Annotated in this window: 79 protein-coding genes, 1 pseudogene and 1 riboswitch; of the genes and pseudogenes, 38 read left to right on the top strand and 42 right to left on the bottom strand. The window is 68.2% G+C overall.

Annotation, left to right across the window (positions count from 1 at the left end; all coding sequences use genetic code 11):
• Nucleotides 1-259: integrase core domain-containing protein (locus NP4_RS34445; protein ID WP_156524963.1), on the top strand; the 259-nt coding region annotated here is incomplete at its 5' end.
• On the opposite strand, the gene NP4_RS34440 is transcribed toward NP4_RS34445, so the two are convergent.
• Nucleotides 256-1,065, bottom strand: a complete 810-nt coding sequence (locus tag NP4_RS34440) for an Rv1486c family protein (protein ID WP_068006847.1) — start codon at nt 1,063-1,065, stop codon at nt 256-258. The genes NP4_RS34445 and NP4_RS34440 overlap by 4 nt on opposite strands.
• A gap of 25 nt (nt 1,066-1,090) precedes the next feature.
• The gene (locus NP4_RS34435) at nt 1,091-1,903 is read right to left on the bottom strand and encodes a DUF3097 domain-containing protein (protein ID WP_373863885.1); all 813 of its coding nucleotides are present in this window, start codon (nt 1,901-1,903) and stop codon (nt 1,091-1,093) included.
• A 116-nt stretch (nt 1,904-2,019) separates the two neighbouring features.
• On the opposite strand from NP4_RS34435, the gene NP4_RS34430 reads away from it, so the two are divergent.
• The 6 genes from NP4_RS34430 (at nt 2,020) to NP4_RS34405 (ending at nt 10,895) form a co-directional block, all read left to right on the top strand.
• Nucleotides 2,020-2,451 (top strand): NfeD family protein, encoded by a 432-nt coding sequence (locus tag NP4_RS34430; protein WP_068006808.1) that lies wholly within the window; start codon nt 2,020-2,022, stop codon nt 2,449-2,451.
• Nucleotides 2,451-3,728, top strand: coding sequence for an SPFH domain-containing protein (locus NP4_RS34425; RefSeq protein ID WP_068006807.1), 1,278 nt, complete (start codon nt 2,451-2,453; stop codon nt 3,726-3,728). Before NP4_RS34430 ends, NP4_RS34425 begins: the two co-directional genes overlap by 1 nt.
• Nucleotides 3,729-4,230: 502 nt before the next feature.
• Nucleotides 4,231-5,607, top strand: a complete 1,377-nt coding sequence (locus NP4_RS34420; RefSeq protein ID WP_068006805.1) for a hypothetical protein — start codon at nt 4,231-4,233, stop codon at nt 5,605-5,607.
• Nucleotides 5,604-7,931, top strand: a complete 2,328-nt coding sequence (locus NP4_RS34415) for a hypothetical protein (RefSeq protein WP_068006804.1) — start codon at nt 5,604-5,606, stop codon at nt 7,929-7,931. The genes NP4_RS34420 and NP4_RS34415 overlap by 4 nt, the downstream gene beginning before the upstream one ends.
• Nucleotides 7,928-9,763 (top strand): hypothetical protein, encoded by a 1,836-nt coding sequence (locus tag NP4_RS34410; protein WP_068006803.1) that lies wholly within the window; start codon nt 7,928-7,930, stop codon nt 9,761-9,763. The genes NP4_RS34415 and NP4_RS34410 overlap by 4 nt, the downstream gene beginning before the upstream one ends.
• 82 nt (nt 9,764-9,845) lie before the next feature.
• Nucleotides 9,846-10,895 (top strand): YncE family protein, encoded by a 1,050-nt coding sequence (locus tag NP4_RS34405; protein WP_068006842.1) that lies wholly within the window; start codon nt 9,846-9,848, stop codon nt 10,893-10,895.
• A gap of 6 nt (nt 10,896-10,901) precedes the next feature.
• Here the strand turns inward: NP4_RS34405 and NP4_RS34400 are convergent, their stop codons facing one another.
• Genes NP4_RS34400 through NP4_RS34390 form a run of 3 tightly spaced genes read right to left on the bottom strand, consistent with a single transcriptional unit; the run spans nt 10,902 to nt 13,551 of the window.
• Nucleotides 10,902-11,696 carry an ABC transporter ATP-binding protein gene (locus NP4_RS34400; RefSeq protein WP_068006802.1) on the bottom strand — a complete coding sequence of 265 codons (795 nt, stop codon included), beginning with the start codon at nt 11,694-11,696 and terminating at the stop codon, nt 10,902-10,904.
• Nucleotides 11,693-12,742, bottom strand: a complete 1,050-nt coding sequence (locus tag NP4_RS34395; protein ID WP_068006801.1) for a taurine ABC transporter substrate-binding protein — start codon at nt 12,740-12,742, stop codon at nt 11,693-11,695. The genes NP4_RS34400 and NP4_RS34395 overlap by 4 nt, the downstream gene beginning before the upstream one ends.
• On the bottom strand, nt 12,739-13,551 hold the full coding sequence (locus tag NP4_RS34390) for an ABC transporter permease (RefSeq protein WP_245998412.1): 813 nt from the start codon (nt 13,549-13,551) through the stop codon (nt 12,739-12,741). Before NP4_RS34390 ends, NP4_RS34395 begins: the two co-directional genes overlap by 4 nt.
• 540 nt (nt 13,552-14,091) lie before the next feature.
• Here NP4_RS34390 and NP4_RS34385 point away from each other — a divergent pair.
• Nucleotides 14,092-14,418, top strand: a pseudogene (locus tag NP4_RS34385) (transglycosylase family protein); the annotation flags it as partial.
• An 80-nt stretch (nt 14,419-14,498) separates the two neighbouring features.
• On the opposite strand, the gene NP4_RS34380 reads toward NP4_RS34385, so the two are convergent.
• The 5 genes from NP4_RS34380 to NP4_RS34360 form a co-directional block, all read right to left on the bottom strand.
• Nucleotides 14,499-15,830: an LLM class flavin-dependent oxidoreductase gene (locus tag NP4_RS34380; protein ID WP_068006798.1), complete on the bottom strand. Its 1,332-nt coding sequence runs from the start codon at nt 15,828-15,830 to the stop codon at nt 14,499-14,501.
• A gap of 11 nt (nt 15,831-15,841) precedes the next feature.
• Nucleotides 15,842-16,684: an ABC transporter permease gene (locus NP4_RS34375; protein WP_068006795.1), complete on the bottom strand. Its 843-nt coding sequence runs from the start codon at nt 16,682-16,684 to the stop codon at nt 15,842-15,844.
• Nucleotides 16,677-17,507 carry an ABC transporter ATP-binding protein gene (locus NP4_RS34370; RefSeq protein ID WP_068006793.1) on the bottom strand — a complete coding sequence of 277 codons (831 nt, stop codon included), beginning with the start codon at nt 17,505-17,507 and terminating at the stop codon, nt 16,677-16,679. The genes NP4_RS34375 and NP4_RS34370 overlap by 8 nt, the downstream gene beginning before the upstream one ends.
• The gene (locus tag NP4_RS34365) at nt 17,504-18,580 is read right to left on the bottom strand and encodes an ABC transporter substrate-binding protein (protein ID WP_068006790.1); all 1,077 of its coding nucleotides are present in this window, start codon (nt 18,578-18,580) and stop codon (nt 17,504-17,506) included. The genes NP4_RS34370 and NP4_RS34365 overlap by 4 nt, the downstream gene beginning before the upstream one ends.
• Nucleotides 18,581-18,782: 202 nt before the next feature.
• The gene (locus NP4_RS34360; protein WP_068006787.1) at nt 18,783-19,529 is read right to left on the bottom strand and encodes an IclR family transcriptional regulator; all 747 of its coding nucleotides are present in this window, start codon (nt 19,527-19,529) and stop codon (nt 18,783-18,785) included.
• Between the two features lie 91 nt (nt 19,530-19,620).
• A riboswitch (cobalamin riboswitch) is annotated at nt 19,621-19,750 on the top strand.
• Nucleotides 19,751-19,788: 38 nt separating this feature from the next.
• On the opposite strand from NP4_RS34360, the gene NP4_RS34355 reads away from it, so the two are divergent.
• The 5 genes from NP4_RS34355 (at nt 19,789) to NP4_RS41370 (ending at nt 23,121) form a co-directional block, all read left to right on the top strand.
• On the top strand, nt 19,789-19,998 hold the full coding sequence (locus tag NP4_RS34355; protein WP_068006785.1) for a CbtB domain-containing protein: 210 nt from the start codon (nt 19,789-19,791) through the stop codon (nt 19,996-19,998).
• A gap of 23 nt (nt 19,999-20,021) precedes the next feature.
• Nucleotides 20,022-20,876: a CbtA family protein gene (locus NP4_RS34350; RefSeq protein ID WP_068006783.1), complete on the top strand. Its 855-nt coding sequence runs from the start codon at nt 20,022-20,024 to the stop codon at nt 20,874-20,876.
• Nucleotides 20,873-21,454 (top strand): histidine phosphatase family protein, encoded by a 582-nt coding sequence (locus NP4_RS34345; RefSeq protein ID WP_068006781.1) that lies wholly within the window; start codon nt 20,873-20,875, stop codon nt 21,452-21,454. Before NP4_RS34350 ends, NP4_RS34345 begins: the two co-directional genes overlap by 4 nt.
• Nucleotides 21,455-21,518: 64 nt before the next feature.
• The gene (locus tag NP4_RS34340; protein ID WP_068006771.1) at nt 21,519-22,934 is read left to right on the top strand and encodes an amidase; all 1,416 of its coding nucleotides are present in this window, start codon (nt 21,519-21,521) and stop codon (nt 22,932-22,934) included.
• Between the two features lie 19 nt (nt 22,935-22,953).
• A complete protein-coding gene (locus tag NP4_RS41370) occupies nt 22,954-23,121 on the top strand; it encodes a hypothetical protein (RefSeq protein WP_156524962.1) in 168 nt (55 codons plus the stop codon).
• Nucleotides 23,122-23,132: 11 nt separating this feature from the next.
• On the opposite strand, the gene NP4_RS34335 is transcribed toward NP4_RS41370, so the two are convergent.
• Nucleotides 23,133-24,650, bottom strand: coding sequence for an MFS transporter (locus NP4_RS34335; RefSeq protein ID WP_068006769.1), 1,518 nt, complete (start codon nt 24,648-24,650; stop codon nt 23,133-23,135).
• A 75-nt stretch (nt 24,651-24,725) separates the two neighbouring features.
• Between NP4_RS34335 and NP4_RS34330 the strand changes: the two genes are divergently transcribed.
• A complete protein-coding gene (locus tag NP4_RS34330) occupies nt 24,726-25,625 on the top strand; it encodes a LysR family transcriptional regulator (protein ID WP_068006767.1) in 900 nt (299 codons plus the stop codon).
• A gap of 6 nt (nt 25,626-25,631) precedes the next feature.
• On the opposite strand, the gene NP4_RS34325 is transcribed toward NP4_RS34330, so the two are convergent.
• Nucleotides 25,632-26,297 (bottom strand): TVP38/TMEM64 family protein, encoded by a 666-nt coding sequence (locus NP4_RS34325; protein ID WP_245998410.1) that lies wholly within the window; start codon nt 26,295-26,297, stop codon nt 25,632-25,634.
• Nucleotides 26,298-26,561: 264 nt separating this feature from the next.
• On the opposite strand from NP4_RS34325, the gene NP4_RS34320 reads away from it, so the two are divergent.
• The 6 genes from NP4_RS34320 to NP4_RS34295 all read left to right on the top strand — a co-directional run bounded on the left by NP4_RS34320 (nt 26,562) and on the right by NP4_RS34295 (nt 34,400).
• The gene (locus NP4_RS34320; protein ID WP_082876471.1) at nt 26,562-28,391 is read left to right on the top strand and encodes a methylmalonyl-CoA mutase family protein; all 1,830 of its coding nucleotides are present in this window, start codon (nt 26,562-26,564) and stop codon (nt 28,389-28,391) included.
• Nucleotides 28,392-30,665, top strand: coding sequence for a methylmalonyl-CoA mutase (gene scpA, locus NP4_RS34315; protein ID WP_068006765.1), 2,274 nt, complete (start codon nt 28,392-28,394; stop codon nt 30,663-30,665). It abuts the gene before it with no gap.
• 56 nt (nt 30,666-30,721) lie between these two features.
• Nucleotides 30,722-31,753 carry a methylmalonyl Co-A mutase-associated GTPase MeaB gene (gene meaB / locus NP4_RS34310; RefSeq protein WP_068006831.1) on the top strand — a complete coding sequence of 344 codons (1,032 nt, stop codon included), beginning with the start codon at nt 30,722-30,724 and terminating at the stop codon, nt 31,751-31,753.
• Between the two features lie 44 nt (nt 31,754-31,797).
• Nucleotides 31,798-32,334, top strand: a complete 537-nt coding sequence (locus NP4_RS34305; protein WP_082876470.1) for an RICIN domain-containing protein — start codon at nt 31,798-31,800, stop codon at nt 32,332-32,334.
• A 68-nt stretch (nt 32,335-32,402) separates the two neighbouring features.
• The gene (locus tag NP4_RS34300) at nt 32,403-32,822 is read left to right on the top strand and encodes a hypothetical protein (RefSeq protein WP_082876469.1); all 420 of its coding nucleotides are present in this window, start codon (nt 32,403-32,405) and stop codon (nt 32,820-32,822) included.
• A 21-nt stretch (nt 32,823-32,843) separates the two neighbouring features.
• The gene (locus NP4_RS34295; RefSeq protein ID WP_068006761.1) at nt 32,844-34,400 is read left to right on the top strand and encodes an adenylate/guanylate cyclase domain-containing protein; all 1,557 of its coding nucleotides are present in this window, start codon (nt 32,844-32,846) and stop codon (nt 34,398-34,400) included.
• Nucleotides 34,401-34,406: 6 nt separating this feature from the next.
• On the opposite strand, the gene NP4_RS34290 is transcribed toward NP4_RS34295, so the two are convergent.
• The 3 genes from NP4_RS34290 to NP4_RS34280 form a co-directional block, all read right to left on the bottom strand.
• Nucleotides 34,407-35,294: an amidohydrolase family protein gene (locus tag NP4_RS34290; protein ID WP_068006758.1), complete on the bottom strand. Its 888-nt coding sequence runs from the start codon at nt 35,292-35,294 to the stop codon at nt 34,407-34,409.
• Nucleotides 35,295-35,307: 13 nt separating this feature from the next.
• Nucleotides 35,308-36,345: a nucleoside hydrolase gene (locus NP4_RS34285; RefSeq protein WP_068006756.1), complete on the bottom strand. Its 1,038-nt coding sequence runs from the start codon at nt 36,343-36,345 to the stop codon at nt 35,308-35,310.
• A 120-nt stretch (nt 36,346-36,465) separates the two neighbouring features.
• Nucleotides 36,466-37,680 carry an FAD-dependent monooxygenase gene (locus NP4_RS34280; protein WP_068006755.1) on the bottom strand — a complete coding sequence of 405 codons (1,215 nt, stop codon included), beginning with the start codon at nt 37,678-37,680 and terminating at the stop codon, nt 36,466-36,468.
• A gap of 101 nt (nt 37,681-37,781) precedes the next feature.
• On the opposite strand from NP4_RS34280, the gene NP4_RS34275 reads away from it, so the two are divergent.
• Together NP4_RS34275 and NP4_RS34270 are read left to right on the top strand one after the other, a co-directional pair.
• Nucleotides 37,782-38,357 (top strand): TetR family transcriptional regulator, encoded by a 576-nt coding sequence (locus NP4_RS34275; protein WP_068006754.1) that lies wholly within the window; start codon nt 37,782-37,784, stop codon nt 38,355-38,357.
• Between the two features lie 40 nt (nt 38,358-38,397).
• Nucleotides 38,398-39,150, top strand: a complete 753-nt coding sequence (locus tag NP4_RS34270) for a thioesterase II family protein (protein ID WP_068006753.1) — start codon at nt 38,398-38,400, stop codon at nt 39,148-39,150.
• Here the strand turns inward: NP4_RS34270 and NP4_RS34265 are convergent.
• The 7 genes from NP4_RS34265 to NP4_RS34235 form a co-directional block, all read right to left on the bottom strand.
• The gene (locus NP4_RS34265; protein ID WP_068006752.1) at nt 39,131-39,520 is read right to left on the bottom strand and encodes a DUF2784 domain-containing protein; all 390 of its coding nucleotides are present in this window, start codon (nt 39,518-39,520) and stop codon (nt 39,131-39,133) included. The two genes, NP4_RS34270 and NP4_RS34265, sit on opposite strands and share 20 nt — an antisense overlap.
• A gap of 39 nt (nt 39,521-39,559) precedes the next feature.
• A complete protein-coding gene (locus NP4_RS34260) occupies nt 39,560-40,336 on the bottom strand; it encodes an O-methyltransferase (protein WP_068006751.1) in 777 nt (258 codons plus the stop codon).
• A gap of 470 nt (nt 40,337-40,806) precedes the next feature.
• Nucleotides 40,807-42,273, bottom strand: coding sequence for an SDR family NAD(P)-dependent oxidoreductase (locus tag NP4_RS34255; RefSeq protein WP_068006750.1), 1,467 nt, complete (start codon nt 42,271-42,273; stop codon nt 40,807-40,809).
• Between the two features lie 168 nt (nt 42,274-42,441).
• The gene (locus NP4_RS34250) at nt 42,442-42,807 is read right to left on the bottom strand and encodes a hypothetical protein (RefSeq protein WP_147288063.1); all 366 of its coding nucleotides are present in this window, start codon (nt 42,805-42,807) and stop codon (nt 42,442-42,444) included.
• Between the two features lie 101 nt (nt 42,808-42,908).
• On the bottom strand, nt 42,909-44,852 hold the full coding sequence (locus NP4_RS34245; RefSeq protein ID WP_068006746.1) for a hypothetical protein: 1,944 nt from the start codon (nt 44,850-44,852) through the stop codon (nt 42,909-42,911).
• A complete protein-coding gene (locus NP4_RS34240; protein WP_068006744.1) occupies nt 44,849-45,058 on the bottom strand; it encodes a hypothetical protein in 210 nt (69 codons plus the stop codon). Before NP4_RS34240 ends, NP4_RS34245 begins: the two co-directional genes overlap by 4 nt.
• Before the next feature lie 32 nt (nt 45,059-45,090).
• A complete protein-coding gene (locus NP4_RS34235; protein ID WP_068006824.1) occupies nt 45,091-45,951 on the bottom strand; it encodes an alpha/beta fold hydrolase in 861 nt (286 codons plus the stop codon).
• A 214-nt stretch (nt 45,952-46,165) separates the two neighbouring features.
• Here NP4_RS34235 and NP4_RS34230 point away from each other — a divergent pair, with 214 nt between their 5' ends.
• The 3 genes from NP4_RS34230 to NP4_RS34220 all read left to right on the top strand — a co-directional run bounded on the left by NP4_RS34230 (nt 46,166) and on the right by NP4_RS34220 (nt 48,693).
• Entirely contained in the window at nt 46,166-46,840 is a 675-nt protein-coding gene (locus NP4_RS34230; protein WP_245998403.1) for a TetR/AcrR family transcriptional regulator, read from the top strand.
• Between the two features lie 73 nt (nt 46,841-46,913).
• Entirely contained in the window at nt 46,914-48,059 is a 1,146-nt protein-coding gene (locus tag NP4_RS34225) for an acyl-CoA dehydrogenase family protein (RefSeq protein ID WP_068006821.1), read from the top strand.
• Entirely contained in the window at nt 48,043-48,693 is a 651-nt protein-coding gene (locus NP4_RS34220) for a TetR/AcrR family transcriptional regulator (protein ID WP_068006739.1), read from the top strand. The genes NP4_RS34225 and NP4_RS34220 overlap by 17 nt, the downstream gene beginning before the upstream one ends.
• On the opposite strand, the gene NP4_RS34215 is transcribed toward NP4_RS34220, so the two are convergent.
• The 6 genes from NP4_RS34215 to NP4_RS34190 form a co-directional block, all read right to left on the bottom strand.
• Complete coding sequence (locus NP4_RS34215; RefSeq protein ID WP_068006737.1) at nt 48,690-50,102, bottom strand: purine-cytosine permease family protein; 1,413 nt, start codon at nt 50,100-50,102, stop codon at nt 48,690-48,692. The two genes, NP4_RS34220 and NP4_RS34215, sit on opposite strands and share 4 nt — an antisense overlap.
• Before the next feature lie 64 nt (nt 50,103-50,166).
• Nucleotides 50,167-51,219, bottom strand: coding sequence for a DNA polymerase domain-containing protein (locus NP4_RS34210; RefSeq protein ID WP_068006735.1), 1,053 nt, complete (start codon nt 51,217-51,219; stop codon nt 50,167-50,169).
• Complete coding sequence (locus tag NP4_RS34205) at nt 51,216-52,307, bottom strand: ATP-dependent DNA ligase (RefSeq protein ID WP_211335940.1); 1,092 nt, start codon at nt 52,305-52,307, stop codon at nt 51,216-51,218. Before NP4_RS34205 ends, NP4_RS34210 begins: the two co-directional genes overlap by 4 nt.
• A gap of 93 nt (nt 52,308-52,400) precedes the next feature.
• Nucleotides 52,401-52,769, bottom strand: coding sequence for a cold-shock protein (locus NP4_RS34200; RefSeq protein ID WP_082876468.1), 369 nt, complete (start codon nt 52,767-52,769; stop codon nt 52,401-52,403).
• A 44-nt stretch (nt 52,770-52,813) separates the two neighbouring features.
• Nucleotides 52,814-53,935 (bottom strand): SPFH domain-containing protein, encoded by a 1,122-nt coding sequence (locus NP4_RS34195; RefSeq protein ID WP_068006729.1) that lies wholly within the window; start codon nt 53,933-53,935, stop codon nt 52,814-52,816.
• A 14-nt stretch (nt 53,936-53,949) separates the two neighbouring features.
• A complete protein-coding gene (locus NP4_RS34190; RefSeq protein ID WP_062506235.1) occupies nt 53,950-54,189 on the bottom strand; it encodes an NfeD C-terminal domain-containing protein in 240 nt (79 codons plus the stop codon).
• A gap of 111 nt (nt 54,190-54,300) precedes the next feature.
• Between NP4_RS34190 and NP4_RS34185 the strand changes: the two genes are divergently transcribed.
• The 3 genes from NP4_RS34185 (at nt 54,301) to NP4_RS34175 (ending at nt 57,367) form a co-directional block, all read left to right on the top strand.
• Complete coding sequence (locus NP4_RS34185; protein ID WP_082876475.1) at nt 54,301-55,836, top strand: DHA2 family efflux MFS transporter permease subunit; 1,536 nt, start codon at nt 54,301-54,303, stop codon at nt 55,834-55,836.
• 88 nt (nt 55,837-55,924) lie between these two features.
• Nucleotides 55,925-56,953 carry a DUF6745 domain-containing protein gene (locus NP4_RS34180; RefSeq protein ID WP_082876467.1) on the top strand — a complete coding sequence of 343 codons (1,029 nt, stop codon included), beginning with the start codon at nt 55,925-55,927 and terminating at the stop codon, nt 56,951-56,953.
• A gap of 9 nt (nt 56,954-56,962) precedes the next feature.
• Nucleotides 56,963-57,367 carry a DUF8820 family protein gene (locus NP4_RS34175; protein WP_068006727.1) on the top strand — a complete coding sequence of 135 codons (405 nt, stop codon included), beginning with the start codon at nt 56,963-56,965 and terminating at the stop codon, nt 57,365-57,367.
• On the opposite strand, the gene NP4_RS34170 is transcribed toward NP4_RS34175, so the two are convergent.
• Nucleotides 57,364-58,830, bottom strand: a complete 1,467-nt coding sequence (locus tag NP4_RS34170) for an MFS transporter (protein ID WP_068006724.1) — start codon at nt 58,828-58,830, stop codon at nt 57,364-57,366. The genes NP4_RS34175 and NP4_RS34170 overlap by 4 nt on opposite strands.
• 53 nt (nt 58,831-58,883) lie before the next feature.
• On the opposite strand from NP4_RS34170, the gene NP4_RS34165 reads away from it, so the two are divergent.
• Nucleotides 58,884-59,657 carry a TetR/AcrR family transcriptional regulator gene (locus tag NP4_RS34165; RefSeq protein ID WP_068006722.1) on the top strand — a complete coding sequence of 258 codons (774 nt, stop codon included), beginning with the start codon at nt 58,884-58,886 and terminating at the stop codon, nt 59,655-59,657.
• Here NP4_RS34165 and NP4_RS34160 read toward each other — a convergent pair.
• The 5 genes from NP4_RS34160 to NP4_RS34140 form a co-directional block, all read right to left on the bottom strand.
• Entirely contained in the window at nt 59,602-60,942 is a 1,341-nt protein-coding gene (locus NP4_RS34160; protein WP_068006721.1) for an ABC transporter ATP-binding protein, read from the bottom strand. The two genes, NP4_RS34165 and NP4_RS34160, sit on opposite strands and share 56 nt — an antisense overlap.
• A 13-nt stretch (nt 60,943-60,955) precedes the next feature.
• Nucleotides 60,956-62,689, bottom strand: a complete 1,734-nt coding sequence (locus NP4_RS34155; protein WP_068006720.1) for an ABC transporter permease — start codon at nt 62,687-62,689, stop codon at nt 60,956-60,958.
• Complete coding sequence (locus NP4_RS34150) at nt 62,686-63,402, bottom strand: MgtC/SapB family protein (RefSeq protein WP_068006719.1); 717 nt, start codon at nt 63,400-63,402, stop codon at nt 62,686-62,688. Before NP4_RS34150 ends, NP4_RS34155 begins: the two co-directional genes overlap by 4 nt.
• Before the next feature lie 213 nt (nt 63,403-63,615).
• Nucleotides 63,616-64,239, bottom strand: a complete 624-nt coding sequence (locus NP4_RS34145; RefSeq protein ID WP_068006718.1) for a TetR/AcrR family transcriptional regulator — start codon at nt 64,237-64,239, stop codon at nt 63,616-63,618.
• A gap of 10 nt (nt 64,240-64,249) precedes the next feature.
• Nucleotides 64,250-65,284 (bottom strand): alpha/beta hydrolase, encoded by a 1,035-nt coding sequence (locus tag NP4_RS34140; protein ID WP_068006716.1) that lies wholly within the window; start codon nt 65,282-65,284, stop codon nt 64,250-64,252.
• Between the two features lie 173 nt (nt 65,285-65,457).
• On the opposite strand from NP4_RS34140, the gene NP4_RS34135 reads away from it, so the two are divergent.
• Nucleotides 65,458-65,637: a hypothetical protein gene (locus tag NP4_RS34135; protein WP_068006715.1), complete on the top strand. Its 180-nt coding sequence runs from the start codon at nt 65,458-65,460 to the stop codon at nt 65,635-65,637.
• Here the strand turns inward: NP4_RS34135 and NP4_RS34130 are convergent.
• Nucleotides 65,613-67,478 carry a Na+/H+ antiporter gene (locus NP4_RS34130; RefSeq protein WP_068006811.1) on the bottom strand — a complete coding sequence of 622 codons (1,866 nt, stop codon included), beginning with the start codon at nt 67,476-67,478 and terminating at the stop codon, nt 65,613-65,615. The genes NP4_RS34135 and NP4_RS34130 overlap by 25 nt on opposite strands.
• Before the next feature lie 285 nt (nt 67,479-67,763).
• On the opposite strand from NP4_RS34130, the gene NP4_RS43485 reads away from it, so the two are divergent.
• Nucleotides 67,764-68,090 (top strand): hypothetical protein, encoded by a 327-nt coding sequence (locus NP4_RS43485; protein ID WP_082876465.1) that lies wholly within the window; start codon nt 67,764-67,766, stop codon nt 68,088-68,090.
• A 19-nt stretch (nt 68,091-68,109) separates the two neighbouring features.
• Entirely contained in the window at nt 68,110-69,585 is a 1,476-nt protein-coding gene (locus tag NP4_RS34120) for an FtsW/RodA/SpoVE family cell cycle protein (protein ID WP_373863886.1), read from the top strand.
• Between the two features lies 1 nt (nt 69,586).
• On the opposite strand, the gene NP4_RS34115 is transcribed toward NP4_RS34120, so the two are convergent.
• From NP4_RS34115 to NP4_RS34100, 4 genes are read right to left on the bottom strand one after another with little or no spacing between them, the layout of a single operon-like run.
• The gene (locus NP4_RS34115) at nt 69,587-70,912 is read right to left on the bottom strand and encodes a pyridoxal-phosphate dependent enzyme (protein ID WP_068006712.1); all 1,326 of its coding nucleotides are present in this window, start codon (nt 70,910-70,912) and stop codon (nt 69,587-69,589) included.
• On the bottom strand, nt 70,912-72,342 hold the full coding sequence (locus NP4_RS34110) for an alanine racemase (protein WP_068006710.1): 1,431 nt from the start codon (nt 72,340-72,342) through the stop codon (nt 70,912-70,914). The genes NP4_RS34115 and NP4_RS34110 overlap by 1 nt, the downstream gene beginning before the upstream one ends.
• On the bottom strand, nt 72,339-73,604 hold the full coding sequence (locus NP4_RS34105; protein ID WP_068006709.1) for a heavy-metal-associated domain-containing protein: 1,266 nt from the start codon (nt 73,602-73,604) through the stop codon (nt 72,339-72,341). The genes NP4_RS34110 and NP4_RS34105 overlap by 4 nt, the downstream gene beginning before the upstream one ends.
• Nucleotides 73,601-74,812 carry an aminotransferase class V-fold PLP-dependent enzyme gene (locus tag NP4_RS34100; RefSeq protein ID WP_245998400.1) on the bottom strand — a complete coding sequence of 404 codons (1,212 nt, stop codon included), beginning with the start codon at nt 74,810-74,812 and terminating at the stop codon, nt 73,601-73,603. The genes NP4_RS34105 and NP4_RS34100 overlap by 4 nt, the downstream gene beginning before the upstream one ends.
• A gap of 136 nt (nt 74,813-74,948) precedes the next feature.
• On the opposite strand from NP4_RS34100, the gene NP4_RS34095 reads away from it, so the two are divergent.
• The 3 genes from NP4_RS34095 (at nt 74,949) to NP4_RS34085 (ending at nt 77,424) form a co-directional block, all read left to right on the top strand.
• On the top strand, nt 74,949-75,371 hold the full coding sequence (locus NP4_RS34095) for a pyridoxamine 5'-phosphate oxidase family protein (protein ID WP_068006810.1): 423 nt from the start codon (nt 74,949-74,951) through the stop codon (nt 75,369-75,371).
• Between the two features lie 73 nt (nt 75,372-75,444).
• Nucleotides 75,445-76,524 (top strand): hypothetical protein, encoded by a 1,080-nt coding sequence (locus NP4_RS34090; RefSeq protein ID WP_147288062.1) that lies wholly within the window; start codon nt 75,445-75,447, stop codon nt 76,522-76,524.
• 144 nt (nt 76,525-76,668) lie between these two features.
• Nucleotides 76,669-77,424, top strand: a complete 756-nt coding sequence (locus tag NP4_RS34085) for a phosphotransferase (protein ID WP_068006701.1) — start codon at nt 76,669-76,671, stop codon at nt 77,422-77,424.
• Here NP4_RS34085 and NP4_RS34080 read toward each other — a convergent pair whose 3' ends face one another.
• Nucleotides 77,425-77,940: a DUF2599 domain-containing protein gene (locus NP4_RS34080; protein ID WP_245998398.1), complete on the bottom strand. Its 516-nt coding sequence runs from the start codon at nt 77,938-77,940 to the stop codon at nt 77,425-77,427.
• Nucleotides 77,941-78,082: 142 nt separating this feature from the next.
• On the opposite strand from NP4_RS34080, the gene NP4_RS34075 reads away from it, so the two are divergent.
• Together NP4_RS34075 and NP4_RS34070 are read left to right on the top strand one after the other, a co-directional pair.
• A complete protein-coding gene (locus NP4_RS34075; RefSeq protein ID WP_068006809.1) occupies nt 78,083-79,177 on the top strand; it encodes a TerD family protein in 1,095 nt (364 codons plus the stop codon).
• Between the two features lie 196 nt (nt 79,178-79,373).
• Nucleotides 79,374-79,853: an HAD-IIIC family phosphatase gene (locus NP4_RS34070; protein WP_068006699.1), complete on the top strand. Its 480-nt coding sequence runs from the start codon at nt 79,374-79,376 to the stop codon at nt 79,851-79,853.
• Between the two features lie 101 nt (nt 79,854-79,954).
• Here the strand turns inward: NP4_RS34070 and NP4_RS34065 are convergent, their stop codons facing one another.
• Nucleotides 79,955-81,670, bottom strand: coding sequence for a GMC oxidoreductase (locus NP4_RS34065; protein WP_068006698.1), 1,716 nt, complete (start codon nt 81,668-81,670; stop codon nt 79,955-79,957).
• A gap of 80 nt (nt 81,671-81,750) precedes the next feature.
• Nucleotides 81,751-83,775 (bottom strand): CocE/NonD family hydrolase, encoded by a 2,025-nt coding sequence (locus NP4_RS34060; RefSeq protein ID WP_068006696.1) that lies wholly within the window; start codon nt 83,773-83,775, stop codon nt 81,751-81,753.
• Nucleotides 83,776-83,934: 159 nt separating this feature from the next.
• Here NP4_RS34060 and NP4_RS34055 point away from each other — a divergent pair, with 159 nt between their 5' ends.
• Nucleotides 83,935-84,642 (top strand): TetR/AcrR family transcriptional regulator, encoded by a 708-nt coding sequence (locus NP4_RS34055; RefSeq protein WP_068006694.1) that lies wholly within the window; start codon nt 83,935-83,937, stop codon nt 84,640-84,642.
• Nucleotides 84,643-84,895: the final 253 nt, after the last annotated feature.

The following is an 84,895-nucleotide window of genomic DNA, read 5'->3' as shown; positions in this document are numbered from 1 at the left end:
CGCCTTCGCCGCCGCGCTGGGGCCGGTGGTACACAAGCGAACCCGACCCTATCGGCCACAAACCAACGGCAAGGTCGAGCGCTTCCACCGCACCCTCGCCGAGGAGTGGGCCTACGCCCGGCTATACCGCAGTGACGCCGAACGCTGCACTACCTTCACCAGCTGGCTACACACCTACAATCACCACCGCGGCCACACCGCACTCGGCGGACAGCCACCAGCCAGCCGGATCACCAACCTCTCAGGTCAGTACATCTAGTGGGCCGAGGCGGCGTGCACGGCGGCCAGCCGGGCGGTGCGGATCGCATCCCACAGCGGGCGCAGCAGGGTCTCCTGAGCCTGGAGCGCGCTCGCCGAGGCGGGTGAGGAGGCGGGCGCCTGTTGAGCGACGGTGAGGATGGCCGCGACGTGATCGGCCGAATCGAGGATGCGGCGGGCGCGCAGCGGGGCGGAATCGGGATAGATGTGCCGGGAGTAGTCGGCCAGTTCGGCCTCGATCAGTTCGCGCGGATCGTCGTCGCCGGTGCCGATTCCGGTGGTCTGCAGGCGCATGAGCGCGTCGGCGGCGTCACGGACCGCCTGGCGCATGGCATATTCCGCCTCGCCGAGCGCCACATCGGGTACCGGCGCGGGGATTGGGGTGTGGTAGACGGTCCACTGCAGGGTCTCCTCGTCGACCCACTGCGGCACCAGCCCGACGCCCTCGTCACCTGGGCTTCCGATCAGGATGCCCTCCTCGGCATCCATTGCGGCCGTGGCGAATTCGGTGCCCGGCGGTAGCCCTCGGGCATCGCCGGGCACGGGTAGGACCAGGCGCAACTGGGCCCGCGGTTCGGCCATGCCCTCGCGGATCACCTTGAGCAGCACCATGATTCCCGAGCCACCGTCCAGCGGTTCGGCCGCGGGCCAGGGCAGTCCGGTGTGTCCGCCGGTGACCGGGTCGCCGGCCGCGACGCTCTGGCGCGTCGCCCAGGCCCGCAGCGCGTCCAGCACGTCGTCGGGCGCGCTGCCGCCGGCCAGCCAGGAGCCGGCCCACACCGTCAGCGTCGCACTGGGGGAACACATGTTTTCGAGCATAACTGCGCCGTCGCTACCGCGGCTCGGTGACGAAGTCGATGAGTCGCTCCACCGCGCCGATCAACGGTGACTCCAGATCCCGGAAGGATTCCACGGCGTTGTAGACCCGCCGCCAGCCGTCCTGCGGCGTGCCCCAGCCCAGGCGATCGCACACCCCGGACTTCCAGTCCTCACCGCGCGGCACGGTCGGCCAGGCCGCGATGCCCACCGCGGCGGGGCGCACGGCCTGCCACACATCGATATAGGGATGGCCGGTGACCAGAACGTGCGGGCCCAGTCCGGTGGTGAGCGAGGTCTCCTTGGACCCCTCGACGAGATGATCGACAAGTACGCCCACCCGGCGCTCGGGTCCGGGCTCGAATTCGGTGAGCCGCGCGCCCAGATTGTCCAGTCCCTCCAAATGTTCCACGACCACGCCCTCCACCCGCAGATCGTGACCCCACACCCGTTCCACGAGCGCCGCGTCGTGCACACCCTCCACCCAGATCCGGCTCGCCCGCGCCACCCGCGCGCGCAGGCCCTCGACCCGGGTGGATCCGGAGGCCGATCGGACCGGTTGGGCCGGGGCGGCAACCTTCGGGCGGATCAGCGTCACGGGCTTGCCGTCGATCAGAAACGCCGCCTCGCGCAAGGCGAACAGCCGCACGGCGCCGTGCCGGTCCTCGAGTTTCACGAATTCGCCGTCGTAGCTGCGCTCGAATCCGACCACGGCGCCGCAGAACCCGGTCGCCGCGTCTTCGGCCACCAGATCGCGGGTGGCCTCGACCTGTGGCGCCGCACGCTTTTTCGTCCTGGAATGACCCGAAAAGATGTTCCCGTACTCCACCCGCACGAAAATACCTGGGCTCGTGTGCTTCCCGCCGGGCGCGACACGGACATCGCCACGCGCAACACGGCAGCGACACCCGCCCCGAAATCGGGCGAAGCGGGTACGGTGAATGCGTGGCCGCAATCGTGTGGCTGGTCGCGGGCCTGCTGCTCGCGGCCGCCGAGATGCTCACCGGGGACTTCACGCTGCTCATGCTGGGTGGAGCAGCGCTGCTCACGGCGGGCGTCGCCGGAGTGGCGGGTACCTCGATCCTGATCGACGCCATCGTATTCGGCGTGACCGCGATCGGCCTGTTGTTCCTGGTGCGACCGATGTTGTTGCGCCGCTTCGCCGTTCCACCGCCTACACCCACCAATGTGCACGCGCTGCCCGGTAAGACCGCGAAGGTGCTCGAAACGGTCGACGGGGATCGCGGCCAGGTGAAGATCGGCGGCGAGGTGTGGAGTGCCCGTCCGTTGGATCCGTCGGAGGTGTACCCGGCGGGTGAGACCGTCTACGTCATGAAGATCGACGGCGCGCACGCCGTCGTGTGGAAGGGGCCCTGATGGCTGTACTGATCGTCGCCATTGTCCTCGTGCTGTTGATAGTGGTGGTCATATTCCGTTCGATCGCGCTGGTGCCGCAGGCCGAGGCCGCGGTCATCGAGCGGCTGGGTCGTTACTCGCGCACGGTATCCGGTCAGCTGACGCTGCTGGTGCCGTTCGCCGATCGGGTGCGCGCCCGGGTCGATCTGCGCGAGCGCGTGGTCTCCTTCCCGCCGCAGCCGGTGATCACCCAGGACAATCTGACGGTTCAGATCGACTCGGTGGTGTACTTCCAGGTCACCAGCCCGCAGGCCGCGGTCTACGAGATCAGCAACTACATCGCCGCGGTCGAGCAGCTGACCATCACCACACTGCGCAATGTGGTCGGCGGTATGACGCTCGAGGAGACCCTGACCTCCCGCGACCAGATCAACTCGCAGCTGCGCGGCGTGCTGGACGAGGCCACCGGCCGATGGGGTCTGCGCGTATCGCGAGTGGAGCTCAAGGCCATCGATCCGCCGCCGTCGATTCAGGAGTCGATGGAAAAGCAGATGAAGGCCGACCGCGAGAAGCGCGCGATAATCCTCACCGCCGAGGGTAATCGGGAGGCGCAGATCAAGACCGCCGAGGGCGCCAAGCAGGCGCAGATCCTGGCGGCCGAGGGTTCCAAGCAGTCGGCCATCCTGTCCGCGGAAGGTGAACGGCAGAGCCGGATCCTGCGCGCCCAGGGTGAACGCGCCGCCTCCTATCTGCAGGCTCAAGGCCAGGCCAAGGCTATCGAAAAGGTCTTCGCCGCAATCAAATCCGGTAAGCCCACCCCCGAACTGCTTGCCTACCAGTACATGCAGACCCTGCCGCAGGTCGCCAAGGGTGACGCGAACAAGGTATGGGTGGTGCCCAGCGATTTCGGCAAGGCCCTCGAGGGTTTCGCCAAGCAGTTCGGCGAGCGCGGCGAGGACGGCGTCTTCCGCTACGAGGCCAGCACCGACGGCGAGACCGGCTCGCGCCCCGAGGATGATTCCGACGAGGTCGCCGACTGGTTCGACGTCAAAACCGATCCGGCCGCCGAACGAGCGGTCCGCGCCGCCGAGGCCGCAGCGGCGACCCCGGTCGAATCGCCCCTGGCAGCCCCACTACAGCGAAACCTGGGCCAACAGCCCGGAATCGGCCAGGCTCAACCACCCCAGTACCAACCGCCTCAGCCCTACCAACCACAGCAACAACCACAGCAGCAGCCGCAGCGCAGTAACGACGTCGAGGGCCGCCCGTGGCAGCCACCGGAGTACCCGGGACGGTAGTGAACGGCCGTCTCTTGCACGGCGAGTGGCGTCTCTTGTGTAGTGAACTGCCGTTTCCGGCATCGGGAGGTGTCGTTTTCGGGAGCGATATCCAGGTCCGCCCGCGGCAGTCGTCGGCCTGCCGGGTCGGTAGCGGGCGACCGTTTTCGGCCTGGGGAGTGGTGTTTCGCTAGCGATATCGAGGGGTGCTCCTGGCAGTCGTCGGAGTATCCCGGGCCGTAGCGGGTTGGGGTTTCCGGCCTGGAACTGGCGTTTTCGGTAACGATGTCGAGGGCTGCCCGTGGCAGCCGCCGGTGTATCCAGGACGGTAGTGACCGGCCGTTTCGGCTTCGGGGTTATGTTTCGGTAGCGATGTGGAGGGTCGATCCGGGGAGGCGTCGGGGTATCCGGGGCGGTGGCGGAGCGTCGTTTTCGGCATGGGGGAGGGGCGTTTTCGGCGTGGCGGTCTCGGCGGTGCGGCATGCTCGAGAGGCGGAACTGATGACTGCGGCGACGGGGGACGATGGCGACGCGACGGGTGGTGTTGCGGGCGGGGCTGGTCCTGCCGGTGGCCGCCGCTTGTGCCAGCGATCCGGGGCGCGGTGGTTCGGACGCGCTGCGTGTCGCTGTGCCGTGGAGTGGTTCGGAACTCGCGGCCTTTCAGGCGGTGCTGGCCGGAATTCGTACGACCGCCGACGGCGTACCGGGCTATCCGCATCCGGTCGAGGTGGTGCCGCTGGGCGATGATATCGATATCGCGCTCAACGCCGGTGGCCGTGAGGCGCCCGATATCGTGATGCTGCCCGATGCGGGCCGGGTACAGGAATTGGCGGGTACCAAACTGCGCGCGGTGGGTGATTCGCTGTGGCAGAACCAAGGCCGCCCGCGCTATCCGGCACCGTGGTGGGATCTGCTGCGGCACCGCGGCTTCGACGCGGTCAGCCAGTTCGGGGTGCCGTTCAAATCCGCCAACAAGTCACTGGTCTGGTACGACCGCACGGCCTTCCTGCGCGATGCCGACCTCACCCGCGTCGATCCCGCGACCGACCCGCCGCGCGGCTGGACCCTGGCCGAATGGCCCACGAAGATGCGCGAATTCGCGACCTCCGAACGCGGCCTGCTCGCATTGGGCGGTGCGGACGGCTGGATGCTGGCCGATATGTTCGCCAATGTGCTGCGCTCGACCAGCCCGGGCGATTACGAGGATCTGGCGCGGCCACCCGAAAACGATTCCGGCACAGCGCCGCCGCGCCCGCGCCGCGACTGGCGTCGCCCCGGCGTCCGCGCGTCGCTGCTTGTGCTGGGCGGCCTGTGGGGCGAGCCCGCCGCATTCCACGGCGGCGTGGCCGCGCCGCTGCGTCGCCAATTTCCCGATGCCGTGCGCGATGTGTTCCAGCACCGCAACGCGATGATGGTCGTCGCGCCCGATTTCGCCGAACCGATCGTGCGCCGCTGCCTGCGCGCGGACGGCCGGTCGGATGTGTCGGTGGGCGTCATGCCCTTTCCGGCCGTCGATCGCGGCTATCGCGTACCCAATATCGGCGGCGGCGATGTGATGGTGGTGACCGCCGCGGCGAGCGATCGAGCCGAACAACTCGTCGCCGCCCTCGCCGCGCCGACCGCCCCGCTGCCGTGGCTGACCCGCTACGGCGGATTCGTCGCGCCCAGTGACGAGACACCGCGCCCCGCCTCCTACGAGGGCATCTTCCGGGCCGTCGACACCCGGCTGAACAGCTGGGACATCTTCGATTTCGCCGATCTGATCGGACCCATCGGACGCCGCAACGGCCTGTGGCGCGTACTCACCGATTTCCTCGTCGATGTGGGCTACCGCCGCCGCGGACGGCTCGACGAGGCGGTGGATCTGGCGCTGGCGGCACTGGATCGGAGCGCGCCATGAGCTCCTGGCACACCGAGGCCGACGGCCTGATCCTCGAACTGGCCCCGCGTCGCCCGGCCGGGCCGCTGGTGCGCGGCTGGTATCTGGGCCGATTGATCGCCGCGGCGTTGCAGGTGCCCGCGGCCGTGCTGCTCACGCTGATGCTCGTGGCGCCCGCCACCGCCACGATCGTCACCGCGGCCGAAACCCGAACGGGCGCGGTCATTCTGCTGTCGTGTGTGATCGTGGTGGTCGCGGGCGGGGTGATCGACCGATTGCGGCGCGCGGCGTGGACGATGACGCGCCGGACGCGCGGGTTGTCGGTGACACTGTTGCTGCTCGCGGCGACGGCGGCGCTGCTGGTCCGCCCGCCCGCGCCCGGCAGCTGGTCCCCGGCGGTGGCCTGGACGGCCGCGGGTGTGCTGGTGGTCGCGGCGGGGGTGAGCGCGCGGTGGGCCTGGGTGATGGGCGGGCGCTGGCTGCTGCCCGTGTCGGCGGTGCTGCTGGTGGCGCCGGTGGAGTTGCTGTTCGCGGCGCGCCAACGGCCCAAGGCGATGGTGTCGGGCGCGGTATTGCTGTGCGGCGCGGTCGTTCTCGCGTGGGCGTGGCGGCAGATCTCGCCGAGTCGGTCGGAGCTGCCGCTGGCCGCGGTGCCCGCGATGGGGGCGGCGGTGGCGGGGATCGGGGTGGTCGCCGTGGCGCTCGACGATGCCGGGCGGCAGGCCTATGCCGTCACCGTCGGCTGGGTGGTGATAGCACTGGGAGTGGTACTGCCCGTGGCGATCTGGGCCGCGCGGGGGGTGGGGCGGCGACGCTGGTGGCCGTGGTGGCCGCTGGTGCTGCCGTTCGGGATCTCGGCCTTCGTGGCGGGACTGGCCTTCCGGCTGATCTTCGAACCGCCGGTGGACGCGGCCGGGGGAGTGCGCGGTCAGCTCGTGCTGTACGCGCTGATGCTGGGCGCGGCCTTCGTGTGGACCTGGTTCGGCGCGCTGTTCGTGCTGCTGCGGGCCGCGGTCGACGGCATCGAGGCCGATCCGGTGCGCAGCGCGTATCTGCACGAATGCACCGGGGCCCGGATGTGGCTGCGGCTGACGCGGCTGCTGAATCCGATCGTGCTGACCCTCGGGCTGGTGGTGGCGGTGGCCGCGGCCCGGGTGTTCGACGTCATCCTGATCGCGGTGCCCGGACCACAGCAGTACGTACTCGACAGCGCGACCGTGCACTGGTGGCAGCTGACCACCGACCGCGGCGTGGGGCAGGTTGCGGCCGAGGCGTATTCGTTGCCGCTGGCGGTCGTGGTCGGGTTGGGGGCGTGGCTGCTGCAGTCCGGGACGCCGTGGCATCGCAGCGGTTGGCCGCGGCCGGATCCACAGCCGATTCCGGTGCGCTGGCAGTTGCATCGGTCGGGATGGGCCAGTCGGCGGGTGGGCCTGGATCGTGCCGAACGGGTCGGGGCCGCGACGCAGCGGTGGCTCGGACGAGTTGTGAGCGCCGCGGTCGCGCGGCGGGTCGGCGGATTCGCGCGCTGGATCGTGGCGCGGGCGCTGGCCCCGGTCGCGCTCGCCGGGCGCGCGGGCGGATTGTGGTTACGGGTGGGCACGGTGTCGCTGCTCATGCTCGCGCCGCTGATCGTCCTGGCCGCGGTGAGTTGGCTCGGGCCCGACGGCGCGGCGTTCACCGGGCCGCAATCGGTATGGCAGGACGCCGAGCTGTGGCACGCGCTGGTCCAAACCGGTTGGGTGGCGGGATTTTCGACGCTGATGACGGTCACGGCCGCGCTGCCGCCCGCCTATTACGCCGCCACGCTGGACCCGCAGGGGTGGCGCTCGCGCGTGATCGTCATGGTGCTGGTGGTGCTCGCGGTCATGCCCGCGCAGATGTATGTGGGCCGGATTCGAGCGTTCGTCGACGAGAACAGCCTCGCGGGAACGTCTTTCCCGCTGATTCTCACCCATGCCGCGCTGGGGTTGCCGATCGCGATCCTGATTCTGCGCGGGGCGCTGCTGGCCCCGCCCGATACGCCCTCGGCCGGGCCTGGGCGCGGAGTGCTCGACACCTCGCTGGTACTGCGGCGGGTATGGGCGTCGGCGGGTCCGGCGCTGGTGGCGGTGGCGGTGCTGCAGCTGGTGCAGGTATGGAACGACTTCTTCGTCGGGCAGCTGGTTTCCGGCGCGGATGCCAGTCCGTGGTCGCTGCTGTTGTGGAGTGAGGCGCGGCAGTTCCACGAGAATGTCGCGCATCTGGCGGCGGGGGCGCTGCTGTCGGCGGTGCCGCCGACCGTGCTGCTGCTGGCCACTTGGCGACGGTTCCTGGTGCCCGGCCTGACCGGAGGCGTGCTGCGATGACCCACGTCCAACCCGCGAACGGCGGGGCGGATCCCGGCTCGTCACTGAATGTCGTCGCGAAATCGTCGGTGTGGCAAGGCTTTCTGAGCAGCGCCTCGGTAATCGCGACCTCGCTACTGCTCGAGGTCATCAGCAAGCTGCTGGAGAGCTGGGTAGGCGAGAGCCGGGTACTGAATTCGGTGTCGTACTGGTTGAGCCGAATCGCGGTACTGGTGGTGGTGCTGGCCGCGGGATACGTACTGTGGCGCAGACTCGCCACCGTACGCGAGCGAATGCGGCGCGAACGAGAACTGCGCCTGACCGCGGATCTGGTGCCGCCGGGCCCTGCGGTACGCCCCAGCCCGGACTTGGCCGGGGGTTGTGCCTCCGAGAGCGGCACGGCGAGAAGGGATCCCGCGCTGAACGGTAATATCGTCGCCGCGGTGTTGCGGGAGTTGCCGTTCGATCGGTACGAGGCCGCGGCGCTTTACGATATGGTCTCGGCGATGCTGGTGGTGTGGCGGCGGGTGCCCGCGGCTCGGGCGGTTGAGGACGATCGCTCGGCCACCGCGGTGATCGCGGATTTGGTCGCGCACCGCGCGCTGGTTCACGGCGAGCATGATCGGCTGGTGCGAACGGCCGTGCCGGACAGTCCGTCTCGTGCAGAGGTGCTGGCCGGTCTGGAGTGGGAGACTGCCCTGCCCAGTCTGCTGCGTCACCACGCCGACCGTGCCACGCGCTGGGCCGCCGCTCTCGACTACGCCCGTTTGGCCCCTGGCGCTCGCCGCTGGTTCGAGCAGGAACAGGACCACTTGCGCGAACTGGTCCGCCGAACCGCCGCCCACGCCAACGCCTTCGGGCCGCAATCCCCACCCGGACCCGCGCCCCGCCCGGTACTCGACGCCGCGATCCCGGAATTGACCCGCATAGTCGACGCCCTGGACCTATGGTCGGTCCGCGATGGCTCCGAATCCGCGAACCACGAAGTCCTCCAGGCCATTTCCACCCTCACCCCACGCTCCCGCTACCCTCTCGAATACGAGCTGGCCCGAATCCGCACCGGCAACCCCACCCGAACCTCCCGAATCTCCTGGCTACACCCGTACAAGGCGGCCCTATCGGCCCGAGCCGACAGCCATCGCGCCCTGGCACTGCTGGAGTCGGCCGCGGCCGAGACAGCGAGCGTGGACACATCGACCGCACAGGAGACCGGAGCCACGAGTCCTGCTGTCGCGGTGGAGCCACAGACCCCCGCGCGGGCGCAGGCCGTGGTGGAGGCGGTTCAGTTGTTGGAGCGGGCCTGGGAGCGGTTGCCGCGCAAGGATATTGCGGGGGAGGTGGGGGCGCTGATCGATTTGGGCGTGGTGTTGTTGCGGGAGGGGCGGTTGGACGCGGCGCGGGATCGGCTGGATGCGGCCCGGGTGGCGGCGGAGGCGGGGCGGGATCCGGCGGGGGTGGCGCATGCGGTGGAGACGCTGGGGGTGCTGTGGTGGGCTCGGGGGCAGCGGCGGCGGGCGCTGCGGAGTTGGCAGCGGGGGTTGGGGCGGTATCGGGAGTTGGATCATCGGCTGGGAGTGGCGCGATGTTTGCAGCATCTCGGGTCGGCGATGGTGATCGCGCCCGAGTACGGGGGTCTGGTGCTGCCGGGTAGTCCCACGACCGAGGAGGTTGTGCGGCAGGCGAGTGGATGGCTGGCCGAATGCGAACGATTGCGACGGCACGTGTTGGATCATCGCGATATCGAGTGTCTCGCAACGCGTTATCGCGATCGGGCGGCCGAGTTCCTGAGTGAGGAATTGCCGACGGTGATCGATCACTGGCCGCTTCCGGAACCGGCCGAGGCGCACACCTGACGCACCGCATTGCGTTGAACGCAAAATATGATGGCCGATGTTGACATTGCCGATCATCCATCGGGCCGTGAGTATGAATGTCATGAGCCAATCGACAACCGGAAACCAACTCGCGGTCGTCAGCCAAAGCGGGTGTACCGTCAGCTTTTTCGACCTCGACACGGGACTGCGCGGCGATATCCTCGACGTCCTGCCCGAGGGCCACGAACTGTGCTTCGATCCGGCCCGCCGCGTGGTCTACCTTGCCCACACCTATCGCGACGGCTTCTATCTCGCGCACAGTGCCAAGGCCCACGAGATCACCGTCATCGATGTGGACACCCACAAGATCGTCGAAATCATCGACATCGCCCCCGAACACGGCCCGCACGGAATGGCTATCGGCGCAGACGGGCTCCTGTATGTGAGCGTGGAGGAGGGTCCCGCCGGGCCGGGCGCGCTGATCGCGGTGGATCCGGCCACCGGACACACACTCGCGCGGCATTCCGCCGAGGCCGCGGCCCCGCATTCGATGATCCTCACCCCCGACCACCACACCGCCTTCACCACCAACAAGCAGACGCCATTCGTCTCGAAGATCGACCTCACCGGCGTCGCGCCCCTGGCCCGGATCCCCGTGACCGGCAGCGAGGGTCTGGCCCTGTCCTCCGATGGCGCACGGCTTTTCGTCGCCACCCCGGCCATCTCCATACCGCCCGACCCCGAGGTGCCCGATACCGTCGAGGTCTTCGACACTGCCTCGGCCGAGCCGCTGCACACCATCGCCGTTGCCCACACCCCGGTCGCCGTACACGTGACCGCGGATGAGAAACTCCTGGTAGGCCAGTGGATCCGCGGCACCGACCCCACCGACTTCGCCTCCGCCGGTGTGCTGACGATCTTCGACGCCCGCGGTTACACGCGGATCGCCGAAACCGAGGTCGGCCGCTGCCCGATCAACATCATCTCCGCGCCCGACGCCGCCACGGCCTACGTGTCGAATCTACAGTCGGGCACGGTCTGCGTAGTTGATCTGCGCGACCCACGGGTGACCCGCACCCTGGAGATCGACCTCGGCGAGAAGCTTCCGCCCGAGCGTACGCTGCCCAATCAGGGCGCACACGGAGTGGCCTTCATCCCGCCCACGGACTGAACCGCCTCACCCGTGCGCGTCGTAAATGGCCTGTGCGAGTTCGGATTTGAGAGCCTGGAATTCGGGAGTCGCGGTGACCGTGAGATCGCGCACCCCGTCCGCGCAATCGCCGGGCAGTTCGATGCGCCGATCGACGATGACGCGGCCGGGACGGGCGCTCATCACCAGCACCCGGGTGGACAGGAAAACCGCCTCGGCGACCGAATGGGTCACGAAGACAATGGTTTTCCCGCCCCGACGCCACAGACGCAGCAGCTCCACCTGCAGTCGCTCCCGGGTGAGCTGGTCCAGCGCGCAGTAGGGCTCGTCCATGAGGATGATGCCCGGGTCGTTGGCCAGTACCCGGGCGATCTGGGCGCGCTGCTGCATACCGCCGGACAGTTCGTAGGGGCGCTTGTCGGCGACATCGGCCAGGCCGACCAATTCCAGCAGCCGCAGCGCCTCGGCGTGGCGCGTTTTGCGCCGCACCCCACGGCATTTGGGCCCGAATTCGACATTGCCACGCACCGACAGCCAGGGATACAGCGTCGGCGACTGGAACACCACGCCGCGCTCGGGCGCGGGGCCGCTGATCGGGTCCGGTCCGAGCAGCAGGCTGCCGTCGGTCGGCGCGAGGAATCCGGCGAGCAGATTGAGCAGCGTGGACTTACCGCAGCCGGACGGCCCGACGACACCGACGAATTCGCCGGGCTCGATGTTCAGATCGGTCGGGGCCAGCGCGACCGTGCGGCCGGTCGCGGTGTCGTAGGTCTTCGATACCCCGTTCAACACCACGCGGTCACCGGCGAGGGTCGCGGTCATTTGCCGCCCACCCGCGCCGCGGCCTCGGCATAACTCGCCCCGGTGTAGGCCTCGGGCGCGGCCAGGCCGCCCACTTCGCCCTGACCGAGCAGGAATTCGGCCGCGCCACGCAGATCCTCACCCAGCTGCCCGCCCAGATACGCCGGGCCCGATTGGGTGGTGGCATCGAGATAGGAGTACTCGGTGAGCTGTTTGCGCGCCTCGTCGACCGGAATGCCGAGTTGGGCCGCGATATGGGTGGCCGCCTCGGCCGGATCGCCGTTGAGCTGACCCACCGCCCAGTTCTGCGCGGCGGTCCACACCTGGAGGAATTTCGCATTGGCGGAGACGAATTCGGTGCGCGCGGCGGCCAGATCGTAGGTGGGTTTGCCCGCGCGGGCGGTCTCGGCGGCCGAGGTGATCGTATGACCGTCGCTCAGCAGTTTCGCCAGCGTGGGCTCCCAGACGAAGGCCGCATCGATCTGATTGCCCTTCCACGCACCGAGAATCGCGTCGGGCGCGAGATTGACCAGCCGCACATCGCGGTCGATTCCGGCCGCCGAGAGCGCCGCGAGCAGGCTGTAGTGCGAGGTGCTCGCGAACGGCACCGCGATGCGCTTGCCCCGCAGCCCGGCCACCGAGGTGATCGCGGGATCCTTGGCGACCAGCGATTCGGCCGTGCCGATCACATCGTGAATCCAGATGGCGCGCAGGTTCTCTCGCAGCGGCGCGGACAGCGCCCGCGACAGCGCGGCGCTGCCGAGCAGTCCGATGTCGAGGGAATTCGCGCCGAAGCCCTGGATGACATCGGCCCCGGAGGCGAATTTCGACCAGGTGAACGTGCCGTTGGGCAGGCAGGTGCGCAGTAGATCGGTGTCCTTGACGATGAGATCGCCATTGGGAATGTCCTGATATCCGATGCGCACGCTGCCGGTGAAGCCGTCGTCGACCGGCACCGGGCACGCGACCGCGGCCCCTCCCGTCTCGGTGCGTCCGGATTCCACACATCCGGTCAGCGCCAAAATGAGCGCACCGACGAGCGCGGCGGCGACGAGCGTGGTTCTCATGCCCTACCTTTCCACGGGACGGCGATCGCGCCGATCCCCTTGATGGCCGCGTCCAATGCGAGCGCGGTGAGACCGATGACGATGATGCAGGCCAGCGTGAGCGCGGTATCCAGGCGCTGGCCCGACAGATAGGCGAGCCCGCCGATACCGGGAATGCCGTTGTTGAGTTCGGCCGCGACCACGGTCGTCCACGCGAACCCGATCGCGACCCGGATGCCGCCGATCACCTCCGGCAGCGTCGCGGGCAGCAGTACGCGGGTGACGACCTGCACGCGGCTCGCGCCGAGCGATCGGGCGGCATTGATCCGATCGAGCGACACCCCGTGCACCCCGGCCATGGTCGCGACGACCACGGGCGGGAACGCGGCCAGGAACAGCAGCCAGATCTTGGCGGTGTCGCCGATGCCGAACCACACGATGAGCAGTCCTATATATCCCAGCGGCGGCAGCGCGCGCAGGAAGTTCAGATACGGCTCGACCACGGCCGCCACGATCCGAGACGTGCCCAGCACGAAACCCACGATCGGACCGACCACGATCGCCGCACCAGCCCCCGCGCCGATCCGCTGCAGGCTCGCGACCAGGTGCTCCCACAGGAAGTAGTTCTGCTCGCCGCGCACCTCGCGCGGTACGCCCGGCGCGGGCGGATGCCAGCTGTTCGCGCGGACGAACGCGTGCCAGACCGCACTCGGGCCGGGCAGGAACTGCGGATCGATCAACCGCGCCGCGGTGACGGCCCACCACAGGCCCAGCAGCGCCAGCACCGACAGCGTCCGCACCCCGATCCGGCGCAGCCGCGGGGCGAATATCGCGCGCGGGACCGACACTCCCGCGGCCCATCTCCCCGACACCCGCAGGCCGATCTCCGACACCCGTCGCCACCTCATCTCGCACCCGATCCGACCGGTCGATCGGGTACGAGCCCGCGACCATCCGGGGAGATCCTGGCCGGTCGGCGGCCGGTTCGGCCAGAGCCACGCTCAGCGTGATTCCAACGCTCGACCGGCCGTACCCGGTTCGGTGCGAGCGGAATCACTATAACCGGGTGATATAGGGCACATAACGAACGGGTAACTACAGATATGTAGTCCGCGTTTCTTACCGTCCCATCAGCCCAAACAGTGCAAGTCTCATTCATCGGTCGAGATCGTGCTTGCGTTATCGCTACGTGATCTATAGCGATTTTCTGGTTACCGTCGTCTCCGGCCCGCATACGCAGGCCCCGACTCGGATCGCAGAACACCGGCAACCCTGTCTCACGATCCGAGTAGGACCCCGACATTCCTGGGGACAGGGACCCGGCAACGCATTGCCGCCGGGCCGTGTGGGCGCAGGGAGAAAAACCACCTATGTCTCGGAACCGGAAGTTCACCCGCGCATTCGGATTCGCCGCCGTCGCAGGCGCTCTCGTGCTCGCCCCGCTGGGCCTGTCGGCCACCGCCTCGGCCGCCGGCCACAACTGGGACGCCGTGGCCGAATGCGAGTCCAGCGGCAACTGGGCCGCCGACACCGGCAACGGTTTCTACGGCGGTCTGCAGTTCACCCAGAGCACCTGGAGCTCGAACGGCGGCTCGGGCAGCCCGTCCGGCGCCAGCCGCGGCGAGCAGATTCGCGTCGCGGAGAACGTCCTCGCCTCCCAGGGAGCCGGCGCCTGGCCGGTCTGCGGCGCCTACCTGTAAGGGTTCGCGAGACCCGCAAACGAATGGTCCGCCCTCGTTTCCGAGGGCGGACCATTATCATTCGGCGGCGGGCCGATTCACGCGCTCAATGCGGTATTCGAGGCGGCGAAGCGACTTTCCACCGGTGCCAGGCCGTAATGTCCCCGCAATGTGCCCTCGGTGTATTCGGTGCGAAACAGCCCACGCTCCTGGAGAATCGGCACGACGCGGTCGACGAAATCCTCCAGCCCGCCCGGAAGATACGGCGGCATGATGTTGAATCCATCGGCAGCGCCCGCTTCGAACCAGATTTGCAATTCATCGGCTACCTGTTCCGGTGTCCCGGCGAAGGTTCGATGACCGCGCCCGCCACCGAGTTTGGCGATGAGCTGGCGCACCGTCAGATTCTCCTGTTCGGCGAGGTCCTTGACCAGGGTGAACCGGCTCTTGCCGCCCTCGATCTCGCTTTCCGGCGGCAGCGGCGGCAGGGGCGCGTCGAGTGCGTGTTCGGTGAGGTCGACACCCAGTAGCGACGAGAGCTGACGCAGCGCGTAGTCGGGGGAGATCAGATCGGTGAACTCCCGCTCGAGCGCGTGGGCCTGCTCGGGGGTGTCGGCGATGAACGGCACCAGACCGGGCAGCACCTTCAGCTCCTCGGCCGAGCGCCCGTATTCGGCGAGCCGGGCCTTGAGATCGCGATAGAAGCGCTGCCCCTCCTCGAGGGTGCGCTGCGCGGTGAACACCGCCTCGGCGTAGCGTGCCGCGAACTCCTTACCGCTCTCCGAGGATCCGGCCTGTACCAACAGTGGCCGTCCCTGCGGGCTGCGCGGCGAGTTCAGCGGTCCGCGCACCCGGAATCGCTCACCGACGTGGTCGAGGGTGTGCACCTTGTCCGGATCGGCGAACACGCCCGCCTCGGGGTCGAGAACCACCGCCGAGGACTCCCAGGTGTCCCACAGCCCGAGCGCCACCTCGACGAACTCCTGGGCCCGCTCGTAGCGGCGGGCGTGTTCGGGAATCGCGTCGTAGCCGAAGTTGAACGCCTCCTCCTCATTACCGGAGGTGACGATGTTCCAACCGGCCCGCCCGCCGCTGATGTGATCGAGCGAGGCGAATTTGCGGGCCAGATTGAACGGCTCGTTGTAGGTGGTCGAGGCGGTGGCGATGAGCCCGATCCGCTCGGTGACCGCGGCGATCGCCGTGAGCAGCGTGATCGGTTCGAATACCGCCGAAGTGTTGCGCTTGATGCGCGGGCCGACCGCGAGGCCGTCGGCGAAGAACACCGAATCCAGCTTGCCGCGCTCGGCGATGCGACCCAGTTCCTGGAAGTGCGTGACGTCCAGGACGCCGCGCTCGTCGGTGCGCGGGTGCCGCCAGGCCGCCTCGTGGTGGCCGACGCCCATGAGGAAGGCGTTGAGGTGGAAGGTCATCGACGGACTCCTTATTGTGTGCGCCAGCGCGAGAGGCGGCGTTCGATGGTGACGAGGACGCCGTTGAAGGCGAGCCCGACCAGGGAGATGGCGACGATTCCGGCGTACATGTCCGGGATCGCGAAGTTCTGCTGCGCCGCGGTGATCAGATAGCCCAGACCCGCACGGGCCCCGACCATCTCGGCGGCGATGAGCACCAGGATCGATGCCGAGGCGGCCATCCGCAGACCGGTGAAGATCGCGGGCACCGCCGCGGGCAACACCACCTTCTGGAACAGTCGCAGCGGCGAGAAGCCCAGCGATACAGCCGATTTGATCAACAGTGGATCGACCGTGCGCACGCCGGTGATGGTGTTGAGCAGAATCGGGAAGAAGCTGGCATACACCACCAGCGCGATCTTGGAGGTCTCGCCGATGCCCAGGATCAGGATGAACACCGGCAGCAGCGCCAAAGCCGCGGTATTGCGGAACAATTCGAGGACGGGGGACAGGAAAGCGGCCACGGGCCGGTACCAGGCGATGGCGACGCCGACCGGAACCGCGGTGATCAGCGCGAGCGCGAAACCGGCGACCGAACGCGCCAGGCTGGTGGAGACGTGCTCCCACATCTGGCCGTTGCGGATCAACTCCGCCGCGGCATGGAGAACGGTCGAGAACGGCGGCAGGAAGACCTCGTCGACCAGCCCCAGCCGCGGGGCCAGCTCCCACAGCGCGAGGAATACCCCGATCGCCAAGCTGGGCTTCAGGATTCGCCACGCCACCCGTGCGGCGGCCCGGGCGAGGCGGGTGGGCAGTTCGGGCGCGGCGGCTCCGAATCGCAGCCCGTCGTCGGCGACGTGCACGGCACTAGCCATGGTCGGACCTCCTGTCGATGCCCGCGAGGGCGGCCTGCTCCAGGTCCTGAGCGCGGGCGACCTCGTCGTGCAGCAGTGACCAGATGTGATGGCGCAGTTCGCGAAACCGCTCGCTCGAGCGCAGGTCCTCGGCGTCGGCGCGATCGAGATCGATATCCACCACCGCCTTGACCCGGCCCGGCCGCGAGGTCAGCACCGCGACCCGCTGCCCGAGATACACCGCCTCGTCGATGCCGTGGGTGATGAACAGAATCGTCTTACCGGTGGTGCGCCAGATGCGTAACAGCTCGTCCTGCAACGACTCCCGGGTCTGGGCGTCGAGGGCGGCGAACGGTTCGTCCATCAGCAGCACCTGAGGATCGAAGGCGAGGCTGCGGGCAATGGCGACCCGTTGTTTCATACCGCCGGACAGTTCGTGCGGATAGCGGTCGCCGAATCCGGCCAGGCCCACCAGTTCGAGATAATCATCCGCGATGCGCCTGCGCTCGCGGCGTCGAATTCCCTTGGCTTCCAAGCCGAATTCGATATTTGTCCGCGCGGTGCGCCACGGCAGCAGGGCGTACTGCTGGAACACCACGCCGCGGTCCAGTCCGGGCCCGGTGATCGGCGCGCCGTCCAGTAGCAGCTGTCCGGAGCTGGGGGAGCTCAATCCGCCGAGCAGATCCAGCAGCGTGGACTTCCCGGAGCCGCTCGGCCCGACCAGGACCAGGAATTCCCCGTCGCGCACATCGACGGTGATGTCGTCGAGCGCGGTGAACGATTGCCCGCGCACCCGGAATTCCTTGCGCACACCGCTGAGGGAAAGCTTTGCGGGGGCGGTCATTTCGCCACCGCCTCGCCGTTCGGACCGCTGGCGGGCGGATAGGCGCCGTTGGAATACGGATTGTCGGTGTTGGTGTAGATGTCCTTGACGGTGATCTTCCCGGCGGGCAGTTCCCCATTGCGGACCAGCCAGTCGATCCAGATCTGCAGTTCGCGTTCCTCGATCGCGCCGCCGGGCACGGGAATTCCGGAACTGCGGTAGTACTTCAACAGATCGGCGTTCTCGTTACGGCCGCGCTTGGCGATGATGTCGGCGAAACGGGCGACGATCCGATCGCGGGGCGTGACCTGCAGCCAGCGGGTGGCACGCGCGGTGCCCTGTACGAAATCGGCGACCGCGGCCCGGTGCTGCTTGATGTAGTCGTTGCGGAAAACATAGGTGCCGTAATCGAATTGGCCGAACAGATCCTTGTCGGTGTAGAGCGGATGCAGTCCGCCGCGCTCGACGGCGGTATCGCGGAATACGCTGCTCAGCGCCGCCGCATCGATCTGACCCTTGCGCAGGGCGTCCTCGGTATTGGCCGGAGGCAGTACGACCAGCTGGACCTGCTTGATCTCCTGATCGGACAGTCCCTGGCGGTGCAGCCATTCGCGGGTGACGAATTCGTGGTGCGCGCCGAGGGTGTTCACCCCGACCTTCTTGCCGATCAGATCGCGCGCCGAGCCGATGCCGGAGTCGTCACGCACGTAATAGCCGGTGAACGATTGTTCGTCGGCGCCATAGGAACTGAGCACCGAGGTGACCGGCGCGCCACCGGCGATGAGCTTGACGACCGCGCCGTTGAAGGCGCTGCCGAATTCGATCTGCCTGGTGGCCGCGGCCTGGATATTGGCCGGACCGCTGGTGGTGTCGCCCTCCCATTTCAATTGGATCTTGCTGAAGTAGCCGAGATCGGCGGCGAGTTCGAATGGCGAAACCTGGCCGGTCGCACCCTGATAGCGCAGCACGGTTCTACCGTCGGCGGTGGCGCCCGGCTCGGAGGAGCCGCAGGCGGCCACGACGGCGGCGGTGACGGATATGGCGAGGGCGACGGCCACGGCACGCGGCGGCCGTCGTCGGAGCAACGACAACATGGTGGGAGAGCTTTCGGATGAGAACGCGGAAAGGAACGGCCGAATGCCGGTCCGTCGACCGGCGGCTCAGGCGCGACAGATGCCGTGCGGGACGCGCATGAGATCGACCGTGCGCCGACGCGTCAACCTGCGGCGAATGATCATGGAATCCATCGTCGGGGCCGAGATCCGCTCGAGCAACGGCCTTTTCACACTGTGGAAATCAGTGTGAGCCGAATGCGGCGGCCACGTCCGCGGTGAAGGCGTCGGGGCCCAGCAGCGGCCCCACCCGCGCGGCGATGGCGCGCATGGCGGGCACCACGCCGCGCACGAGTTCGTCGTTCAACCGCACCGAGCGGGCCTGCACCCCGAGCGCTCCGCGTACCCGCCGATCCGGTCCGACGATCGGCACGGCCAGCGCGCGGACCGGATCCTCGGCCTCGATCAGTTCGCTGGCGAATCCGATGCGCCGCACCCGATCCAGTTCGGCGTGGCGCACGCCCTCGGCGGGAGAGAAGGCCAGCAGCGCGCGACCGACCGCGCTGGTCTCGAGGGATCGGCGGGCGCGCGGAACCTGGTTGTGGCAGAAGTGGATCGGCGGCCGGGCCTGGAACACCGTGACCGCCTCGCTCTCCTCGGCCACGCTCACGCTGACCGTGATCCGGATGCCCGCGGCCAGCGCGTACAGATGTGGTGCGGCGGAATCGAGTCCGAGCCGCGACAGCGCCGGGCGCGCGAGGCTCGCCAGGCCGTGCCCGATGCGATAGCGGTCGCTGGCGGGATCCTGTTCCAGCAGCCGCCCGCGCACCAGCGCCTGGGCCAGCCGGTGTGTGGTGCTCACCGGGAGCCCGGCCAGATGGGCCAGTTCGCTCACCGACAGTTCGGGGTCGTCGCCCTCGAAGCAGTTGAGCACCGCGACGGCGCGATCGACGGCGCGTGCGCCCGAACGGGGTTCGTCGGTGACGGTCATTGTTCCTCCTACCGGGACCGGAATCGACATCGCGTACTTTGGCCGAGTCCCGGGGATCCGGGAATGATTGCGCGCAGCGAGCGCCGATTGACCAGCGACTCTGCGGTTTCGTATGGTGATGAGGCGATGTACGAGGAATCCGGTGCGAAACCGGAGCGGTCGCGCCACTGTGAGCACCCCCGCGGTGCGAGTCAGACCCTCGCGTCGCCATGTTCTGTCAACGACGGGGACGCGTATCCCCTGTAGTTAAGGAGTACTCGTGGCTACGTCCTACGCTCCCCGGTCCGGCGCCATCTCGCTGTCGATTCCCAGCACCGCGCTGTGGTTGGTCGGCACGACGGTGTTGGCGCTGCTGGCCCTCTACTTCATCGGTATCGATCAGGGCGCGGTGTCGATCTTCGGCAGTGATATGCACGTCCACGAATTCGTCCACGACGGGCGGCACTTCCTCGGATTCCCCTGCCACTGATCCCGGGAAATCGAGCTCATACAATGGAAAAACGAATCATCGGCCTGGGCGTGCTGTTCGGCGGCCTGGGTGGATTGTTGGCGTTCCTGTTCGCGCGGGTGCTGGCCGAGCCGATCATCGACCGCGCCATCGACTACGAGGGTGGCCGTGAAGAGGCGCAGATGGCCCTCGACAAGGCCGCCGGGCACGCCATGGACCACACCGAGGAAGCGGAGCTGTTCACCCGCTCGGTGCAGTCGAATACCGGCCTCGGCTTCGGCATGATCGTGTTCGGCTTGGCGCTGGGCGCGCTGTTCGCGGTGGTGTACAGCGTGGCGCTGGGCCGGGTCGGCAAACTCGCTCCGCGCCCGCTGGCGCTGCTGGTCGCGGGCGGGATGTTCCTGGCGCTGTACGCGGTGCCGTTCCTGAAGTATCCGGCCAATCCGCCCTCGATCGGGCATCCGGAGACCATCAAGGAGCGCACGGGCCTGTATCTGGCCATGATCGTGATCTCGGTCGCGCTGCTGCTGGGGGCGATCTGGCTGGGGCGCAAACTGGCCGCGCGCCTGGGCAATTGGTACGCGACGATCGTCGCGGGGGTGGCCTTCGTGGTGGTGATCGGCGCGGTGATGGCGCTGCTGCCGTCGCTGGGACATCTCTCGGCCAACAGCGCCTACGGCGATTTCGCGACCGAGACGCCGCAGCCGCTGACCGATGCGTCGGGCAAGATCGTATTCCCCGGCTTCCCGGCCGACGATCTGTTCTACTTCCGGCTGTATTCGCTGCTGGCGCAGGCGATTGTGTGGACGGTGATCGGCGTGGGCTTCGCCTCGCTGACCACGCGGCTGTTCGGCCGCGAGGCCGTGCGCGGCGAGACCGCGACCGCCCCGCTGGTATGAGCGAGGTCGCCCGGCTCACGCTGGTGACCCATGCGCTCACCGAGGCGGTGGCCGCGGCGCGGTTTCCCGCCGACGAGCCGCTCAGTGCGCCGGGCGAACGCTCGGTGATGAAGGTCGGTCCCTCGGTGTACGCCGAGCGGGCCGACCTCGTGCTGACCGCGCCGGAACTGCGCACCCGTCGCACCGCCGAGATCCTGGGTCGCGACGCGGAAATCGAAGCGGCACTGATGGATTGGCGCTGCGGGGAATGGGCGGGCCGGACCGTGGACGAGCTCGCCCCCGAGGATCTCATGGCCTGGCTGACCGATCCGGAACACCGCCCGCCCAGCGGCGAATCGATCCGAGACCTGCTCGACCGGGTCCGCGAGTGGCTGCGCACCCTCACCGCAACGCCCCGGCGCGTCACCGCGGTCACTCATCCGGCGGTGGTCCGCGCGGCGGTACTGCTGGCCCTCGACGCGCCCGCGCGGTCCTTCTGGCGGGTCGATATTCCGCCGCTGTCGGCCACCACACTGCACGGGCGCGCCTCGACCTGGACCCTGCGCGCCACCGCGCATCCGCTGATCCCCGCCGATTAGCGCTTCCACCGCTACGCTCCCCGCGGTCGTGACACCATCGAACGACCGAGAGATTGGGGCCGAGATGACCGAAAGCGCTTCGAAGCCAACGACAATCACCGCGGCCGCCGCGGCTCTGCGGGCCGGACAGGTGCGCGCCGCCGAACTGGTGGAGCGGGCGCTGGCGGCGGCCGACACCTACGACGAGAAGTTCGGCGTGTATCTGACGCGGTTCGATCAGCGGGCTCGCGAACAGGCCGAACGCGTCGATCGCAAAATCGCGGCCGGTGTGCCGCTGACCCCGCTGGATGGAATTCCGATCGGGGTCAAGGATATTCTCGCGCATTCGGCGGGACCGACCACGGCCCAGAGCCTGGTGCTGGATCCGGCGTGGGCCGCGAGCGTGGGGGACTGCGCGGTGGTGCGGCGACTCGAGGCCGCGGGCGCGATCGTGACCGGTAAGACCACCACGATGGAATTCGCGCTCGGCGTACCGGATCCGGCGAAACCGTTCCCCGTCCCGCGCAATCCGTGGGACGCGGCGCGCTGGGCCGGTGGGTCCAGTTCCGGCTCGGGCAGCGGGCTGGCGACCGGGATGTTTCTCGGCGCGATCGGCACCGACACCGTGGGCAGCATCCGGATCCCCGCCGCCTACTGCGGGGTGACCGGGCTGAAGCCGACCTTCGGGCGGGTGCCGAAATCCGGTGTGGTGCCGCTGGCCTATACCCTGGACCACGTGGGTCCGATGGCGACCACCGCCGCGGACTGCGCGCTGCTGCTGTCGGTGCTGGCCGGGCACGACGACGAGGATCCCTACAGCTCCACCGAGCCGGTGGCCGACTATTCGGCGGCGCTGACCGGGGAGTTGCGCGGGGTGACCATCGGGGTCGACGATCTGGCCCGATTCATCGGCGGCCTGGCCGATCCGGAGCAGCCCGCGCGATTCGACGCCGCGATCGAGGCGCTGCGCCGGGCCGGTGCGGCGATCGTGCCGGTGGAAATTCCCTTCTACACCGAACTCTCGGCGGTGGAGGTCGTCGTGCTGGCCTGCGAGGCGTCGGCCTACCATCACGCGACGCTGCGCTCGCGCTGGGACGACTACAGTCGCAGCACCCGCATCGCGCTGGCCGCGGCCGCCACGCCGACCGGTATGGATTACGTTCAGGCCCAACGGGTCCGGCACGTCGCCCAGCGTGAGATGGCCGCACTGTTCACCGAGGTGGATCTGATCGCCACGCCGACCGGTCATCTGGGCGCGCCGCCACTGTCCGCGCTGAGTCAGTCCCAGCCGCTGGCGGTGCTCGCCGGACTGCACACCGGCTACTGGAATCCGCTCGGCAACCCCGTCGTCGCCGTCCCGATCGGGCTGTCCGCCGAGGGGCTGCCGCTCTCGATGTCGCTGAGCGGCAGGCATTTCGACGAGGCCACGGTGTTGCGTGCCGCCGACGCCTACCAGCATCACACCGATCACCACCGCCGCACTCCCGCGGCGCTGCGCTGACCCGTCGAAAGGCCCCGCGATGACAGCCGATTCACCCTGGCCCGGCTCCGAACAGGAAAACGCCGCGATCGCCGCACTGGCCCGGGTCCTGCGCGGCCTGGCCGACACGCTCTACACGGTCGAGGAGGCCCGCTACATCGAACCCAGCGGCGGCTACGTCCCGGCCGGGACGTCGCGGCGGTCCTGAAAGCGGTGCCGTCAGCGGCGATTTCGCGCGCGACGCGACAGCAGGGACTGGGCGACGACGAGTGCGCCGAGGACCAGCACCGACATCCCCATGATCCGCAGACCCAGGTCCGCGCCGGAGACGAAGGCCGCCACGATCTCCGGCGCGCGGCCGGGGGCCGATACGGCCAGGGCCTGCGCCACGGTGTGCGGATCGTGCGCGGCGCGGATATCGGCGGGCAGCGCCGCGACGAAGCGCGCGGTGAGCACCGTGCCGATGACCGCGACGCCGAGCGCGCTGCCGAATTCGCGGGTGGTGGCCTGCAATCCGGCGCCGACGCCCGCCTGGGCGTGTGGCAGCGAGGTGGCGATCGCGGCGGACAGGGTCGGCAGCGCCAGGGTGATACCGATGCCGTTGACCACAAGCCAGGCCGCATAGATCGGATACGGGGTGTGCGTATCGGTGGTCGACAGCCCCAGCAGCGCGCTGCCGGTGCAGGCGAAGGCGAGGGCGACCGTGGCGTCCACGCCGATGCGCCGCGACAGCCGCCCGACATAGCGTCCGCCGAGCATGATCGGGGCGGATGCCGGAATGATGCCGAGTCCGGTCTCCAGTACGCCGAAACCCATGCCGTACTGCATGAGCGAGGCGTTGACGTAGAACAGCGCGAACATGCCGAAGAACACCGTCGTCATGCCCAGACACGCGCTGCGCAGTCCCGGCAGCAGGAACAGGCGCGGATCCAGCAGCGGATGTCGCGCCCGCAGCTCCACGATCGTCCACAGCGCGAACAACACCGCCGCGCAGACGAATCCACCGACAACCACCGCGCTGCCCCAGCCCGTCTCCGGACCCTGCACGATCCCGAGCAGCAAGGCCACCGACGCACCGACCAGCAGGACGGTGCCCAGGGGATCGAGATCGCGGTCGTGGCGTGCCGACACCGGGGCGATGAGGGCCACCAGCGCCGCCAGCGCGAGCGCGATCGGCACGACGGCGAGGAACAGCCACCGCCACGAACCACCCGTCAACACCGCGCCGCCGCCGACATTGCCGACCATGCCGCCGATTCCGGTCATCGACGCCCAGGTGGCGATCGCCGCGCCCTTGCGCTCGGCGGGCACGGCGTGCAAAAGGACAGCGAGTGTATTGGGCAGCACCGCCGCCGCGCCCACACCGGTGAGCGCACGGCCCACGAGCATGAGCGCCACATTCGGCGCGACGGCCGACAGCAGCGCGCCCGCGGCGAACAGCAGCAGCCCGGTGAGCAGCACACCCTTGCGCCCGAAGCGATCTCCGGCGGCGCCACCCGGAATCACCAGGCAGGCGAAGAAGATCACATAGGTGTCGACGATCCAGATGAGCGCGGATCCGGAGGGACGCAGTCCGCTCGCGGCGAGCATGGGGACGGCGAGATTGATCGCCGCGACCATGGCGACGACGAGCACGACGCAGGCGGACATGACGGCGAGCAGTCCGCGCCGAGCGGTCGGCGAGGACCGGCCGGGCGACACCGAGGCGTCGTCGCGGTCGAGGACGTTGTATGGCATGGCAGTCACGCTAGGGAGATGGCATACCTGCACGCCACGCAACTTTCACAAACGAAGTTTGCGTAGGATGCAACTATGCACGATCAGCTCGATCTGAACCTCCTGCGCGTATTCGACGCACTCCTGCAGGAGTGCAGCGTCACCGCCGCGTCCGAGCGCCTGCACCTGTCGATTCCGGCGACCAGTCGCGCACTGGGACGGCTGCGGCGGGCGATGAACGATCCGATCCTGGTGCGGGCCGGACGGGCGATGGCCCCGACTCCGTTCGCGCTGCGCACCGCGCCGCGGGTGCGGGCGCTGTTGGACGAGGCGTCGGCGTTGATCAGCGCCGATCGCGAACTCGATGTCGCGGAGTTGAAGCGCACCTTCACGATTCGGATCAACGACAGCGTCGCCGCGACGCTCGCCACCGACGCCGCGGAGGCGACGGCCGCGGTCGCGCCCGGGGTGACGCTGCGATTCGTGGGGGAGGGCAATGAGAGCCGCGAGGCGCTGCGCGACGGTTCGGTGGATCTGGATATCGGCGCGGGGGACGCGGCCGCACCGGATTTCCGCACGGCCCGGCTGTATCGCGAACGGATGGTCGGCATCGTGCGCGCGGACAGCCCGCTGGGCCGCCACCGCCGCCCGAGTCTGGCCCAGCTGTGTCAGCATCCGCATGTGTCCGCATCGCGGCGCGGGCGCTCGCGCGGACCGCTCGACGACGCGCTCGAGACCGCCGGGCTGCGGCGGCATGTCGCGGCCGTGGTGCCGTCCTTCGCGGTCGCGGCGCTGCTCATCGCGACGAGCAACTATGTCGGACTCGGCCCGCGGCGCCTGGCCGAACAGTACGGAGAAGTCCTGGGCCTGCGCTGGTTTCCGATTCCCGCGGAGCTGCCGGAGATCGATGTGAGCATGCTCTGGCATGCGCGACTCGACGCCGATCCGGCCCATCGCTGGTTGCGCGAGACGCTGCGCGACGCGCTGGCGGTCTGATCCGGCTCAGGCGTCGACGGGTTCGGCGAATTCGCCCGCGCCCCACCGGGCGTCGACGATCAGGCCGATCACGCCCACGGTGATGCAGATCCCGGACAGCACGAGCAGGCCCGGGCTGGTCTCACCGGTGAGCGCGTCGCCGAGCACGACCACGCCGATGGTTCCGGGAATGACACCGATGATCGTGGCCACCAGATACGGCAGCATCCGCACCGACGACAGGCCCGCGCAGTAGTTGATGATCGAGAACGGCACGGGCGCGATCAGGCGCAGCGACCCGACCGCGAGCCAGCCGCGCCGGGCCAGCCGCCGATCCACCGCCCGCACCGCGGGATGGGTGAGCCGGGCGGCGACCTGCTCGCGATCCAGCGCCCGCACCAGCAGCAGCGCCAAGATCGCACTGACCGTGGTCGCCGCGACCGCGAGCGCGATGCCCAGCGCCGGGCCGAACAGCAGTCCGGCGCTGAGGGTGAACACGGTGCGCGGGAAGGGCGCGACGGTCACGATCGCGTGCACGAGGAAGAAGACGATCGGAAACGCCGGGCCCACCGAATGCGCCCAATCGCGAATCTGCTGCGGGCTCGGATGCGGCGCCAGCAGCGTGACCGCGACCAGTGCGACGGCCAGCAGCAACAGCCCCAGCACCCGCGGATCACGCAATCTCCTCAGCACAGCCGTCAGGCTACCGGTGACCGCGCGGTACCTGCGGGTGGGCATCGGTCGGTCCGATGCGATGCTGTGGTGTGGGTAACATCCGTGCCCTCGGAGAATCTGGATTAACTTAAATCGGCTGCCGACCAGCTCGAACGGATTTCGCGGCGCGTTGTGAACGACTCGCACAGCACTCTGCAAAGTGTGTGCGAAGAGTTTGGCCCAGGAGCGGGTATCCGGTAGAGCTGAAGGTGTCGGACCAGAGTGGAAGAGGAAACTGCAGCGATGCCGATCGATTCGGATCCGGACGCGAGTGATCCCGTGCCCGGATATGCCGCGTGGCGCAAGGGCGTGGCCGGGGTGCTGGCCAAGGCCCGCAGGGTGGAGCCGGACGAACTCGGCGATGAGCCGGAGCGGCTGCTCGCGGTCTCGACCTACGACGGGGTGACGGTCGCCCCGCTCTACACCCGCCGCGACGAACTGCCCGAACAGCCACTGCCCGGCGCGTTTCCGTTCGTGCGCGGTAACGACGCGACCCGCGATGTGCATCGCGGCTGGTTCGTCAGCGCCCGCTTCGGTGGCCCGGATGCCGCCGCCACGAATCGGAACATCCTGGCGGGCCTGGAAAACGGCGTGAGCGCGATATGGCTGGGTGTGGGCGAGCACGGCGTGCCGGTGGCCGAGCTGCCGAGCGCCCTGGCCGGCTTGCTGTTCGAACTCGCCCCGCTGACCCTCGAGGCCGGAATCGACACCCCCGCCGCGGCCGCGCGCTTGTTCGCGATCCTGGACGGCTATGAGACCCCGCAGCGCGAGGCGATCCGGGTGTTCCTGGGCGCGGCCCCGCTGACCAATGCCTTCGCCGCGACGTCCGATATTGATCTCGACGAGGCGATCGCCCTGGCCCGCGCGGCCGCCGACCGCGCGGAATCGGTTCGCGCCGTGGTGGTTTCCGGGGAGGTGTTCCACAATGCGGGCGCTTCGGACGCACAGGAACTCGGCGCGGCGATCGCCGCGGGCCTGGCCTATCTGCGCGCGTTCGCCGAGGCCGATATCGATACCCTCGCGGCGCTGGGCCAGCTGAGCTTTCGGCTGGCCGCCACCGACGACCAGTTCGCGACCATGGCGAAATTCCGTGCGGCCCGGCGACTGTGGGCCCGGGTGGCCCACGAGCTCGGCGCGCCCGATCTGGGTAACGCGCCCCAGCACGCGGTCACCTCGGCGGCCATGATGACCCAGCGCGATCCGTGGGTGAATATGCTGCGCACCACGTTGGCCGCCTTCGGCGCGGGCGTCGGCGGCGCGGATCTGGTCACCGTACTGCCCTTCGACTCGCCGCTGCCGCCCGGGGAACTCGAGGTGTCCCAGGCGTTCTCCGAGCGCATGGCCCGCAATACCCAGCTGCTGCTGCTCGAGGAATCGCATCTGGGCTTCGTCCAGGATCCGAGCGCGGGTTCGTGGTACGTGGAAAGTCTCACCGACGCCCTGGCCCGCGCGGCCTGGGAGTTCATGCAGGAGATCGAACGCGCGGGCGGCTACCGCGAGGCGCTGGCCTCGGGCCTGCTGGCCGAGCGTATGGCCGAGACCAAGGCGCGCCGCGATTCGGATGTGGCACACCGTAAGACGTCCGTCACCGGCGTCAACGAATTCCCGAATCTGGCGGAGAAGCCGCTGTCGGAGGCCGCGCGCGCCCCGGGCGTGGTCGCCCGCTACGGCGCGGCGTTCGAGCGGCTGCGCGACCGCTCCGACGCCTACCTCGCCGCACACGGCAGCCGCCCGAAGGCGCTGCTCGCGCCGCTGGGTCCGGTCGCGGAAAACAATGTGCGCGTGACCTTCACGGCCAATCTGCTCGCCTCCGGCGGAATCGAGACGACCACCGATACCGGCGAACCCGGTGTGTCGCTGGCGGTGCTGTGCGGGTCGGATTCGCGCTACGCCGCCGAGGCCGGGGCGGCGGTGGAGGCCCTGCGCGCGGCGGGTATCACCACGGTACTGCTGGCCGGTCCGGAGAAGGCGGTGGCCGAGCTGAGCGGCGCGCAGCGCCCGGACGGCTTCCTCACCGCCCGCATGGACGCGGTGGCCGGCCTGTCCGAGCTGCTCGAGAAGCTGGGAGCGTAAATGACGACACGCGAATTCAAGCATGTGATCGGCAGTTTCGCCGAGGTGCCGCTGGATCGGCCGCACGCGGCCGAGGTCGACGCCGAACAGGTCGAGCAGTTCATCCGGACCGCCGCGGCGGCGAATTTCCAGACGCCCGATCAGCTGGTGTGGGCCACGCCCGAGGGGATCGACGTCCCACCGGTTTTCACCAAGGCCGATCGCGACCGCGTCGCGGCCGAGGGCTATCCGCTCGACAGCCTGCCCGGCGCCGCGCCGTTCGTGCGCGGACCGTATCCCACGATGTATGTGAATCAGCCGTGGACGATTCGCCAGTACGCGGGCTTCTCCACGGCCGCGGATTCCAACGCCTTCTACCGGCGCAACCTCGCCGCGGGCCAGAAGGGTCTGTCGGTGGCATTCGATCTGGCGACCCATCGCGGTTACGACTCCGATCATCCGCGCGTGACCGGTGACGTCGGTATGGCCGGGGTCGCCATCGACTCCATCCTGGACATGCGCGAGCTGTTCGATCAGATTCCGCTGGACCAGGTTTCGGTCTCGATGACCATGAACGGCGCGGTGCTGCCGATTCTGGCGCTGTACGTGGTGGCCGCGGAGGAGCAGGGCGTCAAGCCCGAACAGCTGGCCGGAACCATTCAGAACGACATTCTGAAGGAGTTCATGGTCCGCAACACCTACATCTATCCGCCGAAGCCGTCGATGCGGATCATCTCCGACATCTTCGCCTACACCTCGGCCAAGATGCCCAAGTTCAACTCGATCTCCATCTCCGGCTATCACATCCAGGAGGCCGGGGCGACCGCCGATCTGGAGCTGGCCTACACCCTCGCCGACGGCGTGGAGTACATCAAGGCCGGTCTGGACGCGGGGATGGCCGTGGATCAGTTCGCGCCGCGGCTGTCGTTCTTCTGGGCGATCGGCATGAACTTCTTCATGGAGGTCGCCAAGATGCGGGCCGGGCGGCTGCTGTGGAGCGAGCTGGTCGCCGAATTCGAGCCCAAGAGCGCGAAATCGCTTGCCCTGCGCACTCATTCGCAGACCTCCGGCTGGTCGCTGACCGCGCAGGACGTCTTCAACAATGTGGCGCGCACCTGTGTGGAGGCCATGGCCGCGACCCAGGGCCACACCCAGTCGCTGCACACCAACGCCCTCGACGAGGCGCTGGCGCTGCCGACCGACTTCTCCGCCCGCATCGCGCGCAATACCCAGCTGCTGATCCAGCAGGAGTCCAACACCACCCGGCCCGCCGATCCGTGGGGCGGCTCGTACTACGTGGAGTGGCTGACCCATCAGCTGGCCCAGCGCGCCCGCGCGCATATCGCCGAGGTGGCCGCGCACGGCGGTATGGCCCAGGCGATTTCGGAGGGCATTCCGAAGCTGCGCATCGAGGAGGCGGCCGCCCGCACCCAGGCCCGCATCGATACCGGTCAGCAGCCGGTGATCGGCGTGAACAAATATCAGGTGGCCGAGGATCAGCGGATCGAGGTCCTCAAGGTCGAGAATTCGCGCGTGCGCGCCGAGCAGAACGAGAAGTTGCGCCGCCTGCGCGCCGAACGCGACAGCGCCGAGGTCGAGCGCGCGCTGGCCGAATTGACAAGGGCCGCCGGATCTTCCGAGGGCGGTATGGCCAACAACCTGCTGGCCCTGGCCATCGACGCCGCGCGCGCCAAGGCGACGGTCGGGGAGATCTCCGACGCGCTGGAGAAGGTGTACGGGCGGCATCAGGCCGAGATCCGTACGCTGTCCGGTGTCTACCGCGAGGAGGCCGGAAAGGTGACCAATATCAGCCGGGCGATCGAGCTGGTCGAGGAGTTCGCCGAGGCCGAGGGTCGTCGTCCCCGAATCCTCGTCGCCAAGATGGGCCAGGACGGGCACGACCGCGGCCAGAAGGTGATAGCCACGGCCTTCGCCGATCTCGGCTTCGACGTGGATGTGGGCCCGCTGTTCCAGACCCCCGAGGAGGTGGCGCAGCAGGCCGCCGACAACGACGTGCACGTGGTCGGCGTGTCGTCGCTGGCCGCGGGTCATCTCACGCTGGTGCCCGCGCTGCGCCACGCCCTGGCCGAGGTCGGGCGGCCCGACATCATGGTCATCGTGGGCGGGGTCATCCCGCCGGGCGATTTCGACGAGCTGTACGCGGCGGGCGCCGCGGCGATCTTCCCGCCGGGTACGGTGATCGCCGACGCGGCCATGGATCTGCTGAAGAAGCTGGCCGCCGAGCTGGGTCACGAGATCGGCAGTGACGCGACGCGATCCGCCGGAGGAGAGTGAGCAGGCGCGTGGAATCGGGCGAGAGCGGTTCCGAGATCGCGTCGCATGCGGACGCTATGGCTGGTGTGAAACCGGCCGTGCGGCAGTCGGTTTCGCCGCGGCGGGCGATCGACGTCGACCAATTGGCCGAGTCGGTCCGCCGGGGTGATCGGGCCGCGCTGGCGCGGGCGATCACGCTGGTCGAGTCCACCCGATCCGATCATCGCGAGCTCGCGCAGCGGCTGCTGCTGGCGGTGACCACCGACGCCGAGGCGATCGACTCCAATCGGGTCGGCATCACCGGCGTTCCGGGCGTGGGCAAATCGACATTCATCGACGCGCTGGGGATCTATCTGATCGGACAGGGGCATCGGGTCGCGGTGCTGGCGGTGGATCCGTCCTCCACCCGCACCGGCGGCTCGATCCTCGGCGACAAGACCCGCATGGCGCGACTGTCGGTGGAGCGCGACGCCTATATCCGGCCCTCGCCCACCGCGGGCACCCTCGGCGGCGTCGCCAAGGCGACCCGCGAGACGATCGTGCTGCTCGAGGCCGCGGGTTACGACGTGATCCTGGTCGAGACCGTCGGCGTCGGTCAGTCGGAGGTGACCGTGGCCAATATGGTCGACGTATTCACCTTCCTCACCCTGGCCCGCACGGGTGATCAATTGCAGGGCATCAAGAAGGGCGTGCTGGAGCTGGCGGATCTGGTCGCGGTGAACAAGGCCGACGGTCGCCACGAGGTGGAGGCCCGCGCCGCCGCGCGTGAACTACAGGGCGCGATGCGCCTGATACATCCGCGCGAATCGCTGTGGCGGCCACCGGTTCTCACCATGAGCGGGCTCAACGGCACGGGCCTGGACGCCTTTTGGGACACCGTGATCGAACATCGCCGAGTGCTCACCGAGGCGGGCGAATTCGCCGAGAAGCGCCGCCGCCAGCAGGTCGACTGGACCTGGACCATGGTGCACGATCAGCTGCTGCGCCGCCTCGCGGACAATCCGGCGGTGAAATCCATTCGCGGGCAGGTGGAAAAGCAGGTGCGCGCGGGTTCGCTCACCCCGGCCCTGGCCGCGGAAGAGATTCTGCGCGCGTTCGACAACCGCTAGACTTGTCCTGCGGTCGGGGCCCTGCGGGATGAAGGCATGCGTTCATGCGAAGAGTCGTCTTGGCCGTCCTCGGTGTTCTCGCGCTCGCGATGGTCGTGCCCGGCACGGCGTCCCCCGCGCCGCCGTACGAATTACCGACCGGCGTTTTCCGATTGCAGAACATCAACAGTAATTTGTGTATGGATGCCTGGGCGCCGTTCACCGATCTGGGCGCGCAGGTCTGGCAGGCCGACTGCGCCGATGAGCAGACCCAGCACTGGTCCATCGACGGCGCGGGCTCGCCCGGCACGGACAAACGCTTCATCGTGAAGCCCCACGGCCGGGCCAAATGCCTGGACGTCGACAACGCCAGTCCTGCCGACGGGGCCAAGGTGCAGATCTGGACCTGCAACAACACCGCGGCGCAGGTCTGGATACCGCTGTATCTGGGCAACGGCTGGTGGAAATTCGCCTCGCTGAGCAGCGGCAGTCGATCCTGCCTGGATGTCGATCACGCCGGTACCGCCCCCGGCGACAAACTCCATCAGTGGACCTGTCTGGATGTGCCGCAGCAGAAATGGCGGTTCCTCCCGCCCCGGTGATTGGAAAAGCTCCAAATCAGGCATATAACCCCGGACGGAAGTAGCTGAAGAGTAGCGTGATCGGGGCTATGAGTCGGAATCCGATCGCCGGCCCGCCGATGTCGCTGCCGCCGGATCATCCGCCCGGGGACTCGATCCTGGTCACCGTGGGCGATATCGGATGCAGTGCGACGCTGGTCTACACGCCCTCGGGGCTGCACCCGCTGGCCGGGACCACCTGGATCCTGACCAATCAGACCACGGTCCGCGAGCGCGTTCCGACCTACGCCATCGTCCTGGCGATACTGTTGTTCCCGGCCTGTTTTCTGGGTTTGCTGTTTCTGGCGATCCGCGAGCAACGCGTCGAGGGATTCGTTCAGGTCAGCGTGCAGGCCCCGGATTTCTACTACGCCAGCCAGGTGCCGGTCGGCAGCCCGCGGCAGGTGGTCGACACCGAACGGCGGGTGAACTACATCCGATCGCTCGTGGCGTCGTCGCCGCGGTGGTGATCTTGCCCTTACGCTGCATGCATGGTTGACGATGACGTGACGCCCGCGGCGCTGGGACCCGCGCCCTGGGGGTCGCGACTGCTGGGACCCGCCGAGGAGGGGTCGATCCGCCGGCGGATCCGGGTACAGGTCCTGCTCACCCTGCCGCTGATCACCGCCAATCTGGTCGGCATCGCGGTGGCGATCGTGCTGATCGTATTCGTCCTGCCCGGACCGTCGGTGCTCACCTGGTCGCTGGTGTATCTGAACTTCGTTGCCGCGCCGATCTATATCGCGGTGTCGCTGCTGGTCGGGCTGGTGTGGGGGACCAGATGGGGACTGCGCACGCTGCGCTGGGCGACCGATGATCAGCACATTCCGACCGAGCGGGAACAGATTTCGGCGGCCGCGGTGCCGCGCAAACTGGTCGTCCAGCAGGCCGTGCTGTGGCTGGGCGGGCTGCTGGTGCTCACGCCCATGTACGCGATCGTGGATCCGGCGTTCCTGCCGAAATTCATTCTGGGCACCGGATTCAGCGCGATCGTGGTGTGCGCGAACAGTTATCTGTTCGCGGAATTCGCGCTGCGGGTGGTCACCGCGCGGGTGCTCGATGCCGCGCCCTCGCGTCGCCGTCGCGGTATCGGCGTGTTCGGGCGCTCGGTGCTCATGTGGATCGTCGGTTCGGCGACGCCGGTGGCGCTGTTGATGGTGGTGGCGGTGCTGGCGCTGTCGGGTGTGTCGGTCAGTACCGATCGGCTCGCGGTGTGCGTGCTGTCGCTGGGCGGTGCGACGCTGGTATTCGGGCTGTTGTTGATGGCGCAGACGCTCGCGGCGACGGTCGCCCCGATTCGCGGGGTGCGCAATGCGCTGCGCCGGGTGGAGGACGGTGCGCTCGATGTCGCGGTCACCGTCTACGACGGCACCGAACTGGGTGAGCTGCAAAGCGGATTCAACCGAATGGTCGCGGGCCTGCGTGAGCGCGAACGGCTGCGGGATCTGTTCGGTCGTCACGTCGGCCAGGACGTCGCGGCCGCCGCCCTGGCCCGCAATCCCGGCCTCGGCGGGGCGGAACTCGAGGCCGCGGCCCTGTTCGTCGACATCATCGGCTCGACTACCATGGCCGCCACCCGACCCGCGCCCGAGATCGTCGCCATTCTCAACGGCTTCTTCGAAATCGTCGTCGACGAGGTCGAACGCCACGGTGGGCTGGTCAACAAATTCGAGGGCGATGCCGCCCTCGCCGTATTCGGTACGCCCGCGCCGATCGCCGATCCGTCGGGGGCCGCGCTGGCCGCTGGCCGCGCTATCCATGAACGCATCCGCGCCACAACGGAATTCGATGCGGGGATCGGGATCGCGGCGGGACGCGTCGTGGCGGGCAATGTCGGCGCGCATCGCCGCTACGAATTCACCGTCATCGGCGACGCCGTCAACGAGGCCGCGCGGTTGTGTGAACTCGCGAAACAGGATTCGGCGCGGCTGCTGGCCTCCGACGCGGCGGTCGAACGCGCCGATCCCGACGAGCGCCGCCGATGGACATTGGGGGAGTCGGTGACCCTGCGCGGGCGGGTGCAGCCGACCCGGCTGGCTCGTGCCTGAGCGGATTCAGTCGAGCGTGAACAGGCGGGCGGCGTTGTGGTGGCACACTTTTCGCAGCCAGTCGTCGCCGAGGTCCAAGCGTTCCAGTGCGTGCAGGGCGTGGGCGTAGGTGTAGGGGATGTTGGGGAAGTCGCTGCCGAACAGGATGCGGTCGGCGAGGTCGGTGAGGCGGGGCAGCGCCGCGCGCGGGAAGGGGTCCTGCTCCTCGAAGAAGTCGGTGAAGTTCATCGTCGTGTCGAGGTGCACATTCTCGTACTGTTCGGCCAGGTCGAGGAATTCGATGTATTCCGGCGCGCCCAGATGGGCGATGATCAGGCGCAGTCGCGGGAATCCCCGCAGCAGGGTCGCCACGGGGCCGGGACCGGTGAAGCGCCCCGCGACCGGGCCCGAGCCGCAGTGGATCACGGCCGGGACGGCCGCGTCGGACAGTTGGCCCCACACCTCGGTGAGCAGGGGATCGGCGGGGTCGAAATCGCCGACCTGGATGTGCACCTTGAACACTCGGGCTCCGGATTCCAGGGCCGTGTGGACGTACTCGGGGGCCGACGGCTCGGGGTAGAACGTCGCGGTATGCAGGCAATCCGGTGTGTGTGCGGCGAATTCGGCGGACCACTCGTTGAGCCAGGCCGCCATCTGCGGTTTGTGTGGATACAGCAGCGCGGTGAACGCGCGAACTCCGAACGCGCGCAATGTCTTCAGGCGGACCTGCTCCTCGTGGCGGTACGCGATCGGCCAGGTGCGCTGGGTGAGCGGACCGGCGGCGTCGAAGTAGGCCCACACCTTGCGCATGACCGGTTCGGGCATGAAATGGGTGTGTACATCGATGATCTCGGGCAGGCCGATCCGCTGCCGGAACGCGGTGACCTCGGTGATGTCGTCCTCGTCGACGCGCATCGTGACTCCTGTCTCAGGCGGGCGGGTACACCGCGCGCGCGTAATCGCCCACCCGGGCGATCAGCCGATCGAAGAATTGCGCCGGATCCGTGCCGATCACGATGTCCGCGTTGGGTTCTCGGCCCCACATGCCCGCCCAGTCGGCGATCGTGGCGCCCCGGGTGATCGCGCCGGTCAGTTCGACGTCGACGGTCGCGGGGCGCGTCACCGCCAGGCCCGGATCCAGGGCGACCGCCGCCGCGAACGGATCGTGCATATGGGCCAAATAGCCCTGATCGTAGGCGCGGTGGAATTCGAAGTAGAACCGCACGGCATCGGTCACGAACCGCACGATCGGATTACTCGCCTTCGATCGCGTTCCCGGCGTGTCGTCGACCGAGACCTCCTGTACCGGAATACTTTCCGCGCGTTCGGCCAGGCGCGGCAGATGTTCGGGGTACATCTCGATCGTCTCGGTCACATTCAACCCGCACACCAGCGGCCGCCGATCCGCGGGCGCGGCGGCGAAGGCGTCGAAGACCTCCTTCCACGCCTCCGGGTCGACGTGCACATTCCATTCGTTGGTCGGGGTGGTGTTGCCCGGATGACCGAAGGTTCCGCCCATGACCACCAGCCGCTTCAACATTCGCGGCAGCTCGGGCTCGAGCCGCAGCGCCAGTGCGAGATTGGTGAGCGGCCCCGTGCACAACCCGACGATCTCACCCGGATGCTCCCGCACCAGATCCACCCACATGCGCGCCGCCGACCGCTCCGACAACGCCCGCGGCGACGGCGGAAACTCCGCGTACCCCACCCCCTGCGGCCCGTGCGTGTCCTCGGTCGTCCGCAACGGAACAGCCAGCGGCGCGGCCGCCCCCAACGCCACCTCGATCTCCGGCGCCCGACACAAATCCAACAGCCCCAGATTATTCGCCGCCACCTGCGCCGCCGGAACATTCCCCGCCGTGGAGGCGATCGCGACAATCTCGGCCTCCGAACTGGCCAGCAGATACAGCATGGCCAACGCGTCGTCGATCCCGGTATCGACATCCATGATGATCTTCTGCCGCATCAGACGAGCCTAGCCCCGGCCCGAAAAGCGGGCCGGGGCACAGGGTGCGTATCGGGCCGGGCACAGGGTGCGTATCGGGCCGGGCACAGGGTGCGTATCGGGCCGAGCACAGGGTGCGTATCAGTAGGTCGGCAGGACGTAGTCCTCGGTCTTCGGGGTGAACATCTTCGCGGCGAGGGGGGAGAAGGCTCGGGAGGTCATGAGGCGCATGGCGGTTCGGGCGACGCGGACGCCGAGTTTGGAATTCGGGCACATGGCCTTGATGCCGCCGCTGGGGAGTTCCTTGGCCTTGTCGAGGAAGGGGGTGATCTTCTCCTCGTAGCGGGCCAGCGCGCCGGGGATGTCGGCCGGGCTCGTGGCGAGCTCTCCGGCCAGCACGTACGCGCCGACAATGGCCATGGCCGTGCCCATGCCGGTCATGGGGGAGCCGCAGAAGCCCGAATCGCCGAGCAGGGTGACCCGGCCCGCGGACAGCGAGGGCATATCGATGCGGGCGAGTTCGTCGAAGTAGAAGTCCGTCGCGGTGGACATCGCGTCGAGGATCAGTGGGGCCTTCCAGCCCGCGTCCGCGAGGCGCTGATGGATGTACCGCTGCTGGGCGGCCACATCCCGGTGCAGGGTGGGATCGGCGTCGGCGCGCAACGTGATGATGGCCTTGGAGCTGGCCGGATCGCGATCGGGTCGAATTCCGAAGAAGGCCCCCGGAATTCCGACACCGGACAGCCAGCCCTCCTCCAGATCGTCGGGCGTGGGAAGGGTGAAGAAGGCCATATATCCACCGAGGTGGGTGGCGAACCGATCCTCGGGCCCGAAGACCAGCTTGCGAGTGGCCGAGTGCACGCCGTCGGCGCCGACGAGCACATCGAAGCGCTCGCTGTGACCGGAGGCGAAGGTGACGTAGACGCCCTCGGGATCCTGGACGATCTTCTCGATCGACTCGCCGTAGCGGTAATCCAACTGCCCGCCCTGCTCCCGCAGCAGCTCGAGCAGCACCTCGTTGAGGTCGCCGCGCTGAATCTCGATCTCGGCGGTCGGACCCTCGCCGCCGAACATCTCCGCGGTCATCCGGGCGTATTCGTTACCCCGCTCGTCGAGGTACTTCCAGCCCAGCTCGTGCAGCTGCAGCTTGCGGATACCGGGCATGAGTCCCATCCGCTCGGCGACCTCGCGGCTGGGACCCCGCAGATCGACCGCCTGCCCACCCGGCCGCGGGGCGGCGGCGCGCTCGACGACCGTCACCCGGATTCCGGCCCGAAGCAGTTGCAGCGCAAGGGCATTACCGGCGATGCCGCCGCCGGAGACGAGGACGTGGGTCGTGCTTGCGGTGGTGCTCATGATGTCGTTCCTTCTTGGTTCGAATGTCTTAGACAAATGTGTAACACAAGGATCGCACGACTGTCTAGAACAAATGTCTAAGACGCTGGTAGAGTGAGGCCATGGGAAACCGAGAAGACCTCTTGGCCGGCGCCCGCAAGGCACTGCTGGAACGCGGCCTCGCCAAGGTGACCGCCCGCGATATCGCCGCCGCGGCCGGAGTGAGCCTGGCCGCCATCGGCTATCACTTCGGCTCGAAGGACCGACTGATCGTCGAGGCCGTCACCGAAGGGGCGGGCAATGAGATCGGTGACGGTATGGACGCGGCGATCCGGGACGCGACGGGGGAGGGGGCGTCGCTGTGGGACTCCCTCGCACTCACCTGGAACGGCATGCTCGACGTGGTGCAGAACCACCGCGAACAACTGCTGCTCAGTTTCGAGAACGCCGCCAATGTGATTCGCTCGGAGGAACTGCAGGCCTATCTGGCCGAGGCCTCGGAGTCGGCCTACTCGGAACTGGCGAACCTACTGCGCGAACTGCATCCGGATCTCGACGCCGAGGCCGCCCGCGCGGTCGCCAAGCTGTATTTCATCCTGTTCCAGGGCTACGCCACCATGTGGCTGCTCGCCCCCGGCTCCGAACTGCTGACCGGCGAGGATGTCGAGCTCGCGGTGAAAACCCTGCGCGGCAAGTAGATTGCCGTAGTAAGTGGACCGACACGGAGGAGGCGCGCGCGTGGGGGTCGAGACCACCGGCACGACATGGTTGCGGGAATTGCGCGGCGTACCGTCGCCGCACACGGTGGTGGTGTGCTTCCCGCCCGGCGGCGGCGCGGCGAGTGCCTATCGGGCCCTGGCCGCGCGCGTCGGCGGCGCGACCGCGGTGTACGCGGTGCAGTATCCGGGCCGTCAGGACCGCCTCGGCGATGAATTGATCCCGGATCTGGCGGCCATCGCCGAACAGGTGGCGTGGGATCTGCCCGCCTGGGGTTCGGCGCGGCTGGCGCTGTTCGGGCACAGCATGGGCGCGACGGTCGCGTTCGAGACCGCGCGCCGCCTGCGGGCCCGGGGCCGCAGCGTGATTCGACTTTTCGTCTCCGGCCGCATCGCCCCCGACGCCGGCTACGAGGGGCAGCTGCATCGCGGCACGGACCTCGACCTGATCGCCGAATTGGAACGGCTGGCCAACGATCCCGGATCGGTGGCCGTGCTGCGCTCCGAACCGAGTCTGGCCGAACTCGTACTACCGGCTGTGCGCAGTGATTACCGGGCCGTGGAGACCTACGTCTACCGACCGGGAGATCCGTTGGACTGCCCGGTTTCCGCGCTCGTCGGCGACGAGGATCCCACCGTCACCCCCGAGCAGATGCGCGCATGGCAGCGGCACACCACCGGGGAGTTCGACCTGACGACCTTCCCCGGTCGGCATTTCTATCTCGACGAAAAGCCCGGCGCCGTGGCCGATCTCGTCACCGCCCGGCTGGGCTGACCGGACCGGCGGCCGTGCCGCGCCGCCGAGTCAGCCGCCGATATCCGATCCACGACGCCACGACCGTGAGCAGCACCAGCACCCGCACCAACTCCAGGGCGTCGCGGGGATAGAGCACGCCGGTGATGTAGTGGTCGATGAATCCGCTCGGCGGCAGCCCCGCCTCGCCCGCGCGGTGGCGGGCCCAATCCTCGAGATGGGTGAGCGGACAGTCGAATCCGAACAGTACCGTGCCGAAACCCCAGGCGACCGCGGCCAGATGGGTCCAGATCGTCCGTCGCCAGCGCCAGGCCAGGAAGCCGCCCGCCACCAGATAGGCGACGAACAGGAAATGCGCCACCGCGGTCGCATCCGCCAGCAGCCGATACATACGTTCAGCGTAAGCGCTGGATTCGGCGCGTCGGTGAATTCACCCGAGGTATTCCGACTCGAGCACCAGATCCTTGAGCAGCGACTGGTATTCGACATGCGCCGGATGGTCGACGGTATGCCAGCTGTCGCCCTCGTGCTCGCGCATATAACGCAGATAGTCGGGCGCGCCGGGCAGGCGCATATTGTCGGCGACCACGACCGTGCCCGTATGCAGCCACCCCGCCGCCAGCAGGCTGCGCAGATCGGGTAGATACGCGGTCTTGTTGTGATCTATGAAGACGAAATCCAGTGTGCCGAAACCGAATCCGTGTTCGGCGATGAGTCGGCGCAGGGTGCCGCCGCCGTCGCCGATGCGACCGACCACCACGCCGACGCGGCGACTCAGGCCCGCGTGTTCGATGATGTCGCGGGCGATCTCGGCATTGGCGGCGCTGGCCTCCACCGAGACCAGTCGCGCGCCCGCGGGCATGGCCCGGCCGATGCGCACCGCGCTGTAGCCGCAGTAGGTACCCAATTCCAGCAGTGTGCGCGGGGTGGTGCGGCGTACGGCCGCGTCGAGTATCAGTCCCTTCTCGTCGCCGATGGTCACCAGCATGCTGCGATTGCGCGCGAAATCGTCGATGGTGGCCAGTACATCGTCGGGATCCCCGGCGGTGGCGTGTGCGAGAACGTGATCGCGCAGCGCCGCCTCCCGCCCGTCGCCGACCTGACCCGTGCGCTGAAAGGTGGGCAATCCCAACCCGAGTCGCACCCATGACCATCGAGCGAACGGAATCCGCTCCCGCAGTTTCGCACCGATTCGCGTTCCGCCCATCTGCCCTCCAAACTCCAGGACCCGTCCCCGCCACCGATTATGCGCGGGCATCCGGTCGGGGCGAACGCCGAGATTCCTGGGGTTGCGAACCGACCGCACAGTGTGCGATGCGCGGGCGAGGCGAAAGTGTTAGTAATACCTATACGACGATATGCGCATCTAACTATGTATGGCCCAAGCGTCGGCTCGCTCGACATACAACCCGACGGACTGCAAAAAAAGAAGCAATGAGGGTGCTGGGGAGTTGCTCTACGTAGTTGGTGTCGTCGGCGCACCACGAGAGGAGTAGGTGATGACCATTGACCATGCCGTACAACCTCTTCGCCAATGGCGGCGAACAGTCGAAGCGGTACGCGGAGTGGTTGAAGGAGAACTACATCGACAAGGGCAAGCTCGGCGTCGCCGCCGAGTGTGCGCGGGTACATGGACACCGAGCTTGCCAGGACCGCATTCGCGCAGTGACCGGTGACTCACCAGCGGGACGGGGCGTAATCCTTGAGGAAGCAGCCGTACAGGTCGGTGCCCGCCTCGCCGCGAACGATGGGGTCGTAGACGCGGGCCGCGCCGTCGACCAGGTCCAGGGGCGCGTGGAAGCCCTCCTCGGCCAAGCGGATCTTGGTGTAGTGCGGGCGTTCGTCGGTGATCCAGCCGGTGTCGACGGCGGTCATGAGAATGCGGTCGGCCTCGAACATCTCGTTGGCGCTGGTTCGGGTGAGCATATTGAGCGCGGCCTTGGCCATATTGGTGTGCGGATGGCCCGCGCCCTTGTAGCCGCGGTCGAAGACGCCCTCCATGGCCGAGACGTTGACGACGTATTTGCGGCGCGCGTCGGCGGCGGCCATGGCGGGGCGTAGGCGGGAGATGAGGATGAACGGCGCGGTCGAATTGCAGAGTTGGACCTCGAGCAGTTCGGTGGCGTCGACCTCGCCGACGGTCTGCACCCAGCTGTTGGTGTGCGCGAGATCGGGGACCAGGCCGCCCGCGTCGATGGCCACGCCGCGCGAAATGCGTTCCGGCGTGGCCGATCCCGCGACGAGGGCGAGGTCGGTGATCTCGGCAGCGGTCAGGGTGGAGGTGAGCGAGGCGGTCAGCGCGGTCGGGTGGGCCTGCATGGTCTTGCCGAAGCTGACGGTGTCGGGTAATTCGCCCGCGGGCAGTGGTCCGCTCTCGGCGTCGACCAGGGCGCTGTAGGCGCCGGGGGAGCGGCGAACGGTCTGGGCGGCATTGTTGATGAGGATGTCGAGCGGTCCGGCCGCTGCGACATCGTCGGCGAGGGCGACCACCTGGGCGGGATCGCGCAGATCGATGCCGACGATGCGCAGGCGGTGGATCCAGTCGGCGCTGTCGGGCTGGGCCTTGAAGCGGCGGATCGCGTCATTGGGGAAGCGGGTGGTGACGGTGGTGTGCGCGCCGTCGCGCAGCAGGCGCAGCGCGATGTACATGCCGATTTTGGCGCGCCCGCCCGTGAGCAGGGCGCGGCGACCGGTGAGGTCGGTGCGGGCGTCGCGTTTGGCATGGTTCTCGGCGGCGCAGTCGGGGCACAGCTGGTGGTAGAAGGCGTCGACACGGGTGTAGCGCTGCTTGCAGATATAGCAGGGGCGCGGGCGCAGCAGCTGTCCGGCGCTGCCGCCGGAGGCATTGGAGGACAGCGGAATTCCGGCGGTCTCGTCGTCGATGCGGTTGGGCGAACCGGTGGCGGTGGCGGCGACGACCGCGCGATCGGCGGCCGAGACGGCATCGCGCGCGGCGGTACGGCGGCTCTTTTTGAGCGTTTTGAACATATGCCCGACCGCGCGCTGCACGGTGATCGAGTCGGGGTGGGTCTTGTCGAGCTGTCCGGCCTGTTCCAGCACGCGCAGACAGACCGCCAGTTCGTCGCGGTCGATGACCGGTGCGGGCGTGGCGGCGGTGGTCGTGGTCGAGTCGTGATCGGCCATCGTGCTGCGGGGTGATCCTTCGTGCGGGGACGGTTTGCCGCGCCTATTGTCGCATCGCCCCAGGTGTGCGCCCGCGCACGCCCGTGGTTCACACGAATTGGCCCAGCGTGCCCTTCTGGATGTCCATCGGTAGCGGGAATCCGTTGGCGATGCACGAACTGCCCGCGTTCACGCCGATCCGGTGCACCTCGATGTCGAGGCGATTGCGCGATTCCGGCCCGCCCGGTGCGGAATTGACGACCTCGATGGTGTGCGCCAGCCGAGCCGGTCCGGGGTCCAGCGCACCCAGTAGCCGCTGTAGGGGTACGGATTGAGGGGACCGGTCTCGACGCCGTCGATGTAGATGTGGGTGTCGGGCAGCACCGGATCCGACAGCCCGAATCCGACCTCGTGCGGACAGCCCAGCACCGGACCCTCGGATCCGGTGTACATCACCGCGATACCGCCGACATTTGCCGTGGCGGTCGGCAGCGGAGCGCACAGCAGCGCGGCGGCCGCAGCGACGGGTAGCACAGCCTTCGACAACCTGGTCATGACCATTCCCTTCGCTCGGGGCGAGACGAGACACGAACCGGATAACTGGACTGTTGCCGGAATCGTAAGCCCGCATCGCCGCCCGGGTCGAGGGCTGGCGGCTATTCGGCGATGAGCCGGGCGGCGTGGTCGAGGCGATCGAGTTCGCGCGCCCGCGTGGCCAGCTGTTCGCGCAGCGCGTCGGGTATCTCGGCGCGGATCTCGACGAACGCGTCCCACACCACGTCGGGAATGTCCGGTGTCAGCGCGGCCAGGAATTCGTCGAGATCGGGCATGCCGGCGATGATGTCGAGCACACGGGCGCGCCCGGTCTCGTCCTGGGCGAGCGCGATCTCGACCAGAGTCGGGATATCGGCACTGTTGGCGGCCGCCCGCACCGCCGCGAGCAGCTGCTCACGCCCCAGCGGCCCCAGACACGACGCGATGATCGGCTTGACCGCCTCCGGCAGCGCTCCCACCAGAGGCAGCGCCTCCGACCACAACTCGCGCTCGGCCGCGGTGGCGACGACCTTGCCCAGCACCTCGGGATCGGCGAGAACCGGCAGTCCGGCCATGCGGCGACGATCGGCCTCGGACATGGCCAGCGCGATGGGAATCAGCGCGTCCCAGAGCCCGGCCGCGTCGGCCTCGCGGATGAGCGCACCGAGGCGGTCGTCGCTGCGCAACGCCACCCGAGCGGCGACGAATTCCCTTTGCGCACCGGTCAATTCGACGGTCAACGGCAGCAGCTCGAGCCACAGGCCCTCGTCGATGGCGAGATCGACCAGCACCGCGAAGTTCTCGCTGTCGGCGGCCGCGAGGACCGCGGCGCGGCGCTGATCGTCGCCGAGTTCGGCCAGGCAGAGGCCAAGGGTTTTCTTGCCGGCCTCGGGGAGCGCGTCGATCAAAGGCAGGACCTGCGACCACAATTCGTGCCGGGCGCAGGTGGTGGTGATGGCGCTGAGTACGCCGGGGTCCTGCATGATCGGCAGTCCGGCCATGCGGCGGCGGTCGGGGCCGGTCATGGCGAGGGCGATGGGGATCATGGCGTCCCACAGGTCGGCGGCGTCGGCCTGGCCGATGAGGTCGGCCAGTTCGTGGTCGGGTTTGTCGGCGACGCGGGCGGCGATGAAGGCCAGGGGGGCCGCGGGTAGGTGGATCGCGAGGGGGAGCAGGTCCAGCCACAGGCCGTGGTTGAGTGCGACGTCCATGATCGCGGTGAGGATCGGTTCGGTGTGCACGATCGGGCGCGCGGCGAACAGGGTGAGGCTCTGCGGGCTCATGGCCGCGGTGACGGGCAGCAGGGTGGCCCAGGCGTCGAGTTCGTGGACCGCGTGGACCAGGCTGTCGAGGACCTCGTCGCCGAGTTGGGCGCTGAGGTCGCCGATGCGGGCGCGGTTGAGCGGGTTGACCGTGTCGAGCAGGTCGATGCCCTCGGCCCACATGGTCTGTTCGTGGGCGGCGCGCACGACGCCGGGGAGACGGTCGACCACGATCTCGAGCAGGTTGTCCATCGAGGATTTGTCCTCGAGCAGGTAGCCGGTGCGCAGCAGATCGGTATCGTCCATCACCTCCGCCGCCGCCCGCATCATCTCCTCGGAGACCACCCCGACGAATCGGCCGAGCGTGACATGCTCACCCCGCGAGAGCAGTTCACGCGCGACGGCCACCACCATGGGGGTGGGGACACGGGGGATTATCTGGGCGGTGCGGCGCGGATCCAGTTGGATCGTGGCCTCCGCCAGAAACCGCGGGGGCAGCGCCTTGGCGATGTCGACCGCGCGGGCCGGTTCCACCTGGGCGGCGACCGCCGCGCACAGGCCGGGCCCGAAGGCGCGTTCGGCGGCCTTGGCCGCGATCGGGGTGGGCACCAGTTTGGCGGCCGCGGCGACGCGTTTGAGTTTCACGCCGTCGGCGTCGAACAGCAGGTCGGTGGCGCGTTCACGGAAGGCGCGGATGGCCTCGGGGGATAGTTCGATGAGGAATTCGAGCGCGTCCGGGTCGGAGATGTCCAGCAGGCGGGCGAGTTTGGTGGTCTCGGCGCGTGCGAGCAGTTTGCCGTTCACAGGCCCAGCGCCTTCTTGATGGCCGGGCGCAGCAGCCGCGGCACGAGGTCCATCGACGAATCGATCGCGCCGGCAAGACGTTTCGCGCGCCGGGACTGTGCGTCGCGCAGCAGCCGGTCCAGTTCGGCCAGTTCGGCGTCGGACAGGCGGCTGAATTCCTCCGGGAGGGGAGCCCCGAGCGTGCGGGTCAGCGATTCGACGGACATGGTTGGGCCTCCGGGTCTTTCGGACCCCGCGCTCAGCGGGGGGTGTATTCGATCGGGCGGTTGTCGGCGCGCAGATCGTCGATGAAATTGGCGATCGCCTCCACGACCAGTAGTGGTTCGGTAATGGGCAGCCAGTGATCGGCGGGTAGGCGGTAGCACCACAGCCGGTCCACCACGCGGCGTACGTGGGCGCCCGCGGCGGGCAGCACGGCCGCGTCGGCACGATCGACGATCAGCTGGATGGGCGCCGCGATGCGGCGTTCGCGCGGATTGCGCAGGCGGTGGGGCAGATTGGCGGCGGCGATGCGCGCCCCGGCCAGCAGATCCGCCGGTGCGACGGCCAAGTCCGCGCGCGGGGCGCGGCGGATGCGCGGCCAGCGCAGCAGTCTGCGGCCCAGCACCAGCCAGCCCAGTCCGGGCAGCCGCCACCACCGCGTGCGCGGAAAACGCTTCTCGCGCAGGGCATGCGCGATCGGATCGAGGCCGGGGTTGCCCAATGCGGTGGCCGAGACGATGCGGGTATTGGCGCGCGGATCGGTCAGGGCCTCCCACACCTGGATCGCGCCCCAGCCGTGTCCGGCCAGATGGACCGGGCGGTCGGGGCTGATCGCGTCGAGGACCGCGTAGAGGTCCTCGGTAAGGCATTCCAGTCGATAGTGGTGCGGCCGTGTGGCTTTCGCGGATCGGCCGTGGCCGCGCACGTCGTAGGTCACCACGTGGAAGCTGTCGGCGAGCATGCGGGCGACCGGTTTCCAGATGTGCTGGGTGTCGGTGAGGCCGTGCACCAGCACCAGGGTGTCGGCTCGGGGGTCGCCGTATTCGCGGACGGCCAGGTCGCCGCCCGGTGCGGGCACGACGCGGGAGCGGGGAGCGATATCGGGCAGTGGGGTCATCTCGTTCACCTCGGGGTGTGGCCGGGCCACACCGTACGTACCGCCAGTACGGTTTTTGATACTGGCAGTACGATGGGCAGGAAGCAATGCCGCGGGCGCTGGAAGTGCTGTGGGGTGGATCACAGCGGGCCGATATCGCGGAAATGGACGTACCGGCGGTACGTGTATGCTCGAGTACCAGAGAACTGGACCCCAGTATCGGAGCCGAGTCGCCGTGTCCCGTGCCAGCAGTAGAACCATCGCGCCGATCACGCGCGACGACATCGTCGACGCGGCGATCCGGGTGATCGACCGGGCTGGTCCGCGTCCGAGTATGGACGACATCGCGCGCGAGGCGGGCATCACCAAACCGCGGCTGTACCGGCAGTTCGCCGACAAGGCCGATCTGTACACCGAGATCGCGAATCGGGTGTCGCGCAACGCCTTTGCCGCCACCGGCGAGGATATGACGCTGATGCTGCAGCCGCCGCGCGAGGCGCTGCGCCGGGTGTTCACCGGTTATGCCGAGGGAATTCTGCAGCACCCCAACGTCTTCCGCTTCCTGGCTCAGGCCCCGCTGACGCAGGGGACCGAGGGGGCGGTGCTGCAGTTCGATCTGGGCCGCGACGCCGCGCGCCGGTTCACCAAACTGGCCCGCGCGGTCGCCGAGGCCGTGCCGCTCGAGACGGCCGGTATCGACTATCTCGCGCGCGCGGTGGTGGGCGTGGTCGTGGCCGTCACCGATCTGTGGCTCGAGGACGAGCCCGCCGACGCGGGCGAATTCGTCGATCAGGCGAGTGAATTGGTGTGGGGGCTGCTCGACGGGTTCCTGCGTCGACAGGATATCGCCGCCGATCCGCACACCCCGATCTTCACCACGCTGGCCGAGGTGAATCAGGCCCGCGGCTGAGTTGTTGACAATGCGCCAATAGGACTGCCACTCTGGTGCTCACGAAGACGGGCACGAACGAAGGATGCAGACGATGGCGCGCGCCCCATGGAGCGACGACGAGGTCGAGGCCGTACGGGAGCTGGCGAGGAACTTCTTCGACAAAGAGGTGGTTCCGCACGAGGAGAGATTCGCCGCCCAGGGACACCCCGACCGTGAGCTGTACAACCGCGCCGGTGAACTGGGCCTGCTGTGCGCCGCGGTGCCGAGCGAATACGGCGGCGGCGGAGGCGGTTTCGCGCATGAGGCGGCCATCATCGAGGAGCAGGCGCTGCGCGGGGACGGCGCGCTCGGCATGCCGGTGCACTCCTCGATCATCGCGCCCTATATCCAGCAGTTCGGTTCCGAGGAGCTCAAGCGCCGGGTGCTGCCCAAGGCGGCCAGCGGTGAGATGGTGCTGTCGATCGGCATGACCGAACCGGGCACCGGCTCGGATCTGCAGAACATCAAGACCCGCGCGGTGCGCGAGGGCGACGAGTACGTCATCACCGGCTCGAAGATCTTCATCTCCAACGGCTGGCTGTGCGACGGCATCGTCATCGCCGCCAAAACCGATCCGACCAAGGGCGCGGCCGGGGTCTCGCTGATCTTCGCCGACGTCTCCGACGACACGCCCGGTTTCACGCGTGGGCGCATCCTGTCCAAGATCGGCGGCAAGGGGCAGGACACCGCCGAGCTGTTCTTCGACGGACTGCGGGTGCCCGCGTCGAATCTGCTGGGCGAGGCCGAGGGCCAGGGCTTCTATCAGATGATGCAGCTGCTGGCCCAGGAGCGGCTGGTCACCGCGATCATGGCGGTGGCGATGATGGAGAAGGCCGTCGAGCTGACCGTGGATTACACCAAGGGCCGCGAGGCGTTCGGCAAACCGCTGTTCGCGATGCAGAACACCCGCTTCGAACTGGCCGAATGCGCGACCATCGCGCGGGTGAGCCGCACCTTCCTCGACGATGCCATCACCAAACATCTGCGCGGGGAACTGGACATTCCGACCGCGGCCATGGCGAAGTACTGGCTTACTGACCAGTTGGGTATCGTGGTGGATCGTTGTCTGCAATTGTTCGGTGGCTATGGATACATGACGGAATATCCGATCTCCCAGCTGTATACGGGCGCGCGCGTGCTGCGCATCCTGGCCGGGGCCAACGAGGTGATGAAGGATCTCATTGCCCGCTCACTCTGATACGACCTGTATCGACGCCGACGCGACCGCGCGCCGGCGTCGGCTCGAACCCGACGAACGGCGGGCGCAGATCCTCGAATGCGCCATCGCCATGTTCGGCGAACGCCCGTACGCGGCGGTGTCCACCGCGGAGCTCGCCCAGCGCGCGGGCGTGGCGCGCGGGCTGATCAACCACTACTTCGGCAATAAGCGCGACCTGTATCTGGCGGTCGTGCGCCGCATGGTGACCATGCCGCGCCCGGGCCAGATGATCGTGCCCACCGGCACCACCCGCGAACGCGTCGACGCGAGTGTGACCTGGCTGCTCGACACCATCGGCGAACACGGCAGCACCTGGGTGAAGGTGACCGGCCACGAGGGCATCGGCGACGACCCGCAGGTCCAGCGCATCCTCGACGAGGCCGACGACGCGGCCGCGGACCGGCTGCTGCAGATGGTCGGCCTCGGCGAATCCGCGCACGGCGACGAACTGCGAGCCCTGGTCCGCGCCTATGGCGGACTGGTGAAAACGGCTGGGCGCGAATGGATCACACGCGGCGCGCTGACCCGCGAACAGGTCCACCACCTGCTCGCGGATTCACTGTTCACCCTGGTCACCACGACCTTCCCCAAGATCGAGCCCGACAGCGCCTAGACCACGGCCGGATACATCATCCGCTCGGGCGGGCGCGCGGTGCGCGCGGCGACCGGATAGTAGAGGGCGGCGGTGACGACGATGCCGACCAGCCAGGAGATGTCCGCGCCGCCGAGCAGGGTGGTGATCGGGCCGGTGTAGAGCTTCTGGGCCAGAAACGGGATCTGCGCGGCGATGCCGACGCCGTAGCAGGCCAGCGCGGGCAGATTCCAGGAGCCGTAGCGGCCGCGCGGATCGAACAGGGCCGGGATATCGATGCGTTCGCGCGAGATCAGGTAGTAGTCGATGAGATTGATCGTGCTCCACGGGGTGAACACCAGCAGCAGGACCAGCACGAAATTCTTGAAATTGTCGAGGAAATCGGCACTGGCGGCCAGCGCGATCACCACCGAGGTCGCGGTGAAGCCGAGGATGTAGGCGGTGCGGGCCGCGCGAGAGACGGTCGTGCGCGGATCGAACGCGGTGACGGTGGTGAGCACCGACATGAATCCGCCGTAGGCGTTGAGCACATTGATGGTCAGCTTGCCGACCACGATCACCAGATAGATCAGCGCGGCCACCACCGCCGGACCGGCCAGCGCGCCGATGAAGCCGACCTGGTCGGCGATGAACGCCTTGCCCGCACACGCCGCCAGCAGCGCGCCGAAGCTCATCGACCACTGCGACCCGATCACGCTGCCCGCATAGGTGAACCAGAATGTCTTGCGCGCGGAGGTGTTTCGCGGCAGATAGCGTGAATAGTCGGCGACATAGGGTCCGAAGGTCAACTGCCAGCTCGCCCCCAGTGACACCGCGAGCAGAAAGGTCGTCGCCTGGAATCCGTGCCCGCCCAGATGCGCGCCGACGTCGTAGCGCACGAACAGCCGCACCGCCAGATAGGCGAATCCGACGACGCCGACCACGGTCGCGATCCGCCCCACCACATGGATCAGCCGATATCCCAGCACCGCCACCGCCGCGGTCAGCGCACCGAATATCACGATCCCCACGGCTCGATTCTCGATATGCAGCAGTTCGCCGATCGCCTGTCCGGCCAGCACGGTGCCCGTCGCCGCGAATCCCAGATACATCAGCACCACCAGCGCCAGCGGCACCACCGCCCCGCGCACCCCGAATTGCGCTCTGCTGGAAATCATCTGGGGCAATCCCAGTCGCGGCCCCTGCGCCGAATGCAACGCCATCACCACCCCGCCCAGCGCGTTGCCCACCAGCGTGCCCACGATCGCCCACACCGCGTCGGCCCCGAACACCACCGCCAACGCCCCGTCCACGATCGCGGTGATCTGCATATTCGCCCCGAACCAGAGCGTGAACTGATTGACCGGCCGCCCATGACGTTCCGCGTCGGGGATGACGTCGATGGTGCGGCGCTCGGGGACGAGTGCGGCCTCGTTGCCGTGCTCGATCATGTTGGACTCCTCACTCGCGTGAAGATCATCCAAGCAGTTTCGGCAAGGGGGCGTTGGGATTCGGCTATTTGCGGGCCTTGCTCGGCTGCACCCGCGGCGGTTCGTCGGGCATCTTCGGATACACCGGCGGCCACGGGGCGTCCATCAGGCCCGCGTCCAGATCGCGCCGCGACATCTCCAGCAGCGGTTCGATGCTCTGCGGGGTGCGGTCGGCCCAGGGGTCGCCGAGTTCGGCGACGCGGGCCGGGACCGTGGTGAGGGTGAGATCCTCGGGGACGACGGCGTCGAGTTCGGTCCAGTCGATCGGGGTCGAGACCTGGCCGCCGACCTTCGGGCGGACGCACCAGGCGCCGAAAACCGTTCGATGCGGGGCATTTTGGTTATAGTCGACGAATACTCGGCTGCCGCGCTGCTCCTTCCACCACTGGGCGGTGATGAGGTCGGGGTGGCGGCGTTCGAGTTCGCGGGCCAGGGCCACCGAGGCGGCGCGGACCTGATAGCCGTCCCACTCCGGTCGCAGCAGGACATAGATGTGCAGGCCGCGCGAGCCGGAGGTCTTCACGCGGGCGTCGATGCCCAGTTCGGTGCACAGCTCGCGGGTCAGGGCCGCGGTCTTGCGCAGATCGTCGAAGGACGTGCCGGGGGAGGGGTCGAGATCCACGCGCAGTTCGTCGGTGGCTCCCGTCGGCGGCAGCAGCTGGCCCGCGGCGTCGTGGACCGGCGGTGCGGTGCTCTGCTCGGCCGCGCCCGCGTGGGTGGGCCAGACGTGAAATCCCAAGCAGCCCAAGTTGACCGCCCACAATATGTGGGCCAGATCGGCGGCGACGAGGGCGTCGCTGGTGGTGCCGTTCGGAGTCGATACGACCGTGGTCTGCAACCAGTCCGGCACCGTTTTGGGAACCCGCTTCTGAAACCACGACTTTCCGCCCGCGCCGTCGGGATAGCGTTCCAGCAGAACGGGTCTGCCGCCCATTGTGCGCAGAATCGGCTCGGCCACGGCCTGGTAGTAGCGGACCAGATCGAGTTTGGTCTCCCCACGCTTGGAGAAATAGACCTTGTCCGGGTTGCTGATCGCCACCACCCGGCCGTCGACTTCGATATCGATCGAGGCGCTCATGGCTTGGCCCCCTTGGCCTCGGCGAAGATATCGGACAGTTCGGCGGGGGCCACCTCGTCGAGCTGGGCGTAGGTGCAGGATTCGGGGGTGCGGTCGTCGCGGAAGCGCACCAGCCGGCCGCCGTGGCGTAATCGCCCGGCCATCACATGTTCGTAGCGGACCTCCGCGACCAGCTCCGGGCGCAGCGCCTCCCACGACAGATCCTTGCCGCCGGTCCAACGGCTCACTCCGCCCGGCATTTTCCCGTCGGCCTTGGCCTGCGCGGCCGCATCGGCCCAATGCCGCCACGGATGATTGTCCAGGGCGTTCTCGCGCAGCGGCGCGAGTTCGGTGACCAGTTCCCGGCGGCGCGCGGCGGTGAAACTGCTGGCCACTCCGACGTGATGCAGATTGCCTTCGTCGTCGAACAGACCCAGCAGCAGCGAGCCCACGCCCTCACCGTCCTTGTGCCACCGGAATCCGGCGATCACGCAGTCGGCGGTGCGCTCGTGTTTGACCTTGAACATCACCCGCTTGTCCTGCAGATACGGCAGATCGGTGGCCTTGACCATGACCCCGTCGAACCCCGCGCCCTCGAAGCGGGTGAACCAGTCCTGGGCGGTCTCGGGATCGGAGGTCAACGGGGTCAGATGCAGGCGCGGCACGGAATTGTCCACGATGGTCTCGAGCAGTCGACGTCGTTCGGCGAACGGCTGTTCGGTCAGATCCTGATCGCCCAGCGCCAGCAGATCGAAGGCGACGAAGCTGGCCGGGGTCTCCACGGCCAGCTTGTTGACCCGCGAGGCCGCCGGATGCAGCCGCTGCTGCAGGGTGTCGAAATCGAGTCCGGCCTCGGTGACGACCACGATCTCCCCGTCGATGACGCATTTATCCGGCAGCGCGCCGCGCAGCAACTCCACCAGTTCGGGGAAGTAGCGGGTCAGCGGCCGGTCGTTACGGGAGCCGAGTTCGACCTCGTCCCCGTCGCGGAACACGATGCAGCGGAATCCGTCCCATTTGGGTTCGTAGTACAGCTGCGGATCGCGCGGCAGCGCCGACGCGGATTTCGCCAGCATCGGTTTCACGGGCGGCATGACGGGCAGGTCCACACGATCCTCCTCGGAAGTCTCGTCGATGTGGACGGTGCGAGCGCGCGGAATTCATCGCTCGCACACTGTCAGCAAGATCGTATGCCGTGAACCCTAATTCTCTAACCACCCGTGCTGATCGGCGAATGCGGTCAGCCGGTCGCGGATGGTCAGTATTTCCCCGGCCGTCAGGGCCGGACTCGCATCCAGTAGTAGCTCGGTGATCAGCCGCTTGTGCTCGGCGGCGGTGAGCGCGCCGGAATTGCGGGTCGCGCGATGGCGCGCCGGAACCGGCTGGCCGCCCACGGCGGTCAGATTCACCGCCTTCGGCCCCCGGTCACCCTCGGTCACCTCGAATTCGAACACCCTGCCCTGCCGCAGCTCGTCCTCGTCCAACCCGATGTCGTTCACATGTACGAACACGTCTGGTCCCCCGTCTTCCGGACGGATGAAACCGAACCCCCGAGAACTGTCGAAGGACACCAATTTCCCGATCGACACCTAACACCCGCTCCTCGTCGCCGTCCCTATTCCTGCACTCTATCGACCGTGGTCGGGTTGTGTTCGTTGTTGGGCGAAAGTGCCTTCTGCAGCGAATTGAACACCGTCAGGCCCTGTCCCACCATTCCGTTCACCAACTCCGACACACCGTCGGGACCGTTGAGGACGGTCAGGTTGGCGCCCGACAGACCCCGGGCCGCCTGGGCCACGATCTCGGGCAACTGCTCGATCAGCAACTGATCCAGCGCGATGCGATTGTTCGACGCCGCGGCGTCGGCCTGGATGCGGGTGCGATCGGCCTCGGCCTGGGCGAGGATGCGCACGCGTTCGGCCTCGGCCTCGGCGGGTTTGACCACCTCGGCCTGCAGCTGCTGCTCACGCAGTTCGGCCTGTTTGCGGGCCTGCACCGCCTGGGCGGTGAGCACCTCCTGCAGCGCGTTGGCCTGCGCGAGCGGACCCGACTGCGCCGCTTCGGCATTGGCCTTATCGATATCGCGCTGATATTCCGCGCGCAGAATGGCCGTCTCACGCTGATATTCGGCCTGTTTGCGCTGGGATTCCTGTTCGGCCTTCGCGGCTTCCTGCGCGGCCTGGGATTGGGCGATCTGCGCATCGCGCTGCACCGCGGCATTGTGCGGGGCCGCCAGGGCCGCGATATAGCCGAGATTGCCGTCGTCGATGGACTGGATCTGGAAGGAATCCACCCACAGCCCGATATTGCTCATCTCCACCTTCGAGGCCATCAGCACCTCGTCGGCCAGTTTCTGCCGTTCGCGGATGATCTCCTCGACCGTCATCGAGCCCACGATCGAACGCAGATGTCCGGAGAAGATGCGTCCGGTCAGGACGCTCATCTCTCGTTCCTGCTCGGACAGGAACCGTTGCGCCGCATTGACGATCGAGAGGGTGTCGTTGGCGACCTTGAACGCGATCACCGCCCGCACATCCAGCTGAATGCCCTGTTTGGTGACGCATCGCTCGCCGATCTCGGCCTCGAACATCGCCAGCGACAGATAGCGCACCTTGCGGAACAGCGGCACCACGAAGGCGCCGTGCCCGATCACCACCCGAAACGGCGCATTGTCCTTGCCGCGCCCGCCGCTGACCAGCATGGCCTCGTCGGGATCGGGTACGTGGTACCCCAGCACTGTTGTCTCCCTTGTTATTTCGTTGTATCCCCACCCGGTCCGAAGTCGAGCGGTATCCAGGGAACTACGTCCACGATCCGGCCCGGGTTCACGCCGATCACGAGCACCGTGGTGCCCGCGTCCAGCGGCTCGGGCGATCGTGCGAGGTAGATTTCGGTGCCCCCTCGGATCGCGACCAGGACCTCCCCGAGCGTGTCCGCGCCTCGGATCGGCGATGTGAGCGTACCGGTCAAACCGTGTACCGGGTCGGTCATCGCATCGATCTCCTTGGCGGACAACGGGGTACCGGGGAAGTTCCAGCGTACGCCGCAAAGCCCCGGAAAAATGTGCTGGTGGATCGCTCGGACACGTGGAAGGCTGAAGCGGTGACCCAACCTCCGGATATCGGGACCGCACATCCCGATACGGCATCGGACAAGCTCGATGCCGCTGTTTTCAAAGTGGCCGGTGTCGTCGTCCTCGGCGCGATCATGTCGATCCTGGACATCACCGTCGTCACCATCGCTCTGCCGAAGTTCCAAACCGAATTCCACGCCACCTATGCGGTCGCGGCCTGGTCGATGACCGGATACACCCTGGCCCTGGCCAGCGTGATCCCATTGACCGGCTGGGCGGCCGACCGGTTCGGCACCAAACGGCTCTACATGATGGCCCTGGTGCTGTTCATCCTGGGATCGGCGCTGTGCGCGACGGCGTGGAATATCGAGACGCTGATCGCCTTCCGCGTGATCCAGGGCCTCGGCGGCGGCATGCTGATGCCGCTGGGCATGACGATCATGACCCACGCCGCCGGTCCGCAACGCGTCGGCCGGGTGATGGCCGTGCTCGGCGTGCCGATGCTGCTGGGACCCATTCTCGGCCCGATCCTGGGCGGCTGGCTGATCGGTTTCAGCTGGAAATGGATCTTCCTGATCAACGTGCCGATCGGCATCGTGGCGGTGATCCTGGCGTTCGTGATCTTCCCGTCCGACCGGCCCGAGCCCTCGCAGAGCTTCGATCTGGTCGGCATGCTGCTGGCCTCGCCGGGGCTGGCGCTGTTCCTGTTCGGTGTGTCCTCGATTCCGGAGAAACATACGGTCATGGCGGCGCGGGTGCTGATCCCGGCCGCGATCGGCCTGGTGCTGATGGTGGTGTTCGTCTTCCACGCGCTGCGCACCGAACATCCGCTGATCGATCTGCATCTGTTCCGCAACCGGTCGCTGACCTTCGCGGTGCTGACCATGCTGCTGTTCGCGATCGCGTTCTTCGGCTCCGGTCTGCTGCTGCCGACCTATCTGCAGCAGGTGCGCGGGGAGACCGCGCTGGCGGCCGGATTACTCTTGGCGCCACAGGGTTTGGGCGCGATGGTGACGATGCCGATCGCGGGCCGATTCGTCGACAAGATCGGCCCCGGCAAGATCGTGCTGACCGGTATCTCGGTGATCGCGGTGAGTCTGCTGTTCTTCACCCAGCTGCACAGTGACACCTCCTACTGGCTGATGGGCGGCGCGCTGTTCGTGATGGGCCTGGGCATGGGCTGCACGATGATGCCGACCATGACCGCGGCCATCCAGACTCTCACCCACGAGCAGGTCGCCCGCGGCTCCACCCTGATGAACATCATCAACCAGGCCTCGGCGTCCATCGGCACCGCGGCCATCTCGGTGGTGCTGACCAACCTGCTCAACGACAGCCAGCTGGCCGGGGCCGCGATCGGCTCGCGCAGTGAGCCCGCCATCGCCGCGCAGCTGCCGCCGGGCGCCATCAAAACCGGGTTCGACCAGGCCGCAACGGCTTTCGCGCACACCTACATCGTCGCGGTGGTGCTGATCGTGCTCACGCTGATCCCGGCGGCGTTCCTGCCGCGCACCAAGGCCCCCGTGCCCGAGGGCGCGGACGCTCCGGTGCTGATGGGGCACTGAGGAATTCGGTAGCGCAGTTGCCCAGCGGTGGGGTCGTCTGTCACCATGGCTGCATGATCGTTGGAAAGGACGACACCACCGCTGTTCGGTGAGTGCACTCTGGCAGCGGGACGCTGCGGACATTCGTCGTCGTCGATCGGAGTGGCTGCGATCCACCGAACCGGTCGATCGTGTGGCCGCCGAGGCGGCAATCTGTGAACTGTATCGGCTCGTAGGGTTGGGTCCACCGCGGATCCGGTGGGCCTCCTCACCGCTGCTCGCGGTGGCCACCGGCGAGCCCGGCCAGCCGTGGCGACCGTATCGAATATCGGATTCGCCGGTTCTGCAACGGCTTTCGGAACTCGTGCGCCAACCGTGGATGGGGGCCGTGGCGGGTCTGCAACGGTTCGACCGCACGGTGGCGATACCGTGGTCGCAATCGTGGAGCAGCTGCGTGCGGGCGGTGCTCGACGCCGCGCACGAGGGTGGCGACAATCCGCTGTGGACGTGGAACAGCACTTCGGGCTGGTGTTCGGTGTGGGCGGAATTCCCTTGGGGCCGTAGCGAATCGGCGGCACCGCTGTGGCGCGCGTGGGCCGAGGTCGATCGGCTGTGCGGGGCATGGTGGCCGGGGGAGCGGACCTGCGTGGTCGCCGAGCGGCCGCGCGTGCTGCGCACCGAACCCGCGGGCGATCTCGACGAGGTGCGGTTGCACTGCGCCGACGGGCCCGCCGTGCGCTACGTCGACGGCTGGGAACTGTATTTCTGGCATGGCGTCCGCGTCCCGCAATGGGTGATCACCGCACCCACCGCCGCGGCCGTCGACGCGGAGACCAATATCGAAATCCGCCGCTGCGCAATCGAAAACCTCGGCTGGCCCGCCTACCTCGAACAGGCCGGAACGCGGCTGGTGGCCACCGCGCCCGATCCCGGTAACGACGGATTCGAGCTGCTGCTCTACGACATGGCGCGCGATCGGCGCGTCGTGGTCGCCACCAACGGCTCCCTCGAGCGCGACGGCACCCGCCGCCGCTACGGGCTCAGCGTGCCGGGACATTTCACCGATCCGATCGCCGCGGTCGCCTGGACCTACGGGCTGAGCGCGGCGCAGTACTGTCTTCTCGTTCAACGCACCTGAGGTGATCACATGACGAATTCCCTTGCCCTCGAACACTTCCAGCAGTCCCTGCGCATTCCCGTCGTGGACGGGATGTACGCCCAGGGCGATCTGCTGGTCATCCCGTCGTCCATGCTGCCGGAGGTGACGGTCGGTCCCGACGCGCAGTGGTCGCATGTCCGGCCGGAGGGGGTCGAGGTGCTGCGCGGCCCGGCCGGGGGCAATCCGCACACCCTGGTCGCCGAATCCGGAACCTGCCGGTGGACCCGGTCGGTGGACGATCCGGAAGGCTTGGCGCTGGGGCTGTTCACCACCACCGCCGTCGCCTACCTGATGCATCCCGAACACGGGGCCACCGGCAGCGCGCCGGGCGCGTATCTGATCCGCCGCCAACGCGAATTCGGTGCCTGGGGTTCGCGTCTCGTGGCGGATTAGGCCGGTTCGGGGACCGCGGCGGGTTTGGGAGCGCGCAACAGCGCCAATCCCAGAACCGCCGCGGCCGCGGTGAATCCGGTGCTGATCCACGCGCCGTAGTGCATGGCCGCGGTGAACGCGGCTCCCGCCTGATCGCCGTAGCCGAGTTGGAAGGCCGCGCCGATCGAATCCCTTGCCGCCGCGGGGATTTCGGCGGGCATCCTGTCGGTGAAGACCCCGGCCAGCACGCTGCCGAGGACGGCGATGCTGATCGCCTGACCGACCTGCAGCAGGGTGTCGTTCATCGCCGAGCCCACACCGGCGTGTTCGAGCGGGATGGCGCTCATGATCGAGGCGTAGGCGGCGGGGCCCGCCAGACCGCTGCCGATGCCCATGATCAGCATCGAGCCCAGCACCCACGCGTAGCTGTCGGCAGTGGCCAGGATCGCGAAGGCCACGGCCATCACCAGCAGACCCGAGACGATCAGCACGCGATTGCTGAGGGTCTTGCCCAGCGTCGCGCCGAGACCGTTGCAGATCGTGGAGGCCACCGCGAACGGCAACAGCGCCAGACCGGCCTTCATCGGACTGAAGCCGAGCACGAACTGCAGATACTGGGTCAGCATGAGCATCACCGCGCCGATGCCGAAGGTCATGAGCAGCAAGGTCAGACAGGTGCCGGTGAAGGCGCGGCTGCGGAATACCGCCAGCGGCAGCATCGGATGCGTGGATCGCGACTCCCAGAAGATGAACGCCACCCCGGCGAGGATGGCCAGCGTGATCACCGCGATATTCCACTCCCGTTCGATGATGACGTACACCGTCGCGGTGAGCGCCACGATCGACAGCACCACACCCACCGGATCGATCGGCCGCTGATCGCCCTTGCTCTCGGGCATGAGCGCCACCGCGGCGATGACCGCGATCACCGCGAAGGGGATATTGAGCAAAAAGACCGAGCCCCACCAGAAGTGTTGCAGCAGTAGGCCGCCCAGCGTGGGACCGAGCACGATGGACACCATCGCCACCGTCGACCAGGCCGCCATGGCCTTGCGGCGCTCATCCTCGGCGAAGGTCGTCATCATGATCGACAGCGTCGACGGCATGAGCACCGAACCGCCCACACCCATCGCCGCCCGCGCCGCGATCACCTGCCACGGTTCGGTCGCCAGCACCGCCGCCAGCGAAGCCGCCCCGAAGATCGCCACGCCCGTGATCAGGGCCAGTCGGCGGCCGTATCGGTCGGACAGCGACCCCGCGGTGAGCAGCAGTCCGGCGAAGACCAGCACATAGGCATCCAGAATCCACTGGATATCGGCTGGGCTCGCATTCAGTTCGCGGATCATGGACGGGATCGCGAGATTGAGCACGGTGCTGTCGATTCCGATCACCAGGACCGCCGCGCACAGTACGCCCAGAATCCACCAGCGGCGAGGATCGCGTTCGAGCGCCCCCGCCGTCTCTCGTACACTGTTCGAGTTCACTGGGACACCGTACGATAAACTCGTACGATGTGCGAGTGAATTAAGGTGGCCTGGTGACCAAGCCCTTCGAATCGGTGTGGCTGCGCCCGCCGCGCCAACCCAAATCCTCAGGTCTGCGGCGCGACCAGATCGTGGCCGCGGCGATCGAACTGCTCGACGCCGAGGGGTTGGACCGGTTGAGCATGCGCAAGCTCGGGGCGAAGCTGGACGCGGGGGCGACGAGTCTGTACTGGTATGTCGCCAACAAGAACGAATTACTCGAGCTGGCCCTCGACGAGGCCTGGGGCGAGGTCGCGCTGCCCGATCCGGACGAGGTGCCGTGGCGGCGGGCCCTGACCGAATTCGCCTACAGCCTGCGCGAGACCATGCTCGCCCATCCGTGGATGGTGACGCTGTTCGGGCGCGTACCGAGCGTGGGCCCCAAGGCTTTTCGGCTCTCGGACTTCATGCGCCGCACCTATCGCACCGCCGGATTCGGCGCGATGACCGCCGCCTACGCCAACGGCACCCTGATCAGCTATGTGGTCGGTCAGGTGGTGCCCGATATCGCGCTGCGCCAGACCGGGGGACGGCTCGAGGATTTCGACACCGACACCGTCTACGCGGCCATGCGGCAGCTGGCGGGAGCGGACTATCCCGACATGGTCGCCGATATGATCGAGATCCAGCCGGAGAATCCGGCCGCCGCCCGCGCGCTGGCCTTCGACTTCGGATTACTGTGCGTGCTGGACGGATTGGAGTCGCGGCTGCGCGAGGAGCGGCGCGACGCGATCAATTCCACTGATCGCGAACGTTCGCGAACTCCTCGGCAGCCCGATCCGCGGTGATCTCGTCGTCGTCGGCGTCGAAGTCGTAGAGCTCCGCGTAGCGGCCCCAGTCGATGGCGATATCGAGCTGACGCCGGGCATCGTCGGGTCCGAAGCCGCGGCGCAGCAGATCCAGGAAGAAACTCGACCGCAGACTGCCGTCGGCACTGCCCGCCAGACCCTTGCAGATCGTGCGCACCAGCGGCGCGCGGTGGCGGGCCTGTTCGGCGAAGATCTTCTTGCTCTCCTGGATGTCGGCGGTGGTGAAGCGGGTGCCGATCTCGGTGAGCACCACATCGCCGGATTCCACGGTGATGAATCCCAGCAGGGCCGCGGCGTCGACCAGCGGCAGCAGATCGTCGATCTCGAAATTCAATTCGTCGGCGATCTCGGGCAGATCCGCGCGCCCGCCCGAGGCGTAGACCAGTTCGACCAGACCGGCCAGCCCGCCGACCGAGGCATCGGGCAGCGGGGTCGCGGTCGGGGTCGCCTTATCCGGTTCGGGCAGCGCGCGTTCGGTGTCGCGGCCGGTGAGCAGGCCGTAGATCTCGTCGACCAGCAGTTCGAAACCGGGGGCGCGCCGATCGCGCGGACGCGGCATGGCCACCGGGATATCGGCGATGACGCGGCCCGGATTCGCGCCCAGAACCACCACCCGATCGGCCAATAGCACCGCCTCCTCGATATTGTGGGTGACGATGCAGACGCATCGGGTGGGGAATCCGTCGGTCTCCCACAGATTCACCAGTTCGGTGCGCAGATTCTCCGCGGTCAGCACATCCAGCGCGGAGAACGGTTCGTCCATCAACAGCAGATCCGGTTCCAGCACCAGCGCGCGGGCGAAGCCGACCCGCTGGCGCATCCCGCCGGACAGCTCCTTGGGGTAGGCGGTCTCGAAGCCGTCCAGGCCGATCAGATCGATCGCGTCCAGGGCGCGGCGGCGGCGTTCGGCGGGGGCGATGCCGCGCGCGGCCAAACCCAGCTCCACATTGTCCTGCACGGTCAACCACGGCATCAGCGCGAAGGACTGGAAGACCAGGGCCGCACCGGGATTGGCCCCGTCGAGGCGTCGGCCGCGATAGCGGACCTGTCCGGCCGTCGGCGCGATCAGCCCCGCGATGGTGCGCAGCAGCGTGGATTTGCCCGAACCCGAACGGCCCAGCAGCGCAACGAATTCCCCGTCGTGCAGCGTGAGATCGATGTGATCGAGCACATTCAGGGTGTCACCGGCCGCCCCGTGGAAGGACATGCCCACCCCGTCGACGTGCAGCAGGGCCTCGCCCGTCCCGGTAGGAGTTGCGGTCATGAAAGCTCTCCTGTCACAACGAGTATCGGCGTTCGGCCAGCGCGTACAGGCGGCGCCAGAACAGTCGGTTGATGCCCACCACGTAGACGCTCATCACGACCACCCCGACCAGGATGCGTGGCCAGTCACCGCCGGTGGTGGCGTCGGAGATGTAGGCGCCCAGACCCGTCGCGGTGAGGGTCTCGCCCCGGTAGCTCACGACCTCGGCGACGATCGCGGCGTTCCACGCGCCGCCCGCGGCGGTGATCGCGCCGGTGACATAGCTGGGGAAGATCGCGGGCAGAATCAGTCGCCGCCACCACAGTCCGCGCGGCAGGCGCAGATTCGCGGCGGCCTCGCGCAGATCGTTGGGCACCGCGCTGGCCCCGGCGATCACGTTGAACAGGATGTACCACTGCGCGCCCAGCGCCATCAGCAGTGTGCCCGCCCAGTTCAGGCTCGCACCGGTGGCCACAAGCACGCCGGTCACCAGCGGGAACAGGAAGTTCGCGGGAAAGCTCGCCAGCACCTGCACGATCGGCTGCGCGAAGCGGGAAACCCTGGGGTTCAACCCGATCCACACCCCGACAGGCACCCAGATCAGGCTGCACACCACCAGCAGTACCAGCACCCGCACGAAGGTGATCGCGCCCAGACCGAACGCGTGACTCACCTCACCGAAGCCGACGGTATCGGCGATATAGGCGATCACCCGATAGCAGCCCCACGCGATGACCGCGCTCAGCGCCAGCCCGAACACGAGATCACCCGCGCGGCGTCGCCCCGGAATCACGTGCAGCGGATGCTCGGCCAGCCCGAACACCCGCATCACCCGATCCAGCGGAAAGACCAACGGGCCCAGGATCTTTCCCAGCAGATCGGGTATGTGGGAGCGGCGCAGCAGATCCAGGGTGACACTGCGCGGGGCCTGGGCGGGTTCGGAATCCTCGAAGCGGAAGCGTTCGGCGAAGGCGGTCAGCGGCCGCCAGAACAGCACATTCACCCCGATGACCATGGCGATCATGACCGCGATCGCGATCAGCATCTTGGTGGCGTCGCCCTCGCCGGAGGCGGCCGCGACATAGGAGCCGATGCCCGGCAGCGCGTATTTCTGGTTGTTGACGCTGATCGCCTCGGAGGCGACCAGGAAGAACCAGCCGCCGCCGAAGCTCATCATCGAATTCCACACCAGCGGGAACATTCCGCTGGGCACATCCACGCGCCAGAACCGTTGCCAGCGCGACAATCTCAGATTGCGTGCCGCCTCGTCGATCTCGCGCGGCTGCGACACCAGGCTGTGGTAGAAGGCGAAGGTCATATTCCAGGCCTGGGAGGTGAAGATCGCGAAGATCGACGCGCACTCGAGGCCCAGCTGCGAACCGGGGAACAGGGCGATGAACGCGGTGATGGTCACCGACAGAAAACCCAGGATCGGCACCGACTGCAGAATGTCGAGCAGCGGCAGCAGCACCGCGCGGGTGCGGCGCAGCCGGGCCGCGGCGGTGGCGTAGGCGAAGGTGAAGACGATCGACAACCCCAGCGCCAGGAACATCCGCAGCAGCGACCGCGCGGCGTAGTAGGGAAGTTCGGCGGCGTCGGTGGCGATATGGGTGGTCTCGCCCTCGTGGAACGGCACGTTCAGCCCGTCCGAGACCCGCACGATCGCCCAGATCAGTACGGCCGCACCGAGGAATACGACGATATCGGCCAGCCGCGAACGGGGGCGGTCGTAGGTGCCGCGCGCGGGATAGGAGCGCAGGACGGTCATCGGTGCTCCGATCCGGCGGGCTGATGGATGTTCCAGCCGACGCTGGTCACCGACGGTTCCAGGCTCAGGCGGCTGACCGCGGTCTCCATCTGACGGTCGTCGCGCTGTTCGCCGACCAGCTCCGCCACCACCTCCACCCGGCCCTCGGCGTCCTCGGAATTGCGGCTCGAGATCGAGACCAGCCGAAAGTCGGTGCGCGTCAACGCCTGTACCAGCAGCGCGCGCACATGGGCCTCATGGGCGTCGTTGGTGATCGCGGCGAAGTGGTAGAAGGTGGTCTGCTCCTGACCGGATTCGGGCCGGCGGTCCACCGAGCGACCCACCCAGCGCAGCGCGGTGTTGACCACCACGATCGCGACCGTGCCCGCCAGCGCGGTGGAGTACATGCCCGCACCGGCCAGCGAACCCACCGCGGCCGAACACCACAGCGTGGCGGCGGTATTGAGGCCGCGCACGGTGAAGCCCTCGCGCATGATCACACCCGCGCCGAGGAAGCCGATACCCGAGACGATCTGCGCGGCCACGCGGGTCGGATCGGCGTCGCCGCCGTGGAAACCGTGCGCCGACAGCAGGACGAACAGCGTCGCGCCCGCCGAGACCAGGGTGTTGGTGCGCAGCCCGGCCATGCGGGCCCGATACTGCCGTTCCAGCCCGATCGCCGCGCCGCAGCCGATTCCGGCCGCGAGGCGGATCAGCATCTCCAGCGTTGTCATGGCACCCTTCCGGATTTCGCAGCGACCCGCGCCGCGCAGGCTACCGGACGGGGACGTCGAATCCGTGGCGCGCGCGATGGTCGTCGAGTGAATAGTTGGCGAATCGGTATGGAGAACTGCCATCAGGCATGACGACCACCTCCCTTCGGCTGTCGGGGCGCCAGGCGTTTGGGAGTTAACACCGAACGGAAGGAGTTGGCAACCCGAACGAGGCTAGCGATACATTGCCCGATAGGCGGTAATAACCGCCACCAGATGATCGACGATCTGATCCCGTGTCACCCGCAAGGACCCGTTCAACCACGCCGAGAACATCCCCGCATTACCCGAGGCCATGGTGACCGCCGCCAACCGCCGCCGCTCGGGATCGTCGATATGGGTGAACAGATGATCCTGAATCAACCGCGTGAACGCGGGCATCACCGCGATCGTGGTCTGTCCGAGCCCGGTGCTCGAATACGGCTCCACCAGAAACAATCGCGACTTGCGTGGATCCTCGAGCACCTTGTCGACCAGCACCTGGGCCAGCTGCCGATCGCGCGCGGGATCATCGACCGCGGCGAAGGAGGTCATGGGCGTGAGGAATTCATCGGCCACCTGCCGATACAGAATGTCGAGCAGCTGATCGCGACTGGTGAAACTCTCGTAGAAATAGCGATCGGTCAACCCGGCCGTGCGGCATACCGCTCGCATCGTCACCGCTGCGGCGCCCGCCTCGCCGATCAGATCCAGCGCGGCCTCGAGCAGCGCCGCGCGCCGCGCCTCGCGCCGCTCGGTGAGGGTGGTCCCACCCCAGATCCGAGGTTCACCACCTGCCGAGTCCTGACCTGTCCGCATCCGATCAACCCTAGTCGTCGACCGCGATCCGCTCGCACAGCCAGGCCAGTGACAGCGGATAGCGGTAGTCGATACCGCCGTGCCCGGCATCGAACAGCTCGAAACGGATGATGTCGTCGGGGACCTCGGCGGCCAGCAGCGCGGCCCGGAACGCCTCGGCCCCCAGATCCAGACAGAATTCGTCGCGGGTGCCCGCATCGATCCAGATGCCGCGCAGCGAACGCAGCGCCTCGGCGTATTTCGGCGCCATGCGCACCGGATCCCAGGCCAGCCAGCGATCCCACACCGCCTCGCGCAGCACGCCGGTCACCGGATCGAACGGCAGCTCCACCGTGCCGTCCTCGCGGGCGGAGAAGCACGCCGAGACGCCCAGCACCGACAGCAGGTCGTGATCCTCGGGCTCGGTGAACGCGACCCGGGAGCCGAATTCGCTCCACCAGCGCCCGATATCGCCGTCGTAGGCGCGCAGATACCGTACGGCGCTGGCGAATTCGGGCAGGTAGCAGAATTCGTAGAGGGCGTCGCCGGCGTGGGTCGCCAACGCCCCGAACAGATCCGGGCGCAGCATGGGGGTGATCATGGCCCCGAATCCGCCGCTGGATTTGCCGCTGATCGCGCGGTGTTCGGCGGCCGGGACCGTGCGATAGCGCCGATCGACGAACGTCACCACCTCATCGCACAGATAGCTGTGATAGCGGCCCGTGCCCGGGGAATCGACGAATTGGCTGCCGCCGTAGGCGGTCCACGCGTCGACATAGACCATGATCGCGGGTGGGGCCTGGCCCTCGGCGAAGACCCGATCGGCGGTTTCGGGGAACGGCTGGCGATACGGGGTGCGGTTGCGCCACATCGCGACCGATCCGGTGTAGCCCTGGATCACATAGACCGAGGGATAGCGCCGATCGGGTTCGTCGTCGTAGCCCGGCGGCAGATAGACCAGCAGCGGGCGTTCGTGCGGATCGCCGAGCGGATTGTCGCGCAGGACATCGCTGCTGATCACCAGCTCATCGATGCGTCCGGCCAGCGTGGTGGACCAGGGCAGCATGCGGGCCTCCCGAGGGGCGCGTACCGAAATCAGTAGTTCCGGACGAGAACGGTACGGGACGACCGGGTTTCGCGGGCCCGACTCGGGCACAGCTAGTGGTGGGCGAGCTGCTCGCCGATGGATACGCCGGTGGATCGGCTGCCCTGCTCGCCGCGGCTCGGTAGCGTGGAGGCATGGGTTTCATCGGTGAACTGTTCCCCGGCGGCAAACTCGCTGACGAGGGCAGCGAGGACAGCGACGGGCAGGGCCACCGGCCGCGGCTGGATCTGGACCTGGACGCGGGGGTGATCCGGCTGAGCGCGCCGCGATCTCCCGAGGTGCCCGGGGATCAACCCAGCAGCTCGTCGACGTAGCACCAACGCCAATCCTCACCCGGTTCGACACTGCGCATGACCGGGTGGGCGGTGTCGCGGAAGTGCCGGGTGGCGTGATTGCCGACCGAGGAATCACAGCAGGCGACATGCCCGCAGGTCAGGCACATGCGCAAATGCACCCAGGTCAGGCCCTCGGCGAGGCATTCCGAGCAGGCGTCGGGCAGATCGGGCACCCGTACCCGCGGCGCGTCGCGCAGATGATCGCAGCTGGCCGCGCCGGGGCGCAGCATCAGCTCCTCGGGATAGTCGTCGGCCTCCACGACCCGGTCGATGGTGGACTCCTCGATATCGAGGGCGGCCATCACATGTTCGAGCACCTCGTGATCGAGGGTGCCCGAATCGCGTGCGCGCAGGACGGTTTCGCGTTCGGCCGCGAGCATCGCCAGGCGCAGCCGCCGATACTCGCCGCTGGGTGTGATGCGGACCGATTCGGCGCGGCCGAGCTGTTCCCAGGCGGCATTGGCGCGCCGGGCCACCCGTTCGCGCAGCGCGGTGACGATCTCCGGGGGCGTCTCCGGCGCGATCGCGGCGTCCAGAGCGGTCAGGCCCGCGGTGGTGGCCTGCTGCAGCAGGCTCGCCTCCTGCAGCGCGTCCTCGGCGCGACTGGGTCCGCGTAGCCGCAGCGCCCGGATCAGCCAGGGCAGCGAAAAGCCTTGCAGCAGTAGCGTTCCGCCGACGACGACCAGGGCCAGCAGTTTCAGGGTCGCCAATTGCGGTGTGTCCGAGGGCAGCAGCAGCGCACCGGCCAGGGTCACCACCCCGCGCATACCCGCCCACGACACCACCGCGGGCGCGGTCCACGCGGGTCTGGGTTTGCCGCGGGGGCGGCTTTCCACCCACCACGCGCAGTAGATGGTCGGGAACACCCAGATCGGGCGCACCACGATCACGGTCAGCAGGACCGCCGCGCAGGCCAGCAGCAGGGTGCCGTGGCCGATTCCGCTGCCCCACGCGTCTTCGAGGATGTGGCGCACCTCGAGGCCCATGAGCAGGAAAACCGCGTTCTCCAGGATGAATTGGATGGTGCGCCAGTTGGTGCGATCGGCGATGCGCGAGGCCGCGCTCTGCCACACCGGCGCGCCCTGGCCCAGGATCAGCCCGCACACCACCACCGCGATGACGCCCGAGGCGTGCGCGGCCTCGGCGGGCAGATACGCCGCGAACGGCGCGACCAGCGACAGACTCGTATCGAGTACCGGATCGGTGATGCGCCGACGCAGCACCGCCAGCACCGCCGCGGCGACCACGCCGATGGCCGTGCCGCCGATCGTCGCGATCGCGAAGTCGCCGCCCGCGTGCCAGATGCTGAACGCCCCGGCCATGGCCGCGATCGCGGTGCGCAGGGTGACCAGCGCGGTCGCGTCGTTGAACAGCGCCTCGCCCTCGAGCAGGGTCACGATGCGCCGCGGCATGCCGACCCGGCGCGCGATGGCGCTGGCGGCGACGGCGTCGGGCGGGGAGACCACCGCGCCGATCGCGACCGCGGCGGCCAGCGGCACATCCAGCAGCCGCCACACCACCAGCGCGACGGCGAAGGTGGTGAACAGCACCAGCCCCACCGACAGCAGCGCGATGGTCAGCTTCTTGGGCCGGAAGTCCACCAGCGAGGTGCTGATGGCGGCGGTGTAGACCAGCGGCGGCAGCAGGCCCAACATGACGATCTCGGGATTGATCTCCACGCTGGGCACGAACGGCAGATAGGAGGCCGCGATCCCGGCCAGGGTCAGAAACAGCGGCTCGGCCACGCCGATTCGCCGGGCCAGCGCGGCCAAGCCGATCGCCGCGGCGACCAGAACCACCAGACCGAACGCGATATGCACCACGTCATACTGCCATTTCGGATGGCGACCAGGGCAATTGGATCGATCTTGGTCATAAAGGGTGCGGCTGTGGGTTTGTCGCTGTTCGCCGCCCGCTCTCGCCGATAAACTCGCGGAATGCCGGCCAGCCTTCCCGAACTCGAGGTCCGTGTCGCGGCGTTGGAAGCCGATCGCGCGGAGAGCAAAGCCGCCATCAGTGCCGTGCTGGCGTCGAACAGACAGATCCTCGAACGCCTGGATTCGGTGGATCGGCGGCTTGCCGACCATGACGGTCGGTTCGACACCATGGATCGCCGGTTCGACGAGGTTGACCGACAGCTCCTCGAGCACGATCGCCGGTTCGAGGCGATCGATCAGAGACTTGCCGAACACGACGAGCGGCATAAGGCGACCATGCAAGCTATCAACACGCTGAGCGTGCAGACTCGCGAACGATTCGATGTCATGGACACGAGGATCAATCGTGTCCGGACGCGGCTCGATGACAAGATCGACGGGGTGGAACAGCGACTCACCGTCAAACTGGACGACACCAATGCCCGGGTACGGTCCATCGAGGAGAACGTCGCCGAGATGAAGGATCTGCTCATTCGCGCTCTGGATAAACGCTGAGCGCGGCGGCCCACGCATACTGGTTGCCGTGAGCGCGTTTCGGGAGTCCTTCGCATCGGGGCCGATCGGTGCGGTATCCGGGCCGATCGGCCTGCCCAAACCGCGGCGCACCGAGCTGGTGTTGTGTGTGGCGGCGGTGGCGCTGGTGAGTGTGGCCGGGCTGGCCATGTCCTCGGCGACCGGCGGCGGCGACGGGAGTTCGCTGCAGGGCGCGCTGGCGGTGTTCGCGGGGTTGTCGCTGCTGGCGCATCTGGCCGTGCGGGTGCTGGCGCCCAAGGCCGATCCGGTCATCCTGCCGTGCGTGGTCGCGCTCAACGGGCTGGGGCTGGTGCTCATCGACCGCCTCGACCGCGCCGAGGCCGCCACCGCCGCGGCCCTGGGCAAGGCCGCGCCCTCCTCGGACGCGGCGCACCAATTGATCTGGACCGCAGCGGGAATCGCGCTGTTCGCGCTCGTGCTGGCGGTGGTGCGCAATCACGGCCAGCCCGCGAAATACGCCTACACCTGCGGGCTGGCGGGTCTGGTGGCGCTGCTGATCCCCGCGGTGCTGCCGTCGCGGTTCAGCGAGGTCAACGGCGGTAAGAGCTGGATCATGCTGTCCGGCTTCTCGATTCAGCCCGGCGAATTCGCCAAGGTGCTGCTGCTGGTGTTCATCTCCGCGTTCCTGGTCGACAATCGCGATCTGTTCGGCGCCGCGGGCAAACGCTTCCTCGGCTTCACCGTGCCCCGGCTGCGCGATCTGGGTCCGCTGCTGCTGGTGACGTTCGTGTCGGTGCTGGTGCTGGTCTACGAGAAGAACCTCGGCTTCTCCCTGCTGGTGTTCGGGACCGTGCTGGCGATGGTCTACATCGCGACCCGGCGCGCGTCGTGGCTGCTGATCGGCATCGCCATGTTCGCCGTCGGCGCGATCATCGCCTATCAGCTGTTCGCGCACGTTCGAGTGCGGGTACACGTGTGGCAGGACCCCTTCGCCACCTACTACACCAACGGCTATCAGATCGCGCAGGGCCTGTTCGGCCTCGGCACCGGTGGGCTGTGGGGCGCGGGACTGGGCGGCGGCCGCCCGCAGGAAGTCCCCTTCGCCAAAACCGATTTCATCATCGCCACCATCGGCGAGGAAATGGGCCTGTTCGGCCTCACCGCGATCCTGCTGCTGTTCACCGTGATCACCATCCGCGGCTTCACCGCCGCCCTGGCCACCCGCGACTCCTTCGGCAAACTCCTCGCCGGGGGCCTGGCCTTCTCCCTGGGCTGGCAATTGTTCGTCGTGGTGGGCGGGGTCACCAAACTCATACCCCTGACCGGCCTCACCACCCCGTTCATGTCCTACGGCGGCTCCTCGCTGCTGGCCAACTACATCATCATCGCCCTGCTCATGCGCGTCTCCCACGACGCGCGCTCGGTGGCCACCCCCGCCGCGCCGCCGCCCGCGCCGATCGCGGAGGCCATGACCGAACACATCCGCCACCCCAGCCCGACCAAACGCGCCCGCTGACTCACAGCGGTGAGCGGTTGGACTCCAACGGTTTTCCCGCATCCCGCCACGCCACGATGCCGCCCGCGAGGCTGGCGGCATCGTGGCCATCGCGGCGTGCGAGGGCGGCGAAGCGGCGCGACAGCTCGCCCACCGGACAGACGAAGATCACCGGGCGGGTGCGGGGGAACGGGATGCCCTGGATGAACATGTCGTCGAGTTGGTCGTCGCGGATATTGATCGCGCCGGGGACGTGGCCGATCCGGTAGGCCATCGCGCCTCGGGTGTCGACGATGACGGGGTCCGGGATCCGTGCGAGGTCCTCGGGGGACAATTCGGGGACCCGGGCGAGTTCCTCGGATGTGGGTGGCGGTAGGCGGGATGCGGTGCGGCCGAACAGATCCGGGCGGCGTTTCTTGATGTAGTAGAGATAGGGTTCGATGCGGTCGCAGACGATCAGGACCGCGACAGCGGGGCCGTCGGTGGCGGCGAACTCCTCACCCGCGAGGACATCCAGCGCCGCGGCGTAGCTCGCGCCGCTGGTCGGACCCGCCAGGACCCCGTGGCGCAGCGCGAGATTCAGGGTGGCCTCGACGGCCTGGGCGGAGTCGACGGTGACGATGCGATCGTAGAACTCCGGTTGGAACAGGCCCACATCCCACATCTCGGTTTCCGAGCGAATGCCGGGGATGAAGTCCGAACGCTCCGAAACCACCGCGATCGTGCGCAGATCCGGATGATGTTTGCGCAGATAGGTGGCCGTGCCGCGGGTGGATCCGGTGGTGCCGAGACCGCCGATCAGATAGTCGATACGGGTGATGCCGTCGCGGGCCAGATCCTCGTGGATCTCGCGGCCGGTGCCGTGGTAGTGCGCCTCGATATTCTTCTCGTTCGTATATTGCGAGGGGTAGTAGTACGCGCCGGGGTTGCGGGCCAGCTCCGCCTCGATCACCGCGTACACATTGTTGGGCGTGGTCGGGTCGGGGCATTCCGACAGGCCGGGCAACTCCTCGATCTCGGTGCCGAACAGCTCCAGCAGTTCACGCACCTCGGTGATCTTGACCCGATTGGTGACCGCGCGCAGCCCGATACCGCGCATCGCGCCCAGGATGCGCAGCGCCTTGGCGGTGTTGCCGCTGGACGCCTCGATGAAATCCTGTCCGCCCGCGGTGATCTCGTCGAGATCGTCGCGAATCATGCCCCAGGCCACCCGGTCCTTCACCGAGCCGAACGGGTTGTAGAATTCGAGCTTGGCGTACAGTTCGACCTCGGCCAGCCCGTGTGCGGCCGGATCCAGTCGCAGCAGGGGAGTATTGCCGATCAGATCGGTGATGTGGTCGTAGCGCATCAGGGCATCACCAGCGCCGGTTCGTAGTCACGGTCGGGGCGGATCCGGAATTCGCCGTCGTCGCGGGTCACCACCAGTTTCGGCGGCAGCGGATGCCTACTGGCCATCGCGGCCGACAGATCCTGGTGATAGGCGGCGGTATTGGGGAACACCACCAGATCACCCGCGCGCGGACGGTACGGCAGCCACACCTTGTGATTGGTGATCATGTCGCGTTCCAGACACAGCCGCCCGGCGAAGAACACCCCCACCGGTGCGAGGTCATTCGGCTCGGGCCGGGCCACCCCGGGCAGGATCAGTGGATCCACCATCACCTCCTGATCGGCCGGGGTGACGCTGTCCCGGCTGAGATCCAGATTGACCAGCGTGCTGCCGTCGGCGGCCGTCTTGACGAATTCGACTCGGGCCACGGTGATTCCGGCGTGGTCGACCAGCGATTTACCCGGTTCGAGCCACAGCTCCAGCAGATTCTCCCCGGCCACCTGAGCGACGGTGCGCCCGCCGTGCGCGTCGAGCGCGGCGGTGAGCAGATCGTCGAGCATGCGGGTCGCGGGCACGGTATTGGCGTATTTGTGGAATATCGGGATGCCGTGCACGCCGGTGTCGTCGACCTGATAGCCGAAGGTGTTGTTCCCCCAGCTCATCGGCTCCCCGCGGCCGAGCAGCGCCGCCCGCAGCGCCGCCACGTAGCCGTCGAAACGATCGGCGTCGGCGGTGAACACCTGCCGCAGCCCGCCGCCGATATCGAGGACCGTCGGCTCGAGGCCGTAACCGTAGGCGCGTTCCACCAGGCCCAGGCATTCCTGCACCGCCCGCACGCGCTCGCCGGTCTCACCGGAATCTATATGAAACGCGAAGCCGCACAAGCCGATCCGATCGCGATGGGCGGCCGCGAGCGCGAGGGCGTGTTCGGCGTCGGCGGGTGTGATGCCGAATCGGCTCGGCGCGCTGCCCGCGAATCCGGAGATGCGCAGCAGCACAGGCGTCTTCGTACCGGCGAGTTCGGCTATCCGCTCGAGTTCCCACAGATTGTCGACATTGATCGTCACCCCGGCCGCGATGAGCTCCCGCAGCAGTCCGATACCTTTGGGTCCGGTCACCTCGATGCGGTCCGGTCCGAATCCGGCGGCCAGCGCCGCGGTCAGCTCCTGCGCCGAGGCCACATCCACGCCGATCCCCGCCGCCTCGGCGGTGCGTAGGAATGCCCGAGACCGATTCACCTTGTGCGCGTAGCAGATTCGATACCGCACCTGATGCCGGTCCAGCACCTGGCGTAGGCCCGCGAGATTGTCGAGATAGACCTGCGGGAACAGCAGATGCGCGGGCGAGCCGAACCGGTCCACCGCCGCGGCCACCGCATCCGGACTGTCGAGGAACGCGCGCACCAGCGGATGGATCTTCGCCGGGAGCGCCGGAACAGCGGCCGTCATACGGCCGTTTCCGTGGCCTGCGGCCGCTCGGGTGTTGCGGTGGGCCGTGCGGTGACCGGGTTGTAGCCGCCGTCGCGCAGCGCGTCGAACGCGCGCTGACGATTGCGCGGGCTGCGGAATTCGGCGACCACCCGCTTGCTGATCAGATCGATGTCGTGCACCCGGATCCGCATCGACTCGAGCACCCCGGTGATGGTGCGCACGCAGTGTTTGCAGTTCATGTCCGGGACGTAGAACACCCGGTCTTCGGCCGCCAATTCGCCGCTGTCATCGGCCGATTCGCCCGCCACCTCCACGATCGACAGGTCCGTCGCGATCGCGGTGAAGACCGTCACGAACCGATCCACCACCACCGGCAGCACGCTGTAGTGCGCGCCGTCGACGGTATGCGGCATGGCGGCCAGACAGGCCGGACGGGTGCCGGGCGGCAGCAGCGCGTACTGGCGCGAGATCAGATCCAGATCGTCGTGATATTTCGCGATCGCCGCGGCCGCCGACAGGCCCTCGGTCGTGGTGGCGCGCCGCATGACGGTATGCGCGTCGGTGATGGTGGCGTCCTTCATCGCGCGCAGGGTGGCGACGGTATCGGCGGTGTAGCGCACGGTCCCGTCGGGCTGGGTCGCGAACATCACCGGGATCATCCCGCGCCGATAGGTCGAGGCCTGCAGCTCCCAGTACCAGCGTGTTGCCACGGCCGAGAAGATGCCGGAATCGCGCATACCGCAGGCGAATTCGGCCGGGGTGCGGTAGGGCGTCCACCGCGCCAGCAGCGCGTGCTGCGCCAGGGCCCGCCCGCACGCCTCGATGCCGACCCGGAAGATATCCATCGGCTCGTGATCGGTGGTGGTGCCTTCGAGCACCGCCAGGTCGCGGGCGGAAACCGTCGAAACGCGTGCGGCCAGAGCGGCATTGGCCGCCAGCGCGCGCCACAGCGCCAGCACCGTCTCGCGCATGGCGATCGGTACGATCGGCCCGAGTCCGCCCGTGCGGAAGAAGCCGGTATTGGGGACGCCGTCGGAATCGGTCCAGGCGATGCGGTGGGTCGCGCTGGTGACCTGGTCGGGGCGGCACGGGCGCATGAACCGCTCCAGATACAGCCGCTGCGACAGGGTCAGATGGCTGTTCGGTTCCGAACGCACTGTCGCGCAGGTGTATTCGACCCGGGCCGGTATCGCGGCGGGCGTCTCGGCGAACAGGCCCGGATGGGCCAGTCCGGCGAGCACCCGGGAGGCGGCGCGGCGGTCGTAGCCGAGAGTGCTCATCGGACCTCCGAGGCGATCGTGGCGACACATCGGACGAACCGGTCGATGTCGTCGCCGGTGGTGTAGACGTGGGTGCTCACCCGCACCGAATCCGCGCCCGCGTCCCGGGCGGGAACGCAGTGGGCCCCGGTGCGCACGAGGAATCCGGATTCGGCCAGTACGAAGCCGAGGTCGGTGGCGCCGATGCCGTCGAGTGCGAACGAGACGATGCCGTAACCGATTTCGCGGTCGGCGTGCGCCGGGCCGGGCAGCAGGCGCAGCCCGGGCAGCGGGCGCAGACCCTCGATCAGCTGCCGGGTCAGCAGGCGATTGTGTTCGGCGATGGCGGACATGCCGAATTCCTCGAGCACTTCGAGCGCCGCGCCGAGGGCGAGTATGCCGGGAATATTGTGCGTGCCGCCCTCGAGCTGATGCGGCATACCGGTCGGGCGCAGCCCGGAATCGGTCACGGCCACACCGGAACTGCCACCGGGCAGGAAGGTGGTGAGTCGCTCGTGCACCCGGCGCGCGCAGTACAGCACCCCGGTGCCCGGCGCACCGAACATCTTGTGCGCCGACAGCACCGCGAAATCAGCGCCCAGTTCCGTCACGTCCAGCGGTAGGTGTCCGCCGCTCTGACTACAGTCGAAACACCACAGGATCGCCGGATCCACGCGCGCCCGCAGCTGTTGGAGCGTGCTCACCGCGCCGAAGACGTGATGCAGATGGCAGACGGTGATCAGCCGGGTGCGCGGGGTGATCCGGGCGGCGATATCCGCGGCGTCGGCCTCGCCGAGCGCGGTCACCCGGTACGGGATCAGCCGGACGCGGCGGCCGAAGCGGGCCAGCACGTCACGCAGCCGCAGCCAGGGATAGACATTGGCCGAATGGTCGTGCGGGCTGTAGAGGATCTCATCGCCGTCGGCGAGTTCGCTCAGCCCCCACGCCAGGGCGATCGCGTTGAGCGCCGCGGTCGCGCCGGAGGTGAACACCACCTCCTCGGGCCGCGCGCCGACGAATCGGGCGGTGCGCGCGCGCACGGATTCGATCTCGCGGTCGAGTACGGTGGCCCAGCCGTAGCCGCCGCGTCCCGCGTTCGCGGTGCGGCTGCGGTGATATCGGTCGACCGACTCTATGACCGGCAGGGGCTTCTGAGTGGTGGAGGCGCTGTCGAGGTAGGTTTCCGCGGCCTCGGCCAGGGCGGGGAACAGCGCACGGCCGGCCCGCACGGGGATCGGCGAAGACGCAGGTGACCGCAACGCGACGCTCCCTTCGGCTCGTCTGCTCCGACCCCACCACGATACGCACATTCCACCGGCGCGTTCGAAGGTTCTCGCAGGCAACGGGTTTGGTAGGTTGATCAACATGCCGTTGACACCGCACGAACGCGAACTGTTTCTGGCAGAACCACATATCGGGGCCCTGTCGGTGGACGCGGGGCCCGGCCGGGCGCCGCTGACCGTCCCGATCTGGTATGACTACGAACCCGGCGGTGAGCTGTGGGTGCTGACCGGTCCGCAATCGAAGAAGATGGAACTGATCAAGGCCGCGGGCCGGTTCTCGATCATGGCCGAGCGGTCGGAGCCTTCGGTGCGGTATGTGAACGTCGAGGGTCCGGTCACCCGGATCACCACGGCCACCGACGAGCAGCACACGCATATGGTGCGGCGGTATCTACCCGAGGACAAGGTCGCGGCCTATCTGCGCCAAGCCGAGGAATTCGGTGAGCAGGCGGTCGTGGCGCTGCGACCCGAGCACTGGTACGCGGCCGATCTCGGCGCGCTGTAGGCGCGAATTCGACACGCCGCGGGCCGGTTCGACCCGGATGCGGTGAGCTGGCGTACTCGGTACCGTCGTGCCGGTGAGCGTAGTGGGCGTGCGGACGAGGATGCTGGCGGTGCTGGGTGATCCGCGTCGCGGCGGGCTACCCGCGACCGCGCTCGACGACGCCGTCACCGCGCTGGCCGCGCTGTGGATGGTCGGCGGGCTGATCCTCGACGCCGGGGCGCACACCGCCGCGCCGGAACCCGGATCGTTCTTCGCCGCCTGGCATCTGGTGTTCGACACCGGATTCGTCGCGATCGCGGGCTGGACGCTCGCGCTCGTGTGGCGACGCACCCGCGGCGGGCTGCGCGGATTCGCGGCCGTGCCACTGGGATACCGATCCACCGTGGCCGCGGTGGCCGGATTCGCGCTGTCGGGGGCCGGGGATCTGATCTGGCACGCCTGCCTGGGCCCGGGTGCGGGCATCGGAATGCTGTTCGCGCCCGGCCATCTCGGACTCGCGGCCTCGATGCTGGTCCTGGTCACCTCGCCGGTGCGCTCGGCGATGGGCCGCCCCGAGGTGGGCGAGGCCCCGCCGCTGCGGCTGCTGTGGCCCGCGCTGCTGACCACCGGACTGGCCGCGGCGGTGGTGACCGTATTCGTCGGCTACGGAAACGCCCTGACCTATTCCGCGGTACAGATCGTCGAAGGCCTGTCACGCACCGACGACGCCTCGGTGCGCGAACTTGCCGCGGCGCTGGTGATCACCGCGGCGGTGCTGCTGTTACCGCTGCTGTTTCTGGCCCGTCGCTGGCGGCTGCCGTTCGGCGCGGCCGCGCTGACCATGCTGCCGGTGGTCGTGGTGTCGGGCGCGGAGACCGGCGGGCACAATCTCAGCGTCCTGCTGGCGTTCGTGATCGCCGCGGTGGGGGTGGATCTGCTCATCCTCTGCCTGGATCCGTGCGCGGCGCGGCCCGGGGTGTACTGGGGGTTCTCCTGCGCCGCGGCGTTTTTCACCTGGTCGCTCTACATCGGGATCGCCGCCGCGGCGGCCGGGCGGGTGCCCTCGGTGGTCGAGTTGTGGACCGGCGTGCCGATCATGGCCGGGCTGCTCGGCTGGCTGCTGGGCATCCTCATGCTGCCGACCCGTCACCCCGTCCCACCCGCCCTGTCGTAGCCGATACCGCGCGAAGGCATTCGGTGCGTTTGCGCGGTTCGTGCCGATTACGCGACGCGCCGCGCACGGCGGAAATTCGCGCGATGCGTGCACACGGCGCAATTGACTGGCGGCGTCGGATCGCCATCACCTACCGTCCGGTTCGTGGAAATCGGACAGGGATGGGACAGCGTCGCGACACTCGTCGACGGCTGGGTGTATCGGCGGCCGCGGCGGCCGGAGATCGCGGAGCAGTTGCGCCGCGAGACGCGGTTGATGCCGTGGCTCGCGCCGCGGTTGCCGCTGCGGGTGCCGGTGCCGGAGCTGGTCGAAGACGATCCGGTCACGGTGCGGCACTGGATGATTCCCGGCGAGGCGGTGCTCGAACCGACGGCCCGGCACGGAATGGCATTCGGTGCGTTTCTGCGCGCGCTGCACGACAGTCCGGTCGATGAGGCCCAGCGGCACGGTCTGCCCCCGGCCGCCCGCACGACGGCCGATCGGGCCGAGGCGGTCGGTCGGTTCCGCGAGCAGGTGGTTACGCTGCTGCCCGGCGAGATTCGCCCGGCCGCGCTGGAATTGCTCGCCGCCGTCGTCGATCTGCCGATCGATACCGTCGTTCACGGTGACCTCGGCCCCGATCACGTGCTCGCCGACGCCGAGGGCCTCACGGGCGTGATCGACTTCGGGGACGCGCATCTCGGCGACGCCGCGATCGATCTGGCCTGGGCGCTGCACGATACGCCCCCGGCCTTCCGCTACGCCCTGGAACGCGCCTACGGCGTGACCGAGGATCAGCGCGCCCGCGCACTGCTGTGGCATCGCCTCGGGCCGTGGTTCGAGGTCGTCTACGGCCGAATCACCGGCGACGACAGTCTGATCCGCAGCGGCGTGATCGGTGTGATCGGACGCTTGACCTGATCAGTTGCCCGGTAATTCCGGTCCGCCCGGATTGCATCCCGCCTGCACGGTCGCGTCGTATCCGACCGCCGGACGCCAGGGTTCGAGATTCCAGCTGGGTTTGTCCGGACGTAGTAGCCGCGCCCATTCCCAATGGCATCTGAACTGGTCGTACATGCCCGGGGAGTCGGCGTCGGCGGCGTCGGCCACCACCTCGCCCCACGCGCGATCCACCGCGGCGGGAATGGTGTCGGCGCGCCCGGCCGCGGTCGGATAGACGTGCAGGCGACGGCCGTCGGCATCGTCGGTCCACTCGGTGTGATCGATGAGCGGAGCGTCGGCGAAGGGGTCGACCGTCGGGGCCGGGGTTGCCGCGATCGCGGTCGCGGTGGTCGGCGCGGGTGCGGTCGTCGTGTGCGGGGTCGGGCCGGGGCCGATGGCGACCGGTTCGGAATGATCCGCCGCGCTACATCCGCACACCGCGACCACCAGGGAAAGCAGCGGCGCGGCCCCGAATCGCAGGGTGCCCAGGCGCACGGAAATCCCTTCTGTCGTGGCCGTCTCGCCCTCGCCACGCTACCCGTTCGCCGGGAATGCCGGGAATTCGCTTGTCCCCGACCGCACCAACCGCACGCCTGTCTTGCCCGAAATGCCGGTCGGGGCCACGTACAGTGGACAGGTGGCCGCTCAGCTGACCAGGGGACAGGTGGATCGACTCACCGTCGACGACATCGTCGTGGCCGTCCGGCACAGTGAGCCGGTCGACGTCGCGGCCCTGCTGCTCGACGCCGCGGGTCGGGTCCGCGGTGAGGGTGATCTGATCTTCTACAACCAACTCACCGGACCGGGCCTGCGCCTGGTGCCGGGCCAGACGCCCGCGCTGGCGGTCGATCTGCGCCGCATCCCCGGCGATATCGACCATGTGCGGGTGGTGGTGTCGCTGGACGACCGGCAGGCGCGTTTCGGCGACTATCCGCCCACCGAGCTGCGCATCGACGATCCGGCCGGAAATCTGCTGTACCAGTACGTGATCGAGGGCCTGGGCCCCGAATCGACCGTCATCGCCTTCGATCTGGACCGCGTCGGCGCGGCCTGGCAGGTGCGCGTACTCGGGCACGGCTACTCGGCGGGATTCGAGGCGCTCATCCGCGCGCACGGCGTGCCGATCGGCGGCGGCCCCGACGATCAGGTGGTCTATCGCGGCCCGGCGATGCTCGATCCGGGACAGGAGATCTCGCTGCACGAGATCCGCAAGGGCGAGCTGACCATGGTGAAGCTCGGCCTCGCCTGGGATCCGGTGAAGGTGCACGGCGCGCGCGGGCTGCGCGATCTGGAGATCGACCTCGACGCCTCGGCGCTGCTGTTCATCGGCCACGATCTGGTGGATGTGGCCTTCTATCAGCAATTGGCCTCGCGCAACGGGGCGGTGCGCCACTCCGGCGACAATGTCACCGGTGACGGCAAGGGCGACGACGAGATCATCACCGTGGACCTGTCGCGGCTGCCCGCGCAGATCACCTCCGTCGTATTCGTGGTCACCTCGTATGCGGGCCACACCTTCGAACGGGTGCGAAACTCCTACTGGCGCTTGATCGACGGCACCACCAACGCCGAACTGGCCCGTGGCAATCTGCGCGCGGGCGGTCCGCACACCGGCATGATCGTCGCCAAGGTCTCGCGCGACGACGCGACCTGGCGGCTGGCCGCGATCGGCGAACCCATCCAGGCCGGCCATCCGGTCGAGGCCGTACAACCGGTCACGCGTTTCCTCTAGGGCTCGGCCCACAGCGCGAGCAAGTGTTTGCCGGACTGGTGTTCTCCAGGCCGCGAACCTACTATGTCCTCTCGCGGGGACGGCCCGAGAAATCCGGGGCTTGTTCCAGCCGAGTGGTACCTGAATCGTTGCTGTAGCTGCTGGTCGTACATGCGGCCGCGAGTGGAAAGCGCAAGCGTCGACCGTAGGGGCGGAAATGACATCACCGGCCGTGAAATGCCTTGTCTGGGAAGTGGACAACACTCTGTGGGACGGAGTGGTGTGCGACTCGACCAGTGGGGCGCTGCGACCGGACGCGTTGCGGGCATTGCGCACGCTGACCCGCCGGGGCGTCGTGCACGCGGTGGCCAGCCGCGGTGAATGGGCTTGGACCACAGGCAAATTGCATAAACACGGCCTCCACGGATTGTTTGCCGCCGTCGAGGTGGGCTGGGGCCGCAAATCGGCCGCAATCCACCGCATCGCCCAGCAGCTGCGCCTGGACCTCAACGCCATCGGCTATATCGACGCCGAACCGCTCGAGCGCAGCGAGGTCGCCCACGCGCTGCCCCAGGTGCGCTGCTACGCCGCCCGCCACGTCGATGTCCTCACCGCGCTACAGGAATTCCGCGCCCCGGTCAGCTCGGGCCCACCGCCGACCTCGCCGATGGGCTTCTCCCACATCGCCGCGCAGTAGGCCGCTTCCTCCCTCGCGGGGCCGCGCGCATGCCCCTCGGCCGGAATCTCTTTCGGTGCGGGTGGATTCGGGCCGGGGCCTTGATGACGAGGGGTGGGTGATCAGGCGCTGTCGCGGGTGATCGCCACGATCGGCAGGACCAGCGCGGCGGGCGCCGCGGCCGGAACGATCGGCTGGTTCGGCGCGGTGGGGGAGATGCGGCGATACCCCTCGGCCTGCGCGGGGCGGGTGTCCTGCTCGCCCTTGTTCGGCCACAGCGCCGCGGCGCGTTCGGCCTGCGCGGTGATCGTGAGCGAGGGATTCACACCGAGATTCGCCGAGACGGCCGCCCCGTCGACCACGCTCAGGGTCGGATAGCCCCACACCCGGTGATACGGATCGATCACGCCGTCATCGGCCGTCGCGCCGATGGCCGCGCCGCCCAGGAAGTGCGCGGTGAGCGGAATATTGAACACCTCGCCCCAGCTGCCCCCGGCGATGCCGCCGATCTTGTCGGCGACCCGGCGGGTCACGTCGTTGCCCGCGGGGATCCAGGTCGGATTCGGTTCGCCGTGGCCCTGTTTGGAGGTCAGCCGCCGCCCGAACAGCCCGCGCTTGGTGTAGGTGGTGATCGAATTGTCCAGATGCTGCATGACCAGGCAGATGATGGTGCGCTCGCTCCAATTCTTCACCGTCAGCATCGACACCAGCTCGACCGGATGGCGTAGCACCTCGAGCAGGAACCGCAGCCAGCGCGGAATCCGGCCGCCGCCGTCGACCATCAGCGTCTGCAACAACCCCATGGCATTGGAGCCCTTGCCGTAGCGCACCGGCTCGATATGGGTGTCGGCGGTGGGATGGATCGAGGAGGTGATGGCCACGCCCTCGGTGAAATCGCGGTCCGGATTCACCTTGCGCGTCGCCGCGCCCACGATGGATTCGGAATTGGTGCGGGTCAACCGGCCCAGCGTCGGCGAGAGCCCCGGCAGAATTCCCTTGTCGCGCATGCTGAACAGCAACTGCTGGGTGCCGCGGGTACCGGCCGCGAGCACCACGTGTCCGGCGGTGAACGAGCGCGGCGACTTGCGCACCCAGGCCCCGGTGCGCTGGGTGTCGACCTGCCAGCCGCCATCGGGCAGCGGCCGCACCGCGGCGACGGTGGTCAGCGGAATCACCTGCGCCCCGGCCTTTTCGGCGAGGTACAGATAATTCTTCACCAGCGTGTTCTTCGCGCCGTGGCGGCAGCCGGTCATACATTCGCCGCATTCCAGGCAGCCGGTGCGGTCCGGTCCGACGCCGCCGAAATACGGATCGGCGACGGTCTTGCCGGATTCGCCGAAGAACACTCCGACCGGGGTCTGCACGAAGGTGTCGCCGACGCCCATATCCTCGGCGACCTGTTTGAACACCTCGTCGGCCGGGGTAATATGCGGATTGCGCACCACGCCGAGCATCTTGGTGGCCTGCTCGTAATAGGGCGTCAGCTCCGCGCGCCAGTCGGTGATATCGCGCCACTGCGCGTCCTGGAAGAACGGCTCCGGCGGGACGTAGAGGGTGTTGGCGTAGTTGAGCGAACCGCCGCCCACGCCCGCGCCGCCCAGGATCAGCACATCGCGCAGCAGATGGATGCGCTGGATCCCGAAGCAGCCCAGCCGCGGCGCCCACAGGAATTTGCGCAGATCCCAACTGTTGCGGGGCAGTTCGTCATCGGCGAAGCGGCGGCCGGCCTCGAGGACGCCGACCCGGTACCCCTTCTCCACCAGGCGCAGCGCGGTGACGCTGCCCCCGAAGCCCGAACCCACGATGAGCACATCGAAATCGGTATCGACCTGGGCCATGCGCCACTCCTCGCTCGCTGTCGCCTGTGACCTCGATAACGTTACTACCGAGTACGGTACCTGTGTCCCGGGGTACCGCCTTACCAGCCCGGGTCCCCGGCGACCGGCACATTCACCCAGCTGGGCTGGGCGGGATCCAGTTCGATGTGCTGCGGGCGCAGCCCGCTCTCATTGAGCAGCGGTCGCAGCGGCAAACCGCGCGGGAAGTTCAGCGCGTAGACGTCCACCCGCAGCCGATGACCCGGTCGCAGGATGCCGTCGGTCGGATTCAGGCCGATATCGACCACGGTCGGCTGGCCCGGGACCACGGGTTGGCGGGTGTCGAGGGTCAGGATCGGATAGGGATCGGTGTAGTCGCCGCTGGCCGAGCGGGTCGAGGCGTTCTCGTCGACCGCGCGCAGCGAGGCGGCCAGCTGCCCGTAGGTCCATTGCGCGGAACTACCGTCGGGGGCGACATCGTTGAGCGTGACCGCCCAGAATCCGTCGGTCGCGTCCAGCACGGTGTTGAGATGCACCGCGATCGGACCGGAGACCGTGGTGGGCGCGGCGACGGGAGCGCTGGTGAAGGTGAGTGCGCTGGTCTCCGCGATCCGCGAATCCCTGGTGCACACATCGAGCATCGCCGTGATCCCGCCGGTGCCGGTGGCGGCGTCCTGCGAGCACAGGGTCGCCAGGCCCGGCGCGACGGTCAAGCGGGCCGGATCGCCCGGCGCGGCCGACAGGCTGCCGTCGTGCACACTGGTCGCCGCGCTGCCCGAGGGCGCGGCATTCAGATACAGCCGGCGGTAATCGGCGTCGGGGCGCGGGAATTCGGCCGCGCCGACCCAGCCGCCGCCCTGCTGCCAGGTCGTCACCGGGGGATAGCCGTCGATGCCGTTATCGATGCCCTTGAGCCACTTGTCGAACCACGCGCGCTGCAATACGTCCAGCCGCGGCGGCGCGCCGGGCGCGCCGAGTCCGGAGGCGGAGGAGATGTGGAAGGTGTTGCCCATGATCAGCTTTTTCTCACTCGCGGGCAGTGGCAGCGTGCGGTAGATCTTGGTCTGGTCGTAGGCGAAGATGTCGTGCCAGCCGCCGTAGAGGAAGGTGGGCACCTCGATGGTGTCCGGGTGGCCGAGCCAGGACTGACGAATCGTGCTGTCCTGCTGGATCAGTGCTCGCAGATAGTCGGGGATCGCGTCGATACTGGGCACGGTCAGCGCCGCGAACAGATAGTCGAAGAAGGTGAAGGGATCGGCGATGCGGTCCGATAGCCAGCGCAGGTCGAAGCGGCCGCTCAGCAGCGCCTGCACATCGGGCACGAGTTTGGTGGTGTCGATCGCGGCCAGCCACATCGGCAGGAAGCCCGCGCCCAGACCGCCGCCGGTGGCGACGATATCGTGCAGCAGATCGCTGCCCGGCACCACGGGGAAGATCGCCTTCAATCCCTCGGGATGGCGTTCGGCGGTTTGTAATTGGTTGATCGCCGAATACGAGACCCCCGACATGCCGACCGCCCCATCGGAGAAGGGTTGGTGGGCGGCCCATTCCACGACCTCGGCCCCGTCGCGCTGTTCGCGATCGCCGAGCACCTGCCAATCGCCCTGGGAGAAGCCGGTTCCGCGGACATCGACGACGACCTGGACATAGCCGCTCTGAATCAGCTTGCGGTCCACGGTGAATGTGCGCGCCAGCCCGCCGGGCAGGGCCCTGCCCAGATCCGACGCGCCGCCCAGGCCGATACCGGACAGGTCGAATCCGCGCAGGAAGTTCATCAGCGCGTCGCCGAGCACCGGCACCGCCAGCATCGAATCGGCCACATTGGAAACGAGTTTCGTATAGGGCGTCAGATTGACCACGACCGGCAGCTGCTCGGTGATCGGGCCCGCGGCGTCGGCCGGGCGGTACACATTGGCCTTCAATACCGTGCCGTCGCTCATGGTGATGGGCACATCCCAGTCGATGTGCACGGCCGGATATTTCGGCGGACCGTCGTGCAGGGCGGTCCAGCGCGCGCCGTCGTCGGGATCGGCGTGGGTGACCGGTGCGAAGGCCAGCGCGCCGAGTGTGAGGGCCGATACGGCCGCGGTCAGAAATGCCCGAACTCGACGGCGTCGTCGAAACATAGTGTCACCCCAGCGTATTCGTCGATCGAGAACCCGAATCTCGATCACTACCGGTCGGTAACCGTAATGTGGATCACTTCGGTGGGCAATTGTGAGCCATCTCATGAAAAGCGGGGATCGCATGTGGATGCAGTGCTCTCGTTATGGCAATCTGGGGAGATGACTACGCCCCGGGCGCGAGCGCGTGCCCGCACCATGGAGGACATCGTCCGCATCGGGCGCGCACATCTGGCCGTGCACGGCGCGGCGGCGCTGTCGCTGCGCGCGGTGGCGCGGGATCTGGGCGTGGTGTCCTCGGCGGTGTACCGATATGTCCGCAGCCGTGACGAATTGCTCACCCTGCTCGTGGTCGACGGCTACACCGAACTGGCCGATGCCGTGGACGCCGCGCTGGCCGCGGCCCCGCCGGATCCGGCGCAGGGGCTGCGGGTGCTCGGGCGGGCGGTGCGCGAGTGGGCGCTGGCCGAACCCGCGCGCTACGGACTGCTTTTCGGCACCCCGGTCCCGGGTTACGAAGCGCCCGCGGAGCAGACCATCGCACCCGGCATCCGGGTCATCGCAGCCCTGCTGGCGGTGATCGAAAAGATCTATGCGGCCGATATTCTCACGATCCCGGAGCCGGTACCCGTCATCGAGCAGCCGCTGGCCGGTGATTTCGCCGCCGTACGAGCCGAATTCGGGCTCGCGCTGCCCGATTGGCTACTGGCGCGGGCGATTTCGGTGTGGACTGGACTGTTCGGTGCGGTGAGTTTCGACGTCTTCGACATGTACGGGCAGGACAGCTTCGCCGACCGCGGCGATCTGTTCGAGCGGCATCTGGACAATCTGGGCCTCATACTGGGATTGCCCGCCGCGCCGAGAGGGTAGGCGCACCGTGGATGTGCATTTGTCCCGGGCTTCGTGCAGGATGTCACAACCTGACGAAAGGCACTCTCAGCTTCCCCTCAGCACGGTGATGTGAAACTGAACGGCGAGATGAACGATCACACCGAACCGATTCCGGTCGTCCCGGACCCCCGCTCCGGTGGTCGCCATGCCCGGCACGCGCGCGCCGAGAATCAGGCCGCGGATCGGTCCGGCCCTGCGCCCACCCCGGCCGAGCGCGCTGCCCGCCTGGACG

It is taken from the genome of Nocardia pseudobrasiliensis NBRC 108224, assembly GCF_001613105.1.
In the GTDB taxonomy this organism is placed as follows: domain Bacteria; phylum Actinomycetota; class Actinomycetes; order Mycobacteriales; family Mycobacteriaceae; genus Nocardia; species Nocardia pseudobrasiliensis.
This window is presented reverse-complemented; position numbering and strand designations above follow the sequence as displayed.

What these genes read in the sequence shown, in the direction of transcription:
- meaB (WP_068006831.1), top strand. Translation starts at nt 30,722, where the DNA reads ATGGCTGGTGTGAAACCGGCCGTGCGGCAGTCGGTTTCGCCGCGGCGG.
- NP4_RS34160 (WP_068006721.1), bottom strand. Translation starts at nt 60,942, where the DNA reads ATGACCGCAACTCCTACCGGGACGGGCGAGGCCCTGCTGCACGTCGAC.
- NP4_RS43485 (WP_082876465.1), top strand. Translation starts at nt 67,764, where the DNA reads ATGGATCGCCGGTTCGACGAGGTTGACCGACAGCTCCTCGAGCACGAT.
- NP4_RS34340 (WP_068006771.1), top strand. Translation starts at nt 21,519, where the DNA reads ATGACCGAAAGCGCTTCGAAGCCAACGACAATCACCGCGGCCGCCGCG.
- NP4_RS34260 (WP_068006751.1), bottom strand. Translation starts at nt 40,336, where the DNA reads ATGGGCGGAACGCGAATCGGTGCGAAACTGCGGGAGCGGATTCCGTTC.
- NP4_RS34345 (WP_068006781.1), top strand. Translation starts at nt 20,873, where the DNA reads ATGAGCGAGGTCGCCCGGCTCACGCTGGTGACCCATGCGCTCACCGAG.
- NP4_RS34295 (WP_068006761.1), top strand. Translation starts at nt 32,844, where the DNA reads ATGGTTGACGATGACGTGACGCCCGCGGCGCTGGGACCCGCGCCCTGG.
- NP4_RS34215 (WP_068006737.1), bottom strand. Translation starts at nt 50,102, where the DNA reads ATGATCGAGCACGGCAACGAGGCCGCACTCGTCCCCGAGCGCCGCACC.
- NP4_RS34175 (WP_068006727.1), top strand. Translation starts at nt 56,963, where the DNA reads ATGACGAATTCCCTTGCCCTCGAACACTTCCAGCAGTCCCTGCGCATT.
- NP4_RS34330 (WP_068006767.1), top strand. Translation starts at nt 24,726, where the DNA reads ATGCACGATCAGCTCGATCTGAACCTCCTGCGCGTATTCGACGCACTC.
- NP4_RS34405 (WP_068006842.1), top strand. Translation starts at nt 9,846, where the DNA reads ATGAGCCAATCGACAACCGGAAACCAACTCGCGGTCGTCAGCCAAAGC.
- NP4_RS34370 (WP_068006793.1), bottom strand. Translation starts at nt 17,507, where the DNA reads ATGACCGCCCCCGCAAAGCTTTCCCTCAGCGGTGTGCGCAAGGAATTC.
- NP4_RS34110 (WP_068006710.1), bottom strand. Translation starts at nt 72,342, where the DNA reads ATGACGGCCGCTGTTCCGGCGCTCCCGGCGAAGATCCATCCGCTGGTG.
- NP4_RS34275 (WP_068006754.1), top strand. Translation starts at nt 37,782, where the DNA reads ATGGGAAACCGAGAAGACCTCTTGGCCGGCGCCCGCAAGGCACTGCTG.
- NP4_RS34055 (WP_068006694.1), top strand. Translation starts at nt 83,935, where the DNA reads ATGACTACGCCCCGGGCGCGAGCGCGTGCCCGCACCATGGAGGACATC.
- NP4_RS34255 (WP_068006750.1), bottom strand. Translation starts at nt 42,273, where the DNA reads ATGGCCGATCACGACTCGACCACGACCACCGCCGCCACGCCCGCACCG.
- NP4_RS34420 (WP_068006805.1), top strand. Translation starts at nt 4,231, where the DNA reads ATGGCGACGCGACGGGTGGTGTTGCGGGCGGGGCTGGTCCTGCCGGTG.
- NP4_RS34375 (WP_068006795.1), bottom strand. Translation starts at nt 16,684, where the DNA reads ATGGCTAGTGCCGTGCACGTCGCCGACGACGGGCTGCGATTCGGAGCC.
- NP4_RS34070 (WP_068006699.1), top strand. Translation starts at nt 79,374, where the DNA reads ATGACATCACCGGCCGTGAAATGCCTTGTCTGGGAAGTGGACAACACT.
- NP4_RS34400 (WP_068006802.1), bottom strand. Translation starts at nt 11,696, where the DNA reads ATGACCGCGACCCTCGCCGGTGACCGCGTGGTGTTGAACGGGGTATCG.
- NP4_RS34190 (WP_062506235.1), bottom strand. Translation starts at nt 54,189, where the DNA reads ATGACCGACCCGGTACACGGTTTGACCGGTACGCTCACATCGCCGATC.
- NP4_RS34060 (WP_068006696.1), bottom strand. Translation starts at nt 83,775, where the DNA reads ATGTTTCGACGACGCCGTCGAGTTCGGGCATTTCTGACCGCGGCCGTA.
- NP4_RS34250 (WP_147288063.1), bottom strand. Translation starts at nt 42,807, where the DNA reads ATGACCAGGTTGTCGAAGGCTGTGCTACCCGTCGCTGCGGCCGCCGCG.
- NP4_RS34235 (WP_068006824.1), bottom strand. Translation starts at nt 45,951, where the DNA reads ATGACCCCACTGCCCGATATCGCTCCCCGCTCCCGCGTCGTGCCCGCA.
- NP4_RS34135 (WP_068006715.1), top strand. Translation starts at nt 65,458, where the DNA reads ATGGGTTTCATCGGTGAACTGTTCCCCGGCGGCAAACTCGCTGACGAG.
- NP4_RS34210 (WP_068006735.1), bottom strand. Translation starts at nt 51,219, where the DNA reads ATGAGCGCCTCGATCGATATCGAAGTCGACGGCCGGGTGGTGGCGATC.
- NP4_RS34150 (WP_068006719.1), bottom strand. Translation starts at nt 63,402, where the DNA reads ATGACAACGCTGGAGATGCTGATCCGCCTCGCGGCCGGAATCGGCTGC.
- NP4_RS34410 (WP_068006803.1), top strand. Translation starts at nt 7,928, where the DNA reads ATGACCCACGTCCAACCCGCGAACGGCGGGGCGGATCCCGGCTCGTCA.
- NP4_RS34395 (WP_068006801.1), bottom strand. Translation starts at nt 12,742, where the DNA reads ATGAGAACCACGCTCGTCGCCGCCGCGCTCGTCGGTGCGCTCATTTTG.
- NP4_RS34065 (WP_068006698.1), bottom strand. Translation starts at nt 81,670, where the DNA reads ATGGCCCAGGTCGATACCGATTTCGATGTGCTCATCGTGGGTTCGGGC.
- NP4_RS34350 (WP_068006783.1), top strand. Translation starts at nt 20,022, where the DNA reads ATGGAAAAACGAATCATCGGCCTGGGCGTGCTGTTCGGCGGCCTGGGT.
- NP4_RS34240 (WP_068006744.1), bottom strand. Translation starts at nt 45,058, where the DNA reads ATGTCCGTCGAATCGCTGACCCGCACGCTCGGGGCTCCCCTCCCGGAG.
- NP4_RS34365 (WP_068006790.1), bottom strand. Translation starts at nt 18,580, where the DNA reads ATGTTGTCGTTGCTCCGACGACGGCCGCCGCGTGCCGTGGCCGTCGCC.
- NP4_RS34285 (WP_068006756.1), bottom strand. Translation starts at nt 36,345, where the DNA reads ATGCGGCAGAAGATCATCATGGATGTCGATACCGGGATCGACGACGCG.
- NP4_RS34105 (WP_068006709.1), bottom strand. Translation starts at nt 73,604, where the DNA reads ATGAGCACTCTCGGCTACGACCGCCGCGCCGCCTCCCGGGTGCTCGCC.
- NP4_RS34115 (WP_068006712.1), bottom strand. Translation starts at nt 70,912, where the DNA reads ATGCGCTACGACCACATCACCGATCTGATCGGCAATACTCCCCTGCTG.
- NP4_RS41370 (WP_156524962.1), top strand. Translation starts at nt 22,954, where the DNA reads ATGACAGCCGATTCACCCTGGCCCGGCTCCGAACAGGAAAACGCCGCG.
- NP4_RS34225 (WP_068006821.1), top strand. Translation starts at nt 46,914, where the DNA reads ATGGCGCGCGCCCCATGGAGCGACGACGAGGTCGAGGCCGTACGGGAG.
- NP4_RS34415 (WP_068006804.1), top strand. Translation starts at nt 5,604, where the DNA reads ATGAGCTCCTGGCACACCGAGGCCGACGGCCTGATCCTCGAACTGGCC.
- NP4_RS34265 (WP_068006752.1), bottom strand. Translation starts at nt 39,520, where the DNA reads ATGTATCGGCTGCTGGCGGATGCGACCGCGGTGGCGCATTTCCTGTTC.
- NP4_RS34380 (WP_068006798.1), bottom strand. Translation starts at nt 15,830, where the DNA reads ATGACCTTCCACCTCAACGCCTTCCTCATGGGCGTCGGCCACCACGAG.
- NP4_RS34145 (WP_068006718.1), bottom strand. Translation starts at nt 64,239, where the DNA reads ATGCGGACAGGTCAGGACTCGGCAGGTGGTGAACCTCGGATCTGGGGT.
- NP4_RS34335 (WP_068006769.1), bottom strand. Translation starts at nt 24,650, where the DNA reads ATGCCATACAACGTCCTCGACCGCGACGACGCCTCGGTGTCGCCCGGC.
- NP4_RS34095 (WP_068006810.1), top strand. Translation starts at nt 74,949, where the DNA reads ATGCCGTTGACACCGCACGAACGCGAACTGTTTCTGGCAGAACCACAT.
- NP4_RS34140 (WP_068006716.1), bottom strand. Translation starts at nt 65,284, where the DNA reads ATGCTGCCCTGGTCCACCACGCTGGCCGGACGCATCGATGAGCTGGTG.
- NP4_RS34290 (WP_068006758.1), bottom strand. Translation starts at nt 35,294, where the DNA reads ATGCGCGTCGACGAGGACGACATCACCGAGGTCACCGCGTTCCGGCAG.
- scpA (WP_068006765.1), top strand. Translation starts at nt 28,392, where the DNA reads ATGACGACACGCGAATTCAAGCATGTGATCGGCAGTTTCGCCGAGGTG.
- NP4_RS34155 (WP_068006720.1), bottom strand. Translation starts at nt 62,689, where the DNA reads ATGACCGTCCTGCGCTCCTATCCCGCGCGCGGCACCTACGACCGCCCC.
- NP4_RS34280 (WP_068006755.1), bottom strand. Translation starts at nt 37,680, where the DNA reads ATGAGCACCACCGCAAGCACGACCCACGTCCTCGTCTCCGGCGGCGGC.
- NP4_RS34320 (WP_082876471.1), top strand. Translation starts at nt 26,562, where the DNA reads ATGCCGATCGATTCGGATCCGGACGCGAGTGATCCCGTGCCCGGATAT.
- NP4_RS34440 (WP_068006847.1), bottom strand. Translation starts at nt 1,065, where the DNA reads ATGTGTTCCCCCAGTGCGACGCTGACGGTGTGGGCCGGCTCCTGGCTG.
- NP4_RS34305 (WP_082876470.1), top strand. Translation starts at nt 31,798, where the DNA reads ATGCGAAGAGTCGTCTTGGCCGTCCTCGGTGTTCTCGCGCTCGCGATG.
- NP4_RS34425 (WP_068006807.1), top strand. Translation starts at nt 2,451, where the DNA reads ATGGCTGTACTGATCGTCGCCATTGTCCTCGTGCTGTTGATAGTGGTG.
- NP4_RS34360 (WP_068006787.1), bottom strand. Translation starts at nt 19,529, where the DNA reads ATGACCGTCACCGACGAACCCCGTTCGGGCGCACGCGCCGTCGATCGC.
- NP4_RS34300 (WP_082876469.1), top strand. Translation starts at nt 32,403, where the DNA reads ATGAGTCGGAATCCGATCGCCGGCCCGCCGATGTCGCTGCCGCCGGAT.